This is a genomic window from Faecalimicrobium sp. JNUCC 81 (genome assembly GCF_053667625.1).
Genome location: NZ_CM132203.1, coordinates 3,459,525 through 3,574,867, shown reverse-complemented (window position 1 = coordinate 3,574,867; position 115,343 = coordinate 3,459,525). Strand labels below are relative to the sequence as shown.

Below are 115,343 nucleotides of genomic sequence, written 5' to 3'. Positions count from 1 at the left end.
ATTTAATATTTTAGGACCGTAGTAATTTTTAGCGATAGATCCAAACATTTCTTGAGGAGATTTACAACTAGAAGTTAAGTTTAGAAGATTAGGATAATTGTGTTCAATAAAATTTACCCAAGCAGGACAACAGCTTGTTAATATTGGAAGTTTATGATTTTCTTTAAATCGATGTAAAAACTCAGAAGCTTCTTCTAAAATTGTAAGGTCGGCTGCAAAATTAGTGTCAAATACATGTTTAAATCCGAGAGATTTTATAGCAGAAACCATCTTTCCTGTAGATATAGAACCAGGCTCTAATCCAAACTCTTCACCAATAGCAACTCTTACAGCAGGAGCTACTTGAACAACTACAGTTTTCTTATTTTGATTTAATATATCCCATACAGTAGGAATATTATTTACTTCAGTTAAAGCACCTGTTGGACAGACTGCTATACATTGACCACAGAATGTACATTCAGTATTGCATAATTCAGTATTAAAGAATGTTCCAACTTGTGTATTAAAACCACGGTTAACTCCAGAAAGAACACCTACAGTTTGGATTTCATTACACATTGTTTCACATCTTCTACATAAAATACATTTATTATAATCTTTTACTATTGATTTTGAAGAGGTATCCATAGGAGCATAAGACTTCTCACCATTAAATTTTATATCTCTTACACCTAAGTCAGATGCTATATTTTGTAATTCACAGTGTCCGTTCTTATCGCAAGATAAGCAATCCTTAGGATGGTCAGATAATAATAATTCAACAACATTTTTACGAGCTTTTAGAGCTTCTGTAGTATTAGTTTTAACTTTCATACCTTCTTTGACAAGAGTACCGCAAGCTGGCACTAATCCTCTTCCAGAACTTACCATGCATACACGACAAGATGCACATTGATTAACCATGTTTATTTCATCCATGTGTAAATGGCAAAGATTAGGTATTTTAATGTTTATTTGTTTGGCTGCTTCTAATATAGTGCTACCCTTAGGAACCGAAACAGATTTACCATTTATAGTTAAATTAACTAAACTCATTAATATTCCCCCCAGACTAAAATTATTGCTTAATTATAGCTTTGAATTTACATGAATCCATGCAAGCACCGCATTTTAAGCACTTAGTAATATCTATTGAATGCTTTTCTTTTACTTTTCCAGTAATACATCCAGCAGGACAGACTTTAGAGCATTTAGTACAACCTTTACAGTCATCTGTTATAACAAAATCTAGCAATGCTTGACATTTACCAGATGGACATTTTTTATCTACAACATGAGCTAAATATTCATCATAGAAACAATCAAGTGTACTTAAAACTGGATTAGGAGCACATTTACCAAGACCGCATAAAGAAGTAGCTTTAATAGTTTTAGATAAATCTTTTAGATCATCTAGATCTTCTTTTGAACCTTTACCTTCTGTTATTTTAGTAAGAATTTCTAAAAGTCTTTTATTTCCTATACGGCATGGAGTACATTTACCACAAGATTCTTCAACAGTAAATTCAAGAAAAAATTTACATATATCAACCATACAGTCCGAATCATCAAGAACAAGCATACCACCAGAACCCATCATAGAACCTATTGAACTTAATGACTTGAAATCTATAGGGGTATCTAAATTTTTAGAAGCGATACATCCACCAGATGGACCTCCAGTTTGAACAGCCTTAAATTCTCTACCATTAGGTATACCGCCACCTATTTCATATACTATCTCTCTTAGAGTTGTTCCCATTGGAACTTCAACAAGACCAACATTATTAACTTTTCCACCAAGAGCAAATACTTTAGTACCAGAAGAATCTTCTGTACCATATTCAGTAAACCAAGAAGCTCCTTTATTAATTATTGCTGGTATATTAGCAAAAGTTTCAACATTATTTAAACAAGTTGGAACATCCCAAAGACCGTGCTTAGAAGAACTAAATGTTTTCATTCTAGGCTCTCCACGTTTACCTTCGATTGAATTTATTAGAGCTGTACCTTCACCACAAACAAAAGCTCCAGCACCGTATTTCAATTCAATCTTAAAATTAAAGTCTGTACCAAGTATGTTTTTACCAAGTAAACCTGCTTCTTCAGCTTGATTAATAGCTATTTTTAATCTTTCAATAGCAAGGGGATACTCGGCTCTTATATAGATATATCCGGTATCAGCTCCAATAGAATAACCACATATAGCCATAGCCTCTAATACACTATGAGGATCTCCTTCAAGTATAGATCTATCCATAAATGCACCAGGATCACCTTCATCGGCATTACATACAACATATTTTTGTCCGGGAGGTGTTTGCGAAGAGGATTCCCATTTAACTCCAGTAGGAAATCCTGCTCCACCTCTACCTCTTAATCCAGAAGCTTTTACTTCTGCTATAACATCTTCAGGTTTTAAATGGCAAATGCATTTAGCTAAAGCTACGTACCCACTAGCACCTATGTATTCTTCAATATTTTCAGGATTTATATGACCACAATTTCTAAGGGCAACCCTTGATTGTTTTTTATAGAAAGACATATCGTCGTGTTTTTCAACCTTTTTATGATCTAAAGAAGGTTCTTCGAATAATAATCTCTCAACTACTTTATTATTAACTATATGCTCAGTAACTAATTCTTTAGCATCAGAAGGCGTTACTTCTATATAGAATACATTATCAGGAAAAACTTTAACTATTGGTCCTTTAGCACAGAAACCAAAGCAACCTGTTAAGTGAACTGTAACTTCATTTTCAAGGCCTGCACATTTTATTTCATATTTTAAATTTTCAATTATGTCTAAACTATCTGCAGAAGTACAGCCAGTACCACCGCAAACTAGAATTTCTCGTTTTGTAAGGTTATCTTTAGTATGATTTTCTCTTAAATCAAGAGTTGGTTTTAACTCAGTGACTAAATCTTTTAATTGATCAAATGATACTATTTTATTCATCATTCATCACCCCTTAGCAATTTAATTCTAAATTCTTATAATGGCTTAATATTTCTCCTACCGATTCTGGTTTTACCTTTCCATAAACTTTTCCATTAACAACTACAACAGGAGCTAATCCACAAGCTCCTACACATCTTAGTCCTTCAAGACTAAATTTAAGATCTTTAGTTGTTTCACCAGATTTTATACCGAGCTGTCTTTCAAATTCAGCAAGTATTTTATCTGCACCTTTTACAAAACATACAGTACCTAGACAAACACTAATTTTATACTTTCCTATAGGTTCAGTAGTAAAGTATGAGTAAAAACTTACAACTCCATATACTTTAGATGGTGCAACATTTAGCTTTTTAGCTATATAAAGTTGAACCTCTTGAGGTAGATAGCCAAATATACCTTGAGCATGGTGAAGCACTTGTATTAAAGAGCCTTCCTTGGTTTCAAGTGTATCAATAAAACTATCTAAATGTTCAAATAACTGTTTATTGCGTGAAACAAAATCGCACATACAAATCCCCCTTTGTTTTAAAATTGCTTTGATTTTACTTAACTAGTAAGAATTATGATTTAATATTAAATATTGGGTAAAATTAAGAAATTTATAAAAGATGAATGACTTATAAGAATATACAAAAGTCTGCTTTGGTTTGAAATTGAAATGGTTAGTTTATGATAAGTATATTATAATATATAACCACTTCAAAATGACGATAAACAAAAAAATAACTGAAAACGTTTTATATTAACTGTTAAATTTTAGTTTAGAAATATTTTAGTATATAAATATTAAAGAACACTATATAAAAGTATAAATAAATTTAAATCAAAAAATTCCTAATATAGGTATTTATATTAGGAATTTTAAAAATTATAATATTTTTTTATAAAACAGGAGATAAAAGTCTAGAAATAGATTCTTTAAATCTCATATAAGTAGATCTTGAATTATAAATCTCTGCTGTAATTTCCTTTGAGTTTAATACATCATTTGCAAATATTAATCTTTGTTTTTTAGCAATTTCAGAAGAATAAATAAATGCATTTACTTCAAAGTTTAATTCAAAACTTCTTATATCCATATTGGCAGTTCCTATTGAACAAATGGAGTCGTCCATTACTATAGTTTTTGCATGTAAGAAAGAACCTTCATCATAAGTATATAATTTAGCTCCAAATTTTAATAATTCTCCAGCATATGAACAAGATGCCCAATATACAAATGGATGGTCTGGCTTAGATGGAATCATAATTCTAACATCTACACCAGATAAGCAAGCTATTTTTAAAGTATCAGTAAGAGTTTGATCTAGGATAAAGTATGGACTTTGTATATATACATATTTTTTTGCCTTTTGTATCATTTTAATATATCCATATTTTATTTCATCTAAGTCGGTAATATCCGGTCCACTAGATACAATCTGTATTCCAATATCTTTACTAGATTTAGATTTTGAATTAGAGGTATAGCATGTCTCATTAAAGTACTTATTTAAATCTAAATCTTCTTTGGTTGTGTATCTCCAATCAAGAATAAATCTTATATTCAAATCTCTTACACAATCTCCGGTAAGTTTAAGGTGAGTATCTCTCCAATTTCCGAATCTAGGGTCTTTACCTAGATATTCATCTCCAATATTATTTCCTCCGATAAATCCTATATCCCCATCTATAACTACAATCTTACGGTGATTTCTATAGTTTAAGTTAAAGTTTATAATTTTAAGAAAAGAAGGGAAGAATGCGCCAACTTTAACACCTGAATTTTTTAATTTTATTATAGATTTTTCAGTAAATAATCTACTTCCGACCTCATCATATAAAAGTCTTACCTCGACGCCTTCCTTTACCTTATCTATAAGAATATCAATTATTTTATTTCCAATTTCATCATCTTTAAATATATAAAATTGTATATTTATATATTGCTTAGCATTTTTTAATTCCTCTAAAAGAGTGTCAAAGAAACTATTACACTCGGGGTATATATCTACGTCATTATTAGTTGTAAAATTAGCATCATTTGAATTAGCTAAGGCATAAATCATATCACGATGCTCTATTATATTAGAATCTAGTTCGTGGTCATACTCAAGCCGAACCTGAGTGTCTAATATATTTTTCTTTATAATTTTATCTTCAGCTTCCTTTATTTTAAACATATTATCCTTAGAAATGCCACGACCTACAGCTAAGTATAAAATACACCCCACAGCAGGTAAAATAATTAATATCATAACCCATGCTATAGTAGTTTCGGTCTTACGTTTTTCCCTAAATAAAAGATTTAATACAGCCAAGAAGTTTATTAAGTATACAATTGTAATAGCTATTTCATAGGCAAAATCTTTAAAAAATGACAAGTGCAATGTGAAAATTCCTCCTTTTATAAATATAAACGCTTAAAACGTGTAATAAATAGGTATATTAACATTATAAACATTATACAGTCAATAGGTAAAAACTGAAAGATATAAAAAAAGGCTGCCTATTGAATATAGAACAACCTTTGTATATTTACATATATTAAAAATTATTTAATTATATTAAGCGGCTTTATTTGATTCAGAAGTTTCACTCTTAGTTTCAAATATGAAGAAGTATACACCAGCAACAAATACTGCACCACCTATTATGTTACCTATTGTAACAGGTAATAAATTGTTTACAAATATATTAGGTATATTTATAACAGATGCGTCAGCGATAGTCTTATGAGCAGCTTCTAAAAATGCTGGGTTAGATTTAGCGAATAAACCACCGAATAAGTATGCCATATTAGCAACACTATGTTCAAATCCAGCACATACAAATAAGAATATACCGAAGAATCCAGTTAAAACTTTACCTGATATATCTTTAGCACCGTAAGTCATCCAAACAGTAGCACAAACTAACCAGTTACATAATATACCTGAAACTAAAGCAGGCATAAAGCTATATCCTAGTTTACCTATTGCAGTTTTAACTACAACTCCACCGTATAAACCGTTACTCCAATCGAATACTCCTGAGAAGCTTACCATCCAAGCTACTAAAGCTCCACCAATTAAGTTACCTATCCAAACTAAAGCCCAGTTTTTGAAAGCTTGTCCCCAAGTTACTCTTTTCTTTAAAGCAGCTAAAGTAACAAGTATGTTACCAGTAAATAAATCCGCACCAGCTATTAAAACAGCTATTAATCCAACTGGGAACATTAATCCAGCAACAAATTTACCTAATCCGTAAGTTGCAGGATTTGCTAATAAGTTGTAAGAAGCTGCAATTGACCCTAAAGCTCCAAATGCTATATAAGCACCAGCTAAGAATGCAGAAGCTAAAACTTTTTTAGCAGGCGTATTAACTTTTTTTATACCAGCTTCGATAGTATATTTAGCTATTTCTGCTGGGTAAAGCATTTTTTTATCTGACATATAAAAGTCCTCCTTAAATATTAATTAAAATAATTTATTTTAAAATTCCATTTTAATTTTTGTGCATAAAGACACAACATTTGTAATTATACATCAAAAAAAAATATTTGTATACATTAAACAACATAAGTTTTTAGTTAAATTATGTATAGAAAGGTATTTTTGTTAATAAATTAATTATATATAATGTAAAGAATTATAAAATATTAAGATATTAAATTTCTAACAATGAGAAATAAGGTGTAGAATCTATAGAAAATGAAAAATTTAGAAAATTTCAAAATTTAAATTAAACAATGATAACTTAAAAGTGTTACAATATTTTATAAGCTTGTTAAATAAAAATAGGGGGTGGATTTATGGACAAAAGATTCTTAACACCCGGGGAAATAGCAGAAGCTATAGTAAATGTAAGTATAAAAAGAGCGGGACTTGATACAAAGCCATGTCTTTTGCTAGGAGTACTTGCAGGTATTTTTATTGGCTTAGGGGGATTAGGTAACATTATATTTACCCAAACTCTCGCAGGAATAGATCCAGGATTAGCAAAATTTGCAGGCGGTGTAGTATTCCCAGTTGGACTTATGCTAGTTGTTATGTGTGGAGCAGAATTATTTACAGGGAACAATTTAATGTCTTTAGCAGTAATAGAGAAAAAAATATCTATGGGTCAAATGTTTAGAAACTGGGGATTAGTATATATAGCTAATTTTATAGGGTCATTATTTTTAGTTTTACTTGTTTTTTATTCAACAACTCTAACTGGAGATGCTGCTACAAAGGCAATTGCAATAACTGAAAGTAAGGTTGCATTGACTTTTTCAGAAGCTTTTTTTAAGGGTATACTTTGTAATATATTAGTTGTATTAGCTGTATGGATGGCAACAGCATCTCAAGATGTAGTATCTAAAATATTTGCATGTTGGTTTCCTATTATGTTATTTGTTTTATGTGGATTTGAACATAGTGTTGCAAATATGTTTTTTATACCAATGGGAATGTCTTTAGGAGCTGATGTAGGAATTACTCAACTTATTATGAATTTAATTCCAGTTACATTAGGAAACATAGTTGGTGGTGCAATAATAATTCCTTTTATGTATCGCAGCTGTTATTTAAATAAAAAAGTAGAAAAAACAGAAAAAGTACGATAGAAATTTCGGCGTTGATATAGATATATCAACGCTTTTTTAATTTACTTTAAACTCTTTATATATTGTTATTTTTTTTTTAATACATTATTATATTAAATATATGAAATTAATTACGAAATTAATAATATAGTTTAACATAGATAAATAATGAATAAATAGTATAAACTAGGAGGAAATATATGAATAAAGAATATATATATGAAAATTTATTAAATATATTAGATAAGGAAGACATAAAACTGGATGAACCTATGAAAAAGCATATTTCTTTTAGAGTTGGTGGTCCAGCTGACATATTAGTAAAGCCAAGAACAGAAGAACAATTAAGAGGCGTTTTTTCTTTAATAAAGAAGGAAAATATTCCTTATCTAGTAATTGGTAATGGTTCAAACCTTTTAATAAAGGATGGAGGTATCAGAGGTATAGTAATAGAAATATCGGATAACTTTAATTCATTTAATATAGAAGGAAATAAGCTTACAGTTCAATCAGGAGCATTACTTTCTATAGTAGGTAAAGCCGTTTTAAGAGCAGAATTAAAGGGATTTGAATTTGCTGCAGGAATACCAGGAACAATAGGTGGAGCATTAGCTATGAATGCAGGTGCTTATGGTGGAGAAATGAAAGATATGGTTAAATCTGTAAGGCTTATGGATACAGATGGAAATATAGTAGAATTTTCAAGTGAAGAAATGGAATTTGGTTATAGAAGAAGTATACTTTCTAAAACAGATTATGTAGTTTTATCAGCGGAAATAGAACTTGAAAAAGGGAACTACGATGAAATAAAAACTAAAATGGCTGATTTTACACAAAGAAGAGTTACAAAGCAACCATTAAGTTTACCAAGTGCTGGAAGTACATTTAAAAGACCTGAAGGATATTTTGCAGGTAAATTAATAGAAGATAGTGGACTTAGAGGACTTACATTAAGAGGAGCTCAAGTATCTGAAAAACACTGTGGATTTGTTGTTAATCTAGGTAATGCAAATGCAAAAGATCTTTTAGACTTAATGTATGTAGTTAAGAGTACTGTAAAAACTAAATTTGGAATAATGCTAGAGGAAGAAGTTAAAATACTCGGAGAGGATTAATAAATGCAGATATTAGCTGATTATCACACACACACAATATATAGCCATGGAAAAGGTACAATAGAAGATAATGTTAAAGAAGCTATTTCTAAAGGAATAAAAACTATAGGAATATCAGACCATGGATATAAGCATATAAGCTTTGGAGTTAAAATAAATGATATCTATAAAATGAGAGAAGAAATAGATAATCTAAATATGAAATACGATAATATTAATATACTTTTGGGAATGGAATGTAATATATTAGATGATAATGGTAATATAGATATAAATGACAAGATTATTGGCTCATTAGATTATGTTATGGCAGGTTATCACTTTGGTTCGACACCTACTTCATTAAAAAGTATGCTAAACCATTGCAACAATTATATAATAAAAAGTGAGAAATCTAAAGAATATAATACAAAAGCTTTAATAAATGCAATGAAAAAAAATGATATATTTATAATAACTCATCCTGGTGATAAGGGAGATATTTATATTGAAGAAGTTGCAAAAATAGCAAAAGAGACAGATACTAAGTTGGAGATAAATAGTAGTCATGGATTTTTAAATGCAAATCAATTAAAACAGATAAAAGGCATGGGTAATAAATTTATTATTGGTTCTGATGCTCATATACCAGAAAATGTAGGAAATTTTGAACTAGCTATGAAAATTGCAAAAGAGGCAAATTTAGATTTATCACTAATTGAAAATATAAAAATATAGTTTAAAGAGGGGGAGAAAAGATGAAATTCGTAATAGTAACAGGTCTTTCAGGATCAGGGAAAAGTGAAACTATGAGGGCTTTAGAGGACATGGGATTTTATTGTGTAGACAACTTACCTCCTGCCCTAATAACTAAATTTGCAGAACTTTGTTATCAGCCTAATTCAAGTATTGATAAAGTTGCTTTAGGTATAGATATAAGAGGTAGAAAGTTTTTTAAAGAACTTCATGAAAGTTTAAACTACCTTCAAGAACAAAACTATAAATATGAAATATTATATTTAGAGTGTGCAGATGATGTATTATTAAAAAGGTATAAAATGACAAGGAGAAATCATCCATTATCTATAGACATACAGATACCTGAAGGTATAAAAATGGAAAGACTTATAATGGAGCCTTTAAAGGAAATATCAAATTGTATAATAGATACAACAAATATGAAACCTAAAGATCTTAAAGAAGAAGTTAGTAAAATATATTCTGTTGGAGAAGAAAATCCTAATTTGACTATATCAGTAGTTTCTTTTGGATTTAAACATGGAATACCAGCGGATTGTGATTTATTATTTGATGTAAGATTTCTTCCAAATCCATATTATGTAGAAGAACTAAGACCTAAAACTGGAGATGAGCAAGATGTTAGGGATTATGTAATGAACTCTAAGGTAAGTGAAGAGTTTTTCGCAAAACTTAAAGACATGATAGAGTTTTTAATACCTCAATATATTGAAGAAGGAAAACATCATATAGTAATAGGGATTGGTTGTACAGGTGGAAGACACAGATCTGTAACTATATCTAACCTTATATATGAAGAATTAAGTAAAAAAGGATATAGAGTGGTAAAAAAACATAGGGACTCTATGCTAAGATAATTTGGAGGAAAAAATGACAAGTATACTTATAGGCATAGGTGTAACAGGATGGATTGCCCTTTTTATATCTCTATATTTATATAAAAAAATAAAGAGAGAAAAAAAACAATCTTTGCATATTAAATCTAAAGAATATAAAGGGCCAAAAGTAGTGGTAATTGGTGGAGGAACAGGCCAATCAATTTTCTTAAGAGGTCTTAAACATTTTACGCAAAATATAACTGCAGTAGTTACTGTTGCAGATGATGGTGGAGGTTCAGGTATCTTAAGGGAAGATTTAGGTATGCTGCCGCCAGGAGATATAAGGAACTGTTTGCTAGCTTTAGCTAATATAGAACCAACTATGAATGAGGTTATGAAATATAGATTTACAGAAGGCGCTTTAAAAGGTCAAAGTTTTGGAAATCTATTTTTAGCAGCAATGAATGGATTATATGAAAATTTTGAGCTAGCAGTTTATAAAATGAGTGAAATATTTGCTATAACAGGTAGAGTATTGCCTATAACATTAGAAGATATAAACTTAATTGCTAAACTTAAAAATGGAGAATTTGTAAAAGGAGAATCAAGTATACCTAATGAAGTAAAGACTCAAAAAAGTGGTATAGATAGAGTATACTTAGACCCAATAGATGCAAAACCTTTAGATGAAGTAATCAATTCTATTGCAGATGCTGATATAATTATAATGGGTCCAGGAAGTTTATACACAAGCATAATACCAAACTTATTGGTCGAGGGTGTAGTGGATGCTATTAAAAAATCTAGTGCTCCTAAAGTATATATATCTAATATAATGACTCAACCAGGAGAAACAGATGACTACAATGTATTAGATCATATAAATGCTATAGTAAAACATGCTAATGAAAATATAGTAGATTATGTAATAACTAATAATGAAGTATTACCTATTGATATTTTTGAAATATATCAAAGGGATGGTGCAAAACAAGTTATACTAGATAAAACTCAAAAAGATGTTTTAAAAAGTATGGGGATAAAAGCTATAGAAGAAAATTTAATTGAAATAAAAAGTAATTATATTAGGCATGATGCAAATTATATTTCTAATATAGTAGTTAATTTGGCACTAAGTCATAAAAATGACACAAGCAAGTAAAAAAGGATTTTAAAAATTTATGTAGAAATCCTTATTATTATGTTAGTTTTAAGGAGTGAACATCTATGAGAGAAGAGGTTAGTGCCGGTGGTGTAGTACTTTTTGGTAACGCTATACTTTTACTTAGAAAATTCAACGGAGATTGGGTTTTGCCAAAAGGTAAAGTAGAAGAAGGAGAAAACAGACAAGAAGCAGCGTTGAGAGAAGTACTAGAAGAAACTGGAGTAAAAGCGGATATACTAAAGTATTTAGGAGAAATACATTATACTTTTAAAGAAAACTGGGATGAAAATAGGGCAGTTCATAAAACTGTTTTCTGGTATTTAATGCAAGCAAGAGGCATGGATACAGTACCTCAAAAAGAGGAAGGATTCATCGATGCTAAATTTATACACTTAGATAGAGTAGTAGATTTAGCAAGATATGATGATGAAAAAGAAATAATAAAAGTAGCACTACAAGAAATAAAAAAAAGATCAAAAAAGAACTAGTTAATAGGTGATAGATATGTCTTTTTCAGCTGAAACAAAGAATGAATTAGCAAGGATTTCATCTGAAAACCATTGCTGTAATGTAACTGAACTAGCTGCTATAGTTAGGTTAGCAGGAAGTATACAAATTGCAGGGTATAAGAAATTAAATCTTAAAATAACAACGGAATTAAACTCAATAGCTCGTAAAGCATTTAAATTGTTAAAACAAAACTTTGGAATCAACACGACAATTTCAGTAAATAAGAATCAAATGTTAAAGAGAAACAATAGTTATGTTTTAATGGTTACAAGTGAAATGGGAGCTGAAAAGTTGTTAAAGGAATTAGGAATACTAGCTCCAGGAGATCAATTTTATACTTTGAATAAAGTACCTACAAACCTTATACAACACGATGAGTGTGCAAGGTCGTTTATAAGAGGAGCTTTTCTTGGAGGAGGGTCCATAAGTGATCCTGGTAAAACATACCATATGGAGTTTGTAACTAACAATGAAGATTTTGCAGAATCTTTAAAAGAGCTTATAAATTCTTTAGGATTTAATTCTAAGATAGTATCTAGAAAAAATAATTATGTTGTCTATCTAAAAGAAAGTGAGCAAATATCAGATTTACTTAGTATAATAGGAGCTCATCAAGCCTTATTAAGCTTACAAAACATTAAAGTAGTTAAAGAAATGAGAAATAATGTTAATCGTATTGTTAATTGTGAAACGGCAAACCTTTCGAAAACAGTTAATGCAGCTGTGAGGCAAGTAGAAAATATTAAGTTAATACAAAATACAATAGGAATAAGTAGTTTACCAGAAAATTTGCAAGAAATAGCTAGCCTTAGAGTAGAATATGAAGACATGACATTAAAAGAATTAGGAGAAATGTTAAGTCCTCCTATAGGAAAATCAGGAGTAAATCATAGGCTAAGAAAAATAGAAGAAATTGCTAATAGATTAAGAGATAAATAATTATAAATAGGGGGTTATATTACAATATAATCCTCTATTTATATTGCAATAATTTATTTAAGATAATGTCATATTAAAAGTAATTTTGTTAAATTTTATATAAAGTGTTGAACTTTGTTTTATAATATACTTTTGTGGTAAAATTAAATCATAAGATAGGAGGTGATTTGATGAATAAAGATTTTGTTCATCTTCATGTTCATACAGAATATAGTTTACTTGATGGTTTCTCAAGAATAAAGAAACTAGTAAGTAGAGCTAAAGAATTAAATATGAGTTCAATTGCTATAACAGACCATGGATGTATGTTTGGTGTTATAGATTTTTATAAAACAGCTAAAAAAGAAGGAATAAAACCTATAGTAGGATGTGAAGTATACACAGCACCTCGTACATTAAAAGATAAAGACCCAAATTATGATAAAAGACAAGGGCATTTAATTTTATTAGCTAAAAATATGGATGGTTATAAAAATTTAATTAAATTAGTATCTACATCTTATGTAGAAGGGTTTTATTATAAACCAAGAGTAGATATGGATGAATTAAAGAAATATAATGATGGAATAATAGCTTTATCTGCTTGTCTAGCAGGTGATGTATCTCAAGCTCTTATGGACAGAAATTATGACAAAGCAAAAAGTAAAGCTTTAGAGTATAGAGATATATTTGGAGACGAGAATTTTTATTTAGAAATACAAGATCACAACTTACCAGAGCAAAGAGAAGTAAATTCAGGACTTGTAAAACTATCAAAAGAGACGGGAATTCCATTAGTAGCAACAAATGATGTTCATTATGTAAATAAAGAAGATGCAAAAATACATGATGTGCTTATGTGTATACAAATGGGAAAAACTGTAAATGACCCAAATCGAATGAGATTTGGTAGTGATGAATTTTATTTAAAATCTAGAGATGAAATGGAAGAATTATTTCCATATGCATTAGAAGCTGTAGAAAATACAGTTAAAATAGCAGAAAGATGTAATATTGAATTTGATTTTAATACTATACATCTTCCTCAATATGAAGTACCTAATGGATATAATACGGATAGTTATTTAAGAGAATTGTGTTTTAAAGGTTTAGAGGAAAGATATGAAAATCCAAGTCAAGATGTTATAGATAGGCTTAATTATGAGTTAGATGTAATAGAGAGAATGGGATATGTAGAATATTTCCTTATAACATGGGATTTTATAAACTTTTCAAAGGAAAATAATATAATGGTTGGACCTGGAAGAGGTAGTGCAGCAGGTTCAATAGTTGCGTATACTCTTAAGATTACAGATATAGACCCTATAAAGTATTCTCTTTTATTTGAGCGTTTTTTAAATCCAGAACGTGTATCTATGCCCGATATAGATATAGATTTCTGTTATGAGAGAAGAGAAGAAGTTATAGATTATGTAAAAAGAAAATATGGAGAAGACCATGTTGCCCAAATTATAACATTTGGAACTATGGGAGCTAAAGCTGCTATAAGAGATGTTGGTAGAGTTCTTGATATACCTTATAATAAGGTTGATAAGATAGCAAAAGAAATACCTTTTGCACTTGGAATGACAATAGATAAAGCACTAGATACCAATCCAAATCTAAAAGCTTTATATGATCAAGATAAGGAAACTCGTGAAACCATAGATATATCTAAGCAGATAGAAGGAATGCTTAGACATGCTTCAACTCATGCAGCAGGTGTAGTTATATCTAAAAATCCAGTAGATGAATATGTTCCGTTATACAAACATCAAGATGCTATAACAACGCAATTTACAATGACTACACTAGAAGAACTAGGCTTACTTAAAATGGATTTTCTAGGACTTAGAACTCTTACTGTAATTAGAGATGCATTAGAACTAATAGAAAAAAATCATAATAAAAAAATAGATTTTTCTAAAATGGGTGATGATGATCCGAAAGTATATGAATTATTATCATCAGGAAACACACTAGGAGTGTTCCAGCTAGAAAGTGCTGGTATGAGAAGTTTCATGAAACAACTAAGACCAGACAACTTTGAAGATATAGTAGCGGGAATTTCTTTATATAGACCAGGGCCAATGGACTCTATACCAACTTATATAGACAATAAAAATAACCCACAGCATGTAAAATACTTACATGAAAAACTAAAACCTATAATGGATGTTACCTATGGATGTTTAGTTTATCAAGAACAGGTAATGCAGGTAGTTAGAGATTTAGGTGGATATAGTTATGGTCGTAGTGACTTGGTTAGAAGAGCCATGGGTAAAAAGAAAATGGATGTTATGGAAGAGGAAAGAAGATATTTCATCCATGGTAAAGAAGACGAAAATGGTAATACAGAAATTGCTGGATGCGTAAGAAATGGAGTTCCAGAAGATATAGCTGATAAAATATTTGATGATATGATAGATTTTGCAAAGTATGCATTTAATAAATCGCATGCTGCGGCATATGGAGTTTTATCATATCAAACAGCATATTTAAAAGCATATTATCCAGTAGAATTTATGGCAGCACTTATTACAAGTGTAATGGGTAATACAGATAAAGTTGTGGAATATATAAGAGAATGTAGTGCTTTAAAAATAGATATTTTAAAGCCAGATATAAATAAAAGTTTTGCAAAATTCTCTGTTGAAGGAAATAATATTAGATTTGGACTAGCAGCAGTAAAAAATGTTGGAGTAAATATAATTAACAATATAATAAATGAAAGAGAAACTAATGGTTACTTTAAGGATTTTGGTGACTTAGCGAAGAGATTAGACTCAAAAGATACTAATAAAAGATGTATAGAAAGTTTAATCAAATGTGGAGCATTTGATGAAATAAGTGAAAATAGAGCGAGCTTAATGGCTGGATATGAAAGTTTACTAGACAGTATATCTATGGATAGAAAGAAAAATATTCAAGGCCAAATATCATTGTTCGATGCTTTTTCGTCAACCGAAGAAAGTCAAGATTTCCAAGAAGTAAGCGTAATTAAAAAACTGAAAGAATTTGAAGAAAGAGAGAGGCTTAACTTAGAAAAAGAAGTATTAGGTATGTATGTAAGTGGACATCCATTAGCCGAATTTAAAGAAGAATTACAAATAAATACGTCTATAGATAACGGAAAACTAAATTCTTTAAGGGAAGATGAAGAATCTTATGTTAGTTTAGACGAAAGAGAAGTTATAATGGGTGGAATGATTGTCAATAAAACCATAAAAACTACTAAAAGAAATGATATAATGGCATTTTTAGAATTAGAAGATTTATATGGAACAATAGAAATAATAGTATTCCCTCAATTATTACAGCGATATAATAATATTTTAAATGAAGATAATATTATATATGTAAAAGGAACTTTAAGCATAAAAGAAGATGAGAGTCCAAAACTAATAGCAAGAGAATTTAAAGATATAAATGATAATTCTGAATTTGAAGATAGTAGATATAAATCTAGAAATACTTATAACAACCAAAGTAATAGTAATAATAATTCTAAGTCAGGACTATATTTAAAAATAGATAGCTTTGATAATAAGCCACTTATTGATAATATAGTTGATACTTTAAAACTTTATCCAGGAAATGAAAATATATTTTTATATGCCCAAGACTCAAAACAAATGTATAAATACAATGGGCTATTAGTAAAAACGTCTGAAGAATTAATTAAAAAGTTAGAAAAAATACTATCTAAAGAAGATATAAAAATTAAGAAATAATATTAAAAAAATTAGAACTTTAAAAGTAAAAAATTATATAATAATATGAAAAAGTTTTTCAGATTATGGTATAATATGAAAAAATGGATATTTTAACAGTTCTAATTTTTTTATCTTTGATGGGATGAAAAATTAATAGGGGGACAAAAAAAGACCCTATGTTACTAAAATAGATAATTAGGAGGTAACACTATGAAAACTATAGGAATATTGACAAGTGGAGGAGATGCTCCAGGAATGAATGCAGCTATTAGAGCTGTAGTAAGATCTGCAATATACTATGGATGTAAAGTATACGGAATTAACAGAGGATACAAAGGATTAATAGAAGAGGATATAAAAGAAATGAATTTATCCTCTGTTGGAGATATTATACATAGAGGTGGAACTATACTAAAATCTTCTAGATGTGAAGAATTTAAAACAGAAGAAGGAAGATTATTAGGGGTAAAAATGTTAAAAAAGTATGGTATAGACTGTTTAGTTGTTATAGGTGGAGATGGATCGTTTAATGGAGCTTTAAAGTTAAGTGAATTAGGATTCCCAGCTATAGGTCTTCCAGGAACTATAGATAATGATTTAGCTTACACAGACTATACAATAGGATTTGATACAGCTATGAATACTGTTATAGATGCAATAGGAAAAATAAGGGATACATCTTCATCTCATGAAAGGGTTAACATAGTAGAAGTAATGGGAAGACACTGTGGAGATTTAGCTTTATATGCAGGTCTTGCAGGTGGAGCGGAAACTATAATAGTGCCAGAGGTAGATTTCAAAGTAGAAGATGTATGTAATAGATTAAAAACAACTCAAAAAAGAGGTAAGAGACACAGCATTATAGTACTAGCTGAAGGTGTAGGAAATGCACAAGATTTAGGAAGAGAAATAGTTGAAAATACAGGAGCAGATTTAAGAGTTACTGTTTTAGGTCATGTACAAAGAGGCGGAAGCCCAACTGCATTTGATAGAATACTAGCTAGTAGAATGGGAGTTAGAGCAGTAGAATTGCTTTTAGATGGAAAAGCTGCAAAGGTAGTAGGTATAAAAGATAATAAGATAATTGATATGGAAATAAATGAAGCTTTAGCAATGAATAGAGATTTTGATAAAAATACTTATGAAATGGCAAAAATACTATCTATATAACAATAGGAGGGTAAATATATGTTAAAGAATATTAAGAGGACTAAAATAGTTTGTACATTAGGACCAGCATCAGACAAAGAGGAAACTTTAACTCAATTAGTTGAAAATGGGTTAAACGTTTGTAGATTCAACTTTTCACATGGATCTCATGAAGAACACAAGGGGAGATTAGATCTAGCTAAAAAAGTTAGAGAAAAATTAAATCAACCAGTAGCTCTTTTATTAGATACTAAAGGACCTGAAATAAGAACTGGAAACTTTGATCAACCAGAAGTTCTTCTAGAAGAAGGTAAAAAATTCACTATAACTATGAAAGAAGTTATGGGAACTAAAGAAATGTGTACAGTAAGCTACAAAGGTCTTTCAAATGATGTTAAATCAGGGGATACTATATTAATCGATGATGGATTAGTTGGACTTAAAGTTCAAGAAGTGAATGGTGATGATATCGTTTGTGTTGTTGAAAATTCAGGAATAGTTAAAAATCATAAAGGTGTAAATGTACCTGGTGTAAAAATAAATTTACCAGCTATAACGCCTAAAGATAGAAGTGATATAGAATTCGGTATAAGCCAAGGAATAGACTATATAGCAGCATCATTCGTAAGAAAAGCATCAGATGTATTAGCTATAAGAGAAATATTAGAAGAAAACAATGCTACAGATATACAAATAATATCTAAAATAGAAAACCAAGAAGGTGTAGATAATATAGATGAAATATTAAAAGTATCTGATGGTATAATGGTCGCTAGAGGAGACTTAGGTGTTGAAATACCTACAGAAGAAATTCCAATAGTTCAAAAAATGATGATAAAAAAATGTAATGAATTAGCAAAACCTGTAATAACTGCTACTCAAATGCTTGATTCTATGATTAGAAACCCAAGACCTACTAGAGCAGAAGTTACAGATGTTGCAAATGCTATATATGATGGAACTGATGCAATAATGTTATCAGGGGAAACTGCTGCTGGTAAATATCCAGTAGAAGCTGTTAAGACTATGGCTACTATAGCTAAAAGAACAGAAGAGACACTAGACTATGATGCTATATTAAAAGCAAATGGAAAAAATAATAATACAGTTACAGACGCAATAAGCCATGCAACTTGTACAACAGCAGTAGATTTAGATGCATCTTCAATAATAACTTCAACTTCTTCAGGATATACTGCAAGAATGGTTTCTAAATTTAGACCTAAGTGCCCTATAATAGCAACTACAAATGACGAAAAAATAATGAGAAGATTAGCTCTTACTTGGGGTGTATATTCTATTAAATCATCAGAAGCAGGAAATACAGATGAAGTTATAGAAAATTCTATAGAAGCAGCTAAAGAAGCTAAATATATAAATAACGGAGAATTAGTAGTTATAACTGCTGGAGTACCAGTTGGTGTAAGTGGAACTACTAACTTAATAAAAGTACATGTAATAAGTGAAGAAATGGCTCAAGGTATAGGTGTAGGAGCTAAAACAGTAGAAGGTAAAGTTCGTATAATCAAGAGTGGAGAAGAGTGTAAAGATTTTAATGAGGGAGATATATTAGTTACTACTATGACTGATATAGAAATGAACCCTTATATAGAAAAATCATCTGCTATAGTAACAGAAGATGGCGGAATGACTTCTCATGCAGCAATAGTAGGATTAAACTTAGATAAGCCTGTTATAGTATCTGCAACAAACATAACTAACTTAGTGAAGAATGGTGAAGTAGTAACTGTTGATGCAGCAAGAGGTGTAGTATACAGAGGTTCTACAAGAGTATTATAAAATGATGTATTTTTCAGAAAATTTGAAAAATAACTTGAAAAAAATATAATATGATGCTACTATATTTTATAAGTAGTATAAATGGCCACTAAGTCTTAAAAATGCTTAGTGGCTCTTTTATAAAATTAATAGTCAGAATATTCAAATTAAATAAAAAATTATAGAGATTAGTTTGAATATGAAAAAAAGAGGAGGGAGAGTTAATGACGGAAAGTAGAGAGAACTGGGGTTCAAAAATAGGTCTTATATTAGCAATGGCAGGTAATGCTGTTGGATTAGGGAATTTCTGGAGGTTCCCATATGTAGCTGCTTCAAATGGTGGAGGAGCATTTATGATACCATACTTCTTTGCACTAATCGTTATAGGTATACCTGTAATGCTAGTAGAATGGAGTATAGGTCGTTACGGTGGGAAACATGGTCATGGTACATTAGGTCCAATGATGTACTTACAAGCAAAACAGGCTATGAAGCCGAAAAAGGCAATTATAGTTGGAGCTTTATGTGGAATGATAGCGTTTGGGGTTACAATATTAGTCAACTCTTATTACAACCACATAATAGGATGGTCACTAGGATTTGCATTTAATTCTCTTACAGGAGGGTATAACGCAGATCCAGGTGGTTTCTTTAGTGCATATATACAAGATCCCAAAAATTTAATATTTTGGGTTATAGCATTACTTTTCCTAGCAGTTGCAGTAATGAAAGGTATACAAAAAGGGATAGAATCTTGGGCTAAAGTAATGATGCCTGTACTTTATGTATTCGGTATAATACTGGGTATTAGAGCATTAACTTTAGGTTCACCTGTTAACCCTGATTGGAGTTCACTAGCAGGACTTAACTTTATATGGAATCCAGATTTTAGCCAATTATCATGGGGTTCTGCAATAGCGGCAGCGGGTCAAATATTCTTCACATTATCTTTAGGAATGGGTATAATTCACAATTACGCTTCATATCTACAACCAGATGAAGATATAGTAACTGCATCTGTAGCAACAGTATCATTAAACGAATTTGCAGAAGTAATATTAGGAGGAACTGCTGTTATACCTATAGCTTATGCATTTTTAGGACCAGAAGGTATAAAGGGAAGTATAGGTTTAGCATTTATGGCACTACCAAATGTATTTAGCACAATGACTGGTGGAGGAATATTTGGAGCGATGTGGTTCCTATTATTATTCTTTGCTGGTATAACATCTGCTATAGCAATGTATAATTATTTAGTTGCATTATTAGAAGAAGACGCTGGAATAGAAAGAAAAAAAGGTGCTTGGATAGTATTTATTGGATATTTAATAGTTGGAGCTCCTATAGCATTAGAATCAATATTAACTCAAAGCTCTAATTTAATATACTTTACAGAAGTTGATAACTGGATAGGTAACTATTTATTAATAGTTTTAGGATTAATAGAAATAATAGTAATTGGATGGTGCGTCAAAGATAAAGCGCTTGATGAAATGAATAGAGGTGGATTATGGAAAGTACCTAAATGGTTCTTTAGGTTATTCCATCAGTTCTTAACTCCAATTACAATAATAACATTCTTATTATTCTTCACAAGGGATTACTGGATTGCTGGTAACTTTAAAGCAGTCCCTAGCTATATAGCTCAAATACCAGAGTTTGCTGTTTGGGTTAATTTAGGTAGAGCTGTAGTATTTGGAGTGCTATTAATAGGATTTATACAATCATATAGATCAATAAAGAAAAAATATAAGGATGAAATAGATTCTAATAAAGTAAGAGATAAGGAGAAAAATAAGTAAACTCCATAAAAAGTAGGAGGGTGATTATATGACAGGTGCAGCATGGATATTTATGGGGACAATATGGGTTACCATATTTACCTGTATAGGTATATCAATGAGAAAAATAGTAAAAGATCAATGATAAATTCATAAAAACCCTACTTAAAACAGGTAGGGTTTTTTATATAAAAAGTGATTATAAAAAATTAGAAATTTTCTGATAAAATAAGATTGAGTATAGTATTATATACTTAAAGGGGGGATTTAAATGAGTTCAAATTTAGTTATGAGTACAATAAATCAACTAAAATTAGAAATAGGAAAATCTAAGATCATAAAAGATAATAAAAAACAGAAATATAAATCTGATTTAGCTAAGATATATGATAAATATGATAATATTAATGTGCCAGATGGCATGAAAAATCAATATAATCAATTAAATTCAAAAGGAATAGAGCTTATAAAAGATGTAAAGTCATTAAAAGACAAAAATAAGTTAGAAACTAATATAGAAGTTTATATAAGATATTTAAAAGCATCATTATGTGACTTTGAAGGTAAAACTAATTACTTAAGAAAATACATAACAAGTTTTTTATTTAGTGCAATATTATTTCTAGCACTATCACCTCAATTTTATGGATTTATACTTCCGGTATTATTTTTCTTACCTATTTATTTGGGATTAAAAGGTGTAAAGAAAAGGACAATAACAGGATTTTATATGACTATGAGTTTAGTACCAGTTGCACTAATGACATCTTTTACATGGATAAGATATGGAATAAATGTAAAGGTAGATTACCAAGGTGCAGTTAAAGCAATTGTAGACAGTGGAGTAGCTCAAGGGCTAGCAGAGAAATTAGTATATATAGGACCATTATTTGGATGTGTTCTTCTAATATTTGCATGTTTACAGCTATATAGAGGATATAAAAGTAGAGATTTATTCATATAAGGGCTTTATAAGCTCTTATTTTTTTGGTAAAATTAATTCTTGGAGATTTTTTTAAAAATACATGTACGGAGGACAAACCTATGCTTCAAAAACAAAAAGAATATATAGTAGATATAGTAGATATAGGTCAAGGTGGAGTTGGAATAGGTAAATATGATGGCTTTACTGTTTTTGTAGAGGGCGGATTAATACAAGATAAGATAAAGGTTAAAATAAATAAATCTAAAAAAAACTATGCAGTAGGTGATATAGTAGAAATAATAGATGCATCACCTTTTAGAGTAGAAAGAGCTTGTAGTGATAGCCTTAAAGATTGTGGAGGATGTCAAATACAAGAATTAGACTATAAAAATCAGCTTGATATAAAAACGAATGAAGTAAAACAAGTTATAACTAGAATCGGAAAATTAGATAATGTTTTAATACATGATACTATGGGAATGGATACACCTTTAAGATATAGAAATAAAGCTCAATTCCCTATTCAAAGAATGAATAATGCACCAGCGATAGGTTTTTATAAAAAGAAAAGTCATGATGTGATACCGATGGATAAATGTATAATACAACATGAAGTAAATGATAAAATAGTTAAAATTATAAAAACATATATAAATGCATATGACGTAAGTATCTACGATGAAAAGTCTCATACAGGAGTACTTAGACACTTAGTTACTAAAATAGGATTCACAACAAATGAAGTTATGGTAGTATTAGTTGCAAAGAATAATAAATTACCACATCTAGATGAATTAGCATCAGTTCTTAGAGAAAATGTACCTGGTTTTAAAACATTAGTGGTCAATATTAATAAAGAAAGAACGAATGTAATATTAGGAAAAGAAAATATAGTTGTAGTTGGGGAAGGAAAAATAAATGATTATATAGGAGATTTAGTATTTGAAATATCACCTTTATCATTTTTCCAAGTAAACCCAATACAAACAGAAGTCTTATATAATAAAGCGTTAGAGTATGCTGATTTAAAAGAAAATGATACTGTATTTGATATATACTGCGGAATAGGAACTATATCTTTATTCTTAGCTCAAAAAGCTAGCAAGGTATATGGTATAGAAATAGTAGAAGATGCTATTAAAGATGCTAAAATAAATGCTAAATTAAATAACTTAGATAATGTAGAGTTTTATGTAGGTAAAGCTGAAGAAGTTGTTCCTAAGATATATAAAGAAGGAAAAACTGCTAATGTAGTAGTAGTAGACCCTCCGAGAAAGGGGTGCGATGAAAAGGTATTAGATACAATAATATCTATGAAACCAGATAGAGTTGTATATGTTTCTTGTAATCCGTCTACTTTAGCAAGAGATTTAAACTATTTAGATGAGCGCGGATATAAATGCACAGAAATTCAACCAGTAGATATGTTCCCACATACTATGCATGTGGAGACTGTAGCGTTGCTACGTCGAAAATAATGCTAGAAATCCTGAATTTTAGCCACTTTCACAAGCATATAATATTTGCGTCAGATGGAAGGAAAATAAGGAATAAAGAATTAAAAAGGTATTTTGACGTGTCTGTAGTTATATATATGGAGTGTGGAAATACGATATAATAAAATTTTTAATTATAGAAATAGATATTGAATTTATATATTTGATATCTATTTTTTATATGTAAAATTTGTTAATATAAACATAAATAGTATTGATAATCGTTTTCAAATTGTTTATAATAAAATAAAAAGGAGCGATTTAAATGTTAAAAAAAATATCTGTATTATGCTTAAGTTTAGTATTTTCTTTAATTCTTATTACTCCTCATAACGTTTTTGCAATTGAATTAAAAAGAGTTCCTTCAAGTAATATTCATAAAATAGTTGAAGAAAATGATAAATTTATAAGAATAGAAGATGATTATGGAATTACAATAATTTATAAGGATTTGTTAGAAAGTAATTATAATCCGGAAGAAGATGTTTCAGAAATAACACCAAGAATGGCAAGATATAAAGTTAAAGATAAAAAGTATTTAGGTGAATATATAGACTATAATAAAACTCTAAAAACTGTTTCAGGAAATTCAGGAGTTACTTTGCAGTTAGGATTTTCAGATAGTATTTCTGCATCTGTTTCTACAACATTTGGAGTTAGCAAATCAGATATATCTGCTCAATTAGGCTTCAATGTTAATAGAAATTATACAGTTTCTCATTCAGGAACATATAAAGTTCCATCAAATGTGAAAAGAGCTGTATTAAAAGCTCATCCATTGTATGATAAATATCAATATTCTATTTATTTAAGAGGAAGAATGGGATTACCAGATACTAAAATGAAAACTGGACATGCATTAAAGCCTATAGGAGTCCATTATGAAAAAATACTTAGAAAATAAGGAGAATTGATAATGAATAAAGATAAGAATAGTTTGATATGTCTTATAATAGTAATTATATTTAGCATAATAAATATATTTTCAATGTATTTAAGTAAATTTATAATTACTAGAACAGTTGAATATAATGATTTAACATTGATGTACCCACCTTTAGAAATGACATCAAGAGCTTTGAATTTTACATATTTGGGATTAGTTGGATTTACAGTTTATTATTTTCTTGTATACAGAAAGAATGATAATAAATAATTAGATAATTTTAAATTCAGTTTTAACTATATTAATAATATTGTTAACTAAATATAAAAAGGAATTTAAGGTGATAAGTTGAAAAGTAAATTTTAAAACTATAAAATAGAAGTACTTATAAAAAAGCATCCTGCGTAGATATTATGAGAAGCGTGAGGAATATAGTGGATGAATAGTTTTGCAGCAGTGGTATTTATGGCTACTACTACTTTTATTATTTCCATTTGTAGACTAGAGTGTTGCTAAATCGAAAGTAAGAGTTGAAATTCTAAATTTTAGGATCTTTAATATATATATGGTATTTGGAAAATATAAGGAAAATTTTAAAAATAAGAAAATTAAATATAGTTATTAAATAGACATTGAATTTATATATCCGATGTCTATTTTTTATATAAAAATATATCAAAGAAAGGATGATCGTTTATGAAGAAAAAATCAAAGGTACCTAAAAAGAGTCTAAGCTTTATTATGGCTTTTATAACTATAATAACTACCATATTTACATCAGCAGTTTCAGTTTATGCAAGTGATTTAGATATGAGTGAGAGTACAGGATTTAATTATGTAGGTATTAGTCCAATTACAAATAAAAAGGTTAATCATAAGATTTACCGTATGAAGGTAGATGGTAAGACCGTATTTTGTATAGAACCTGGAATTGCAACATCTAGTGGAGGTGGGTATGTATCTGAAGAATATATAGATTCTAAGAAGGATATATTATCTAAGATAGCTTACTATGGGTATACTGATACAAATCAATCAAAATATGATTATGCATTAACTCAAATAATTATATGGGAGGAATTAGGTGATAAATTTATATCTACAACACTTCCAAATTATCATAAAAGAAAATCAGAAATATTTGCAAAAGTAAATAGACATAATATATTACCTTCATGGAATAAACAGGATATTGAAATAAAAAGTGGAGAAACAATAGAGTTAGAAGATAAGAACGGTATTATTAGAGAAATGCAATTAGAATCAAATAATACTGGGACAGATATATTGCTTGAAGAAAATACTTTAAAAATTACAACAAATAAAAATTCTAATTCTGGAGTTATTAGTTATATAAAGATTCCTAAGAATGAGGTTGGAACATCGATAGTTTATCGTAAGCCTAACCATCAAAGCTTAGCAGAATTTCATATGGAAAGTTCAATGAGTGCAAATTTAAATATAAGTGTAATAAAATTAGGAAATATTAAAGTAAAAAAGATTGATGAAGATACAGGAAAGGCATTAGCAAATGCAAAACTTAGATTTGAGTATGATGGTAAGAGTAAAGAAATTATAACGGATTCTAATGGAATTGCGAGTATAGGAGATATACCGGAAGGAACAACTGTAACAATATCAGAAGTGACAGCACCCAATGGATATTTTAATAAAGGTGAAATTAAAAAAGTTGTTATTGAAGCAAATAAAACTATAGAAGTTACATTAGGAAATAAAGAACAGTTAGGTAAAGTAATACTTAGTAAGAGTGGAAAAGATTTTGGAGTAGAAATGCCTAATGATAGTTATAAATTAGAAGGAGCAATTTATGGTATTTATAATGAGAATGATGAAAAGATAACTACCATAACAACTGATGATTTAGGTAAAGCAACATCAGAAAATATTAAATTAGGAAAATATTATATGATTGAAGAAAAAGCTCCAGAAGGATATCAAATAAATAAAGAACAAATACCATTTGAATTAAAGTATGCTGGACAAACTGTAGAAGTAGCATCAGTATCTATTAATCATAAAGATGAAGAACAGAAAGGGATAGCAGTACTAATTAAAGAGGATGAAAAGACTGGAGCAACTTCTCAAGGGAGTGCAAATCTTAATGGAGCGGTTTATGAATTAAGAAGAGAAAGTAATGATGAATTAGTTGAAACTATAACTATTAAAGATGGAAGAGCTGAAGTAGAGAATTTATATCTAGATAATTACTATTGGATTGAGAAAGAAGCTCCAGAAGGATATTTATTAGATTCTACTAAACATTATTTTGAAATAAGTTATGCAGGTGAAAATGTAGAAACAGCTATAAGTGAAACTGTGGTAAAGGAGAAAGTAATTACAGGTGGATTTGATCTAATAAAGTTTGGAGAGAAGAATTGGAAAGAAAAGATAAAAAATATATTCAAAGGCACTAATAACGATATTAAACTTTTAAAGGATGTTGAGTTTTCTGTATTTAGTGATACGACAGGAGAATTGATAACAAAAGGATGTACAGACGAAAAAGGATATCTAAAATTTGAGAAGTTACCATATGATACTTATACAGTAAAAGAAACTAAGACGCCAGAAGGATATATTGCAGCAAAAGATTTTAAATTAACAATCAAGAAGCAGGATGAGATTCAACATCTAGAGATTAAAAATGAATTAATTAAAGGGGGCGCTAAGTTAATAAAAACAGATGTAGTAACAGGAGAGCCATTACCTGACACAGGTATTAGAATATTAAGTGAAGATAAAAGTATCTTAGTAGAAGGAAGAACGGATGAGAGCGGTATATTCTATTTTGATAATTTACCCAAGGGAATTTACTACTTCCAAGAGTATGAAGCTCCTAAAGGGTATCAAATCGATGAGATACCTATTAAATTTGAAATAAAAAAAGATGGTGAAATTGTAACTTGCAAAATGACAAATAAGAAGATTGAAAAAGTTTTTATACCTAAAACAGGAGATACAAATAGTGTTATCTTATATGGAATAGGAATATTGGCATCAGGAACATTGTTATTGAAAATGAGACGCAAAAAAGATAAATAGAAGTATGAGAATGTCAGATACAAATAAGTATCTGTTTTTTTATACTTTTTTTAAGGAGGTACTATAACAATATGAATCATAAATTATTATTTATTAGATTACCAACATTTAAATTAATTTGATTTAGATTGAAAATATAAATTTAGAAAAGAGAGGTAAATGATTATGAAATTAAAACATATTATTCCTAACGTGGAGAAGACATTTGGAAACTTAGAGTATGCAGGAGAAGGAGATATTGAACAAAAAAGAATAAATGGGAAAGTGACAGTTATATCTAGATCATACAATCTTTATTCTGACATACAGAGAGCAGATGATATAGTTGTTATTTTACCAGCTAATGCAGGTGAAAAGATTTTTGAAGTTGAAGAAAAGGTAAAGTTGATAAATCCTAAAATTATAGCAGAAGGATATAAAATAGGAACTCGTGGTTTTACAAATTATATTTTATTAGCAGATGATATAGTAAAGGCTTAAGGAGGATAAGATTATGAGATTAGCAAATGGAATAGCTATAGATAAAGAAAAAACATTTGGAATGTTAAAGTTTTCAGCATTGAGAAGAGAAGTACGTGTTCAAAATGATGATGGAACACCATCAAATGAAATTAAAGAACGTACTTATGATTTAAAGAGTAGGGGACAAGGTAGAATGATACAAGTTAGCATTCCTGCATCAATACCTTTAAAAGAGTTTGATTATAATGCAGAAGTAGATATCATTAATCCTGTTGCAGATACAGTAGCTACAGCTAATTTTAATGGTACTGATGTAGATTGGTATATTAAAGTTGATGATATAGTATTAAAAAATAGACAAGAACAATTAGGAGGAGATTTACAAAAAGATATTCATAAGAAAAAGTAGGATAATATGAAAAATATAGTTAAAAATGAAAGTGATTCAATAACTATTAGAACTAGAAAGAAACTGGATTTAAAAATACAGCAAATATCAAAAGAAGAAGCCATTGATTTTATTAGAACATATCACTATTCAAAAGTTATACCTCGTCTTTGTCGTTATTTTTTAGGAATTTATGAAAATAGTAGATTATTAGGAGTAGTGGAATTAGGATGGGGAACACAACCATTACAGACCATACGAAAAATATTTCCAAATCATAAGCTTATTACAGAAGGTTATTTAGAGATAGGTAAAATGTGTTTTATACCAGAGATGAATTATAATAAATATTTTGGTAGTTATTCTCTTTCATTATTAATACGATGGGTGCGTGAATATACAAAGTGTATATTTCTATATACACTTGCTGATGGAATAGAAGGTAAATGCGGATATGTTTATCAAGCTTCTAATTTTTATTATTGTGGTTATTTTAAGACTAGTGTATATCGAGATAAAGAAACAGGAGAAAAAATACATCCACGTAGTGCAAGAAAATTATTGGAAGAAAATGCACACTATGACGGAGTAAAAGAAAGATATTGGCTTACACATTGTTTTTGTGAGTACAAAGGTATAGAAAAAATTAATGGACTTATGTTCCGATATATATATCCATTGACAAAAGAAGCTGATAGGATTTTGAAATACTACAAAAATTATGTAAGATATAGCTACCCTAAAGATAAAAATCTGTTATTTGAAAGAAGGATTGATAATAGAAAATATGAAAAAATAATACAACCAAAATTTAACAGAAATATAGATAGATATAATGCACAAGATTTTAATAAATAATATGGAAAGGATAAAAAATGAAATTTTATAAATATAGAGGTAATAGGATAAGAGCCAGTGATAAATCACTGGTTTTTCGTTTTTCAATAAGTATATTGCCAATTATATTTATTATATTATTGACAGTTCTTAATGTGAAACAGATTGCAGAAATAAACTGGAAAAATATAAACTTGTTTTTAGAGAATGGGTTATCACTTTCATTTACAACTTATAACATATTAACCATAGTATTAGCGATTAGTATTTGTTTATTAGTCGCTTATTTATATTATCACTATAAATATGATAAATTTAAACAATTAATTCATCGTCAAAAACTAGCAAGAATGATATTAGAAAATAAATGGTATGAATCTGAGTCAATTAAAGATAATAGCTTCTTTAAAGACTTGAATTCTAATAAACAGAAAGAAAAAATAGTATATTTTCCTAAAATGTATTATGAATTAAAGGATGGATTAATTTATATTAAAGTTGAAATAACGTTAGGGAAATATCAGGATCAATTATTAAATTTAGAAAAGAAGTTAGAGTCTGGTTTATATTGTGAACTTGTTTCTAAAGAGCTAAAAAATTCCTATATTGAGTATGTTTTATTATATGATACTATTGCAAATAGAATATCAATTGATGAAGTTAAAGTTAGCAATGGAAGTTTAAAACTTATGAAGTCTGTATATTGGGAGTTTGATAAATTACCACATATGCTAATTGCAGGAGGAACTGGAGGGGGAAAGACATATTTTATACTTACAATTATTGAATCATTATTAAGTACAGATTCTATACTATATGTTTTAGATCCTAAAAATGCTGATCTTGCTGATTTAAAAACAGTAATGCCAAATGTCTATTATAAAAAAGACGATATGATATCATGTATAAATAACTTCTATGATGAAATGATGGAACGTAGTGAAGTTATGAAAACTATGGATAATTATAAGACAGGAGAAAACTATGCTTATCTTGGATTGCCGGCTAATTTTTTAATATTTGATGAGTATGTTGCTTTTATGGAAATGTTAGGATCTAAAGAAAATACTGCTGTTTTAAATAAACTAAAGAAAATAGTAATGCTTGGTAGACAGGCAGGTTTTTTTCTTATATTAGCTTGTCAACGTCCAGATGCAAAGTATCTTGGAGATGGTATTAGGGATCAGTTTAATTTTAGAGTAGCACTTGGGAGGATGTCTGAACTTGGATATAATATGATGTTTGGTGAATCAAATAAAAATTTTTTCTTAAAACAAATTAAAGGGAGAGGGTATGTTGATGTAGGTACAAATGTTATAAGTGAGTTTTATACTCCATTAGTACCAAAAGGACATGATTTTTTAGAGGAGATAGGTAAAATTATAAAAAGCAGGCAGATAGAGAAATCGTCGTGCGAAGCGAAAGACGAGATCTCGAACTAGCCTGCTTTTGGTATGGCTTTGCCATACCAATATACATTAGCCCCCGGTATCTAACAGGGGGGCACAAATAGACTGAAAATAATTAAATAGGTAAGTAGAACCAAGGAGTAGAAGATTAAATAGTAGTTGTCAGATTTTAAGAAAATCAGACAGCTATTTTTATTGGAGGAATTGAAATGAATAAAGGTATATCATTTAGTGAACTTTTACAAAACAAAAGACTTGCATATGGAATTTCTCAAAATAAATTAGCGGTTATAAGTGGAGTTCCAAGACAATATATTAGCGATGTGGAAAATGGAAAGATTTTACCTGATGAATGTAAGCAGAAGTATATAATTAATGAGCTAGAAAAATTAAATCCAGAATCACCACTTACAATGATGATTGACTATATAAGGATAAGATTTCCTACAACAGATGTAAAGCATATTGTTGATAATATATTGAGATTAAAGATTGAATATATGATTCATGAAGATTATGGATTTTATTCCTATTCAGAACATTATGTTATAGGTAATATATTTATTTTAGTATCTCAAGATATAGAAAAAGGAGTTTTAATAGAACTAAAGGGGCAAGGGTGTAGACAGTTTGAAAATTTCTTATTAGCTCAACATAGATCATGGTATGACTTTTTATTAGATGCGTTAATGGTTGGAGGTGTAATTAAAAGAATTGATCTAGCTATAAATGATATGACAGGGATACTAGATATAAAAAATCTAACTAAGAAATGTAACAATGAAGAATGTATATCAGTATTCCGTAGCTTTAAATCTTATAGGTCAGGAGAGTTAGTAAGAAAGGATGAGAAAATTGGGATGGGTAATACACTGTATATTGGTTCATTGAAGAGTGAAGTATACTTTTGTATATATGAAAAGGACTATGAACAATATATCAAGCTAGATATTCCAATGGATGATGCAAAGATAAAAAATAGATTTGAAATAAGGTTAAAAAATGAGAGAGCATATCATGCAGTAGTAGATTTATTAGCTAATAGAGATGCAGAAAAAACAGCGTTTTCAATCATTAATAGATATATTCGTTTTGTAGATAAAGAAGATGATAAAAGTAGGAGTGAGTGGAAAATTAATAATCATTGGAGCTATTTCATAGGTGAAGGTAGAGAAAAATTAAAATTAACAACTAATCCAGAACCATATAGTATTCAGAGAACACTAAATTGGCTATCAAGACAAGTTGCACCTACTTTAAAAACTATTAAGAGATTAGATAATATAAATAATACAACAGTAATGGAGGAATTAATAAGAAATGCAGAATTAACAGAACGACATAAAAAAATAATTGAACAAAATTCAGTAAACGTTGAGGAGATTATTTATGAGTAAAGGAATATAAGTTTTAAGGATTATAGATAGTAGATGAAATAAAAAATTATAGATTAGAGGGAGAAGAAATATGAATTTTGGACAAAATTTATATAATTGGTTTTTATCAAATGCACAGTCGTTGGTATTAATGGCTATAGTTATAATAGGTGTATATCTTGGATTTAAGAGAGAGTTTTCAAAACTTATAGGATTTTTAGTAGTTGCATTAATTGCGGTAGGACTTGTATTTAATGCAGGAGGAGTTAAAGATATATTACTTAAATTATTTAATAAAATTATAGGAGTATAACTTGATTAAATAATAATTATATGAATTGTTAATATTCTTTTTGATATTTATATTGGATGATATAATTAATATAGTATATAGAATTAAGGGGGAAGAGAAATAAAATATGAAAAATTTATTAATTGGAAATGGTATTAATATACAATATGATAATGTTAATTATACAACTAAAAATATAGTATTAAGAATATTAACTAACCTGGACAACCCGAATTATCCAGTTGATTATATTGTAGATGAGCCTATTTTATTAAAAAATTATATTGGACAACTTTTTTTATTTGCTAGAGAAATTATTAACGATGAATTTGATGAGTTTATAAATTGTAGTGCAGAGAAAAAAGCTTTAGAAGATTTTAAGCAAAGGTATAAAGAAAAAAAGAATTCATTAAGAATTGCTGATATTGGATTTGAAGATTATTATTTAATACATGATTTAGTTTGTCATAAGTATGGCATTGTTAATCCAGAGCAATATATAGTTAGAGAAGCAATGAAAATGGCATACTTCCATTCAATTTATAATGAGGGGAAATTAAATCTACTGTATAAAAGTTATAGTGATAATTTAAAAAAATATATTTCAGATTTTGATAATATTTTTACTACTAACTATGATAGTAATATTGAAAGTGCTACCGGAAAAAGCATATATCATATTCATGGACAATTTGATAGGTTAAGTGAAGTATATAATCCAGATTCTTTACGTAATAATCTTGGAGATAATCAATTAGAAGGAATACCTAATGATTATAAATATATGTATCTACATTCTACTGCGTTATCAACATATTGTGGAGACTATAAGCAATATCAAATAAATCAAAATTCTATAGCAAATTCAGCTATGGATAAAATGTTAAAAGGATATTTAACAAATGAATCTTTACGCAATGATATTGATAGTTGGGAAAATGAAGGTAATAAATTATTAGCTAATTTAACTAGGGCGATTAAAGTTAAAACTATAAATCCAGAATTAAAGTTTCAAGAGGACTATTCTATTGAGGAGTTTAGAAATATAACAGGTAAACTTACTATTTTAGGGTTATCTCCATATAATGATTATCATTTATTTGAAATTATTGATAATTCAAATATAGATGAGTGTACTTATTTTTATTTTGATGAGTCGGATTGTGATAGGATTGAATCATTACTTTTAAAGCTTAAATCAGAGGGGAAACTGTACTTTAAGAGTGTCAAAGAGTTTTGGAGGGAGATGTAAATGGGAAAAATAAAGTATATTAGAGTAACAACGAATAATTTAAATAGTGTAATTCAACCTTGTAAAATACTATCTCAAAGTTTAGAAGATATAGATATTATAATAAAGCAATTTAATTCTTTAACATCAAATCAAAGATCGGATATAATTAGAGAACATATAAAAAGAGAAGATTTATTAAAAGAGCAAATTACAACACAAGACAAGGATATGTATTTAACATGCTCTATGGTTAATTTTAATATTATTGCGTCAGAATATGATATAGATCCAGCAACAGTATGTATGTGTATATCTAAAATATGTAAAGTAAATGAGAAGATACTAGTGGTATAAGAATTTTAAAAAATTAAAAGATACTAAATTATTAAATTTATAAAAAAACAGTTAATTCTTAAGAGTTAACTGTTTTTTTATTATCAAAAGGATGTGAAAATACTATGGAAGAAATGAGAGTATATATTGCAAACTTAGGAAAATACAATGAAGGTGAATTAGTTGGAGATTGGTTTACACCACCGATTGATTGGGATGACTTGAAGGAACGTATAGGGTTAAATAGTGAATATGAGGAATATGCAATTCATGACTGGGAATTGCCTTTTGATATAAGTGAATATACTTCAATAGAAGATATCAACCGCTTATGTTCTATGGCAGAGGAATTAGAATCTATGGATATAGGAGAGGCATTACGTGATATTCAAAATGCTTTCTTCTCAAGTTTTCAAGAATTATATGATAACAAAGATGATATAATTTGTTACCCAGAATGTGATGATATGACTGATGTTGCGTATTACCTTATTGATGAATGTGGATCTTTAGGTGAAATACCATCATCAATACAAAGCTATATTGATTATGAAGCATATGGTCGTGATTTAGAGATAAATGGTAGCTTTGTAATAACTAATCATGGGGTATTTGAGTATGCAAATTAAAATAATTTAGATATACGTTAGTATTGAATTATGGCATTTGAGATAGATTAAGTGTCGTTTGCGAAATATAATTCTGTAGTAAGAAATTTTATTATAATATAAAGAAAAATAAATAATAATTATTAAGCATTGGAGAATTTATAAAAAGTGATGAAATATGAATAAAAATCATAAGAGAATAGTTAAATATATAGTCAAGAACTTAGATTTAGATAATAAATATATTATTAAATTAGATGAAAAGAGTATAGTTATTATTGATGGAAATATTACTTTGTATTTTACAATTAAAAATAATGAAGTAGTATTTTTAAGTCCATTAAAAAACATTTTTTTATCACAATAACTTAAATTTATTAAATAGCTGTTTCTGAGAATTTATTTGTGGACTTGTGATTCCTAGTAATACCTTCCAGGGTAACTCATAAATAAAATTCTTTTTATAAAATAAAGGGCTTTCTTAAAAAGAAGGCTCTTATTTTTTATTTTTAATTCAGATGTATAAATTTATTTTATACAAAAGAATGGAGGAATCAATATGAAAAAGATTAAGTCATATACAGGAATTTGGAATGTAGAGAAAGTTATATATGCAATAAATGATTTTCAACTTCCATTTCCAGTTACTTTTACCCAAATGACATGGTTTGTAATAATGTTACTTTTAGTTATATTATTTGGAAATTTACCACCATTATCTATGATAGAAGGAGCATTTTTAAAGTACTTTGGAATACCAGTTTTTATAACTTGGTTTATGTCTCAAAAGACTTTTGATGGAAAGAAACCATATGGATTTTTAAAGTCAATAATCTTATATGTATTTAGATCTAAAATAACATATGCAGGAAAAAGAATTAATTTAAAAAATAAAACTATTGATGAAAATATAACTATAGTAAGGAGTGAATTATATGTTCCCGATCAAATATATAGAAAATAATCTTGTACTTAATAAGGAGGGAGAATGTTTTGCATATTATGAATTAATACCATATAACTATTCATTCTTATCAGCAGAACAAAAATTTATTGTACATGATAATTTTAGGCAGTTAATATCTCAAAATAGAAATGGAAAAATTCATGCACTTCAAATTGCAACAGAAAGTTCTATAAGATCTACACAAGAAAGGTCAAAGAAAAATATCACAGGAAAATTAAAAGAAATTGCTTACGAAAAAATAGATGAGCAAACAGAAGCACTTGTTTCTATAATTGGCGATAATCAAATTGATTATCGCTTTTTTATTGGATTTAAGCTTTTAGTTACAGAAGAAGAAATGAATATAAAGAATATAAAAAAGTCAGTATTAGCTAATCTATCAGATTTTATATATGATGTTAATAATAAATTGATGGGTGATTTTGTTAGTATAAACAATGATGAAATTATGAGATTTTCAAAAATGGAAAAGTTATTAGAAAATAAAATCTCAAGAAGATTCAAAGTTAGAAGGCTAGATAAAAATGATTTTGGCTATTTAATTGAACATAATTATGGAAGGAAAGGTACAGTATTTGAAGATTATCAATACCATTTACCTATAAAGAAACTTAAAAGAGAAGCATTAGTAAAAAAATACGATCTTATAAAACCAACTAGATGTCTTATAGAAGAAAAACAAAGATACTTAAAAATTGTACATGAGGATTCAGAAAGTTTTGTAGCTTATTTTACTATTGAAAGTATTATTGGAGAAATGGATTTTCCATCTAGTGAGATATTTTATTATCAGCAACAACAGTTTACATTTCCTATTGATACTAGTATGAATGTGGAAATTGTAACAAATAAAAAAGCTTTAACTACAGTTAGAAATAAGAAAAAAGAGTTAAAAGATTTAGATAATCATGCTTGGCAGGCAGGAAATGAAACAGGAACAAATGTGGTAGAGGCATTAGATGCTGTAAATGAGCTTGAAAACAATTTAGATCAAACAAAAGAATCAATGTATAAGTTAAGTTATGTAATTAGAGTATCAGCAGATAGCATTGATGAATTAAAACGCCGTTGTGATGAGGTTAAGGATTTTTATGATGATATAAATGTAAAGTTAGTACGTCCCATGGGAGATATGATAGGATTTCATAATGAATTTATACCTTCAAGCAAAAGATATATAAATGATTATATTCAATATGTAACTAGTGATTTTCTAGCAGGATTAGGATTTGGAGCAACTCAACAACTTGGAGAAAATGAAGGAATATATATTGGATATAGTTTAGATACAGGAAGGAATGTGTATCTGAAACCATCCCTTGCAAGTCAAGGAGTAAAAGGTTCTGTAACTAATGCATTGGCAGCAGCATTTTTAGGTTCATTGGGAGGGGGGAAATCTTTTGCTAATAACTTACTTGTTTACTATACAGTATTGTTTGGAGGGCAAGCTGTTTTGGTAGATCCAAAAGCTGAACGTGGTAAATGGAAAGAAAATTTACCAGATATATCTCATGAAATAAATATTGTTAATTTAACAAGCGATATAGAAAATAAGGGAATGTTAGATCCGTATGTAATTATGAAAGAAGTAAAAGATAGTGAAAGTTTAGCTATTGATATATTAACTTTTCTTACAGGAATAAGTAGTCGTGATGGAGAGAAGTTTCCTATACTTAGAAAAGCAATAAGAAATGTTACTCAGAGTAAATGCAGAGGTCTTTTAAAAGTAATAGATGAACTAAGAAAAGATAATTCTCAAATATCAAATAATATTGCAGATCATATTGAAAGTTTTACAGATTATGATTTTGCACAATTACTTTTCTCAGATGGAAATATTAAAGGCTCAATTAATCTAGAAAAACAAATGAATATAATACAAGTTGCGGATCTTGTTTTACCGGATAAAGATACTTCTTTTGAAGAATATACAACCATGGAAAGTCTTTCAGTAGCTATGTTGATAGTAATTAGTACTTTTGCATTAGATTTTATACATTCAGATAGAAGTATTTTTAAAATAGTAGATTTAGATGAAGCTTGGACATTCCTTAATGTAGCACAAGGAAAAACTTTATCTAATAAATTAGTTAGAGCAGGGCGTGCTATGAATGCAGGAGTGTATTTTGTTACTCAAAATGCAGGTGATGTATCAGATGAAAATTTAAAAAATAATATTGGATTAAAATTTGCATTTAGAAGTACAGATACTAATGAGATTAAGAAAACACTTGAATTTTTCGGAGTTGATAAGGAAGATGAGAACAATCAAAAAAGGTTAAGAGAGTTAGAGAATGGACAGTGTTTAATACAAGATTTATATGGAAGAGTTGGAGTAATACAAATACATCCAGTCTTTCAAGAACTCCTTACTGCATTTGATACAAGACCACCTATAAGAAAAGAGGTGGATTAATGAAATCTAGGGTGTTTAGAAATTTAAGCTGGATAACTGTTTTAATAGTAATAATTGTACTATTTTTTATCTATATAAGTGAATCTGTAGCTTACGCAGAAGGACTAGTAGATGAAACTGTAAATTCAAATAATATATATTCAATGTATCCTATAGGAAATTATCAGCTTGATTTTTATGTTGATAATTCTTGGGGGTGGCTACCTTGGAATTGGACTGATGGAATAGGTAAATCAGTACAGTATGGGTTATATTGCATAACAAATTTTATTTGGATAATCAGCTTATATCTATCAAATGCAACTGGATACGTTGTTCAAGAAGCATATAAATTAGATTTTATTAATGATATGGCAGATTCAATAGGTGAGAGTATGCAAACAATTGCTGGAATCAATCAAAGTGGAATATCTAATAGTGGCTTTTATATAGGTTTTCTACTTTTATTTGTTTTGATTCTTGGAATTTACGTAGCATATACAGGATTGATTAAAAAAGAAACTAGTAAGGCAATTAATTCTGTTATTAATTTCGTTGTGATATTTATAATATCTGCATCGTTTATTGCTTATGCTCCTGAGTATATTAAAAAAGTAAATGATTTTTCTTCTGATATTAGTAAAGCTGCTTTAAATTTGGGAACGAAAATTGTAACTTCTAATTCAAATAGTGAAGGAAAAGATAGTATAAATCTAATTAGAGATAATTTATTTTCTATACAAGTACAACAACCATGGATGTTATTACAATATGGAGATTCTAATATAGAAGAAGTTGGTAGAGATAGGGTAAAGAGCTTACTTTCTACAAATCCAAGTGAAGACGATGGAAAAAAACGAGAGGAAATAGTTAAAACTGAAATAGAAGAGAAACATAATAATAATTTGACCATAACAGAAGTTATGAGTAGATTAGGTAAGGTATTTTTTCTACTTATATTTAATATAGGAATAACCATTTTTATCTTTTTATTAGTATCTATGATGATATTTTCACAGATACTTTTTATTATTTTCGCTATATTTTTACCATTAAGTTTTTTACTATCTATGATACCTTCATATGAAAGTATTGGAAGACAGGCAATTGTAAAGTTATTCAATACTATAATGATGAGAGCTGGAATAACTCTTATTATAACTATAGCGTTTAGTATATCAACAATGTTTTACACAATATCCACAGATTATCCCTTCTTTATGATTGCATTTTTACAGATAGTAACATTTGCAGGAATTTATATGAAGTTAGGAGATATTATGGGGATGTTTAGCTTACACTCAGGGGATAGTCAGAATATGAGTAGTCGTATGTTTAGAAAACCATATAGAACAATGAGAAATAAGAGTAAAAATATACAGCGTCATATAAGTAAGGCTTTAATATCTAGAGGAAAAGATAAAGAAAAATTACCATCTAACATAAATAATCCACAAAGGAATGCAAATAATACACAAAAAAGAACTGGTTATTCACACAGTAGAGAGAATTATGATAAATCAGTTAGCAAAGAAAGTTTTTCAAAACGTATTGGAAATACTGTTGGAGCATTTATGGATACAAAGAAAAATATATCCGATAAATCAAAACAAGTTAAAGAAAATATACAGGATATACCTGTGCAGGCTAAATATGTAGTTAATAATACAAAAGAAAAAGGTAAAGATAATATATCTGATTTTAAAAGAGGTATCGTAGAAGAAAAAGAAAAACGTCAACAAGATAGAAATAAAAAGCAGCAAAATCATAGAGAGACTATAGCTCAAAAAAGAGCTAAGCTAGGAAATACAGTAGAAGCTAAAGAGAAAAAATCTACAGATGACAAAAATATAGATTGTCACTCAGATTCAAAATATAAACCTTCAATTAGTTCTGAAAGAGTGAAAAAGAAAAAAGGAGAAAATATTAGACCAACGGTCTCAGAAAAAATAGGTGATAAGAAAGACAGAGAAAAAAGTAATTCTATAAATAAAATAGAAAGATCTACAGAGAAACCTATTCATAAAGAAAGAGAGATTGTAAATCAAAGCGAAGAACTATCTAATAAAGTTGAAAATAATCAAGATGGAAAAGTAAAAAACAGTAAAACTATAAAAATAGAACGACATAATATCAATTCTAATTCTAAAGATTCTAAGTATAATCACATAGATATTAAAGAGAGAAAAATAAAAAATAAATCTAATTTTACTCCTGAGAATAAGGTGAGAAAACAATGAAAATAAAGCTGATAACTATTTTTATTAGTATATTCTTATTTATATTTGGAGTAATATTACTGTTTTTACCTTTAATATCAGATGAAAATCATAACGGAGGTATGAATCAAAATATAATTGGAATGAATTTATCACCAGAAGTTCTAAAATTTAAGCCTATGGTTGAAAGATATGCTAAGAAATATGATGTTCAAGAGTATATAAATTACCTACTTGCTATTATGCAAGTTGAATCAGGTGGAACTTTAGTTGATGTTATGCAATCTTCAGAATCACTAGGGCTTCCACCAAATACTTTAGAAACAGAAGAATCAATAGAACAAGGATGTAGGTACTTTTCAAATCTTTTAAAGACATCAAAAGAAAAAGGATGTGATATTAATTCAACTATACAAGCATATAACTATGGATTTGGATATTTAAACTATATTCAAAGTAATGGAAAATTTCATAATTATAATTTATCAGAAAATTTTGCGAAAAATATGGCACAAGGAGTTAAAGTAACTTATACCAATCCAATAGCTGTTGCTAAAAATGGTGGTTGGAGATATAAATATGGAAATCAATTTTACGTAGAATTAGTACTTCAATATATTGGGACAAGTGAATTTAATGATGAAACAGTTCAAATAATTATAAATGAAGCATTGAAGTATAAAGGTTGGAAATATGTATTTGGAGGAGATAATCCAAATACTTCTTTTGATTGTAGCGGATTAACTCAATGGTGTTTTAAAAAAGCAGGAATAAATTTACCAAGAACAGCACAACAACAATATGATATTATGCAACATATTACACTAGATCAAGCAAAACCAGGAGATTTAGTGTTTTTTCATGGTACATATAATGCTGGAACTTATGTAACTCATGTTGGAATATATGTTGGAAATAACAAAATGTATCATGCAGGAGATCCTATTGGATATGCAGACTTAACAGAGAGCTATTGGCAGAAGCATTTAATCGGAGCTGGAAGGATAAAAAAATAGATGGGGTGAAAATATGTTAAGAAAAAAAGAGAAAAAATATAAGGAAAAGGAGATACCAGTTATAAGGTTAGGTACAAATAAAAAGTCTGTAATTGTTTTATGGATTATTTTAATTTTAAGTATAACATTTGGTGTTTATAAAAACTTTACTGCAATAGATAAACATACTATCCACGAAAAGAAGATTATTGAACAGAAAATTATAGATACAAATGGCATTGAAAATTTTGTGAAAAACTTTGCTAAAGAATATTATTCATGGGAAAATAACAAAGAATCTATTGAAAGAAGAACAGTTAAAATTAATGAGTATCTTACAAAAGAATTGCAGGAACTAAATAAAGATACAATAAGAAATGACATTCCAACAAGTTCTAGTATAAAAGATGTTCAGATATGGAGTGTAAATCAAATTAAAGAAAATGAATTTGAAGTTAAATATTCTGTGGAACAAGCTATAAAAGAAGGAGAAGAAATAAAAGACATTACTTCTTCGTATGAAATTGTAGTTAAAACAGATAACATTGGAAATCTGATAATTATAAAAAATCCTACATTATCAAAAATGCTAGAAAAATTAAATTATGAAACCAAAAAAGAAGAAACAGATAGTACAATAGAACAAAAAACAATTAAAGAAATTACAGAATTTTTAAATACATTCTTTAAGTTATATCCTACTGCATCTAAAAATGAATTAGAGTACTATGTAAAAGGAGAAGCACTTAAACCTATAAAAGGAGAATATATCTTTTCAGAACTAGTAAATCCTATTTTCACAAAAGAAGGAAAAAATATAAAAGTATCAACATGCGTAAAATATATAGACCCAATAACAAAAGCAATTCAGATTTCACAATATGAATTTATTTTAGCTAAAGATGAGAATTGGAATATAATAAAATAGATGAAAGAGTATTCCATACAGTGTGAATTTGTATGGAATACTCTTCTTGTATTTAAGAATATCTTGAATGATAAGTTAGTTAAATTTTATTCTGAACAATAAAAATCTTTATAGACAGAATCATTATAGGGTATAAATCTTTCTTTTAATCTATCTAATATTATTTTTCCTCGAAGATATACATAGACTTCATAATCTGTATCAATATATTTATTTAATATTCTAGCTGAACTTCTTTTGCTTATAGAATCTATGTTAGAGAATACTCTAAGATTTTTATAATTAACAAAATCTATTTGTAACATACCTTCTTTAAAACCAGTACTTAGTTTTGCTTTTCCAAAGAATATTCTATTTTTATCAAATTCAAATTTAGATTGTATATCAACAAATAACTCATCTAAGCTTAACAGTTCATTGTCAATCATAATAAGCTCTTTATTATGATCAACATCGTTATCATTATACAATTCAACAAAGCTATCTAAAGAATAGAGGTTTCTACATTCTTTTCTAGTTTTAGTTGTATCACTTGATGTTTTTTTATGAGACTTATTTATTAGATCATTTTCACTAATATTATGTTCACATATATCTGTTTTCACTTTATTCACAGATTTTGTCATTTTTATTAAGCCATTTTTGGCTATAGTATTTTTAGCACTATTCTTTTCTAGAATTATTTGATTTTTTTCTTCCGATGGAGAAATTTCAGAACAACCAATGATATGTAGTTCAGTATTACTAGAAGGTCTAAAATAATACTTTTTACCATTTGTTTTTCCCCAGTTTGAACAGGTTAATCCAATTTGACAGTTTTTATCAGGACATCGAAATTCTCTTTTATCAATTAGTTCATTTTTAGAAGCTAATTGGCTTGCTTTTTTAGCTGTTATATTAATTCCCTTTTCTATGCTATATGCTCGTTCTGACATTTTCATCCTCCTATATTGTTAAATAATAAAATATAGATATTTAGTAACTATATAATTAAATACACTATTCCATATATGAAAACTAAGTATAGTGTAGATAAAAATATAGCATGTTATACTATTTTAGATTTATGAAGTAGAATAGATAGATTATAAATTAATTATAAATCAACTATAAATTAATTTAAATAGAGTTTATTAAGTTATATAATCAAGGTAAAAGAGATAAGGGGATAACTCAATAATGATTAATATAAACTGGAAAGTATTTGAGACAAAACATCCTAAAGCTACTGATGCATTTGAAAGTTTATGCTATTTTTTATTCTACCGTAAATGGATTAAATGAAGGAATTCGTACTGATTTTAATCAGGTTGGTATTGAAACAGAGCCTATAAAGCATGCAGACGGTAAGTACTATGGATTTCAATCAAAAAATTTGGATGACAATAGTAGAATGTTTAAAAAATAAAAATTCAAAGAGTGCTATTGTAAAATATTTATTGGAGAGTGGCGGTGGACATGATGGCTTCAATGAATTGATAAAAATATATGGATATCTAGGAAATAAAGAAATTTGTATTAGGTAATTTGAAAAAATGCTAGCCTGCATTCAATTCTTATCATGTTAAAATATATTTTTATATTAAGTGCTATAAAGTAAATTGTAGAATATAAATTATGATTAAAAACGTTTATCTTACTTTGAGGGGTGTTTAAGCAATTATATGTACAAGGTCATATTAATATAATAAAATAATCTTCTATTAATAATAAAAAATAAATATTTAGTTAGCGTAGATAGAAGGGAGAATTATATGCAATTAAAGCTTTCGACTGATTATGCAATACGTATTGTTCTATATTTAGCTATGAAAAATAATGCGGTTTCAGCAAATGAGTTATCAGAAAAACTAGGAATTGACCAAGAATATACACTTAGGTTTTGCAAGAAACTGAAAGATGCTGAAATAGTAAATATACATGATTATAATAATGAAATTTCTTTATCAAAGAGTCCAAATCAAGTTACAATGTTTGATATTATTAATACTATGGAAAATACTACAAAAATAAATCTTTGTTTAGAAGAGGATGAATACTGTAGCCGTTTTGCAACTGACACATGTCCTGTAAGACGTTTTTATTGTGGATTGCAAAGTAGTATTGAAATTTCTTTAAAGAAGACGACAATACAGGATTTATTAGAGTAATGTTATTAAGAAAATAAATAGAAGTTTTGCAATTTACATATTTTTAGTTAAGAAATTATGTAAGAAAAAGCGCTATATTACATTAAATTATTGTAGTATAGCGCTTTTAATTTATAAGAGGATATTTTAGTTTAAATAGGATATTTAAACTTATAGGTGTTGTTTGAGAATATAAAAGTGCTGTTTGGTAATAAAAAGATAAAAATACGAGCTAGAGTGTATTATTATTTTAGAGGATTAGTACTTAGTTTTATTTTTGTAAATAAGCTTATGCAGTGGAGGGAATAAATGGTAAGGAATTATATAGTTAAGGAAGATTACGATAAGTCGTATAAGGATAAAAATAATTTTGTATGGAAGTATTATTCAAATAAAAAGATGAAACAATTATTCTCCAAAGATTATAAGAAAAAAATAAAAGTAATTGGAGAAGTAATAACCAATGATGACTATAAACAAGACATCATGACATATGAGGAAAATGAATTAAGCATAGGGAATATAGGGACGAGTAGGAAGTTAAATAGAAAAGTTGTTGGGTATATAGAATGTGGTGAAAATGAGTATGTTGCTATAGTAAAAAGTAATTTGATGATGTTTATTATAATATTACTATCTATATTGGCAATAATGTTTGCACTAATTGGGGGAAAAAATTCTGGACCTAAATTAGATAGTAGTGCAAAAGACTATGTAGCAAATATACAAAGACCAGCTGATTGGGATTCAAGTAAAATAGCAATACCAGGATTTAATGAAATTAAGGCTAAATCTGGTGAAGGAGCTGCTTATGTTGCTTTATGGAATCCGATGGATAATCCAGTATATTTTGAGTATGATATAATCATGGATCAAACAGGAGAAAGTATATTAAAAACAGATTTAATTCCACCTGGTAAAGCAGTTACAAAACTGCCGCTGAGTAAGAGTCTTAAGCCTGGAACATATGATATAACCCTTAATGTAAATACATATTCATTAGATGACCATACAGAACAAATGAATGGTGGGCAAGTAAAAACAAAGTTAGTAATTGTAGAGTAATTATATAAAATTAAATAAAAGTTTTGGATAAAGTACATAGTTTAATTTCTATGTACTTTATTTTATAGTAAATAATAATTATTTATAGAAAGAGGAGATAACATGAAATCTAGGATTAATAGAAGAGAACAGAAATTAGAAAGAAAAAGAACACATATATTGATAAGTTTTATGATTACTACCATATTGTTAAGAATTTTTATTATGTTTATCGTTAAGATACCATCTGAATCTATGATGCCGACATTAAATGTAAATGATAGATTAATAGCTACTAAAGTATATAATCCAGAAAAATTAAAACGAGGAGATATTGTTATTTTTTATTCCAAAGAAGAAGACGAGTTAATGATAAAGAGGTTAATTGGAATTCCGGGAGATAGAATATCTATAGAGAATGGTGTTGTAAGTATAAATGATGAGCAAATAAGTGAAAATTATATTAAAGAAAAGGACGAGTTTACTGGTAAATATAAGGTACCTAGAGGAGAATATTTTTTCTTAGGGGATAATAGGAAAAAATCATATGATTCAAGAAAATGGAGAAATCCATTTATTAAGGGAGAAGATATTAAGGGTAAGGCTATTTTAAAGGTATATCCTTTCAAGAATTTTGGTGTCTTAAAATAATGAAAAATATATAAATATGTCGTTTGCGGTAGAAAAGATGTCGTTTATCAAAAAATAAGAAATAGATGTATAAAATTAATATAATAAACTAGAAAAGAAAATATTTATATTTCAAGGAGGAGAATTAATTATGAATAAGAAAATTTTTAGTTTATTAGCAGTAGGTGCTATAACAACATCAATGTTATCAGGAGTAGTTGCTTCAGCAGCAGAGGGAAGTAAGGATATAAATGTTACATATAACAACCAAACTGTAATAGTTGATCCAGATAATCCAGGGGCACCTGAATGGCAAGTTGCAATACCTTCAGGTATAAACTTTACAGAAGATAAGAAAACTGCTGATGTAGGAATAGAGTTACAAAATCCAGATGGAACAGAATATTCAGGTGCAACTATTAATGTAGATGTATCAGTAGCATCTAAAAATGGATATGAGTTGAAAAAAGGAGCTTCTACAGTAGGATATAAAGTAGCATATGGAAGTAAAACGATGGCAAAAGGTACAGCAAAAGAGCTTATAACTACATTAAGTGATACAGTTAAAGCACAAGATGGACAAGCTAGATTAAGTGATGATGTAGCAACAGTATTAGGTACTCATACAGATACATTAACTTACACTGTTGAGAAGCAATAATTTTTAATATAATGTAGATAATTTTTATTGAAATAGGATGGTGGAAATCATCCTATTTTTGGTAAGGAGAGTGATTTTAATCAATGAATCTATTATCTTCTAGAATTTTTAAGAGAAAAAATAGGAATAAGAATATAAAAAAGAGATCATTAAGTGCATTCTTAGCATTTGTAATGATGTTAGGAGTAATACCATTACAAGTTTATTCAGCAACAGATGGAAGTTCAGAGATAAAACTAGAGGATGAAAATCTAAAGATAGCAGTACAAGAAGAGATAAAAAAGGTAAATCCTGATTATACTAAAAATACTATAACAAATAAAGATATGGAACTTTTGACTGAGTTGAACTTAAGTAATAAAGGGATACAGAATCTAAGTGGTATAGAAAATGCAATTAATTTAGAAAGCATTAACTTAGAAGGAAATGAAATAACAGATATAAGTATGTTAGGATCTCTTAGTAAATTAGCAAAATATAACATTTCTAAACAAAGTATAAATTTGGACTTGGGAAATATAGATAAAACAGAAGTAGAATTTGAAAATATGTTAGTTAATATAGACAGGTCAAAAATAATATCTTTATTTGGAGAGGATGTATCTTTAAAAGAAGGAAAAATAGTTTTATCAAACTTAATAAATGGACAAAATAAAAAAACAGTGAAATTTAATGCTAGTACTGAAAAAGGAGAATTTTCAGGAATGCTAGATGTTATTATTTCAAGTGAGTTAAAAGAGAAAAATAAGGAAGACAGTATCGATTCGAAAAATGAAAATTCAAATGAAGTTGAGGGATACCAATCTAAAGCTGAACATGAGGATAAAAAACATTTAAATACAACTAGAGCAGCTTTACAGCCTAATATAAATGCTAATATAGATTTAAAAGATCAATTTATTATTTCAGCTTGGGGAGGAAGTAATAATAATGGAACTAGCGTTAGTCCTGACCAGATAGATAATAGTAGTATCATAGGTAATTCTATAGAGAAAAACTATATAAAGGCTACTGATTCAGGATTGGGACAGTATCAAAATACATCTATAACATCAAAATATAAAATTGATTTTTCGAGAAGTTTTAAGATGTTAGGTAAAATAAATCTAGCTGGATTTAACTATTCAGACGGAATAGCTTTTGCTTTTCATAATCAAGAAGGATATAAGTTTGGAGGAGGATACTCGAGTAATTTAGGTATATATAATCATAATGGTACGGGCTTAAAAGAAAAAGCGTTAGTCTTAGAGGCTGATGCTTGGGGAAATAGGGATACGATTAGACCTGATTTGGGTGACTTTGGAAAAACTAATGAAGATGTACATTTGGGCATAAATAGAATTTTACCTGGTAATAACCCTCAGGTTATTTCAGAAAAATTGTTAGATAAAAATATAGATTTATTTAAGGGGATTCAAGAATATGAAATTGCTTGGGATGCTGTAAATAAAACTATTAAACTTAAGTTTGCAAACCATGAAGTATCAACTAAAATCCAAAATATTGAAGATATTATAGGAGGACAAGAGGCTTACTATACTATAGGAGCGTCAGCAGGTACGTATTTAGAGCATGATCCTACTGACTTAAAAACAGAAGTTGTGTATGACTTATTTCAATATACTGATTTTAAATTAAAACAGGATACTGAATATTATAAAGTAATAGACGGGAATGAGATTCTTCTAACTGACAGTGATAATATAGAAGAAGAAGATACAGTTATAGTAAGACAGAAATACCAAAATATTAAATCTGATACTGCATACAATATGAAATTAAACCTAATAAATAATGATTTTAGGGGACAAAGGTTATCTGTAGAATCAGGCAATGAATCAAAATGGTATAAAGCATATATTATACAAGATAGTTTTAAGAGCTATGTTGGGACTAACAAAATTGATGATAACTCTATTGATGAAAAAGATTTTTTTGTAGGTAATAAAGTTGATATTGAAATTCCAGAGAATAAAGATATCAGAATTGTTGAATATAAGGTGAAAATACCTAAGGTTGTAGGTGAATCAAATGAGGAGATTAAAACAAGTACACAAGTTGGAGCGGATGGGATGAGTTATGATATAAACTCATATTCTAAACGTGTGATGGGTACAAAGTCTATAACAATTGAAGATTCGAACCTAACAATAGGATTAACTGATAATATAAAAGGAGAAATAGTAGAAAATAGACCTGTAGACTTTGAAGGTAGAGTTTATGGTAAAGAGTTGAGAGAGTTGGATATTGTTAATTTGAATAATTTGGGAATATCAAATATAGGAGGATTAGAAAACTGTATAAATGCAGTAGAGATTAATTTAAGTAGCAATAATGATATTACGGATGTATCTATACTTAATAAAATTACTAGTTTGAAAAGTTTAAATTTATCAAACAATACAAAAGTAGCAAAAGAATCTTTAGAACAATTATTTAATATAGATACTTTAATTATGGATAGCGCTAATATAGATGATGAATATAGTAAAGCTATTGGTAAATTATTAAAATTAAAAAAAATAAGCTTAAAGAATAATAATATAAGTGATTTAAATAACTTATCAAGTTTAGATAAATTAAATGAGTTTTATTTTGATAACAATAAGATATATGATTTAAGACCTATAAAAGATCAAATTGAAAATGCTAAATTAAATGCTAATAAATATTCTATAAAAAAACAAGTAGTAAATATAGAGAGACCGTATATTAACTCAGGTGAGTTTATATTTGACAATATTATATATAATAGTGAAGCTATTGAAAATAATATAAGTGGTGCAGATGATTACGATTTTGCAAATAATAGAGTAAAATGGGTTAATTTGCCCGATGGAATTCAAGATATTTCATACAATTGGATGAATAATCAATTTATGTTTAGTGGAACTGTTAATATAGAATTAAATCAAGTTCCGGGACCTGATTATCTAGTAGTGATACCAGCATCTTTAAAGATGGGAGACGTATTAGATGAAAACTCTGTAGATTATGATGAAGAGACAGATAAAACATCTATTAATTATAAACCTGATAAAGATGTTATAAAGCCAAACCCTACAGTTTATGGTATGGCAGGTGCAAAAGATATAATTTCTATATCAAGTGATGATACTATTATTGGCAATGTAAATATATATAGTGATTCAGTTTTTACTATGACAAATACTAATAATAGCAAAGATATGGCATTAGTGGATGTATATAAGACGTTTAATGATAAATTAAGTGGAACAGCTTCAAGTAAAAAAGATAAGTTAATGTCATTAAATAATACTAATAGAAAAGATACATTTAGAATAAAAGCTCCTACATCAAGATTTAAATATAATAATGTAGAGTATACGGGAACAATGAATTTTATAATAGAGCATGTTAAATAAGGAGGCAGGTTATATTATGCTAAAGAAATTTTATAAAATACCAATATTATTCTCATTATTATTGTTAATATTTATACCTATATCAGCTTATGCAAGATCTGGACAAAGTACGGTGCCTGTAATATACAATATATCAGAAGATATGAGGTATGATTTAAGTATAAAAGTTAGTGGAGATGGAGCGGTGCTCAATGGAGCTAAAAGTATAAGAAATGAAAACTTAGTACATCAGATAAAAGTAAGCGAAGAAAAAACATTTGAAATTATTCCAGATAAAGGAAGTGGATTAAAGAGCATATCTTGGAAAAGTGGAGATACTGATTTAAGTAAGTATTATGAAATAGAAGATATAAAAAACGGAAAGAAATTATCCTTGAAAGGAGTAGCTGCCGATAGTGAGTTAACAATACAATTTGATGGCAAAGATAATATTAGTGGTGATTCAGGGCAGGATAAAAATGATTCTATTATAAAAGATGATAGCATCAAAAATCCTCAAACAGGAGATAAAGGCATGTTGGGATGGATTATATTATCTATATTATCACTTGCTATGCTATTAATATTTAGAATTGTTGACTCAAAAAGGTCAGGAATAAAAAAGTAATATATTTATTTTATTTATGAGAGTAATGGCGATGCTATTACTCTTATATTATGAAGTTTTGTATTAAAACAATATATTTATTATATTAATTATTTTTAAGGTGAATAAAATGAAAAAATTTAAGAGCTTAGATAGATATGTGGTATATCAACCAAAAGTTAATTTAAATACATCAGAAATTATAGGATTAGAAGCATTAATCTTTATTAAAGAATTTGAGATTTAGTATATCAATTTATGATTTAGGCTCAGTATTTAATCAAATAGATATGATAAAGAACTATAATGTTAATTTGGTCGAATTAGGTAAAGGGATGGCTAGAAATTTTAATAATAAGAAAAAAGAATATATGATTATTAGTTGAAGATGTTGAATCAGAAGAGCATTTAAGTAATTTATTAAATATAGGATTTGAACTTGGACAAGGTTAGTATTTTTATAAGCCTATGAAGCTGGAAGAACTAATAGAAACCACAGATTTATTAAAAATATCATAATAAAAGCGATACAATATATAATTACGATAAAATTAGAGATAAGACCTTAAAGGAATGTTATTTATTCTATTAAAGGTGTTGTTTAAGAAAATAGTATTTAGATAGAGTCTAAATTTGGTATAATTCTAAAAAAATATAAGGGTGATAAATATAAATAGAGTGAAAAAATTTTTAAAATATTTAATATTAATGTCTTTTTTGATTAGTATATATAATATTTCTATTTCAATAACAGATTACAATAATTCAAGACAAGCATATCAAAAAATAAGGAATGAAAAAGAAGATACAGATTTATATAGTATAAACTCAGATTATATGGGATGGATAAATATTGATAATACTCCTATTGATTATCCGATAATGAAAAGGAATGATAATGAATTCTATCTTAATAGAGGTTTTGATAGACAATATTTGATTTCGGGGTCTATTTTTATGGATTATAGAAATAAAGGATTTCAAGATAAAAATGTGATTATTTATGGACATCATATGAAAGATCAATCTATGTTTGGAGCATTGAAAAAATTCAAGGATTTAAATTACTTAGAAAAAAATAAATATATACATATAACTACAAAAGAAAACGAAAATCTTATGTATGAGGTGTTTGGAGTATATGTTACGGATGCTAATGATACAGAAACTATCTCTAATCAATTCAATACGGAAGAAGAGTTTAATTCATATATTGAAATGATACTGAGTAAATCTATTTATAATTTAAATATAAATATTAAGGATACAGATAGAATACTTACTTTATCTACTTGCTCATATGAGTTTTCTGATGCTAGGTTAGTTGTTCATGCGAAGCTTATAAATTAATAAATTTATTAATAACATAAGCACTAGTTCGAAATAGTAAAAGGAGGATTTTATCAATAATGATTAGTAAATGTGAGCTTGATGATCTTAAAAGAGAATTAGAGTTAAAGTTAGGAAAAACAATAATTATAAGATATAATGGTTATAAATTAAAAGGAAAATGTAAAGGAGCAATACGTGAATATATTATTGAATATGTATATAGTAATGTACTAGTTTTACGTAAGGTTATAAATAGTAATATGGGTTTATTAGAATCATATACATTTGTAGATATACTAAGTGGAGTTATAGAAATTATAGAGATAAAATAATTATTATAAATTTATATTTAGGGGGAGTTGTAGATGTTAAATATTTGTTTATGTGATGATGATGTAAATGTATTAAACTATTATTCAAATAGAATAAGTGAATTAGCAAGTAAGGATAATTATGCATTTAAAATAGATACGTTTAGAAGTGGTGAAAGTTTGATATTTGAGGTTGAAGATAATCCTAATAGGTTCAATATAATAATTATAGATATAATAATGAAGAATATTAATGGTATTGAAACAACAAAAATATTAAGAAAGTATGGATACAATGGAATAATAATATTCTTAACTTCAAGCAGAGATTTTGCATTAGATTCGTTTAAGGTTGAGCCATTAAATTATATATTAAAAGACGATAATGATGATAGGTTTAATGATATATTCATAAAAGCTGCTATACAAGTTGATAAAACGTCTAATAAAAATATAATTGTTCCCTCTAAGCCTAAAAATAAAATTGTGAACTTAGATACTATTATTTATATGGAAAGTATAAATAAAAAAGTTGTTTTACATAAAATATCTGGACAAGAAGTAATAAATTGTGTATTTAAAGATATATATGAGAAAGTTAAGGAATATGGATTTATTCGTTGTCATAAATCATATATAGTTAATGCTAAATATATACAAAATTTTAATAAACTAGAGTGTAAGTTGCAAAAGGAAATTATAGTACCAATAGGTAGAAAATATTCAAAAGATTTTAGAAGTATACTTTTAGAGAATGAATTTGATAACATAATAATATAAAGATTATATTTATTGATTTAATTAATTAGTTACACTAATTAAAATATGTTATTTATAGAAAGGAATCGAATGAAGAAATCAAACAAAATACTCAAGTTCTTAGATGAAAATATAATCTTAATAATTTTAGTTGGTACTTTTGTTATAAGTAAAGCTCCAATCGATATATTTGAAGAAGTAGAGAAAGATATATTATCAAATAAATATAAATTGCAAAATAGCATTTATAGGGAAGAAGTATAAAATAAGGATTATTTAGTAGTTCAGATAAAACTATAATAATTAAATTTATTATAGTTTTTTTATGTAATAAATAATAAAAAAATAAATTTAAGCGAGATATATTATGTATGATAGATATAAGTGAAAAAATTAAAGATGTGCAAAATGGTAAATATGAATCATTTAATTATATATATAAAAAATATTATATTAAAATATTTATTTTATGTAAGAGCGTACTAAAAAATGAAGAAGATGCTGGTGATGCAACTCAAGAAACTTTTCTTAAAGTATATAAAAATATTACTAGTCTAAATGATATTGATAAGTTTAATGGATGGATAAAAAAAATAGCAATAAATCAATGTCTTATGTTAATAAGGAAAAATAAGAAAATAAATGATAATTATTATTTTGATAATGAAGAAAAAACATTAATATTAAAAGATGAATTTAATTTAGAAGAAAATATTATTGAAAAAGAAAAAAAGGAAATTGTATTAGAAATTATAGATAGACTCTCAGATAAGAAAAAGATAGTTATAACTTTATTTTATTTTAATGACTTAAAAATCAATGAGATTGCTGAAGTATTAAATATATCAGAAGGAACTGTAAAAAGTAGATTAAATTCAGCAAAAAAAGATCTTGCTAAATATATAGATGAATATGAAGAAAAACACACTAAGGTATATAGCTTAAATTTACCAATAATAATATTATTATTTAAAATGATGGATAAAGATGTAGTTATTGATTATAAGCAATTTAATGCATTTAGAAAAACTAATACCTCAGGAATTATAAATAAAGATATAAATAGATTTAGTATAAAAAAATATAAAATAAATAAATCTATTAAACGTGAAATAAACAGTAGATCAGCTATTAGTACATTAAATAATGTAATTTTTATGCTATGTTTAACATCATTAGTTATAATTTTTATTAATAATCCTCAAAATAAAAGCAACGAGTTAGAGGAATATAAATATGTGCATGGGTATCCCGAACAGATAATAATTCCAGGATATGATGATATAAAAATTAATACTGAAGAGAAAATATTAAAATTACAATTGTTGAATCCTTTAAAGAACCAATGTTATTTTGAATATGAAATAGTAATAGATAATACTATAATATATAAAACTAGATTGATATTACCAGGTAAGGTAATATATAATGTTGAATTAGATAAAAGTTTAGATGAAGGTATTTATGATTTAGAGCTAAATATAAATACATATTCTCTACAGGATGCTAGGGTAAGAATGAATGGTGCAGTTGTAAAAACTAAATTAATTGTTGAACCTAAAGTGTTTAAGTAAGTATTATCATAACATGAGTGTCTTTAGAAAAAGATATCAATTATTAGGCTATTTAACATATTTAAGTCTAGTGTTTGGATATCATTATAATCAATAGTACTAGAATTAAATATAATCATATATCTTATAATAAGTAGAAAATACAAATTAGATTATGATAAAAATTGTAAATAATTTAGATGAAAATGAACTTTTAATAATATACAAGCATCTAAGTACATGTAGTCAAATTTAAATATATTAGTGTTTTGAAACTAAGTAAGTTTTGAAATTTTTATTAATATAATTAATACTATATACAATTTTTTTATGATTTAAGGGGGGAATAATTATAAATCTACTTACTATAGAAATAATAACTTTTTTTTCGATATATTTATATAATATTTTTTTCATAACATATTATATGAAATTATTAAATTTAAAAATAGGAAATAAAAAACTAATAATTATAATTTTTCCGATAATTATGTCCACAATTTCAATGACAATGATTACTCAAAAATTATTTACTTCTTTTGCATATATAATAACACTTTTTATATATATTACTACATTTAAAATTATTTTTGAGGAAACAATGCATGTTATATATAATATAAGTATAACTTGTATTTTTCAACTTATTTTAAATAGAGATATTGTAATAGGTATAATGGCAATATTATTCAATCAGAGTATGTATAAAACTATACAATCTTATGAGTCATATTTACTATCATTTGCATTGTGTAGAATAGTAATGTTAATTCTAAGTATTAATTTTAATAATGTATGTAACATGAAAGAAGCAAAAAAGTTATTAATTAATATAAAGAAGTTAAACACAATTACTCTTACTACTACTGGACTAGCTATTATATTGCTTAATTCTAATTATACATATTATTATTCCGGAAGCACTACATCACCAATAGTTATGTTGATAAATAGAATTTGTATAGGTTATTGTTTTTATTGTGCATTAAAAATGGGAATGAAATCAATTAAATGGGTAGAAGATGAAGTTTTATACAGAGCAAAAATTTTAACGGTAGATCATAATAAATCGATGAATAAAAAAAGAGATGAGTATTCGAAACTATTAAAAATGTACAACCATGATTTTAAAAGTATATTAAATAACGTAAAATCTCTTTTGAATATGGGAGATATAGAGAAAGCAAAAAAAATAATATTGGAATTTGATGATCAAGTACAGAATGTTATGGAAGATAATAAGGAATTTTCTAACAATTTATTAGTTAATGCTATCTTAAATAGATTAAGTGAAGAATGTGATACTAAGAATATCAATTTTGAAGCAGAATGTTATATTCCAGAAGAGATTAAATTGCCAGAACTAGAATTAATAAGAATATTTAATAATTTATCAAGTAATGCTTTTGAAGCTTGTATCAAGCAAGATAAATCTGAAAATAAATGTATTAATTTTAGAAGTTATGTAAAAGAAGATAATTTAATAATATATCAGACTAATTCATTTAATGGGCAAATTAAAATGGTAAACGATAAGTTAATAAGTACGAAAAAGCACGGTAAGCTTAATGGAGTAGGAGTAGAAAGCATCAGACATATAGTTGAAGAGGCAAATGGAATAGCTCTTATAAAAGTAGAACAGGATAAAAAAGAGTTTAAGTTTTTAATAAAGATACCTATAAAAATAAAATAACTTGGAGTAATTAATTTTGTAATTGCATTTCATCTAAATTGATTTTTAGACTGAATGCAATTTTTTTATTATTATAATGGCATGTTTGATTGCATAAAAGCGTCGTTTGGGTTTAATTTACAAATTTATACATAAAATGAGTTATCATTATATTAATTTATGGATTTTTAATGGATATTATATAAATTAATACATTGGGGGGTGGCTGTAGTGATTAAAATAAAATATCAAGATTTGATTACTATAAAGAGAATATTAGGGGATATGTATTTAGAAAATGGAAACGCTGAAGAAGTATTATTACTAAGTCAAGCTCTTGATAAAATCATAGTATCTATGCAAATAAATATAAATAATAATATAAAATAACTTAATATTATATAAATTAACTATCATTTTTATGTTATAAATTTTTAGAATGAAGCTCCTTAAATAAATTGAGTAGAGCTTTATTTTTTTGTAGATTTCTATCAAAAACTGTCCCGAAATAGCATCTCTAATTGTAATAGTAGATGAAAGGAGGGATGCCTATTTTTTATTTATAAAAATGTAGGGAGGTAGAAATTTATGAATACAAAATCAAATGAAAAATATAAACAACATGCATTTGATAGTTATTGTAAAAAAATCATAAAGAATGAAGCTCGTAACATTTATAAAGAATTTGAACGTAAAAGCAAAAGAGAAATATCATTAGAGCAACTTACAATGAAGGATATAGACAAAATATCTATATCTCCAGAATATTTTTTTGAGGAATCTTCTATTAAATGCAAAGAAGAAATTATTCAAATAAATGATGAACATATTATGGAGATTATTATGAATTTACCTGAAAAACAGAGAAGTATAATTTTATTCTCATATTGTTTTAATATGTCTGATAGTGAGATAGCAGAAGAACTTAATTTAGTTAGAAGAACTGTTTCAAGGTATAGAAATAAAGCTCTTATAGAATTAAGGAAATATCTGGAGGAAGAAGATGTATGAGAAAAGAGTATAAAAGTAATAATCTAATAGCATTTGATATTATAGCTAAATCCACTAAGGGTGATATAGAAGCAGTAAATAAAGTGTTAGAACACTTTTCTGGATATATAGCAAAGATGGCAGTTAGAAAAATTTATGATAATTTCGGAGATGCGAAGTTTATTGTAGATGAAGATACCTGCAAAAGAATAGAAAATAAATTAATAAGTAAAATTTTGTTATTTAGAATAGACTGATAAATTTTTATTTTAATTAGTATGAAATATATAATGTTTTAAATTATTGATCTTTGAAAATTAAATATAGTTATATATTCATGTACATTCAATTAATGGAGAGCTGTGTAGCAAATGCGCCAAGACTTTTTGCTGAAAAAGAGCGACTAACATTTGAACTACAAACTTTGAAATTAGATAATCAAAGTGCAATGATGCATTAATTGAGATAATGATACTCACGTAGAAATACGTCTCGCTAGAGTAGGGAGAGGTGGAATTCCTGTGGAGCTATATAATCTGTAGCCGCATGAATATAAGATTTATAAATTTAGGTTGTGGAGGAAATTAAGAAGATGAAATTATTAGATTATAGCATTCAACTTTCTATGCTTAGAAACCTCCTTAATAAGAAATTAATAAATGAGAATGAATATATAAAAGTAAAGAGAAAACTGATGGAGGATTATGGTGTAGTATCTGATATTACAACTTGAATATTAAAGTATTAATACTGTATAATAGACACTATAGAGTAATACGGAGGGGAGATATATGAAAAAAGTTGAAATTATAAAAGCAAATCGCAGTTTATCAGATCGAAACAAGAACAATATGGAGTCTCTTTTAAGAGTAGCAGCATATTGTCGTGTAAGTACTGACTCTGATGATCAGCTAAATAGCTATAACTCACAAGTAGCTTATTATACAGATTTAATTAGGAAAAATAATGAATGGAATTTCATTGATATCTATGCTGATGAAGGAATAACAGGAACTCAAATTTCTAAAAGAACAAATTTTCAAAGATTAATTAATGACTGTATGAATGGTGAAATAGATATGGTTATTACTAAATCAATATCACGATTTGCTAGAAACACATTAGATACTCTAAAATATGTTCGTATGCTTAAAGAAAGAAATATAGCTGTTTATTTTGAAGATGAAAAAATAAATACTTTAACAATGGATGGTGAACTATTATTAGTAGTGTTAAGTTCTGTAGCACAACAAGAGGTTGAGAATATTTCTGCAAATGTGAAAAAAGGACTAAAAATGAAAATGAGTAGAGGAGAACTTGTTGGTTTTCAGGGGTGTTTAGGATATGATTACAATGTAGAAGATAAAAGTATAACTATTAATAGAGAAGAAGCAGAAATAGTTCGATATATATTTAACAGATATATCGAAGGTGCAGGTGGAAGATTAATTGGTAATGAATTAGAGAAGTTAGGATATAAAACTAAAAGAGGAAGTTCTACATGGCATGAATCTACTATATTAGGAATAATAAAAAATGAAAAATATAAAGGTGATGTACTTTTAGGAAAGACATTTACTTTAGATCCTATATCTAAACGTAGGCTAGAGAATTATGGAGAAGAGGATCAATTTTATTTAAGAGAACATCATGAACCTATAGTTAGTGAAGAAGTTTTTGATAAAGCTCAAGCTATAAGATTAAAAAGAAGTATTCCAAGAGGTACACATGAAACAGAAGGATTTAAACGTCAGAAATATAGTAGAAAATATGCATTTAGTTGTATGATAGAGTGTGCGTTTTGTGGAGGGACATTTACCAGAAGATGTTGGCATAGTGGAACTAATCATTCCAAGGTAGTGTGGCAATGTGTTGTTTCAACTAAAAGAGGAAAGAAATATTGTGAACATAGTAAGGGGATTCCAGAAAAAGTATTTGAAGATGCTTTTGTTGAAAGCTATAGACAATTATGTGGAAATAATAAAGAAGTTCTTGAAGAATTTTTAGCTAGATTATCAGATACTTTAAATGAAAGTAATGTTGAAAAGAGGTTCTTAGTTTTAGAGAAACAAATAGAAGCTTTAGATAAGAAAAGAAGAAAGCTTATAGATATGAGATTAGAAGATATAATTGATAAAGAATCATATGAAGAAAAGTATGATGATTTAACAGTCGAAATAAAGAAACTTAGTAAAGAGAAACAAACTCTTAAGGCATCTTTAATAAATGAAAAAACTATAAAAACAAGGCTTAAAGAATTTAGAAAGACACTTGAAAGAAATGAAGTGTTAAAGAGTTTCGATAGATATGTATTTGAAAGCATAGTAGATAAAGTTATAGTTGGAGCTACTAATGAAGATGGTACAGTTGATCCTTATAAAATAACTTTTGTATATAAAACTGGATTTGATGATAAACAAGATGGAAATAAATTTATAGATAACAATTCGTTAAAAGCGTATTCAAAAGATAACAACGATAATAAAAATCAGTGTTCACATACTAAAAATGAGACATGTTGAATGTGTTGCTAAGTTAGTAAAAAAAGATTAATTGTAGATCAAATGTATTTACACCAATAAAAAGCACTGCTGAAAGTTGAATTTTTCAGCAGTGTTTTTTATTTATATTAGATAGGTTATATTATTTATAATCGTTTAATTGTGGATATATTTGGTATAATATAATTACATAAATTTAATTAACTAAGGAGAATGAAAATGGCTGGAGATCAAATGGTTTGTTTTTGTAAAAATGTAAGTTATATAGACATAAGAAAGGTAATGATAGCTGGAGCTCGTACTGTAGATGAAATAAAGGAAATGACAGGAGCTGGAACAGGATGTGGAAGATGTATACCAGAGATACAAAAAATATTAGAATCAATTTGTGGATGTAAAGGAGTTTCTCTTGAAACTGTAGTTAATGCGGTTAAAGATGGAGCGGATACAACTGATAAGATTGCAGAAATAACAGGAGCAGGATCTGCTTGTGGAAGATGTAGAGCTTTAGTTCAAAATGTAATAGATACTAAAAAATAGTAAAATTAAAATAAAACTAGTTATTTTTAAATTGAAATTAGCTAGTTTTATTTTATACAATAAACTTAATAGAAAATATTTCTAATGACCAAATTAATATTAAGCAAATAAATAGTCTAAAAGTGGATAGAATATTATTAAATAAATGTATATCACACCTCGTCATTTTGACATCATAGTCTTTATGCATTTATTTTAAAATAGATTAAGTCCTCCAAATTTTGGAGGACTTTTTAATTTTGTATTAAAATATCTATATAGTAGGATATTTTAATTGGAGGAGATTATAAATGAAAGTTCTATTTACGCATAATTACGGAGAAGAAAAATTTCAAAAAATTAGAGACTTAGGGTATGAAGTAACTTATTATAAGGAAAGTAAAATTCAAAATAATGAAGATACAGATACAGCAGATGTGTTAGTAACATATAATCCATTTAAGACATTAGATATATCAAAAATTAATAATTTAAAATATATACAGACATCTAGTGTAGGGGTAGACCAAGTTCCAAAAGAAGAAGTGCTAAAGAGAAATATAGTTTTAGCAAATAACAAAGGTGCATATAGCATACCTATTAGTGAATGGATCGTAATGTATATACTACAAATTTATAAGAATAGTATGAAATTATATTCTAATCAGCAAAACAGAACGTGGAAAATAGAATTTGATTTACTTGAACTATATGATAAGAGAGTTGGATTTATAGGAACTGGTACGATAGCAACAGAAGCTGCTAAAAGATTAAAAGCTTTTGGAGTAGAACTATGGGGTGTAAATACAAAAGGAACTGATAAAGAATACTTTGATAGATGTTTCTCTAGTGAAAATATGAATGACGTATTTAAAGAATGCGATGTGATTGTATCAACTATACCTGCTACTAAAGATACTATAGGTATGATTAATAAAGATAAATTTTCAATTATGAAAGATAAATCAATTTTTATAAATGTTGGTAGAGGAAATATAGTCAATGAAAATGATCTAATAGATTATATAGATAAATTTAGAGGAGTAGCATTAGATGTTTTTGAAAAAGAGCCATTAAGCAAAGATAGTAAGTTATGGGATTTTGAAAATGTGATAATAACACCTCACAATTCATGGATATCAGACAAAGATACAGAAAGAACATTTAATGTTATTTACAATAATTTAAAAAATTATATAGAAAATAAACCTTTAAATAATGTTGTTGATATATTAAAAGGTTATTAAAATAAAAAATGTTTATTAAGCTACCGAATTTTACGGTAGCTTTTGTTATAATACTAAGGTAGTATAAAATATTTATTTAAATATTGATTAAATAGAATATTTTTTATTAAATAATATGCTAAAAATATATTAAACTCATAAAAGGGTAATAATACTATGGAGTCAATTTTAAGTAACTGATATGATTGGTAAATACTAAATAATATGGTTGACAATATAAAATAATTCGACGACAAGTCGCTTAAGTGAATCAAATTTTTAAAAGAGGTGAGATAAAAATGAATATTGAGAATAGAATAGATGAACTAATAAACTTAATAAACTATCATAATGAAAAATATTATAATCAAGATGCACCAGAAATATCTGATGCAGAGTATGACAATTTAGTTAAAGAACTAATAAAATTAGAAGAAGAAAATCCGAATTTAAAAAGAGTAGATTCTCCAAGTAATAGAGTTGGAGGAAAGGCTTTAGATAAGTTTGATCAAATAGTACATAAAATACCTATGCTAAGTTTATCAAATGCATACTCAAGTCAAGACTTAAAAGATTTTGATAAAAGAGTAAGAGATATGGCAGGTTCAGATGTAGAGTATGTAGTTGAATTTAAAATAGATGGATTATCTGTAGGCGTAACTTACAATGATGGAGAATTTGAAAAAGGTGCAACTAGAGGTAATGGAGTAGTTGGAGAAGACATTTCTCAAAATTTAATGACAGTAAAAAGTATACCTTTAAAGATAAAAGAAGATAATGAAATAGTAGTAAGAGGGGAAGTTTATATATCAAAAGAAAACTTCCAAAATATAAATGAACAACAAGAAAATTTAGGACTTGCCCTTTATGCTAATCCAAGAAATCTTGCAGCAGGTTCATTAAGACAATTAGACCCAAAATTAACAGCTAAAAGACCATTAGATATATTTGTATTTAACCTTGAGTATGGTCAAAATTTAGAGTTTGAAAGCCATAGTGAATCTCTAGAATTTTTAAGTGATTTAGGATTTTCGGTTAGCCCAAACTATAAGGTATTTAAAAGTATAGATGATGTAATAGAACATATTGAGTACTGGACTGAAAATAGAGGAAATCTAGATTTTGAGATAGATGGAATGGTTATAAAAGTTAATAATCTTAAACAAAGAGAATCTATGGGATATACTGCAAAAAGTCCAAGATGGGCAATCGCGTATAAATTCCCAGCAGAAAAGAAGAAAACAAAGATTTTAGACATAATAGTAGAAGTAGGTAGAACTGGAACTATAACACCAACTGCAGTACTTGAACCAGTAAGACTTGCTGGAACTAGTGTAAGTAGAGCAACATTACATAATGAAGATTACATAAAAGAAAAAGATATTAAAATAAATGACACTGTATTAGTTCAAAAAGCTGGGGATATAATACCGCAAGTTATAGAAGTAATAAAAGAAGAACGTAGTGGAGAAGAAATAAAATTTAATATGCCTAATGTTTGTCCGGTATGTTCAGAGCCAACAGTTAGACTAGAGGGAGAAGCTGCTGTAAAGTGTATAAATATGTCTTGTCCTGCTCAAATAAGAAGAGGGATAATTCACTTTGTATCAAGAGATGCAATGAATATAGATGGATTAGGAGAATCTATAATAACATTATTATTAAATGAGAAAATAATAGAAGATGTTTCAGATTTATATAGCATAAAGAAAGAAGATGTAATTAACCTAGAAAGAATGGGAGATAAATCAGCAAATAATTTAATTAAATCAATAAAAAAATCAAAAGAAAATGATTTATGGAGATTAATAAATGGTTTAGGAATAAAATTTGTTGGAGTAAAAGGTGCAAAGATACTTGCTAAAAACTTTAAAGATATAGATGAAATTATGAGTGTATCAGAAGGAGAATTAGTTAATCTAGAAGAATTTGGAGAAACTATGGCTAATAGTGTGGTAGAGTTCTTTAAAGAAGATAAAAATATAAAAGTAATAGAAAAGCTTAAAAAAGCTGGTGTTAATATTAAAACTATAGAAGATAAAAATTCTAACATACCTAAAATATTTGATGGAATGAAAATAGTATTAACAGGAACTTTACCAACATTAAAAAGAAATGATGCTAAAGAAATGATAGAAGCTAGAGGCGCAAAAGCAACTTCTAGTGTTAGCAAATCAACAACATTTGTATTAGCAGGAGAAGAAGCTGGTTCTAAGCTAACAAAGGCTAATGAATTAGGAATTAAAGTAGTTGATGAGGAAATGTTTATAGAACTTTCAAATTTAAACTCTAAAGAAGAGGTAGAAAGTAAATTATAATTTACTTAAATAATAAATTTAGACTTTATCCATGCAAAATTTAAGATAAATTAAGTTTATATAGATATGTTTGAATGTAGAAAAATACTTAAAACTTGTGTTAATATTATTAATAGATAAGATAAAATTTCTAAAAAATATAATATTGATAATTCAATAATATTTTGAAATAGATTTAAGGAAGGATTAAAAATGACTAGAATTGATAATAGAAAGAACGACCAAATAAGGGATATAAAAATTACAAGAGATTATACTAGATATGCAGAAGGTTCTGTTCTTATAGAAATGGGAGAAACGAAAGTAATATGTACTGCTTCAATAGAAGATAAAGTACCACCTTTCTTAAGAAATACTGGAACAGGATGGATAAATGCAGAATACTCTATGTTACCTAGATCTACTCATCAAAGAAAAATAAGAGAATCATCTAGAGGAAAGGTTGATGGAAGAACTCAAGAGATACAAAGATTAATAGGAAGAGCTATAAGATCGGTAATAGATTTAGATAAAATAGGAGAAAGAACTATTTGGGTAGATTGTGATGTAATACAAGCGGATGGAGGGACAAGAACAGCATCTATAACAGGTGCATTTGTTGCTGTGGTAGACGCATTAAATAAATTACATAAATCAAAATCAGTAAAAGAAATACCGGTTAGAAATTTTGTATCAGCTATAAGCGTGGGTATAGTAAATGGGGAACATGTTCTTGATTTATGCTATGAAGAAGACTCTAATGCACAAGTAGATATGAATATAATAATGACTGATAAAGGTGAATTTGTTGAAGTTCAAGGAACAGGGGAAGAAAGACCTTTCTCAAGAAAAGATTTAAATGAACTTTTAGAGCTTGGTGAAAAAGGAAATAAAGAATTAATAAAGGCTCAAAGAGCTGCACTAGGCGAGATAGCAGATGAAATATTAGGTATGGAATATGGAGATGAAGTAGTCATAGCTACTAATAACGCTCACAAGTTAGAAGAAATAGGAGCAATATTAGAAGATTTTGATTATACAATATATTCATTAAAAGATGTAGACTTAGGTGGTATAGAAATAGTTGAAGATGGTAAAACGTTTGAACATAATGCACTTATAAAAGCTAGAACTATAGCAAAACTTACTAATAAAATATCAATATCAGATGACTCAGGTTTAGAAGTTGATGCTATAGGTAAAAAACCAGGTGTTTATTCTGCTAGATATGCAGGAGAAAACGCAACAGATGAAGAAAATAGAGAAAAGCTAATAAAAGCATTAAATAATGTACCTATGAGTAAAAGAACTGCAAGATTTGTATCGGCAATAGCAGTAGTATTTCCTGATGGAAAAGAGTTTGTTGTTAGAGGAACTTGTGAAGGTAGCATAGGATTTGAAGAAAAAGGAAAAAATGGATTTGGATATGATTCATTATTTATAGTAGATGGTTATAATAGAACTTTTGGAGAGATACCGGCTACAATAAAAAATTCTATAAGCCACAGAGCTAATGCTTTAAAATTAATGAAGAATGAGTTTAACAAAAGGGTATCAAGATAATGAAAGTTGGAGTAGTAAGTGACACACATATGATGAAGAAGTTCATTGATAAAACTATACCATACCTAAAAGAATGTGATTTAGTAATTCATGCAGGAGATAATTTTTCTGATTCTAAGTATATACATGCAGAAACTAAAGTGCCTATTATGGCAGTAAAAGGAAACTGTGATTTTGATAATGTAGAAGAAGAATTAGTATTTGATATAGAGGATAAAACTATATTTCTATGCCATGGTGATAGATACGCTGTAAAATATGGTATTGAAATGTTAGAATCAAGGGCAAAATCTGTGAATGCTGATATAGTAGTATTTGGTCACACTCATGTACCTTTATATATAGAAAAAGATGAAATCATTTATATAAACCCAGGGAGTGTATCACTTCCTAGAGAAGTTGATTATAGAAGTTTTTCTATACTTAACATAGAAAAGGGGAATATAAATATAGAAAAAATAAAAATATAATAAAGCTTGTACAACCTTGCAAATCAAGGCAAAGACTTGTAAATAAAAAAAGTTATGTGCTATAATTAAAGAGTTAAACTATAAGTAGAATGGATTATAATGCCATACGAAAATTATTACATAATGATATAGGAGGATTAATTCAATGAAGGCAGAATTAATTAAGAAAGAAGGTAACAAAGTTACTTTAAAAATAACTGTAGATAATAATAAATTTGAAGCAGCGGTAACTAAAGCTTACAATAAAAATAAAGGTAAGTACAATATACCAGGATTTAGAAAAGGTAAAGCTCCAAAGGTTGTTATAGAAACTCAATACGGTAAAGGAGTATTCTATAATGATGCTATAGAATTATTATTCCCAGAGGTTTACCCAACTGCTCTAGATGAGTTAAACATAGATCCAATAGACAGACCAGACTTAGATGTTGAAGAAATAAGCAAAGATAACGGATTAGTAATGGTTGTTAATGTTGAAGTTAAACCTGAGTTTGAGTTAGGGAATTACAAAGGTATAGAAGTAGCTAAAGTTGATAATACTGTAACTGAAGAAGAAGTAAAATTCGAGTTAGAAGAGATGGTAAACAAAAACGCTAGATTAGTAAGCGTTGAAGATAAAGCTTTAGAAGCTGGAGATACAGCTGTTATAGACTTTGAAGGATTTGAAAGTGGTGTAGCTTTCGAAGGTGGAAAAGGTGAAAACTATAGCTTAGTTATAGGATCTAACTCTTTCATACCAGGATTTGAAGATCAATTAGTTGGTAAAAAAGCTGGAGAAGAAGTAGAAGTAAATGTTACTTTCCCAACTGAATACCATGCAGAAAACTTAGCTGGTAAAGCTGTAGTATTCAATGTAAAAGTAAATGATGTAAAGGTTAAAGAATTAGCAGAGTTAGATGATGAGTTTGCTAAGGATACAAGTGAATTCGATACATTAGCTGAATTAAGAGCAGATGTAAGAGCTAAATTAGAAAAAGATGCTACAAATAAAGCTGATGCAGAAATGAGAAACGCTATAGTTGAGAAAGTTGCTGCAAACACAGAAGTAGAATTACCTGCTGTTATGGTAGAACATCAAATAGATAACATGTTAATGGAACTTAATTACCAATTACAATATCAAGGACTAAACTTACAACAATTATTATCAATGACTGGTAGAGATATAGCTGAATTAAGAGAAGAAAGAAAAGCTGATGCAGAGAAATTAGTTAAATCTTCTTTAGTATTAGAAGCTATAGCTAAAGCAGAAAATATAGAAGTAAGTGATGAAGACTTTAATGCTGAATTAGAAAAAATGGCAGCTATGTACAACATGGAAGCTGACAAATTAAAATCTTCTTTAAGAGAAAATGATATAGAAGATATAAAAGGTCAAGTAAAAATAAGAAAAACAATAGACTTATTAGTTGACAACGCAACAATAGCTTAATTTTTTACAGTAGCCTAATTTGGCTACTGTAAATTATATATAGAAATAGAAAGATATAGAGGGGGTATGATATATGGCATTAGTACCTACAGTTGTAGAGCAAACAGGAAGAGGAGAAAGGTCTTACGATATATATTCTAGACTATTAAAAGATAGAATCATATTTCTAGGAGATGAAGTAAATGATGTTACAGCAGGGCTTGTAGTAGCTCAGTTGTTATTTTTAGAAGCTGAAGACCCAGATAAGGATATACATTTATATATAAACTCACCAGGTGGTAGCGTAACTGCAGGAATGGCTATTTATGATACTATGCAATACATCAAACCTGATGTAAGTACTATATGTATAGGATTAGCTGCTTCAATGGGAGCATTTCTACTAACAGCAGGGGCAAAAGGAAAGAGATTTGCATTACCTAACAGTGAAATAATGATACATCAACCTTTAGGTGGAGCAAAAGGTCAAGCAACAGATGTAGAGATACATGCTAAATGGCTGCTAAAAACTAAAGAAAAATTAAATAAAATACTAGCAGAAAGAAGCGGTCAGCCAATAGAAAATATCCAAAAAGATACTGATCGTGATAACTTTATGAGTGCGCATGAAGCTAAAGAATATGGTTTAATTGATGAAGTAATCACACAAAAAGACCGTGGATAGGAAGAGGTGTTAATATGTCAAAATACGAAGAAAAAAGACAGTTAAAATGTTCATTCTGCGGTAAAAATCAAGAGCAAGTAAGAAGATTAATTGCAGGTCCAAATGTTTATATATGTGATGAATGTGTGGAACTTTGTGATGAAATCATTCAAGAAGAAATAGAAGAAGCTGTAGAAGAGGATACAACATCATTACCAAAGCCTAAGGAAATGATGGAAATATTAAATGATTATGTAATAGGTCAAGAAAAAGCTAAAAAAGCTTTATCAGTAGCTGTATATAACCATTACAAAAGAATCTATAGTAAGAAATCAACATCAAAAGATATAGAAATACAAAAGAGTAATATACTTTTACTTGGACCAACAGGTTCAGGGAAAACTTTATTAGCTCAAACTTTAGCAAAAACCCTTAATGTACCTTTCGCAATGGCAGATGCTACATCTTTAACAGAGGCAGGATATGTTGGTGAAGACGTTGAAAATATTCTTTTAAAACTTATCCAAGCTGCTGATTTTGATATAGAAAAAGCTGAAAGAGGTATAATCTATATAGATGAAATCGATAAAATTGCTAGAAAATCAGAAAACCCATCTATAACTAGAGATGTTAGTGGTGAAGGGGTGCAACAGGCTCTTTTAAAAATATTAGAAGGTACAGTTGCTAATGTTCCACCACAAGGTGGTAGAAAACATCCTCACCAAGAATTCTTAAAAATAGATACTACTAATGTATTATTTATACTAGGTGGAGCTTTCGATGGAATAGAAAAAATAATCCAAAAACGTGGTGGAGAAAAAACACTTGGATTTGGAGCTAAAATAGAAAGTAAAAAAGAAATTGATTTAGGTAAAATATATGCTCAAGTTTTACCAGAAGACTTACTAAAATTTGGTATAATACCAGAGTTTATAGGAAGAATTCCAGTTGTAGCAACTTTAGAATTATTAGATGAAGATGCTTTAATGAGAATATTACAAGAGCCTAAAAATGCCATAATCAAACAATATAAAAAATTACTAGAATTAGATGATGTTACTCTAGAGTTTGAAGAAGAGGCTCTTCGTGCTATAGCTAAAAAAGCCATAGATAGAAATACAGGAGCAAGAGGACTTAGAAGCATAGTAGAAAATACTATGATGGAAAGTATGTTTGAAGTTCCTTCTAGAGATGATATTAAAAAAGTTATAGTAACTAAAGAAGCTGTAGATGATGGTGAACAACCAATTATAGTACTTAAAGATGAAGAAGAAAGTGCATAATAAAAAAAGGAGCTTTAAAAGCTCCTTTTATATTTAAAAACATAGAAGTCAATTTGACTTCTTTTTTAAATTTAAAAATATTTAATGAGTAAATACATATAAAGCGAAAATAAATATAATAATGTTGGCGATATGAGCAACTCGAATTTTGATTTAAAACTAAATCTTAAGGTATAATGAATATTATATAATTATAAAGTAGATAAACAAGTATATTACTAATCATATTATATAATAATAAAATAAGAACAAAATATGCTAAGAAATTTGCATTAATGTTGAAAATCAAGTATTGTAAATATATAATATATAAAGCGGTAAAATCTAGCACTTTAAGGAGTGATATTATTGGAACAGAATTATGCTAAATTAGAACATGAATTACCGTTAATTCCGCTTAGAGGATTAGCGATATTCCCATACATGATATTAAATTTTGATGTAGGTAGAGATTTATCACTTAAAGCTTTAGATGAAGCAATGTTAAAAGAAGAGTTAGTCTTCTTAACTTCTCAGAAAAAAGCAGAGGTAGATGAACCAACAGAAGAAGATTTTTATCATATAGGAACGATATGTAAAGTAAAGCAAATGATAAAATTACCAGGAGATACAGTGCGTGTATTAGTAGAAGGTATCTCTAGGGGTAGTGCAAAAGAAATAAAATTTGAAGATGGATACTTTAAAGCTAAAGTAGATGAAGTAGTATTTGATGAAGAACATGCACAAGAGGATGTAGAGGTAGAAGCATTTGTAAGAAATGTATTTGATGCTTTTGAGGAATACATAAATATAGGAAACAGGGTTTCTCCTGAAATACTTATATCTTTATCAGAAACAGAAAATGTAGATAGATTTATAGATACTGTAGCTTCAAATATTTATTTAAAGTCTGATCAAAAACAAGAAGTATTAGAAACTTTTGACTTAAAAGAAAGATTAGAATTAATATATAAGATATTATTAGAAGAAATAGAAATTCTAAAAATAGAAAAAAAGATAACTCTAAAAGTAAAGAAACAAATGAATAAAGTTCAAAAAGAATATTATCTTAGAGAACAACTAAGAGCAATTCAAAAAGAGTTAGGTGAAGAAGAAGATATAAATTCTGAAGCGGATGAATACAGAGCTATGCTTAAGAAAATAAAAGCACCTAAGCAAACGAAGGAGAAAATAGAAAAAGAAATTACTAAATTCTCTAAATTATCTCCAATGTCTCCAGATGTATCTGTTCTTAGAGGATACTTAGATACAGTATTTTCGCTACCATGGAATAATGAAACTAGAGACAAATTAGATATAGTAGCTTCAAAAGAAATATTAGATAATGAACATTATGGATTAGAAGAAGTTAAGGAAAGAATATTAGAGTACCTAGCTGTAAGAAAATTATCTAAATCACTAAAAGGGCCAATAATATGTTTAGTTGGACCTCCAGGAGTAGGTAAAACATCTATAGCAAAATCTATAGCAAATTCTTTAGGCAGAAAATTTGTAAGAATATCTTTAGGTGGAGTTAGAGATGAAGCTGAGATAAGAGGGCATAGAAGAACTTATGTAGGAGCTATACCAGGTAGAATAGTAAATGCTATGAAAGAAGCTAAAACTAAAAACCCTATAATGTTATTAGATGAGATAGATAAAATGGCAGCTGATTATAAGGGTGACCCTTCTGCTGCAATGTTAGAGGTATTAGATCCAGAACAGAATAAAGATTTTGTAGATCACTACTTAGAACTACCATTTGATTTATCAAAAGTATTATTTGTAACTACAGCAAATAGCTTAAGTACAATACCAAGACCTTTATTAGATAGAATGGAAATAATCCAAGTATCAGGATATATAGATGAAGAAAAGCTAAATATTGCTAAGAAGTACTTACTTCCAAAGCAAATGAAAGAAAATGCATTAAAAGATGGATTAATAAAAATAGATGATGAAATTATGAAAGAAATAATAAACTCTTATACTAGAGAAGCTGGAGTAAGAAGTTTAGAGAGAACATTAGGAAAGTTATGCAGAAAAATAGCTAAAAAATATGTAGAAGACTCATCTATTGAAGAAGTAGTTATTAATAGTTCAAACTTAGAAGAGTATCTTGGAAAAGATAAATATAGACATCAAATGGCGGGATCAAAACCAGAAGTAGGAACAGTTACAGGTCTTGCATGGACAGCTGTAGGTGGTGAAACTCTTACAGTAGAAGTCAATGCGCTAAAAGGAAAAGGACAAATTGTTTTAACAGGAAAGCTTGGGGATGTTATGAAAGAATCTGCTAGAACAGCTATATCATATACAAGATCTATAGCAGAAAGATATAATGTAGACCCAGAATTTTACCAAAATAAGGACATGCACATTCATATACCAGAAGGAGCAGTACCAAAAGATGGTCCATCAGCAGGAATAACTATGGCTGTTGCTGTTATATCAGCTCTTTCTAATATACCTGTTTTAAATAATGTTGCTATGACAGGTGAAATAACTCTTAGAGGTAAAGTATTAGCCGTAGGTGGAGTAAAAGAAAAGCTATTAGCAGCACACAGAGCAGGAATAACTAAAGTGTTATTACCTAAAGATTGCGAAGCAGATTTAGATGAAATTCCTAGCAATGTGAAAGAAAAAATGGAATTTGTGCTTGTTGAACATATGGATGAAGTATTAGAACATGCATTATTAAGGAATGGTGAAAGTAATGAAAATTAGAAATGCAGAAATAACTATGAGTGCTGTAAATAAATCTCAGTACCCAGATGAAGGTATACCAGAAATAGCTTTAGTAGGTAGATCTAATGTTGGAAAATCATCAACAGTAAATACATTACTAAATAGAAGAAATTTTGCAAGAACTAGTCAGACTCCAGGTAAAACGAGGACTATAAATTTTTATCTTATAAATAATGAATTTTTCTTTGTGGATCTTCCGGGTTATGGATATGCTAAGATAGCTAAATCTGAGAAAGAAAAATGGGGAGCAATAATGGAAAGATATTTACAAGAAAGAGATGAACTTTGTGCAATATTCTTACTTGTAGATATAAGACATGAGCCAACTAAAGATGATGTTATGATGTATGAATGGATAAAGCACTTTGGATATAATTGTGTAGTTATAGCAACTAAAGCAGATAAAATATCTAGAGGTCAATATCAAAAACATATAAGTATAATTAGAAAAAAATTACAAATGGATCCTAATGAAAAAGTACTTCCGATTTCTTCTCTTAAGAAAACTGGTGTAGAAGAAATATGGAATGAAATAATAAATCAATATAATCAAAATGGTTATGAAATAACTGTAGATTAATAAAAAAGGGTAGATATATCTACTCTTTTTTTATCTATTAAGATATAATTTGGTAATAAAATAAATATATTAAAATATTTTGAAAATTTAAACAAAATTTAGAAATAATATTGCAATTTTTAGTATTAAATAGTACAATATGTAAAAATAGTAAATAAAAGTACGAAAATGAATTTCAAAAGGAGGTGCAAACTATGAGTCAAAATGCTAATCAGCAAAAGCTGAGGAAGACAATCGGATTTAGTGCGGCTTTATCAACAGTGGTAGGGATGTTAATAGGTTCAGGGGTATTTTTTAAGCCTCAAGCTATTTATTCTGCTACAAATGGAGGGCCTGGGCTAGGATTATCAGCATGGCTAATAGGAGGGCTTGTGACGATTGCAGCAGGATTAACTGCAGCAGAAGTATCATCAAGTATAATAAAACCAGGTGGATTAATGGTTTACTTAGAAGAAATATATGGAGAAAGAATCGGATTTTTAACAGGATGGATGCAAACTATATTATTTATACCAGCAATAGCAGCTGCGTTAGGAATTATATTTGCCCAAGAAGCAGTAAGTATGATGGGATTAAATAGTGAATATGTTATTGTTATAGCGGTAAGCGTTATAGTATTTATAGCAGCTCTTAACTCATTAGGAGCAAAATTTGGTGGAAGTATACAAACTATATCGACGGTATGTAAATTATTACCATTAGCAATTATAATTATATTTGGTTTTACAAAAGGGGATTCATCATCTCAAATAATAACACCGTTTGTAGGCGAAGGTGTAAATGTAGTAAGTGCCATTTCTCAGGTGCTTATAGCAACATTATTTGCATATGATGGGTGGATATATGTAGGAGCATTAGCTGGAGAAATGAAAAATCCATCTAAACATTTACCGATGGCCATAGTTGGTGGTATATCTGTAGTTATGGCAGTTTATTTAATGATAAACGTAGCATATCTATTTGTAATACCAGCATCTCAAATGGCACCAGTAGGAGCAGCTCCAGCGACATTAGTTGCTCAAAAGTTATTTGGGGCTTCAGGAGCTAAGATAATTAGTGTAGGGGTATTAATATCAGTATTCGGAACACTTAATGGATTTATATTAACAGGCGGAAGAATACCATATATGATGGGATATGAAAAGAAAATACCATTATCTAATGTATTTTCTAGATTAAATAACAATGGTGTACCTTTAAATGGAACGTGGTTAATAGCAGGACTAGCTATACTATATTCTTTAACAGGTCAGTTTAATTTACTATCTGATTTAGCAATATTTACTATATGGATATTCTATACAATGTTATTTGTAGGGGTTATGAAGCTTAGAAAGACTAAACCAAACATGAAAAGACCATATAAGGTTCCTTTATATCCAATAATACCTATGATAGCAACAATAGGTGGAATATTTGTAGTAATAAGTACTATTATGACTCAACCAAAAAATGCTATATCAGGTCTTATTATAACGATTATTGGTTTACCAGTTTACGAATATATGAAGAAAAAGAACTCTAAATCAAGAAGAGAAACAATTGCATAATATACAAAAAAGACTACTTATAGGGTAGTCTTTTTTATTTTTGAATAAAAATATAAAATAATAGAATTAAAATTAAAAATATAAGCAAAATAAAATTGATAGTAACAAATTTGAAGCATAACTAATATTTTAGTATGGAGACGATTAATCATAGGGAGGAATTTATATGGAAGGTAAAACTAGAAAATTATTTCCAGGTGGTAACACAGCAAATGGATCATACAACTTTTTTAATTATATGATACCGGAAAATGTTAATAGAATATTTTGCTTAAAAGGTGGACCAGGAGTAGGTAAATCATCGCTTATGAAAAAAATAGCAAAAGAATTTATAGAAAAAGGATATGATGTAGAGTTACATCATTGCCCATCAGATCCTAGCTCTTTAGATGGGGTAGTGATAAAGAAATTAGGTGTAGTATTATTAGATGGAACAGCACCTCATATCGTAGACCCTAAAGATCCAGGTGCTATAGATGAGATAGTTAACCTAGGACAATATTGGAACTTAGAAGGGCTAGAAAAAAATAAAGTAGAAATAGTAGAATGCGGAAAGGATATTAGTAGTTCATTTAGAAGAGCATATAAATTCTTAAAAGCTGCTGAACCAATATACTATGATATAGAAGAAAAATATAAAGATTCTATGGATTACGGAAAGGTAAATTCGTTAACATCAGAATTTATAAATGATTTATTTAAAGATGTTAAATGTAGTGGGAATTATAAAAAAGAAAGACATTTATTTGGAACAGCGATAACTCCTGTAGGCCATTTAGATTATACAGATAGTATATTAAGCGAGGCTAGTAAGGTATACTATCTAAAAGGTGAAATAGGAACTGGTAAAACTATATTCTTACAAAAGGTATACACTAAAGCTGTGGAACTTGGATTGAATGTAGAAGTGTATCATTATCCATTAATAAAAGAAAAATTAGAAACAATATTAATAAAAGATTTAGGTATTGGAATAACATCTAGTAATTTATTTGAAGGTCAAAATAAGATTGATTTAGATAGTTGTATAAACAAAGAAAAATTAGAAAGATATAAAGAAGAAATAGAATTTGATAAAAAAATATTTGATGAATTAGTAAATTATGCTATTTCAAACCTTAAAAAAGCTAAATCTAAACATGATGTAATAGAGGCTCACTATGTACCAAATATGAAATTTGACGAAATAGAAGAATTAAAATGCGAACTTATTGAAAGAATATTAAAATACGAAGATTAAATATAAAAGAATGAGGATTAAAAACCTCATTCTTTTTACATATAGATAGAATTTATATAGATATTTACTTGAAAGAATATTAAAATAAGTATAATGAAATTAATAAAGTGATTAAAAATCATTTATAGGAGTAAGTTGGTATGAAAAAAAATTATGTGTTGATAATATTAACTAGTACTGTATTAGGTTTATTTATAGGATCAGGATTAAAGGAACATAACTATAAAAATGGTGTTTACATGCCTAAAGATACTTTAGTAAAAAAAGAAGTAAGACAAGTTAATAAGAATATAAAAAAACTAAATAAGTCAAAAGAAGAATTAGAGAAAGAAATAGAAGATTTAAAGGTTAAATATGAAGATAAAGAAAAAATAAAAGAGATAGAAAATATTAAGTATATGCTGTCATATACAAGTTTAGAAAATGAAGGAATAATCATAAAAATAGATGCTTTGAATGAAGATACTGGAAATATAGCAAACTTTGTTGACTATAATAAAATTTTAATAAACTTAATCAATGAAATAAAGATAAATGGAGGAGAATTTATATCCATAAATGACCAAAGAATAAATCAATATTCAGAGATAGTTTTAGCTGGAAGTCATATAAATATAAACTCTGTTCCAATAGCTCCACCTTATGAATTTAAAGTTATAGGAGACACTGAAAAGCTAGAAAAATATATTGATAAAGATAGCCAGTATATAAAGAGTATAAAAAATAGTTATCCTTTAAAAATTGAAAAGAAAATTGAAAAAAATATATCTATGGAAAAAATGAATATTCCTAATAAATTAAGGTACATAGAAGGGAAGTAAAGCTATTTTAAGCACTAGTAGTTTACTAGAAACATTAATCCCAGAAAAGTTAGCAGTTAAATATAATGTATTCCCAATTGAGATTAATGATAATAACTTAGTTGTAGGTATTGAAAATGAAAACATGTATGCTTTGCAAGATTTAAAATTAGCCACAGGAATGAATATAATATTTGAGAAAAAAGATAAAGATACTATAAATAAAAAGATAAGAGTGCATTATAAGAATAATGTCAATTTAAATGAAGACTTTGCAAGAGATTTATTCAATAAAATTTTAGAAATATCTATAGATGAAAAAGCCAGTGATATCCACATAGAACCATTTAGCGAATTTTTAGTGATAAGGATGCGTGTAGATGGATATTTAAAGGAAGTTGAGCGCTATTCCATTGATATTTATCAATCATTAATATCTGTTATAAAACTTTCAGCATCTATGAATATTACAGAAAAAAGATTACCTCAAGATGGAAGAGTAGATGTGAATATAAATAATGAAGTTGTAGATATAAGAGTATCTTCCATACCAACTGTATATGGTGAAAAAATAGTTCTAAGAATACTTAACAGAAAATCTTTTTTGAAAGATAAGAAAGAACTAGGTTTTTCTGATATGGCTATAAAAAGGATACATAATATAATAAATAAAACATCCGGGATATTATTAATAACAGGTTCTACAGGTAGCGGGAAAACGACTACAGTATACTCGTTGTTAAATGATTTAAGAAATATAAGTAAAAATATTATGACTATAGAAGACCCTGTAGAATATAAAATGGACGGAATAAATCAAATACAGGTTAATAGTAAGTTAGGTTTAAGTTTTGATATAGGATTAAGGTCTATATTAAGGCAAGATCCAGATATTATTATGGTAGGTGAAATTAGAGATATAGAAACCGCTAAAATAGCCATAAGAGCAGCTACTACTGGACACTTGGTGGTTAGTACTATGCATACTAAAGATGCAGTATCTTCTATATCTAGATTAATAGAAATGCAAATACCAGCGTACTTAATAAATGCATCATTAATAGGCGTTATTTCTCAAAAATTAGTAAGAAAAGTGTGTACAAAATGTAGCCATGATATATCAATAGTACATAATCAAGACGAAGAGATAAGTACAAAAGTATCAAAAGGGTGTAGTGAGTGTGGATATACAGGGTATAGAGGAAGAACAGCTATTTATGAGATTTTAGAGATAAACGAAAATATTAAAAAGTGTATAAAAAATATGAATGATGCAAGTACTATAAGAAAAGTAGCTATAGAAAATGGAATGATAACATTTGAAGATAGCTCTAAAAAATTAATTGAAGAAAGGTTAACAACTCTAGAAGAATGCATAATGGTAAATACTATGTAATTAATCTATAAGGAGTTAATTGATGAATTTATATAAATGTATAGTTTATGATAAACAAAAAAATAGAAAATCTATCAAGCTAGAGTTTGAGTCTGAAAGTCAAATAAATAGTTATGCACATTTAAATGAATTAAAAATAGTAAGTATAAAAGAGATAAAATCTAATTGTAGAAATAAGAAATTAAAAGACAGAGAAATTAAAATTCTATGTAAAGAAATGAGTATATTACTAGAATCAGGCTGTGAAATTACTAAAATATTTGATATTTTAAAATCTCAATCAAATAAAAAAATTAAAACAATATTCAATAAGGTGACAAATCATATTCAAAAGGGAAATTCTATAACAGAATCATTTCAAGAAACTAACTCATTTTCAAATTTTTTTATAAGTATGATAAAGGCAGGCGAAATAAGTGGAAATTTAGATAAAGTTATGAATGACTTATCTGATTATTATGATAAAGAGCATAAATTAAAATCTAAAATAATGCTTATTTTAATATATCCAGTAATACTAATAATTTTATCTATAGCATCTATGCTATTTATATTATTTTTTATAGTACCAAATTTTGAAATTATTTTCCAAAATAATGGTATAAATCCTCCTATATTGACTAAAATCTTAATAAATATATCTAGATTGATAAGAGGAAATCATATACTTATACTAATTGTATTTGCTATTAGTTTATTTATGATTAATAGTTACATAAAGAGTAGTAAATTTAAAAACTCAGTGACATTTAAAATTCCAATAATAAAGGATATAAGTAGATTAGTAATAACTAGCAAATTTTGTAGAAGTTTTAGTATCTTAATAGAAGGCGGAATACAAATTATTGATGCTATAAATATATCTTCTCAAGTGATTGATAATGAGTTTATTTATGAAAGATTAGCAATAAGTAGAGAATATATACAAAGAGGAGATAGTATTTCTAACTCTCTTAGTAAACCGAATATATTCCCTCAACTGTTTATATCAATGATAAATATTGGTGAAGAAAGTGGTAGATTAGATAATAGTTTAAAGGCTATAAATGAATTTTATGAAAATGATTTAGAAACTAAAATACAACAATTTGTAAAGATTATAGAACCTGTCATAACGGTTATAATTGGGATTGTAGTAGGTATCTTTATTATATCTATGGTACTACCTATGTTTGATGCAATAACGTCAATATAATGTAAAGGAGAAAAAATGAAATTAAAAAAGAAAAAAGGATTTACTTTAGTAGAAATGGTTTTAGTTGTAACTATATTAGGAGTTTTATCAAGTATAGCATTTATGAAATTCGGTGGAGTACAAGAAAGGGCTAAAGAAAATGCTGATTATATAGCTGCATCAAATATAGCAACTGCAATAAATTTAGGAATTAATGATAGGGTTATAAATGAAGGAAATAATGAAGATATTTTAAATGTATTAAAGAGTAATGGATATATAACTTCAATACCGAAACCTCAAAGTACTACAGGTGAATTCGATATAACAGTTAATGGCAAAGGGGATATAACTATAGAAGCAGATGGGACAACGTTTTATCCAAGGGAAGATATTAATTCAGATAGTAAATAGTCAGCAAGAAGATATAAATACTTTATAAACAATTCATGCTTAGGAGGGATATTATAAAAAAATTACTAAATATAGAATTAAATGAAGACTATATAAATATAACCACATTAAAAAAATTTAAAAATAAAGTTTTCATATGTGAATCTATACATAAAGATTTAGATTTTAAGTTAGAAAGAAGAGATGAAGTTAATATAAATGATTATTCAAATAAAATAGCACAGTATATTAAGTATGAACTAGGGAAGCTTAAAAAGTCTTATAAAAATGTAAATTTTAATATTCAAAATGAAGATATAATTACCAGAAATATTGATATATTAAATATAAAAAAAAAGAAAGATATAATTAAGTTGATAGAGTTTGAAATTACACAGCATATACCTATTGACATAAATAAGTACTTAATAAAATATAAAATAATAGACTCAAATAAAGAAACTATAAAAGTACAGGTTATACTATTTCCAATATATTTTATTAAAATATTAAAAAATGTTTCTAAAATATTAAATTTAAAACCTAAAGAAATAAACATAAACTTTGATATTTTACAAAAGTTTATAAGTTTAAATCTAATAGATAATTTTGAAACATATGGAACCTTTATAGAGTGTAAGGAAAGAAAGTTTATTATCAATATAGTAAAAGATAAGCAGATATATGAGTCTCATATATTATCAAGAACTATCCAATCATATGAATCTATATATAGCTCAATTAAAAAACATACCAATGTATACTATTATGGATACAAAGACCCATTTATCTATGAATATTTAAAAGAAGATTTTAATTTACAGTGTCTTGAGCTAAAAAATAATATAAAAATAATAAAAGATAAAAATGAAATAAAAGAAGAAAGTATAAAATACATAAATAGCATAGGGATGATAATTTAAATTGAAAAGATATAAATTAGTAAATTTTTTAGATAATTATTCAACACAAGATAGAACATATAATACATATAAATTATTAGCTTTATTTATAATATGTTTAATAATCATTAAACTTTTTCTGAACTTTTTAGATATAAAAGATTTAGAAAATAATGTATCAAAGATACAAGTAAATAATAATGAAGAGACTGCTAAGGAGTATAATAACTTAAATTTTAGTAAAATAAAAAGGATATACTCTATTATTGGATATAGTAATGTAGATGAATTAGTAGCAATTGAAAATAATATTGAAATTAAAGGTAAGTGTAATAACTTAAGAGCTTTAGAAAGTATTAAAGATATAGATATTATAAAAGACTACTCTATAGAAAGTGTAATAAAAGAAAATGATTATTATAATTTTAAGATAAGATGTAAAATTGGGTGATAGGTTTATGAATAAAAGAGAGAAATTATTATCATTTATACTGATAAGTCTTTTATTTGGGATTGCTATAAATAAAGTTACTATAACACAAACGAATAATAAAACAGCAAGTTTAGATGATAATAAAAATGAAATAATAGAATCAGAAAATATTGAGACGAGCTATAAAATAAACGAAGAAGATATAATATTAAAAATTGAAAAAGAATTAAATGAATTTTTAACTATTAACTCTATAAATAAAATAAGTAGTTGGAATGAAGATAATATTGAAGAAGATAATATAGAGATAAATGTAAGTGGAAGATTAGAAAATCTACTTAAGATTGAAGGTAAAATAGAAATATTAGGTTTTAAAGATAAGTTAAAAGATATAAAAATAATAAAAAACAATGTGAATGATGAAGAAAATAATATAGACTGTACAATGTTATTTAAAGTCGGATAATCAAATAGTATGGAATAACTAATATACTTATGGTAATTAGTAAGATTAGATAGCGAAATAAGTATTAAATTAGTGATAAAAAGACGGAGGAATAGACATTAAATACATAGAAGGTTTATATATAATACGATTAAATATTATACCAAAACTTAACAGTATACATAAAAATAATAAAATAATATCATAAATTATAGAATGATTAACAAAAAAATGGTATAATAACAAATTGTACTTTAATTTAAAAGATAAAGGAGTGAAAGTCACATTGTTAGGGAGAAATGAGCTATGCCCTTGTGGAAGTGGCATGAAATATAAAAAATGTTGTTTAAATAAAGATGTTGTATTAGAGAGAGCAGGAAGAAAAGTTGTGCTTTCACAAAAACAATATTCAGAGCTATATACAAAAATATATGAATACTCAAGACAAGATAAGTTTAAAGAAGAATATGAAAAAGCTAAAGAAATGTTTTATATAGTTGAAGATGAATCAATTAATGAGAAATTTGAAAGGTTTTTCAATACATACTTTGTGCAAGACCACATAATGGAAAGTAAAAAAGTTATGACTGTTGCATTCTATGAAGATAACAGAGATAAATTAAATACACATGAAGTAGAAATATTAAGAAGCTTATTTGAATCATATGTAAGTATATATGAAGTTAAAGAAGTATTAGATGGAAAGATATTATTAAAAGACTGCTTAACTGATAATGAAGTTTACACAGAAGATGTAAACTTATTAAAAGACTTTAAAGTTGGAAGTTGCATGATAGCGAGAATAGTTACTATTGATGATACATCTATATTAATAGACGTTACTATAAGCATATCAGAGGCAGTTAAAGACGTTATTTCAAATGATATAATGTATTTATTCAAACAATATGAAGATTTATACAAAGATATTAAAACATTCTTAATTCATCATACTCATATATTATACAAATATATGCAACAATTATTAGACCCAAATGTTGCGGAGTATTTAAGAAAGCAAAAAGAAGAGAGAATGAACAAGATATCTGAAGAAGTAGCAGTATCAGTTGAAGACGATTGCAAAGTATGTAGCGTTCTTAGAAGAAATGCAGAACAAGAGAATGTAGATGCTTGTATAGAATTCTGGAATGAATTCAAAAAAGCTAATGGAGATGTAAAAGGTTCTGAAAATGGATGGGCTGCAGCGGTTGAGTACCATATAAATAAAGTTAATGGACAAAATATAACTCAAGCTCAAATATCTAAAAAATATGAAATAAGCCCAAGTACACTAGGAAAAAGATACAAAGATCTTAAAATATCTTAATATAATCACTAAATAAAATATAAAAATATTTTATTATAGTGATTATATTAAGAATTGTAAATTAAGAGCTTAAATATGTATATATTAATTTAGGAATTATATTTTATATAATTCCTAAATTTTTGCCTAAAATTATAAATTTCAAATATAATAAAATTAAATTTTATATAAATTAGAAAAAAAGGTTTTAATATATAAGAATAATGTATAAAATAGTAGATATATAATATATACAGAAAGAGGTATACTTATGAGTCTTAGCTTAGGAAGTAGAGTAGCGGTATCAACAAATTTTATAAAATCTAACCCAGCGGTACCAGTGTACAAGGGAGAAGAAAACCCAAGTAACTTATATGCGGTTATATATCATATAGAAATAGGATATAATCAAGAAACATCTCAATACACTAAACAATACATAATAATAGATTATAAAGAATTTAATTTATCTATAGATGAAAAAAATGAATTAATAGAGATAGCTAAACAATATTGTAAATCTAACAATATACCAGAAGATGAGCAATTAGAAATAGCACTTTTAGATAATGAAGAAGCAGAAAATTTCTTAGAAAAAGTATTTAACAATCTAAAGGTAATAAGAGGTCTTATAACTAAAAAAGACTAGATATAATTAATTCTAAGAGTTTATATTAGGTAAGATTTAGTAAAAATCTAGAAAAAGAGAATATAGATGTTATGTTTATAGAAAGCTAGGTTTAAACCCCTAGCTTTTATATTGCTTTGAACTGTAATTAGAAAGGAGAAGAATATGTTAAGAATATCTAATTTAAAATTAGGAATAGACGAAGATGTATCTATGATAAAAAAGTCTATACTAAAAAAACTAAAAATAAAAGAAAATGATCTTATAAAATATTTTATATACAAAGAATCTATAGATGCTAGAAAAAGAGGTAAAATAGACTTTGTTTATACAGTAGATGTAGAAATAAAAAATGAGAAAAAAATACTACAAAATAAAGTAAAAGATGTTATAGAGATAAAGCAAACAAAGTATATTGGAGTTGAAGTAGGAAATGAAAAATTAAAAAATAGACCAGTAATAATAGGTAGTGGACCAGCTGGATTATTTGCTGCATTACTTTTAGCACAAAAGGGATACAATCCAATTATGTTAGAAAGAGGATTAGACGTAGATGCTAGAAGTAAAGATATAGATGAATTTTGGAATAATAGAAAGTTTAAAAGTAATTCAAATGTACAGTTTGGAGAAGGTGGAGCAGGAACCTTTTCAGATGGAAAATTAACTACTAGAATAAAAGATATAAGATGCAGAAAAGTTTTAGATGAACTTGTTAATTTTGGATCTCCTGAAGAAATACTATATTCATATAAGCCACACGTTGGTACAGATATATTAAAAGGCGTAGTTAAAAATATAAGAAATGAAATAATAAGACTTGGCGGAGAAGTAAAATTTGATACAAAGGTTACAGACATAATAGTAGAAAATGATTCTATAAAAGGAATAATCATAAATGATAAAGAGACTATAGATGCAGATAATGTAATACTAGCGATAGGTCATAGTGCAAGGGATACTTATAAAATGCTTCATAAAAGAGGTGTTAGGATAATACAAAAGCCTTTTGCAATAGGAGCAAGAATAGAGCACCCTCAAGAATTAATCAATAAATCTCAGTATAAAGAGTTTTATAATCATCCTAGATTAGGAGCCGCAGATTATAGGTTAATAGAACATACTTCTAACATGAGAACAGCGTATACTTTCTGTATGTGCCCAGGAGGTACTGTTATAGCATCAGCATCTAATGAGGGAGAAGTAGTTACAAATGGAATGAGTGAACATGCTAGAGATAAGGTTAATGCTAATAGTGCATTTTTAGTAAATGTATTACCTTCAGACTTCGGAAGTGATGATCCGTTAGCAGGGGTGAAATTCCAAGAAAAATACGAAAGATTAGCATATGAATTAGGTGGCAAAAACTACAGTGCACCAGTTCAATTGGTGGGAGACTTTTTAAATGATAAAGTATCAACAAGTTTAGGTAACGTAGATCCATCTTATAAACCAGGTTATAAATTCGTGGACTTAAGAGAATGTTTACCAGAGTTTGTTACTTCAACAATGAAAGAAGCATTACAAAAGCTAGATAATAAAATAAATGGATTTGCTATGCATGATGCTGTACTAACAGGTGTGGAAACTAGATCATCAGCTCCTATAAGAATAGTAAGAGATGAAGAAACATTACAATCTATTAATACTAAAAACTTATACCCATGCGGTGAGGGTGCTGGATATGCAGGTGGTATAGTAACTGCTGCTGTAGATGGGATAAAATGTGCTGAGAAAATAATACAAAAATATACTAATAATTTACATTAATATGAAATTTATCTTAATTTTAACAAGAATTTAATACTTTTATAATATTTAACATAATCTTAACACAATACACTCTTTGAATTTGATAAAATACAATAGACATAAATTTTAATTATAAATTGATAATTATCTCAAGGAGGACGAGTGTTTTGGAAATTATTATAAATCTTATGGGAGGATTAGGACTATTCTTATATGGTATGAACCTTATGGGAGATGGACTTCAAAAATCTGCAGGAGATAAATTAAAGAAGACAATAGAGTTACTTACAAGCAACACTATAATGGGTGTTATAGTTGGTATGTTAGTTACGATGGTAATACAAAGTAGTAGTGCTACTACAGTTATGGTAGTTGGGTTTGTTAATGCAGGAATTATGAGTTTAGGTCAAGCTATTGGGGTTATAATGGGGGCTAATATAGGAACGACTATAACTGCTCAATTAGTATCTTTAGACGTAGATTTTCTTGCTCCAGTAGCTTTAGGAGTAGGTATAATTATATATATGTTTTCAAACAAACCAAAGCTTAAGCATTTAGCAGAAATACTTATAGGATTTGGTATATTATTTACAGGTATGGACTTTATGAAAGATGCAGTTAAGCCTTTAGCTGAATTTAAAGGATTTACTGACATGTTAGTAAGCTTTGGAAGTAATCCATTACTTGGAGTTCTTATGGGATTTGCTATAACAGCTATAGTTCAAAGCTCAAGTGCATCAATGGGTATGCTTATAGCATTAGCTTCACAGGGATTAATACCTATATCAGCAGCCTTACCAATATTATATGGTGAAAATATAGGTACATGTGTTACATCTTTAATATCAAGTATTGGTGCAAGCCGTAATGCAAAGAGAGCAGCTATTATGCATTTAATATTTAATGTTCTAGGCTCACTTATATTTATGCTAGTATTAAGTAAGCCGATAGTTCATATAGTTCAATCTATAGATCCTACAGATGCAGCTAGACAAATAGCAAATGCACATACACTATTTAATATATTAAATGTTTTAATATTATTACCATTTGCTAAATTTATAGTTAAAATAGCAATGAAATTAGTTCCAGAACAAGCATCAGAGATAGAAGATATAAAAACAGTAAAATATATAGATGATAGAATGATAGAAACACCTTCAATAGCATTAGCTAACACAGTTAAAGAAACTTTAAGAATGGGTGAAAAAGCTAAAGAAAGCTTAAACGCAGCTATGGAAGGGTTATTAGAAAAATCTAATGAAAAAGTAAATAGAGCATTTGGAAGAGAAAAACTTGTAAATGATTTACAAAAGAATATATTAAGCTATTTACTTAAACTTTCAAAAGCTTCATTAGATGAAAATTCAAGGGAATCAGTAGATGTATTATTTAATACAGTTAATGATATAGAGAGAATTGGTGATCATGCAGAAAACATTGCAGAATTAGCACAATCTGCAATAGAAATGAATGAAACATTCTCAGATGCAGGTAAAGCAGAATTACAAAGTATGTACAATAAAGTTATTTCTACTTATACATATGCATTAGAAGCTATGAGAACATCAAATGTAGATTTAGCTTGTAAGGTTATAAAAATGGAAGAACAAGTAGATATGATGGAAAAGTCTTGTAGAGCAAATCATATGAATAGATTAAATAATAGTTCATGTAGTATAGATAATGGAGTTATATACTTAGATATAGTTAGTAACTTAGAAAGAGTATCTGACCATGCTGTTAATATAGCTCAACAAGTTATATCGGCTAGATTAGCTAATAATTAATAAAAAAGTTGCCTTTTTAAAGGCAACTTTTTTGTATGTAAGGAAATTATATTTTATCTGATTTTTAGATAAATATAATTTTCAACTATTAAGCTTGAGCAACGGAACTTGTTTATAGGTCGTTGGCGATATGAGCGAAGCGAATTTTTTACTATCTAAATTAGTTTTATATAGTAATATCTGTACTAAATAGGTGGAAATTTAAATATTATGTAAGTTTATTATTGAAATTTGTTATTAATTAAACAACCATTTTATGTTATAATTTCAGTAGATTAGATAAATGAAAGGGGTAAGTTTATGAAAAATATAAAATTTGATTATAGCAAAGCCATTGGATTTTTAAATCAACATGAAATAGATTCTATGCAATCTTATGTAAATATAGCTCATGACATGGTTCATGAAAAAACGGGATTAGGTAATGATTTTTTAGGATGGGTAGATCTTCCAAATAATTATGATAAAGAAGAATTTGATAGAATAAAAAAATCGGCAGAAAAAATAAAGTCAGACTCAGATGTATTATTAGTTATAGGTATCGGTGGATCTTATTTAGGAGCAAGAGCTGCTATAGAAATGGCAAGTCACTCTTTCAGAAATAACTTATCTAAAGAAGATAGAAAAGCTCCAGAAATTTACTTTGTCGGAAATAATATAAGTTCAACATACATTATGGATTTATTAGATGTAATAAAAGGAAAAGATGTATCTATAAATGTTATATCAAAGTCAGGTACAACTACGGAACCTGCTATAGCATTTAGAATATTTAAAGACTATGTAGAGAAGAAATACGGAAAAGAAGAAGCTAGTAAAAGAATATATGCTACAACAGATGCTAAACGTGGGGCACTTAGACAATTAGCAGATGAAGAAGGATATGAAACATTTATAATACCAGATGATGTTGGTGGTAGATTCTCTGTTTTAACGGCAGTAGGGCTATTACCTATAGCTTGTTCAGGTCTAGATATTGATTCAATGATGAAAGGTGCTCAAGACGCTTGTGAGGAGTTCAAAACATCAGATTTAAAATCTAATGAAAGTTATCAATACGCAGTAGTAAGAAATGCATTACATAGAAAAGGTAAAGATATAGAATTATTAGTAAACTATGAACCACAACTACACTATGTAGGAGAATGGTGGAAACAGTTATTTGGAGAAAGTGAAGGAAAAGATAATAAGGGGATATTCCCTGCAGCAGTAGATTTCTCAACAGACTTACATTCTATGGGCCAATACATACAAGAAGGCAAGAGAATATTATTTGAAACTGTAATTAATGTAGAAAGCTCAAGAAGAAACATAACTATAGAAGAAGCAGATGTTGACTTAGATGGATTAAACTACTTAGCAGGAAAAACTGTAGAGTTTGTTAACCATAAGGCTACACAAGGAACAATACTTGCTCATACAGATGGACAAGTTCCAAACTTAGTAATCAATGTACCTCAATTAGATGAATATAACTTTGGTTATTTAGTATACTTCTTTGAAAAAGCTTGTGCAATAAGTGGATACTTATTAGGGGTTAATCCATTTGACCAACCAGGAGTTGAAGCTTATAAGAAAAACATGTTTGCATTATTAGGAAAAGCTGGATATGAGAAAGAAAGAGAAGAATTAGAAAAAAGACTTAATAATTAAGGTTAAGTTAAGAATAAAGTAATATAATAAAACCATCATTAAAGTAGATTACTACAAAATGATGGTTTTATTGTATTTATGTATATGGAAATAAATATTTGTTATTAAAGTATAAAATATGCAAATAATAGATTAAAAGATTATTTTGTAGATTAAAAATTAATATATAGGAGGGATTGGAATGTCTAATAAAAGAGGCATCGGATTAGTAGTTTTAATATGTGTAATAACGGGGGTACTAAGTAGTTTTTTAACGATAGTGCTAATGAAAAATACAGTATCAAATAATGGTTCATCAGGAAAGCAGCAACAGATAGTTGTAAATGATGACGGAAAAACTCAAAATATATATCATGCAGTAAGTGATAAAGCTATGCCATCAGTAGTTGGTATAACTGCTACAACAATAGACAGAAATAACGTATTTGCTATACCAACTCAATCAGAGGGTGTAGGTACGGGAGTTATAGTTGACGCAAATGGATATATACTTACAAACTCTCATGTTGTATCAGATGGGCAAGCTGTTGATGTTAACGTATTATTTAATGATGGATCTAATTCAAAAGGTAAGGTGTTATGGAATGATCCAACATTAGATTTAGCAATGGTAAAAGTAGAAAAAACAGGTTTAACACCAGCTGAACTTGGAAATAGCGATGATGTTAGAACTGGAGACATAGCAATAGCTATAGGAAATCCATTAGGTCTTGAATTCCAAAAGAGTGTAACTCAAGGTATAATAAGTGGATTAGATAGAACTATACAAACAAAGCAATCTAATATGACGGGTCTTATGCAAACTGATGCTAGTATAAACCCAGGAAATAGTGGAGGGCCTTTATTAAATCAAAAAGGTCAAGTAATAGGTATAAATACAGCTAAAGCTTCTCAAGCTGAAGGATTAGGATTTGCTATTCCTATAAATACAGCAAAACCTATAGTTGAGCAAGTAATAAAATCAGGAAACTTTGAAAAAGTTACATTAGGTATAAAAGGAATAGATTTAGCAATATTTGAAGCCTCTACAGGTACAGACTTAGCAGCCAAAGAAGGGGTATATATAGCGGAAGTAATTGCTAATACAGCAGCTCAAAAATCAGGAATACAAACTGGAGATGTAATAGTTAAAGTAGGAGATATTAATGTATCTAGTATGTCAGACCTTAATAAATCATTATACAAATATTCAAAGGGAGATAGTACAAAAGTAACTGTAAATAGAAACGGAAAAGATATAACTTTAGATGTTAAGTTCTAAAATAAAAAGATGGGATAATAAAAATCCCATCTTTTTTATATTATTTTGCTTTTTGACTAGAACAAGAAGACTGGCTAGAGCATCCTGAACAGCTAGAGCAACCATTATTTTTTGATCTAATATTTCTATAAAGTATTGTAAGTGCTATAGCTACTATTAATCCTCCAACAACTAATTCTATTGCAGAAGATATATGAGCACCTTCAAATACTAATGAACCAACAACCTTAATTATAAATGCTACTACCCAAGCTATTGCAAATTGGTAAGTTGCAGATATAATCATCATTTTACTTCCATACTCTTTTCTCATAGTAGAAAGAGCAGCTATACATGGAGTATATAAAGCTGAGAAAGCTAAGAATCCATAAGCAGATACAGCAGTAAATAAAGTAGGTAAAACAGTATCCACATTACCATAAACAACTTCCATAGTAGTTATAACAACTTCTTTAGCACTTATACCTGTTAATATAGAAACACCAGCTCTCCAATCTCCAAATCCTAATGGAGCAAATATTGGAGCTATAAACCCACCGATAGAAGCTAAGAAACTCTCATCTATATTTTCAGTAAATCCTGAGAAGTTAAAATAAGATAATGCCCATATAACAACTGACATCGCAAACATTATAGTACAAACTTTTATTAAGAATCCTTTAGCCTTAGCCCAAGTATTCTTTAATAAACTACTTAATGATGGTAAATTATATTGTGGAAGTTCTAAAACAAATGGCTCAACCTCTGTTTTATACGCTGTTTTATTTAATACTAAAGCTACTAATATAGCAACAACTATACCTAATAAGTAAAGTGAAGTAGTTACAACTGGTGCATTTTTTGGGAAGAATATTCTAACAAATAATGCATAAACTGGTAATTTAGCTCCGCAAGTCATAAGTGGAGATATAAGTGCAGTTATTTTTCTATCTTTTTCACTTTCTAAAGTTCTAGTAGCCATTATAGCTGGAGATGCACATCCAAGGCCTAATATCATAGGGATGAATGCTTTACCAGATAAACCTACTTTTTTCATTATATTATCCATTAAGAATGCTGTTCTTGCCATATAACCACAATCTTCAAAGAACGACATACCTAAGAATAAAACAAATATTAATGGGAAGAATGGTAATGCTCCCCCTAACCCACCTATTATTCCATCTACTATTAAAGAATGGAACCAAGGGCTAGAATTTGCTAATAAATCACCTACAGGCCCAGCTAGATAGGTATCTATTAAATTTTCAGTTAGTTCTTGAAGAGGTCCACCTACCCAATCAAATGTGAATTTGAATAAAAGTAATAATGCCGCTATAAATATTGGGTAAGCTAATATAGGATTTAAAACTACATTATCTATCTTATCACTTAAAGATTTTTTATTTTTTAAATTTGATTCCATAGAATTTTCTAGTATTTTATCTATTTCTTTATAAGTATTAACTTCGTTTCCAAAGTCTCTTCTATAGTTACAGTTATATGATAAAGCTGATTTTATATCAGAAACTATATTATCAAAACCTTCTTTTTTCTTAGCGACTACAGGAATAACTTTAACGCCTAACTCTCTTTCTAATTTTTTAGCATCAATATTTATACCTTTAGACTTAGCAACATCAACCATATTAAGTAATAATACTATTGGTTTGTTATACTGCATAAGTTGTGTAGTTAAGTATAAGTTTCTATCTAAGTTAGAAGCATCTACAATATTTAATATTAAATCAACATTTCCATCTTCTAAAAAAGACTTAGATACCTTTTCTTCATTAGAGAATGTATCCATTGCATATATACCAGGTAAGTCGATAACTTTTATATCCTTACCAATAAAACCTTCTTTTTTTTCTATAGTAACACCTGGCCAGTTCCCAACATATTGATTTGAACCTGTTAATATATTGAAAACAGTAGTTTTACCTACATTAGGGTTACCTAGTAACGCTACGTTAATCATTTTTTTCCCCCTTATTTTAAAGAAATATTCTTAGCATCAGATTTTCTAAGAGCAAGATCAAAACCTCTAAATCTAACTAATATAGGATCTCCTAGAGGAGCGATTTTTTTAACCTCTATTTCTGTATTGTCTATACATCCTAAAGCAAGTAATCTTTTTGCTAATTTTTCATTTCCATATATTTTATTAATATTACCTTTTTGGCCAACCTTTAAATCGTAAACAGTCATCATTAATACCTCCTAATGAAATTCATTATCAATAAGAGTATAGCAGTAAACAATTTCTATGTCAACAAAATGTAAGAAATTGAACTATATATAATTAATATATAAAATTAATTATATAGTATATTAATTGTATACTGTATATTGCTTAGGATGCTTGAATTTATGGGGATAGTAGGGGATTTTGTATTGACAAAGACTGATGAAATTTGTTAATATAGAGACATAAAGCATACAATTTTGTAACTATGGTGATTATTATGGCGAATAGAGAATTAGAGGCATTAAAAAAGGAAATTGAAACACTTAGGGAAGAAATCAATACATATATAGAATATCCAGAGATATTTAAGGATGAATTGGTTGACTCAAGCAATAAAATAGATACACTAATAAATAAGTATATGATTTTAAGTAGTAAGTAAGCCCACATATGTGGGTTTTTTTACATTTAAAAATAAATATGTAAATGCATATCTTATTAGGAAACTGAGAATATTAAAATAACTAGATAAGAATTAATAAAATATCTAAATAATTAGATAAAGGTGAATTTTATTATGTTAGTTAGAATTATAAATTCCATTATAATCATTATATTTTCATATATATTATTGAAGCTTATACAATACTTAATAAATAAGATATTTAAAATTACTAAATTTGATGTAAGATATGAAAACACACTATCTAGTGTATTAATGTCAATATCATACTATATAATATTTACAATTAGTATAATATTGATACTTAGAGAGTTTCAAATAATGGACGTTACAAAATTTGGATCATTAGTTACAGGAGCTAGTATAGTTGGTTTAATAGCTGGGGTAGCATCTCAAAGTATATTAAAAGATATTTTCAATGGTTTTTTTATATTATTTGAAAAGCAAGTTCAAGTTGGAGACTTTATTGTACTTAATGAAGAATTTAGAGGTAGAGTAGAAGAAATTGGACTTAGAAGCATTAGCTTAAGGGATTGGGATTTAAGAAGGATAACTATTGCTAATGGAAATATAGCAAGTATAAGAAATTATAGCAAGAATAAAATGAGAGTAGTAGTACACGTTAGAGTATCTTATGAAGAAGATCCTATTAAAGTAATAAGTACATTAGAGGAAGTTTGTAATACGATGAATAAAGATTATGAAAAATATTTATATAAATCATCGCTACAAGAGCCGATGAGTCCTTTTAGTGTATACGGAGTAACAGATATAGAAAACAATCCAATAGGAGCTCAATACACTATAACTGGAGTAGTAGAATCACATAACTATTTTTTAGCTCTTAAAGAAGTTAAATTACAAATACTTATTATATTTAAGAAAAATAATGTTCATATAGCGTATCCTACTCATATAAATATAATAGACAATAAAATTAACAATGATGAAAAAGAGCTATAAATTTAGCTCTTTTATTATATAAGATTACATAAAAGTATAATTAATTAATTTAAGAATTTTAATCAACATATATAATGAAAGTAATTTTTTTATAAGGGGGGTGGATTTATATTATAACGAACAAGGAAATAATAATAAGATTATTAATAGCGCTTATAATAGGGGGATTAACAGGATTAGAAAGAGAAAAATCACATCAATTTGCTGGATTTAGAACTCATATTTTAGTAGCAGTAGGATCATGTATTACTTCTATAACATCGTTATCCCTATTCTTTGATTATAATTCATATGCAAGCTTTGACCCCGCTAGATTAACGGCACAAGTATTATCAGGTATAGGATTTTTAGGTGCCGGTGCAATTTTAAAAACTTCAAATGGTATAAGAGGATTAACTACAGCAGCTGGGATATGGGCAACTGCATGTATAGGAATAGCAATTGGATATGGATATTACGTTTTAAGCATATCAGCATGGTTATTTGTTATGATAACCCTTTATATATTAAAAAATATAGATAAAATTTTATTTAAAAAAAAACAGACTATATTTAATGTAACGGTAGATAATATAAATATGGTATCAGTATTATACGCCAAATTCGCAAAATCTCAAATTGATGTTAAAAATATAGATATAGAAGATGAAGAGGGAGAATATTTTAAATTAAGTTTTTTTATAGTTTATGATAGGAGAATTATGATAGAAGAACTAGTAAAAGAACTAAATATGTCAAAAAACATAATAAATGTAGATTATTTGCATTAAAATAATATAAAATAGAAGATAACTAACTAGAATTAAAATTGAGGTGTATAAATGAAAAAAAATATAAGAATAATAACAGATGGTTCGTGTGATTTTCCTAAGGAAATTTTGGATAGAGTAAACCCATGTATAGTAGGTATCAATGTGGCTTTTGGAGAAGAAAGTTATATTGGTGGGGTAGAGATAGATGAAGAAACTTTTTACAACAAAATGAGAGGATGTAAGGAATTACCTAAAACATCAAGTCCTTCCCCAGATAGATTTATAGAACTTTATAATTGCGAAGAAGACGAATTATTAGTATTTACTTTAACATCAAAATTATCAAGCACATATAGTAATGCTGTTTTAGCTAAAAATATGTACTTAGAAGAAAATCCGAATAAAAGAATCGAAGTTATAGATAGCCAAAGTGGTTCTATTGGCGTTGCCTTAATGATATTAAAATGTAATGAATTAATAGAAAATGGAAAAACTATGGATGAGATCCTAGATGCAATAGATAAATTTAAAGAAGACATTGTTTTCTTTGGAGCGTTAGATACTTTAGAAAATGCTATAAAAGGTGGAAGAGTAAATCCAATTGCTGGAAAACTGATAAATGCATTAAATTTCAAAGTAATCATAAAAATAGAAGAGGGATTAGTTAAACCTATAGACAAAGCAAGAGGTGGAGGTAATAGTTTAAAGAAAGCCCTTGAATATGTACAAAATAATGTAAAAGATTCAAACGAAAAAACTGTTATAATAGCTCATGCAAATTGTCAAGAAAAGGCCTTGAAAATTAAGCAAACTGTAGAAGTAAATGCTAATTTTAAAGAAGTGTTAATAGCAAGTATAGGTCCGATAATGGGAACATTTACATCAGAAGGAGCAATACTAGTAGCCGTTTTATAGCTTATAGGAAATTTTATTCTTTATTATTAAAATATAAATTTCCTTATATATGCTTCAAAGAATTTAATCTCTAAGTTTGACCTAAGCAAATTTTTATAATTTTTTAAAGGAGTGAAATTATGGGAGTAGATAGAAAGAATATAGAAGAAAAGTATAAATGGAAAATAGAAAGAATGTATCCAAATAAAGAAGCTATAGAAAGTGATATAGAAAAAGTAAAAGGATTCATATCTAAGGTAAAAGAATTTAAGGGAAAATTAGCTGACAGTAAGGAAAACCTATACGAGGCTTTAAGTATTTCAGAAAAAGCTTCTCAACTATTACAAAATCTATATGTATATACTCATATGAAGCAACATGAAGATACTAGAATAAATGCTAATCAAGGGATAGCGACGAAAACAGATATGCTATCAACAGAATTATCTATGGCTTCGTCGTATATGGTCCCAGAAATAATAGCGATAGATAGTAATAAATTAAATGAGTATTTAAATGATGATAAATTATCGTTTTATAAAAAACATATAGATGATATTTTAAGAGAAAAGCCTCATACATTAAATGAAAGAGAAGAAGAAATACTAGCTGCAACTGCAGATTTATCTGGAGTTCCTGAAAACGTATACGATATGTTAGCATTTGCAGATTTAGAGTTTCCAGAAATAGAAGATGAAAATCATGAAAAAGTAAGATTAACAGATTCTAACTTCTCAACTTTCCTTAGAAGTAAGGATGCAAGAGTAAGAAAAGATGCATTTGAAGCAATGTATTCAATATATGATAAGTATAAAAATACTTTTGCAGCAACTCTTTATGGTGGAATAAAGGCAGAAATATTCTATGCCAAAATAAGAAAATATGAATCTGCACTGCAAGCATCATTATTCCAAGATGATATAAGTGTAGATGTATATAATAATCTTATAGCTGCGGTGGATGAAAATTTAAGTGCTTTAAATAAATATGTAGATCTTAAGAAAAAATTCTTAGGGTTAGATGAGATACATATGTATGATTTATATGTTCCACTAACTGATAAATTTGATATGAAAATACCATATGAAAAAGCTCAAGAGATTATATTAAATGCATTGAAGCCTTTAGGTGAAGAGTATTTAAGCATAATAAAGAAAGCTTTTGAAGATGGATGGATAGATGTTTATGAAAATGAAGGAAAACAAGGTGGAGCTTATTCATGGGGAAGTTACAATTCTAATCCATATATATTAATGAGTTATAAAGATGATTTAAATTCTTTATTTACTTTAATACATGAATTAGGTCATTCGCTACACAGTTACTATTCTAGAAGTAGTCAGCCTTTCTTATATTCTAGCTACAAAATATTTGTTGCAGAGGTTGCATCTACATTAAATGAGCAGTTGCTAATAAACTATTTATTAGAAAATTCTAATTCTAAAGAAGAAAGAATTTATCTATTAAACTATTATTTAGAACAATTTAGAACTACTGTATATAGACAAACTATGTTTGGAGAGTTTGAAAAATTAACTCACGAAAAAGTAGAATCTGGAGAGCCACTAACAGCTGAAGAATTTACATCTATATACTATGATTTAAATAAAAAATATTATGGAAGTTCTGTTAAAGTAGATGAACAAATAGGATTAGAGTGGGCTAGAATACCACATTTCTATTCAAATTTCTACGTTTACAAATATGCAACAGGATTCTCTGCTGCAAGTGCATTAAGTCAACAAATATTAAAAGAAGGCCAAGTGGCAGTTGATAGATACTTAGGATTCTTAAAAAGTGGAGGATCTGAGTATCCATTAAAACAACTAAAAGATGCTGGAGTTGACATGGAGAAAAAAGAAGCAGTAGAGGAAGCATTAAAAGTATTCAGTGACTTAGTAGATAAATTAGAAAAAGAATATTAAGAAAAAATGAGCATTATAAATTTATAATGCTCATTTTTTATTGTGAGCAAAGTGAATTTTAAGCAACGGATACATCTGAAACGGTAGTGAAGATATATCGTTAGCGTCATAAGCGAATTAAATTTTAAGTAACGGATATAATTGAAGCGGTAGCGAAATTATATCGTTGACACCATAAACGAAGTTTATTTTACACATTCTTAACATTATTTACACTGGCTTAACCTATTTATAATATTCACTTAACATAACAACTGTATTATATAAATTGTGAAGGACATGAAAATAATAAAATTTAAATATAAACGGGGGTACATTATATGTTTAAGAAAAAAATAGGAGTACTTTTAGCTAGTACAATATTAGTAGGAAGTTTAGCAGTAGGATGTGGATCAAGTTCAGATAAAGGATCAGATGGATCTAAAGTTACAGTATCAGGTTCAACTTCAGTAGGACCAGTTATGGAAGTAATAGCAGAAGAGTTCCAAGCTAAAAATGAAGGTGTTACAGTAGAAATACAACAAGTTGGATCGTCAGCAGGAATAAAAAATGCAATAGAAGGAACTTCTGAAATAGGAATGGCATCAAGAGATATTAAAGAAGAAGAAAAAAATGCAGGATTAAAAGAAACTGAAATAGCACTTGATGGTATATCACTTATAACTAATAAAAATAATGAAGTAAAAGATTTAACTTTACAACAAGTAAAAGATATATATACAGGAAAAATAACTAACTGGAAAGATGTAGGAGGAAAAGATGCTCCTATAGTAGTTTTATCAAGAGAAGATGGTTCAGGAACTAGAGATGGATTCCAAGAAAAAGTTGGATTTGAATCTGAAGAGTTAGTAAAAGATGCTCAAATAAGTGATGGGTCAGGAAATATAAAATCTACAGTTGAAGGAAATGAAAATGCAATAGGATATATATCTTTTGGGTATGTAGATGATGCAGTAAATGGATTAACAATAGACGGTGTAGAGTTAACTTCAGAAAATGTTAAGTCAGGTAAATATGCAATAGCAAGACCATTTATATTAGTTAATGCAGAAGGTAAAATATCAGAGCAAGGAACTAAATTTATAGACTTCATATTAAGTGATGAAGGTCAAAAAATAATGGAAGGTAAAGGCTTCATAAGCATAAAATAGATAAATACCCTACTGAAAAAGACACATATATATGTGTCTTTTTTATTGCAAGTAAATTATAATTTATCATTATTTAACATGGTTTTAACATAAGTGATTTATATGGTAATTAATGTTAAGAATGTTAAATAATTTTACTTTTACTTAACATAAATCTAATATGGATTTAACTTTAAACTTATATTATATAGGTGTAGGGAGTAAGAAAATAATTTATCAAATAAAAAATGTTTAAAGGAGCGATTGTTTATGTTAGTTAAGTCTCGAATAGTTAGTTCAAATCAGAGAGACAATAAAAATGGAAATAAAAATAAATATGTTATAGAAAAAATATCTAAAAATATATTCTTTATAAGTGCATTAATAGCAGTTTTAAGTTTACTTTTAATAATAGGATTTGTATTTTATAAAGGATTAACTCCTTTTATATCAAAGGGTTACTCTTTTACTGAATTTTTAATGGGAAGTGATTGGTTACCTTCATCAGATAAATTTGGAATATCATCAATGGTAGTGGCTTCAATTGTTGCTACAATGGGAGCTTTGGTTATAGGAGTGCCAATTGGTATACTAACATCTGTATTTATAGCAGAAATTGCTCCAAAGAGAGTAGCTAAAATAATATCGCCAGCAGTTGAATTACTAGCAGGGATACCATCAGTATTATATGGGGTATTTGGATTAGCATTTATAGTACCAACTATACAAAATACATTCAATTTAGCCAAAGGTCAAAGTCTTTTAGCAGTAATAATAGTTTTAGCAATAATGATGTTACCAACAATAATATCAGTATCAGAAACAGCGATAAGGGCAGTACCAAGAGCTTATAAAGAAGGATCATTAGCACTAGGTGCTTCAAAAATAGAAACTATATTTAAAGTTATATTACCAGCAGCTAAATCGGGTATATTAGCAGCAGTTGTTTTAGGAGTGGGTAGAGCATTAGGTGAAACTATGGCTGTAATACTTGTAGCAGGAAACTCACCAGTTATGCCATCATCTTTAATGGATAGCGTAAGACCTCTTACAACTAATATAGCACTAGAGATGGGATACGCATTTGGAACTCATCAAGAAATGTTATTTGCAACTGGGGTTGTATTATTTACATTCATATTAATATTAAATTTAATACTAAACAAACTTTCAAACAAGGCGGTAGATTAATATGAGAAAGTTAAAAGAAAATATATTAAAATTATTAATTTATTTATCAGCAATATTTACAGTAGCAACATTAGTTGTAATTGTAGGATATATATTTATAAACGGAATTGGTGGAATAAATCTAAAATTCTTATTTAGTAATTATTCTGCATCAGGAGATGGTGGAATATTACCAATGATAGTAACAACAATATATATGGTTGTCCTTTCTATAGCGGTAGCTACACCGATTGGGATTTTATCAGCAATATATTTACAAGAATATGCTAAAAAAGGAAAAATGGTAACTGCAATAAGATTTGCTACAGAAAGCTTAGCAGGTATACCATCTATAATATATGGATTATTTGGAGGAATTTTCTTCGTAGTAACATTAGATATGAAATATTCTATATTATCAGGAGCATTAACAGTAGCGATAATAATATTACCAGTAATAATAAGAACTACAGAAGAATCATTAAAGACAGTGCCTCAAAACTATAGAGAAGCATCTTTAGCTTTAGGATCAACAAAGTTTCAAACTTTATATAAGGTAGTGCTTCCAAGTGCTATACCAGGGATACTATCAGGGCTTATATTATCAGTAGGCCGTGTTATAGGAGAATCAGCAGCTATATTATTAACAGCAGGAACGGTTGCTCAAATGCCAGGTACAATATTTGATAGCGCTAGAACACTAACTGTTCAAGCATATTTACTAACTAAAGAGAAAGGCGATATATCTGGAGCAGCAAGTATTGGAGTTGTTTTAATAATACTAGTATTATCATTAAATATGATAGCTAAAATTGTTGCAAAGAAATTAAATAAGGCAAATTATTAAATAAATTTTACGAGGTGTAAAAATGAATTCAAATAATGAAATAAAATTAAAAATAAGAGACTTAGATTTATTTTATGGTGATAACCAAGCACTGAAAAAAATAAATATGAATATAAAAGAGAATAAAGTAACAGCATTAATAGGGCCATCAGGATGTGGAAAATCTACATTTTTAAGAACTTTAAACAGAATGAACGACCTTATAGATAATGTAACTATAAAAGGAAATATAGAAGTTGATGGAGAAGATATATATAAGAGTGAAGATGTTATAAAGTTACGTACAAAGGTTGGAATGGTATTTCAAAAACCAAATCCATTCCCAATGAGTATTTATGATAATGTAGCATACGGACCTCGTACACATGGAATAAGAGATAAAAAAGAGCTAGATAAAATAGTTGAAGAAAGTCTAAAAGGTGCAGCTATATGGGATGAGGTAAAAGACAGATTAAAGTCATCAGCACTTGGCTTATCAGGAGGACAGCAACAACGTATATGTATAGCTAGAGCTATAGCTATGAAGCCTGAAGTAATCCTTATGGATGAGCCTACATCAGCTCTAGATCCAATATCAACTTTAAAAGTTGAGGAATTAATAGAAGCATTAAAATATGATTATACAATTGTAATAGTTACACATAATATGCAACAAGCAGCACGTGTTTCTGATGATACAGCATTTTTCCTAAATGGAGAAGTAGTAGAATTTAATGACACAAAAACTATGTTTACTAGCCCGGAAGACAAACGTACAGAAGACTATATAACAGGTAGATTTGGATAAAATCTATATAACAAAATCTAAAAGGAGTTTTTAAGATGGTTAATACGAGTTTAGAGCTAGATATAAATACTTTAAAGCAGTACACTATAAAAATGATGCAAAGGTGTGAAAAAGCTTTGGGGTCATCTGTAGATTGTATGATAAGAAAAGACTTAGAAGGTTCAAAAAAAATTATAAAAGAAGATGAAGAGATAAATACATTAAGAGAATATATAAGAGATAGAAGTATTGAATTGATGGCATTAAAGCAACCTATGGCAAGGGATTTAAGATATGTATATGCTCTAGGAAATATAGCTATAGAATTAGAAAGAGTAGGAGATTATGCATCTAATATTGCAGCTGAAACATTAAAAATAGGGGATGAGCCTTATATAAAGGCATTAATAGATATTCCTAAAATGACAAATGAATGTAGAGAAATGCTTTTAGCAGTACTTGAAGCTCTAGAAAATGAAGATGAAAAATTAGCATATGATACAGCTCTAAGAGATGAAAAAGTAGATAGTTTATATGAGATAATTCATGAAGATTGCTTAAATATAATGAATGAAAATCCAGAAACGATAAATCAAGGTGTAAGACTTTTATTTGTAGGAAGATACCTTGAAAGAATAGGTGACCATATCACTAATGTATGTGAAAAAGTTATTTATGCAATCAATGGAAAAATGATGGAAATAGGATAAGACAGGTGTCTTATCCTATTTTTGTAATACTTATTGACATAAAGCCGTATAAATATAAGTATGAATATTTTATATACAAAAAATATAATTAAAAATTTACCAAAAATATATTGAAAAAACGTTTTCTAAATAATATTATTTATATTAAGAAAGGTTTTTTTAAATAAGGGGGATCTTAATATGGAATATAATGTGGCAGAAGTAGTTAACAAAGTTATTGAAGATGTAAAAGTTAGAAATAAAGGAGAAAATGAATTTCATCAGACAATAGAAGAAGTACTACACTCATTAGAACCGGTATTAGAGAAGCATCCAGAATACATAAAGGAAAGTATATTAGAAAGAATAGTAGAACCTGAAAGACAAATAATGTTTAGAGTTCCTTGGGTTGATGATAATGGAAATGTTAAAGTTAATAGAGGATTTAGAGTACAATTCAATAGTGCAATAGGGCCTTATAAAGGTGGTTTAAGATTCCATCCATCAGTTAATTTAGGAATAATAAAATTCTTAGGTTTTGAGCAAATATTTAAAAATTCCTTAACAGGTCTACCAATAGGTGGAGGAAAAGGTGGATCAGATTTTGATCCTAAAGGAAAGTCAGATAGAGAAATAATGAGATTTTGTCAAAGTTTTATGACTGAATTATATAGACATATAGGACAACATACGGATGTTCCTGCAGGTGATATAGGAGTAGGAGCTAGAGAGATAGGATTTTTATTTGGACAATATAAAAAGATAAGAAACTCATATGATGCAGCAGTATTAACAGGTAAAGGATTAACGTATGGAGGTTCCCTTGCTAGAAAGGAAGCAACTGGATTTGGTGTTATATACTTTGTAAATGAAATGCTAAATTATCACAAACATTCACTAGAAGGTAAGAGAGTTGTTATATCTGGATCTGGAAATGTTGCTATATATGCAGCTCAAAAAGCGCAGGAATTTGGAGCTAATGTAGTTGCAATGTGTGATTCTGCTGGATATGTAATTGATGAAAATGGTATAGATATAGAATTAATAAAACAAATAAAAGAAGTAGAAAGAAAAAGAATAAGAGAGTATGCTAATAGAAAAGAAGGTAGTCAATATTTTGAAGGACAAAAAGGTATATGGTCTGTTAAATGTGATATAGCTCTTCCATGTGCAACTCAAAATGATATAAGTATAGAAGAAGCTAAATTATTAGTAGAAAATAATGTGCTTGCTATTGGAGAGGGAGCAAATATGCCTTGTACAAATGAGGCAGTAGAATACTTCTTAGAGAAGGGAATATTAGTAGCTCCAGCTAAAGCTGCAAATGCAGGTGGAGTTGCAACATCAGCTCTTGAAATGTCTCAAAATAGCATGAGGCTTTCATGGACATTTGAAGAAGTAGAGGAAAAATTAAAAGGTATAATGATAAACATATTTGAAGCTTCAAAAAATGCAGCAGAAGAATATGGACACAAAGGAAACTATGTAGTTGGAGCTAATATAGCAGGATTCTTAAAAGTTGCAGAAGCTATGATGAGCCAAGGGATAATATAATAAATAAAAAAATGATTACCTGAATTTAGGTAATCATTTTTTTATTTATTATATTCTTATTGTAAAATTTAATAATAATAAAATATATCTGACAATAAATATTAATAATGTACTTGTCAAAATATAAGTAGATTACATTTATATAAAAAATAGACTTTAAGCAAGAACATTAAAAAAACATAGGAAATATATCGACAAATTACATATTTATGGAGATAATAAAATAAAGATTATAAGATTATAGCTTATATAAACTATAATTTAAGAGCTAGGAGGAATATAATTGAAGCTAGAAAAAATTGGAATGAGGACGATTAAAAGCGGTATAGCTGTAAGCTGCTGTGTAATGGCAGGAAAATATATAGTACAAAATCCAATGTATTCGGCAGTAGCATGTATAATATCTATGAAAGATACAGTAACGGGTTCCCTTAAAGCAGGACTTGATAGAATAAAAGGAACTATAATAGGTGGTATAATAGGTTTCTTAATGGTACTTATTAAGCCAGGAGATCCGATTTTATGTGGATTAGGTGTTATCGCAACTATATATATTTGCAATGCCCTTAAATTAAATACAGCAATAACTGTTGCAAATGTAGCATTTACATCTATATATTTGGGTGTAATAGATAGTGATCCAGCAATATATTCTTTTAATAGAATAGTTGATACATCTGTGGGTGTTATAACTGGAATAGTAATAAATTATCTATTAGCAAGACCAAACTATTTAGGTAATGTTAAAAATGAACTAGTCAAATTTGAAAAAATGGCATTAGAATCTATAAAGCATAAGATAGTAAATAAAGAGAAGTTAAATATAGCAAAATTTGAAAAAGAAATTAAAAAATTAGAAGGTATATATAAAAAACTTGTAGATGAATCAAGATATAGTAGAGATGAAATAAACACTGATAAAGTTGGAGAAGCTATGAATATGTGTAAAGAGATATATTCTCATGTACACGCTATAGAATTACTAAACAAGAAGTTGTATTTGAACAATAAAAATCATAAAAATTTAAAGATGTTATATAAAACTGAAAATATTGAATGGGACATAGATGAAGAAAAAAGTCCTGTATTTAATTATCATTTAAGTAAGATAATAGAAGAAATGAAAACTCTTCACGAAATTAACAAATCTAACTAACAATCCATAAATAAAATATAGTGCCTCTGTGAATATTAACTTATATAAGAGACTAGGAGGTACTATATGAATTCTATAAATATAAACCCAAAAATCCTTGAAGAATATAAAATGAAGCTTTTCAAAGAATTAGTAAAATCTGTTTGGTATGAGGACATAGAAAAAATAGAAGAAATACCTATAAAAGTACTAGGAGATAATTTGAATGATAATTTTGATAATGAAACGATTATAAATTTAATGAGAGTAATAATGGGATTAGATCCAACTTATGAGTTTGATTATTCATTGGTAGACATGTTAAATGAAGCAACAAATTTAAAGGAGATTAACACTCCTATAATATCAATAATAAAGCAAGCATGTAAACACTGTGATAAAAATAGCAAAGAAGGTGCATGTTTAATTAAAAATAAGCATAGTAATTGTAATGAGACAAATACTTGTAACGCATGTGGAGAATGTATATCAAAATGTAGCCTAGGAGCTATATCAGATAAAATACAGTTTATTCCTATGATAAATCTTTTAAAAGAAGAAACTTGCCCAATATATGCTATAGTAGCACCGGCCTTTATAGGTCAATTTGGTTCAGAAGTTACTCCAGGTAAGATAAGGACTGCTCTTAAGAAAATTGGATTTGAAGATATGATAGAAGTAGCTCTAGCTGCAGACATGCTTACAGCAAAGGAGGCTTATGACTATTGCGATCATATGAAAAGTCATGAAGAAGGATATTATATAACAAGTTGTTGTTGTCCAGTATGGGTAGGATTAATTCAAAATAGCTTTCCAGAAATTTTAGAAAATGTGTCTCCATCTGTATCGCCTATGATTGCATGTGGAAGGGCAATAAAAATATTAAATTCTAAAGCAAAAGTAGTTTTTATAGGTCCTTGTATTGCAAAGAAAAAAGAAGCAACTATAGATGAGATAAAAGATGCTATTGATTTTGTATTAACATTTAAAGAATTAGAAGATATTTTTGATGCTTTAGAAATAAATCCATCCGAATTAGAAGAAGAAAATAGAGTTGAGGCATCATATTCAGGTAGAGTTTATGCTAGGACTGGAGGAGTAAGTAAGGCAATACAGATATCTTCAGAGAGAATAAATAAAGATATTAAATTTATTTCTCAATCATTTTCAGGTGTCAAAGACTGTAGAGAAGGACTGCAAAAGGTTATTAATAAAGAAATCGATGCAACGTTTATAGAAGGTATGGGTTGTGTTGGTGGATGTGTAGGTGGACCTAAGAGAATTATAAACGTAGAAGAGGGGACAAAGTATGTTAATGAATACTCAGAAAGTACAAAGATAGAGACGCCTTTTGATAATTTAAATGTATTACAATTTTTGACTGCTATAGGAATTAAAAAAGTAGAATCATTAGGAGAGAAAGAAGAAGAACAGATTTTAAAAATATTTAGTAGGGATATAAAAAATAGCAAGTAATTAGTGCAAATAACATTTGAAGAAGAAATTGTATGAGAGGGAGATTTGGGGGATGAAAAATAAATCTAATAAAATTATTTCAATAGTTATAGCTAGTTTAGTTATTATAGTAGGTGTATTAGGGCTTAAAACTTTCACAACAAAAAATGTTGAAGAAACCAGTGTATATAGCGAAAGAAGAGATGTTTTTGATAAAATAAAGAATGAAACTGTGGCTAATATAATGTATGAAGCAACATCTCAAACACATAAAGGCCCGGGACCTAGTCCGAAAAAAATAGCATATATAACTATAGATGATGGACCATCTAAATATACAAATGAGATACTAAAAACCTTAAAAAAGAATGATATAAAAGCTACATTTTTTATGATAGAAGGAAATATGAAAAATCATAAAGAAGAAGTAAAAAATGTACAAAAAGAAGGTCATAGTGTAGGATTCCATAGTGTAAGCCATGATATAAAACAGCTTTATAAAAGTCCTGAAACAACATTAAATGAGTTTGAAACTTGCAATAATACATTTTATGATATAACAGGAGATGTATCAAAACTAATAAGATTACCTTATGGAAGTAAGCCCTATATGCCGGATGGATCTCATGATATTTTAGATCAAAATGGATATCTAATGTGGGATTGGAATTTGGATACAGAAGATTGGAGAGCAACAACAGATAAAATCGTAAGTAATGTATTATACTATGGAAGAGACAGACAACACCTAGTAATTTTAATGCATGAAAAAGAACAAACAGTAAAGGCCTTAGATGGTATGATAAAGATATTAAAAGAAAGAGGATATACAATACTTCCAATAAAAGAATACATGAAACCTATGAATTTCTGGGATAAAAATTTATAAAATGTTGTTTTAACCTATACGGATTAACTAATTTGTATTTTATAAGTCATATATTGTTAAAATCTAATTATGGAGTGAGTTTGAAATTTTACTGAAAGTATAAATATTTAAATTAACATATATATTATCAGAAGTAATTGACAATAATAATATTAATTAGATATAATTAAACAATAAATTAAAATAAAAACTATGATAAAGAGGAGTATGTAAATACTACTAAAAGAGAGGAAGACTCACGGGCTGAGAAGTCTTCTAAGTATAGGTTTGCAGAAGGTAGCTTTGGAGTTTCTAAACTGAACTAATAGTAAGTTTAGACGGGTGGAATCGTTAAATTCTATTAAGAGCCAAAACTTTACTAGTAAAGTGATGGAATTAAGGTGGTAACGCGAGCTTTTCGTCCTTATTTAAGGATGAAAGGCTCTTTTTTTATAATCAAAGATATTTAAATTATAATATTTAGCTAACATGTCGCTCAAAGCGAATTTTAATTAATAATAAAATAAAAGGAGGTAATATAATGGAAAATACAAATTTATCAAAAACGTATAATCCTAAAGATTTTGAGTCAAGACTTTACTCAAAATGGCTAGAAGATGGGCTATTTAAATCTAAGCCAAACCCAAATAAAAAACCATTTACAATAATGCTACCACCGCCTAACATAACAGGGCAATTACATATGGGACATGCACTTGACCATACATTACAAGACATACTTATAAGATGGAAGCGTATGGACGGTTATGAAGCTTTATGGCAACCGGGAACAGACCATGCTTCTATAGCAACAGAAGTTAAAGTTGTTGAAAGAATAAAAGAACAAGAAGGAAAAACTAAGTACGAAATAGGAAGAGAAGAATTCCTAAAAAGAGCTATGGACTGGAGAAATGAATTTGGTAGAAAGATAGTAGACCAAATGCAACAGTTAGGAGATTCTTGTGATTGGGATAGAGAAAGATTCACAATGGATGAAGGATGTAATGAAGCAGTTACAGAGTTCTTTGTGAAACTATATGAAAAGGGTCAAATATACAGAGGAAACAGAATAATAAACTGGTGTCCAGATTGTAAGACTACTTTATCGGATGCTGAGGTTGAACATGAAGAGCATGATGGTAAATTCTATCATATAAAATACCCAATAAAAGGTAGTAATGAATTCTTAGAAATAGCTACAACTAGACCAGAAACAATGATTGGGGATACAGGTATAGCAGTAAATCCTGAAGATGAAAGATATAAGCACTTAGTAGGAAAACATGCAATACTTCCTATGATAGATAGAGAACTTATAATAGTTGCTGATGATTATGTTGATTTAGAGTTTGGAACAGGAGCAGTTAAGATGACTCCAGCCCATGACCCTAATGACTTTGAAGTAGGTCAAAGACATAATCTTGAAAAGATAAACGTAATGAACGAAGATGGAACTATGAATAAGTTAGCTGGTAAGTATGAAGGTATGGACAGATATGAGTGTAGAAAGCAACTTATAGCTGACTTAGAAAAAGAAGGATACTTAATAGCTATAAAAGATCATAATCACAATGTTGGTTCTTGTTACAGATGTAGAACAGTAGTTGAACCAAGATTATCTGATCAATGGTTCGTTAAGATGGACGAATTAGCTAAACCAGCTTTAGATATACTTAAAAACAAAGACTTAGAATTTGTACCAGATAAATTTGATAAAACATATTCTCAATGGTTAGAAAACATAAGAGACTGGTGTATATCAAGACAATTATGGTGGGGTCACCAAATACCAGCTTACTACTGTCAAGAATGTGGTGAAGTTGTAGTTTCAAAAGAAATGCCTAAAGCTTGTAAGTGTGGACACACTAACTTCAAGCAAGACGAAGATGTACTAGATACATGGTTTAGTTCTGCATTATGGCCTTTCTCAACATTAGGATGGCCAAACAATACAGAAGAATTAAACTACTACTATCCAACAAGTGTACTTGTTACTGGATACGATATAATATTCTTCTGGGTAGTAAGAATGGCATTTGCAGGAATGTTCTGTATGGATCAAACTCCATTTAAGCATGTATTAATACATGGCCTAGTTAGAGACTCAGAAGGTAGAAAGATGAGTAAATCTCTAGGAAACGGAATAGACCCATTAGAAGTAATAGACCAATATGGTGCTGATGCATTAAGATTCATGTTAGCAACTGGAAATTCTCCAGGAAATGACATGAGATTCTACATGGAAAGAGTAGAATCATCAAGAAACTTTGCTAATAAATTATGGAATGCATCAAGATTTGTATTTATGAATATAGATGAAGAGATAATGAATGGTGTAACTAGAGAGTCAGTTGAAGATAATATGACTTTAGCTGATAAGTGGATAATATCAAGAGCTAACAATGTTGTTAAAGAAGTTACAGACAATATGGATAAGTTTGACCTTGGTATAGCTGCTCAAAAGATATATGACTTTGCATGGTCAGAGTACTGTGACTGGTATATAGAAATAGTTAAGCCAAGATTATATTCTGAAGATAAAAAAGCTAAGCAAACTGCTTTATATACATTAACATACGTATTAGAAAAAATATTAAAACTTCTTCACCCATATATGCCATTTATAACAGAGGAAATATATACTCATCTTCCAACAGTAGAAGGAAGTATAGTAGTAGCACAGTTCCCTCACTATACTGAAACTGATAATATGGCTAAAGAAGAAGAAATGATGAACTTAACTATGGATGGTATAAGAAATATAAGAAACGTAAGAGCAGAAATGAACGTACCGCCATCAAAGAAAGCAAAGGTTATAATAGTTCCTACAGCTGAAAAGAAAGAAGCAATGGTTGAAGGTTCTGATTACTTCGTAACATTAGCATCTGCATCAGTAGTTGAAATATTAGAAGATGAAACTAATATACCAGAAGATGCTGTAAGTGTTGTTATAGAAGGAGTTAAGATATTTATACCACTTGATGAATTAGTTGATTTTGCTAAAGAAATAGAAAGATTAAGCAAAGAAAAATCTAAATTAGAAGGTGAAATAAAGAGAGTTAACGGAAAACTTTCTAACCAAGGATTCTTAGCTAAAGCTCCAGAAAGTTTAATAAATGAAGAAAAAGCTAAGAAAGAAAAATTTGAAGAGATGATGAAGTCTGTAGTTGAAAGACTTGAAAATTTAGAAGCTAAAATGAAGTAATATAAAAATATATATTATTAACAAAAATGCCCATTAAAGTAGTATTTATATACTTACTTTAATGGGCATTTTTATATACTAAGGGATTATAAATTATCTGGTTTGTGAATAATTTGTAATCCCAATCGCTAAACTTAAAAAGTTTCGAAAACGCATTACTCAAGCAATGGACGTAGTCGTTGGCGATATGAGTGAAGCGAATTTTTTATTTGAAAAAAATATATATTGATGGATTAAGCCAGAGTGGTGAATTTTTAATCACCAAAAAAGTTTTAAAAAAATGCTACTTTTTTATATCAGATTTGTAACTAAAAATCCATTGAAAGGTTTATCAAAAATAGTTTATACTACAAAAGTCGACAAGTTATTTGAAATAAGTATATTAGAATATAAATTTTATTATGGAGGTTAATGTATATGATAAAACATATTATACCAGTGATGTTATCGGCAGTATTATTAGTTACAGGATGCGCAAATAATAATATAGGTAAGACTGATAAAATAGAAGGTTCAAAACTTACATACTCTAATTTAATAGATGATAAAACTCAAAATGAAATTAAAAATATATTAATAGAAAATAAAATAGAGGAAAAGCAAGCAAACTATTTTATTAAGATTGTACAAGACTATAATAATAAATCAGATATAAATAAATTAAAAACATCAAAAGATGGATTCACATCTATAAAAACTCAACAAGTACCTTATGATGAAGGATACTTAGGTGAAAAATGGGATATGAAAAAATTAAATTACATGGATTTTAACTGTAGATTAACAGCATTTTCAATATTTAAAAAATATGTTAATTCAGGAGAAAAGTTTAAAGGTGATGATAGAAATTTAATGTTTGATATAGATGCTATAGATAATAACCCTATAAGTAGATTTACTAAAGAAGATGTTGATAAATTTATTAACTTATATGTATCTATTCCAGTAGAAAATTCAAAAGATGTAGAAAAACATACACAAGCAATTATAAAAGAATGGGAAAAAAGAAAGATATCATTTGTAAAAAATGAAACTGTGTCAATGATAAATGTGTTCTTACATGCACCAGAGGATAATGAGGTATTTGTAGGACATGCAGGTATTTTAATAAAAACTAAAGATGGATTATTATTTATTGAAAAATATGGACCATCTTTACCTTATCAAGTTTCTAAATTTAAGGATAAAGCAGAGTTAAAAGCTTACTTAATGGATAGATTGGATAATAATACATCTGGTGATGGGTCATCAAAGCCAATAATTATGGAAAATAATGAATTAATGAAATAAGTATAAAAAGTCACTCTATTTTGAGTGACTTTTTATACTTAAATGATATTTTAAGTATTGACCTAATATAGTTTTTATTGCGAATAAAATATACTATAATAAAATAGTAAGAATAAACCAATGATAATTTGACTAAGGGGGATAATAAATGAACTATCAAGAATCATTAAAATATATAGAAGAAACTCATAAGTTTGGAATCAGGCTAGGATTAGATAATATGAGTAGGCTTTTGGAACTTTTAGGAAATCCTCAAGATAAAGTAAAAATAATACATGTTGCAGGAACTAATGGTAAGGGTTCAACATGTTCATTTATAACGAGCATATTAAAGGAATCAGGATATAAAGTAGGACTTTATACATCTCCTTTTTTAGAAACTTTTACAGAAAGAATAAGAGTAAATGGAGAAAATATACCTAAAGAAGATGTAGCAAGAATAGTTACTTTAATAAGAGAAAAAATAGAGCAAATGGTGTCTGAAGGATACTCATATCCTACTGAATTTGAAATAGTTACTACTATGGCATTTTATTATTACTGTGAGCAAGAAGTTGATTTTGTGGCTCTTGAAGTTGGTCTTGGTGGTAGATATGATGCTACGAATATAATAAAAGGATCAGAAGTAAGTGTAATATGTTCGATAAGCTTAGATCATGTAAATATACTTGGAGATACTATCCCAAAGATAGCTTATGAAAAAGGTGGAATAATAAAAGAAAATGGGACAGCCATAGTTTATGATCAAAGTAATGAAGCAAAGGATGTAATAAAGGAAATTTGTAAAGATAAAAATGCCAATTACATAGAAGTAAAATTTGATGATATAGATATAAAAAAATCAGATATATACTCTCAAGTTTATAATGCTACTATAATGGGAGAAAGATATGAAGATTTAGAAATAAAATTAATAGGAGATCATCAAGTAAATAACTCAATACTTGCTTTAAGTGTTATAAAGTACTTAGTTGATACTAAAGGACTAGAGATAAGTGAAGAAAATATAAGAAAAGGTCTTATAAATACTAAATGGCCAGGTAGAATAGAAAAAATAAAAGAAATGCCAATATTTATAATAGATGGAGCTCATAATGAAGATGGAGCTAAATCTTTAGCAAAGGCAATAGATAAAAACTTTAAAGGTAAAAATCTAACTATGTTAATAGGTATGTTAGAAGACAAGGATATAGATGGAGTTTTAGAAATACTTATGCCGAGATTCGATAAAGCTATAGTAACTACTCCAGATAATCCAAGAGCTATTAGTTCTGAATTACTAAAAGAAAAGATATCTAAATATGTAGCTAATGTTGTTGAGAAAAAAGAAATAGAAGATGCTGTCAATTATGCATTAGAAAATTCAAATGAAGATGATGTAATAATAAGTGCAGGTTCTTTATATATGATAGGTGCGGTTAGAACTATAGTAAATAATAAGTAATTCACTTTAATAGACAAAAAAGTATCTAGGACATCCTAGATACTTTTTTGTCTAAAATATCTTCTAATGTATATTTATAAAAAACAGACTTAAAAGATACTAGTGCATTATTTATTATAGGCTTTAGTTTACAAGAATTACTTATATTACAAGAATTATTTTCTAAAGAAAAGCATTCGACAATATTTAAATTATCTTCTGTAACTTCAAGTAAATCACCTAAATTTATACGACTAGGATCTATTCCTAATTTTATGCCACCATTTCTTCCTTTAGAGGATGAAATATATCCACATTTAACTAACTTATAAACAATTTTTTTCACATGATGTGATGATAAATTAAGAACTGAAGATAATTCATCCACAGTAAAGTGTTTATCTGGATTATTTCCTAAGTGAATTAGTATTCTAAAACCGTAGTCGGTAAATTTTGATAGATTCATAAAATCCTCCAGTACTAATGTTTTGTATACAACTCTACATTAATATTATACATATATACATAAAAAATATAGATATAAAATAAAAAATGTGGCCCTATAGCCACAATTTTTTTATTTTAAAGCATCACGTATAGCTTTAGATAACTGGTCTGGACATGATGTAGCTTTTGATCCACAAGGTATATTTTCTAATTTATTTGCAACCTCATGAGCATCTTGTCCGATTACTAAGTGTTTTATTCCTATCATGTTTCCTGGACATCCGCCTACAAACTCAATGTCTGTTATTTTGTTGTTGTCATCTACATCAAATGACATTTCTCTGCAGCATACACCGCTTGGTTTAAAAGTTATTTTCATCCCATAAACTCCTATACATAATAATATTTTCAACTAATGATACCAAGATGTGGATAATATTGCAATATGTAAAAGATATGCATAGTACAAGCATTCTATTTAATATAGTATCATATGATATTTATTATAGGGAGGAGGATGTTATTTGAAAGTATATATTTCGAACTATCTATCAAAGAGTATCAGTGTGCTTAATTACGAGACGTTTAATTTAGAAGAAGATATAGAACTAGAAGAAAGAATTTACCCCCATCATTTTTGTATAGATAAAGAAAAATCGTTAATCTATATACCAAGTTCTAATGATGGAGTTTTGTATGTCCTAGACTTAATGACTAATAAGATTATAGATAACATATCTATAGGTGGTAGTTTAAGTCAAGTTGCATTATGTAATGGTGAACTGTTCGTGTCTAATGAAGATTCAAATAGTATATATATAATAGAACAAGATAGCTTAAATCCTATTGGTATAATAAGTGTAGATGAGATGCCACATGGATTTGATTTTGACCATGAAGATAATAGGTTATATGTACCCTGTATAAATTCTATAGTTTGTATAGATACAACAAACAAGTGCATAGATAAAAAAATAGATACAGAATTTAAAGCGTGGCATATAAAAATAGATACAGAAAAAAATGAAATATATACATCAACTTTAGACGGAAAATTAGTAATATTAGACGGAACTGATATGAAAGTGAAAAAAATAATAGAGGAATTTTTATTACCTGTGCAAATATGCTTTAATTATAGTAAAAACAGAGTATATATAGCAGACTTGGGATATAAAAGTATAAGGATTTTAGAATATGAAACGGGAAAATATCTAGAATCTATCGAAGTAAATGGAAATCCCCAAGGATTAGAAATATCTAAAAATGAAGAATTATTATTTGTTTCGGACACTCAGAGAAATTCTATAAAAATATATAGTACTTTAGATAATAGTTTATTAAAAGAGGTAAAAGTAGGAAAAGAGCCTACAACCATATTATGCTTGTAGGCTTAATTATTATCACGTATAAGTAATTCGATTACTTCTGCATACATGTAAGAAGCATTTTTCTTCCAGTTATTGCAAATTAAATTGGCTTGCTTTTCTGAAGAAACATTTAAGTTTAAATCTATTAAATTAGATTGATTTTCTATAACTCTTAAATTAACAATAAATTCATGATCACTTTGTTTAACAAAACTTGACTTTACTTGAGTATCAGATAATAAACTTTCTTTATTATTATTAATATACTCATCTATTTTTTTTGTCACATCTTCTGGGATTCTAGATAAGAAATATTCTAGTATCTCAAGCCCTTTTTGAGTAAGAGAGTAATATTCTCTAGCAGAGTCTTTGTATGTAGTTAAAAATTTGGATTCCATAAGTTGAGATAGAAATTGTTGAAGAGAGAAATAATTCATCATTTCTGTTTCTAATACAACTTGTGTTATTTGAGAATTAGTTAAATCCATATTAATTTTATTTAAAATATATAAAATTAATAGCTTATGAGAAGCTAATTCTTCAGATGAGTTTTCAAACATAATATCATCCTCCGTAAACTATTTCTATATAATATATTAAACTAAAATATATAAAAATAAAAGCACAATTTATTTAATATTATATTTGAGTATAATTTGAATAATTTTGTAAATAAAAAGGCTACCAAAATGGTAGCCCTTTTTTTACCCAGGTGTCAGAATTTTAATCTACTTCCCAGCCATTTGTTGTTCAGCCATTTCAACTAATTTCTTAGTCATATAACCACCAACATATCCGTTTTGTCTAGCTGTTAAGTTACCTTTATCAACAGTATCATAGTTAGCTAAACCTATTTCATTAGCTATTTCTAATTTCATTTGGTTTAAAGCAGCTTTAGCTGCAGGAACTACAGTTTTGTTGTTGTTTGAACTTGACATAGTAAAATTCCTCCTTAAGTTGATGTTTGACAACGAATTATACTCTTTCGTTGTTAATACTAATTTGCCCACGAATATGATTTTATATACTATTTTTTTAAAAAAAATATTTTTTTAAGATTCTTTTCTATTCATTTTTATTTTCTTATCTTTTCTTATACCGTTTACAGTACTGTGAATTTCTCTTGGATGAACGTTATTTTTAAATACTGAATTATCGTGAATACTTTCTCTTTCTCCATTTACATTTTTAGGTATATTATTTAAAGTTGCCACCAAAATCACCACCTTTTAATATGATTAAATTTAGTTTCTCCAAATAACAAATTTATTTTAGTAGTAATTTTTTGAAATTAAAAAAATAAATTTTAAGTATAGGATAAATTATTATAAGGAGGTGTAGCATGAACAGCAGATTAAAAAAGACTAAGTCATTAATATCTAGTATTTTTTTTCTAATGCTAACATTAATATTATTATTTGCTTTAGTTTATGGAATAAGATATTTTTGCTACAAGCAAGAAAATGCAAATATGCCTATATATAAGGTTGATACACAAGAGAAGAAAATAGCTTTAAGTTTTGATGTTGCATGGGGATCTGATAATATAGATGAAATTCTAAATATATTAGATAAATACAACATAAAATCTACATTCTTTTTAGTTGGAAGTTGGATAGATGATAATGAAGAACTTGTTGCTAAAATACATAAAAAAGGACATGAATTAGGAAATCACTCAAATACTCATGCAAATACAAAAGAGTTATCAGAAAAGGCAATAGTACAAGAACTAGAAGTAACATCAAGTAAAATTGAAAAAATAACAGGGGATAAAACTACGTTATATAGACCGCCTTTTGGGGATGTAGATAATAAAAC

107 protein-coding genes, 1 pseudogene and 1 other annotated feature (2 of these 109 cut by a window edge) are annotated in these 115,343 nt (G+C 27.9%); of the genes and pseudogenes, 95 read left to right on the top strand and 13 right to left on the bottom strand.

The genetic code is table 11. The features are described from left to right. From JNUCC81_RS17520 to JNUCC81_RS17500, 5 genes are all read right to left on the bottom strand, one after another. On the bottom strand, positions 1-1,038 hold the 5' portion of the coding sequence (locus JNUCC81_RS17520; RefSeq protein WP_454094638.1) for an NADH-dependent [FeFe] hydrogenase, group A6. It extends 756 nt beyond the left edge of the window; 1,038 of the gene's 1,794 nt are visible here — the first part of the coding sequence; it begins with the start codon at positions 1,036-1,038; its stop codon lies beyond the left edge, outside the window. 22 nt (positions 1,039-1,060) lie between these two features. Further along, complete coding sequence (locus JNUCC81_RS17515; protein ID WP_454096420.1) at positions 1,061-2,941, bottom strand: NADH-ubiquinone oxidoreductase-F iron-sulfur binding region domain-containing protein; 1,881 nt, start codon at positions 2,939-2,941, stop codon at positions 1,061-1,063. A 13-nt stretch (positions 2,942-2,954) separates the two neighbouring features. Beyond that, positions 2,955-3,452: an NADH-quinone oxidoreductase subunit NuoE family protein gene (locus tag JNUCC81_RS17510; RefSeq protein ID WP_454094637.1), complete on the bottom strand. Its 498-nt coding sequence runs from the start codon at positions 3,450-3,452 to the stop codon at positions 2,955-2,957. 373 nt (positions 3,453-3,825) lie between these two features. Then, positions 3,826-5,313: a cardiolipin synthase gene (gene cls, locus JNUCC81_RS17505; protein ID WP_454094636.1), complete on the bottom strand. Its 1,488-nt coding sequence runs from the start codon at positions 5,311-5,313 to the stop codon at positions 3,826-3,828. A 177-nt stretch (positions 5,314-5,490) separates the two neighbouring features. Continuing rightward, complete coding sequence (locus JNUCC81_RS17500) at positions 5,491-6,357, bottom strand: formate/nitrite transporter family protein (RefSeq protein ID WP_454094635.1); 867 nt, start codon at positions 6,355-6,357, stop codon at positions 5,491-5,493. A gap of 359 nt (positions 6,358-6,716) precedes the next feature. Here JNUCC81_RS17500 and JNUCC81_RS17495 point away from each other — a divergent pair, with 359 nt between their 5' ends. From JNUCC81_RS17495 to JNUCC81_RS17345, 31 genes are all read left to right on the top strand, one after another. Continuing rightward, entirely contained in the window at positions 6,717-7,511 is a 795-nt protein-coding gene (locus JNUCC81_RS17495) for a formate/nitrite transporter family protein (protein ID WP_454094634.1), read from the top strand. Between the two features lie 179 nt (positions 7,512-7,690). Further along, the gene (murB, locus tag JNUCC81_RS17490) at positions 7,691-8,605 is read left to right on the top strand and encodes a UDP-N-acetylmuramate dehydrogenase (protein WP_454094633.1); all 915 of its coding nucleotides are present in this window, start codon (positions 7,691-7,693) and stop codon (positions 8,603-8,605) included. 3 nt (positions 8,606-8,608) lie between these two features. After that, positions 8,609-9,322 (top strand): PHP domain-containing protein, encoded by a 714-nt coding sequence (locus JNUCC81_RS17485; protein WP_454094632.1) that lies wholly within the window; start codon positions 8,609-8,611, stop codon positions 9,320-9,322. A 20-nt stretch (positions 9,323-9,342) separates the two neighbouring features. Continuing rightward, positions 9,343-10,200 (top strand): RNase adapter RapZ, encoded by an 858-nt coding sequence (gene rapZ / locus JNUCC81_RS17480; protein WP_454094631.1) that lies wholly within the window; start codon positions 9,343-9,345, stop codon positions 10,198-10,200. A gap of 13 nt (positions 10,201-10,213) precedes the next feature. Next, the gene (locus tag JNUCC81_RS17475) at positions 10,214-11,323 is read left to right on the top strand and encodes a gluconeogenesis factor YvcK family protein (protein ID WP_454094630.1); all 1,110 of its coding nucleotides are present in this window, start codon (positions 10,214-10,216) and stop codon (positions 11,321-11,323) included. 65 nt (positions 11,324-11,388) lie between these two features. Next, positions 11,389-11,814, top strand: coding sequence for an NUDIX hydrolase (locus JNUCC81_RS17470; RefSeq protein ID WP_042275935.1), 426 nt, complete (start codon positions 11,389-11,391; stop codon positions 11,812-11,814). 16 nt (positions 11,815-11,830) lie between these two features. After that, positions 11,831-12,775: a DNA-binding protein WhiA gene (gene whiA, locus JNUCC81_RS17465; protein WP_208333257.1), complete on the top strand. Its 945-nt coding sequence runs from the start codon at positions 11,831-11,833 to the stop codon at positions 12,773-12,775. 170 nt (positions 12,776-12,945) lie between these two features. Then, positions 12,946-16,488, top strand: coding sequence for a DNA polymerase III subunit alpha (locus JNUCC81_RS17460; protein ID WP_454094629.1), 3,543 nt, complete (start codon positions 12,946-12,948; stop codon positions 16,486-16,488). 192 nt (positions 16,489-16,680) lie between these two features. Next, positions 16,681-17,640: a 6-phosphofructokinase gene (pfkA, locus tag JNUCC81_RS17455; protein ID WP_208333259.1), complete on the top strand. Its 960-nt coding sequence runs from the start codon at positions 16,681-16,683 to the stop codon at positions 17,638-17,640. Positions 17,641-17,658: 18 nt separating this feature from the next. Next, positions 17,659-19,419: a pyruvate kinase gene (pyk, locus tag JNUCC81_RS17450; RefSeq protein WP_454094628.1), complete on the top strand. Its 1,761-nt coding sequence runs from the start codon at positions 17,659-17,661 to the stop codon at positions 19,417-19,419. Positions 19,420-19,622: 203 nt separating this feature from the next. Then, positions 19,623-21,200 carry a sodium-dependent transporter gene (locus tag JNUCC81_RS17445; RefSeq protein WP_454094627.1) on the top strand — a complete coding sequence of 526 codons (1,578 nt, stop codon included), beginning with the start codon at positions 19,623-19,625 and terminating at the stop codon, positions 21,198-21,200. 250 nt (positions 21,201-21,450) lie between these two features. Further along, positions 21,451-22,143, top strand: coding sequence for a hypothetical protein (locus tag JNUCC81_RS17440; RefSeq protein ID WP_454094626.1), 693 nt, complete (start codon positions 21,451-21,453; stop codon positions 22,141-22,143). Positions 22,144-22,223: 80 nt separating this feature from the next. Then, on the top strand, positions 22,224-23,582 hold the full coding sequence (gene rlmD, locus JNUCC81_RS17435) for a 23S rRNA (uracil(1939)-C(5))-methyltransferase RlmD (protein ID WP_454094625.1): 1,359 nt from the start codon (positions 22,224-22,226) through the stop codon (positions 23,580-23,582). Between the two features lie 283 nt (positions 23,583-23,865). Next, positions 23,866-24,504: a hypothetical protein gene (locus JNUCC81_RS17430; RefSeq protein WP_454094624.1), complete on the top strand. Its 639-nt coding sequence runs from the start codon at positions 23,866-23,868 to the stop codon at positions 24,502-24,504. Positions 24,505-24,516: 12 nt separating this feature from the next. Beyond that, a complete protein-coding gene (locus JNUCC81_RS17425; RefSeq protein ID WP_454094623.1) occupies positions 24,517-24,756 on the top strand; it encodes a hypothetical protein in 240 nt (79 codons plus the stop codon). A gap of 426 nt (positions 24,757-25,182) precedes the next feature. Further along, positions 25,183-27,549, top strand: coding sequence for a SpaA isopeptide-forming pilin-related protein (locus JNUCC81_RS17420; protein WP_454094622.1), 2,367 nt, complete (start codon positions 25,183-25,185; stop codon positions 27,547-27,549). Positions 27,550-27,714: 165 nt separating this feature from the next. Continuing rightward, positions 27,715-28,029 carry a YdcP family protein gene (locus JNUCC81_RS17415; RefSeq protein ID WP_454094621.1) on the top strand — a complete coding sequence of 105 codons (315 nt, stop codon included), beginning with the start codon at positions 27,715-27,717 and terminating at the stop codon, positions 28,027-28,029. Between the two features lie 10 nt (positions 28,030-28,039). Beyond that, on the top strand, positions 28,040-28,420 hold the full coding sequence (locus tag JNUCC81_RS17410; protein ID WP_454096419.1) for a YdcP family protein: 381 nt from the start codon (positions 28,040-28,042) through the stop codon (positions 28,418-28,420). A gap of 6 nt (positions 28,421-28,426) precedes the next feature. Next, on the top strand, positions 28,427-29,257 hold the full coding sequence (locus JNUCC81_RS17405) for a Mom family adenine methylcarbamoylation protein (protein WP_454094620.1): 831 nt from the start codon (positions 28,427-28,429) through the stop codon (positions 29,255-29,257). A 17-nt stretch (positions 29,258-29,274) separates the two neighbouring features. After that, the gene (locus JNUCC81_RS17400) at positions 29,275-30,678 is read left to right on the top strand and encodes an FtsK/SpoIIIE domain-containing protein (protein ID WP_454094619.1); all 1,404 of its coding nucleotides are present in this window, start codon (positions 29,275-29,277) and stop codon (positions 30,676-30,678) included. 176 nt (positions 30,679-30,854) lie between these two features. After that, positions 30,855-32,042, top strand: a complete 1,188-nt coding sequence (gene mobT / locus JNUCC81_RS17395; RefSeq protein ID WP_454094618.1) for a MobT family relaxase — start codon at positions 30,855-30,857, stop codon at positions 32,040-32,042. Between the two features lie 70 nt (positions 32,043-32,112). Continuing rightward, entirely contained in the window at positions 32,113-32,334 is a 222-nt protein-coding gene (locus tag JNUCC81_RS17390) for a hypothetical protein (RefSeq protein WP_454094617.1), read from the top strand. Between the two features lie 106 nt (positions 32,335-32,440). Next, entirely contained in the window at positions 32,441-33,565 is a 1,125-nt protein-coding gene (locus JNUCC81_RS17385; RefSeq protein ID WP_454094616.1) for a hypothetical protein, read from the top strand. Further along, positions 33,566-33,901 (top strand): hypothetical protein, encoded by a 336-nt coding sequence (locus JNUCC81_RS17380; RefSeq protein WP_454094615.1) that lies wholly within the window; start codon positions 33,566-33,568, stop codon positions 33,899-33,901. Positions 33,902-34,005: 104 nt separating this feature from the next. Further along, positions 34,006-34,509 (top strand): antirestriction protein ArdA, encoded by a 504-nt coding sequence (locus JNUCC81_RS17375; RefSeq protein WP_454094614.1) that lies wholly within the window; start codon positions 34,006-34,008, stop codon positions 34,507-34,509. 157 nt (positions 34,510-34,666) lie between these two features. Then, a complete protein-coding gene (locus tag JNUCC81_RS17370) occupies positions 34,667-34,855 on the top strand; it encodes a hypothetical protein (RefSeq protein ID WP_454094613.1) in 189 nt (62 codons plus the stop codon). Positions 34,856-35,047: 192 nt separating this feature from the next. Continuing rightward, on the top strand, positions 35,048-35,452 hold the full coding sequence (locus tag JNUCC81_RS17365; protein ID WP_454094612.1) for a conjugal transfer protein: 405 nt from the start codon (positions 35,048-35,050) through the stop codon (positions 35,450-35,452). Next, complete coding sequence (gene tcpF, locus JNUCC81_RS17360; protein WP_454094611.1) at positions 35,424-37,871, top strand: conjugal transfer ATPase TcpF; 2,448 nt, start codon at positions 35,424-35,426, stop codon at positions 37,869-37,871. The genes JNUCC81_RS17365 and tcpF overlap by 29 nt, the downstream gene beginning before the upstream one ends. Beyond that, positions 37,871-40,090, top strand: a complete 2,220-nt coding sequence (locus JNUCC81_RS17355; RefSeq protein ID WP_454094610.1) for a CD3337/EF1877 family mobilome membrane protein — start codon at positions 37,871-37,873, stop codon at positions 40,088-40,090. Before tcpF ends, JNUCC81_RS17355 begins: the two co-directional genes overlap by 1 nt. Further along, on the top strand, positions 40,087-41,085 hold the full coding sequence (locus tag JNUCC81_RS17350) for a bifunctional lytic transglycosylase/C40 family peptidase (protein WP_454094609.1): 999 nt from the start codon (positions 40,087-40,089) through the stop codon (positions 41,083-41,085). The genes JNUCC81_RS17355 and JNUCC81_RS17350 overlap by 4 nt, the downstream gene beginning before the upstream one ends. A 13-nt stretch (positions 41,086-41,098) precedes the next feature. Next, the gene (locus JNUCC81_RS17345) at positions 41,099-41,992 is read left to right on the top strand and encodes a conjugal transfer protein (RefSeq protein WP_454094608.1); all 894 of its coding nucleotides are present in this window, start codon (positions 41,099-41,101) and stop codon (positions 41,990-41,992) included. Between the two features lie 86 nt (positions 41,993-42,078). Here JNUCC81_RS17345 and JNUCC81_RS17340 read toward each other — a convergent pair whose 3' ends face one another. Further along, positions 42,079-42,927: a hypothetical protein gene (locus JNUCC81_RS17340; RefSeq protein ID WP_454094607.1), complete on the bottom strand. Its 849-nt coding sequence runs from the start codon at positions 42,925-42,927 to the stop codon at positions 42,079-42,081. A 269-nt stretch (positions 42,928-43,196) separates the two neighbouring features. Here JNUCC81_RS17340 and JNUCC81_RS17335 point away from each other — a divergent pair, with 269 nt between their 5' ends. The 44 genes from JNUCC81_RS17335 (at position 43,197) to htrA (ending at position 89,006) form a co-directional block, all read left to right on the top strand. Further along, positions 43,197-43,400, top strand: a complete 204-nt coding sequence (locus JNUCC81_RS17335; protein ID WP_454094606.1) for a hypothetical protein — start codon at positions 43,197-43,199, stop codon at positions 43,398-43,400. 346 nt (positions 43,401-43,746) lie between these two features. Beyond that, positions 43,747-44,142: an RrF2 family transcriptional regulator gene (locus JNUCC81_RS17330; RefSeq protein WP_454094605.1), complete on the top strand. Its 396-nt coding sequence runs from the start codon at positions 43,747-43,749 to the stop codon at positions 44,140-44,142. A gap of 288 nt (positions 44,143-44,430) precedes the next feature. After that, positions 44,431-45,186: a hypothetical protein gene (locus JNUCC81_RS17325; protein ID WP_454094604.1), complete on the top strand. Its 756-nt coding sequence runs from the start codon at positions 44,431-44,433 to the stop codon at positions 45,184-45,186. A gap of 102 nt (positions 45,187-45,288) precedes the next feature. Then, entirely contained in the window at positions 45,289-45,816 is a 528-nt protein-coding gene (gene lepB, locus JNUCC81_RS17320; RefSeq protein WP_454094603.1) for a signal peptidase I, read from the top strand. Positions 45,817-45,946: 130 nt separating this feature from the next. Further along, on the top strand, positions 45,947-46,456 hold the full coding sequence (locus JNUCC81_RS17315; RefSeq protein WP_454094602.1) for a hypothetical protein: 510 nt from the start codon (positions 45,947-45,949) through the stop codon (positions 46,454-46,456). Between the two features lie 83 nt (positions 46,457-46,539). Next, complete coding sequence (locus tag JNUCC81_RS17310) at positions 46,540-49,842, top strand: hypothetical protein (RefSeq protein WP_454094601.1); 3,303 nt, start codon at positions 46,540-46,542, stop codon at positions 49,840-49,842. A 16-nt stretch (positions 49,843-49,858) separates the two neighbouring features. After that, the gene (locus tag JNUCC81_RS17305) at positions 49,859-50,449 is read left to right on the top strand and encodes a hypothetical protein (RefSeq protein WP_454094600.1); all 591 of its coding nucleotides are present in this window, start codon (positions 49,859-49,861) and stop codon (positions 50,447-50,449) included. A gap of 215 nt (positions 50,450-50,664) precedes the next feature. After that, on the top strand, positions 50,665-50,814 hold the full coding sequence (locus JNUCC81_RS17300) for a hypothetical protein (RefSeq protein ID WP_454094599.1): 150 nt from the start codon (positions 50,665-50,667) through the stop codon (positions 50,812-50,814). Between the two features lie 322 nt (positions 50,815-51,136). Continuing rightward, positions 51,137-51,778 carry a class B sortase gene (gene srtB / locus JNUCC81_RS17295; RefSeq protein WP_454094598.1) on the top strand — a complete coding sequence of 214 codons (642 nt, stop codon included), beginning with the start codon at positions 51,137-51,139 and terminating at the stop codon, positions 51,776-51,778. Between the two features lie 59 nt (positions 51,779-51,837). Continuing rightward, positions 51,838-52,092 carry a Veg family protein gene (locus JNUCC81_RS17290; RefSeq protein ID WP_454094597.1) on the top strand — a complete coding sequence of 85 codons (255 nt, stop codon included), beginning with the start codon at positions 51,838-51,840 and terminating at the stop codon, positions 52,090-52,092. Between the two features lie 33 nt (positions 52,093-52,125). Continuing rightward, positions 52,126-52,851 carry a LytR/AlgR family response regulator transcription factor gene (locus tag JNUCC81_RS17285; RefSeq protein WP_454094596.1) on the top strand — a complete coding sequence of 242 codons (726 nt, stop codon included), beginning with the start codon at positions 52,126-52,128 and terminating at the stop codon, positions 52,849-52,851. A 69-nt stretch (positions 52,852-52,920) separates the two neighbouring features. After that, positions 52,921-53,094: a hypothetical protein gene (locus JNUCC81_RS17280; protein ID WP_454094595.1), complete on the top strand. Its 174-nt coding sequence runs from the start codon at positions 52,921-52,923 to the stop codon at positions 53,092-53,094. 107 nt (positions 53,095-53,201) lie between these two features. Continuing rightward, positions 53,202-54,404, top strand: a complete 1,203-nt coding sequence (locus JNUCC81_RS17275) for an RNA polymerase sigma factor (RefSeq protein WP_454094594.1) — start codon at positions 53,202-53,204, stop codon at positions 54,402-54,404. 490 nt (positions 54,405-54,894) lie between these two features. Continuing rightward, positions 54,895-56,076, top strand: a complete 1,182-nt coding sequence (locus tag JNUCC81_RS17270) for a sensor histidine kinase (RefSeq protein WP_454094593.1) — start codon at positions 54,895-54,897, stop codon at positions 56,074-56,076. A gap of 210 nt (positions 56,077-56,286) precedes the next feature. After that, positions 56,287-56,445 (top strand): hypothetical protein, encoded by a 159-nt coding sequence (locus JNUCC81_RS17265; RefSeq protein WP_454094592.1) that lies wholly within the window; start codon positions 56,287-56,289, stop codon positions 56,443-56,445. Between the two features lie 198 nt (positions 56,446-56,643). Then, positions 56,644-57,066 (top strand): RNA polymerase sigma factor, encoded by a 423-nt coding sequence (locus JNUCC81_RS17260; protein ID WP_454094591.1) that lies wholly within the window; start codon positions 56,644-56,646, stop codon positions 57,064-57,066. Next, positions 57,063-57,302 (top strand): helix-turn-helix domain-containing protein, encoded by a 240-nt coding sequence (locus JNUCC81_RS17255; RefSeq protein WP_454094590.1) that lies wholly within the window; start codon positions 57,063-57,065, stop codon positions 57,300-57,302. The genes JNUCC81_RS17260 and JNUCC81_RS17255 overlap by 4 nt, the downstream gene beginning before the upstream one ends. A 335-nt stretch (positions 57,303-57,637) precedes the next feature. Beyond that, entirely contained in the window at positions 57,638-57,778 is a 141-nt protein-coding gene (locus JNUCC81_RS17250; RefSeq protein WP_454094589.1) for an SHOCT domain-containing protein, read from the top strand. A gap of 58 nt (positions 57,779-57,836) precedes the next feature. Beyond that, on the top strand, positions 57,837-59,567 hold the full coding sequence (locus JNUCC81_RS17245) for a recombinase family protein (protein WP_454094588.1): 1,731 nt from the start codon (positions 57,837-57,839) through the stop codon (positions 59,565-59,567). Between the two features lie 198 nt (positions 59,568-59,765). Then, on the top strand, positions 59,766-60,086 hold the full coding sequence (locus JNUCC81_RS17240; RefSeq protein ID WP_454094587.1) for a (2Fe-2S)-binding protein: 321 nt from the start codon (positions 59,766-59,768) through the stop codon (positions 60,084-60,086). 290 nt (positions 60,087-60,376) lie between these two features. Beyond that, positions 60,377-61,312, top strand: coding sequence for a phosphoglycerate dehydrogenase (locus JNUCC81_RS17235; RefSeq protein ID WP_454094586.1), 936 nt, complete (start codon positions 60,377-60,379; stop codon positions 61,310-61,312). 278 nt (positions 61,313-61,590) lie between these two features. Then, on the top strand, positions 61,591-63,609 hold the full coding sequence (gene ligA / locus JNUCC81_RS17230; RefSeq protein ID WP_454094585.1) for an NAD-dependent DNA ligase LigA: 2,019 nt from the start codon (positions 61,591-61,593) through the stop codon (positions 63,607-63,609). A 192-nt stretch (positions 63,610-63,801) separates the two neighbouring features. After that, positions 63,802-65,151: a ribonuclease PH gene (gene rph / locus JNUCC81_RS17225; RefSeq protein WP_454094584.1), complete on the top strand. Its 1,350-nt coding sequence runs from the start codon at positions 63,802-63,804 to the stop codon at positions 65,149-65,151. Next, positions 65,151-65,621, top strand: coding sequence for a metallophosphoesterase (locus tag JNUCC81_RS17220; protein WP_454094583.1), 471 nt, complete (start codon positions 65,151-65,153; stop codon positions 65,619-65,621). Before rph ends, JNUCC81_RS17220 begins: the two co-directional genes overlap by 1 nt. Positions 65,622-65,766: 145 nt before the next feature. After that, positions 65,767-67,053 carry a trigger factor gene (tig, locus tag JNUCC81_RS17215; protein ID WP_454094582.1) on the top strand — a complete coding sequence of 429 codons (1,287 nt, stop codon included), beginning with the start codon at positions 65,767-65,769 and terminating at the stop codon, positions 67,051-67,053. A gap of 73 nt (positions 67,054-67,126) precedes the next feature. Beyond that, a complete protein-coding gene (clpP, locus tag JNUCC81_RS17210) occupies positions 67,127-67,717 on the top strand; it encodes an ATP-dependent Clp endopeptidase proteolytic subunit ClpP (RefSeq protein ID WP_454094581.1) in 591 nt (196 codons plus the stop codon). Between the two features lie 14 nt (positions 67,718-67,731). Next, on the top strand, positions 67,732-68,979 hold the full coding sequence (gene clpX, locus JNUCC81_RS17205; RefSeq protein WP_454094580.1) for an ATP-dependent Clp protease ATP-binding subunit ClpX: 1,248 nt from the start codon (positions 67,732-67,734) through the stop codon (positions 68,977-68,979). 348 nt (positions 68,980-69,327) lie between these two features. Continuing rightward, positions 69,328-71,685, top strand: a complete 2,358-nt coding sequence (gene lon / locus JNUCC81_RS17200) for an endopeptidase La (RefSeq protein WP_454094579.1) — start codon at positions 69,328-69,330, stop codon at positions 71,683-71,685. After that, the gene (yihA, locus tag JNUCC81_RS17195; RefSeq protein WP_208333273.1) at positions 71,675-72,286 is read left to right on the top strand and encodes a ribosome biogenesis GTP-binding protein YihA/YsxC; all 612 of its coding nucleotides are present in this window, start codon (positions 71,675-71,677) and stop codon (positions 72,284-72,286) included. Before lon ends, yihA begins: the two co-directional genes overlap by 11 nt. Positions 72,287-72,480: 194 nt before the next feature. Beyond that, the gene (locus JNUCC81_RS17190) at positions 72,481-73,836 is read left to right on the top strand and encodes an APC family permease (RefSeq protein ID WP_454094578.1); all 1,356 of its coding nucleotides are present in this window, start codon (positions 72,481-72,483) and stop codon (positions 73,834-73,836) included. Between the two features lie 166 nt (positions 73,837-74,002). Next, the gene (locus tag JNUCC81_RS17185) at positions 74,003-75,076 is read left to right on the top strand and encodes a PRK06851 family protein (protein WP_454094577.1); all 1,074 of its coding nucleotides are present in this window, start codon (positions 74,003-74,005) and stop codon (positions 75,074-75,076) included. Positions 75,077-75,216: 140 nt separating this feature from the next. Beyond that, positions 75,217-75,897 carry a DUF881 domain-containing protein gene (locus JNUCC81_RS17180; protein ID WP_454094576.1) on the top strand — a complete coding sequence of 227 codons (681 nt, stop codon included), beginning with the start codon at positions 75,217-75,219 and terminating at the stop codon, positions 75,895-75,897. A gap of 133 nt (positions 75,898-76,030) precedes the next feature. Continuing rightward, positions 76,031-77,272: a GspE/PulE family protein gene (locus tag JNUCC81_RS17175; RefSeq protein ID WP_454094575.1), complete on the top strand. Its 1,242-nt coding sequence runs from the start codon at positions 76,031-76,033 to the stop codon at positions 77,270-77,272. 22 nt (positions 77,273-77,294) lie between these two features. Continuing rightward, positions 77,295-78,467: a type II secretion system F family protein gene (locus JNUCC81_RS17170; protein WP_454094574.1), complete on the top strand. Its 1,173-nt coding sequence runs from the start codon at positions 77,295-77,297 to the stop codon at positions 78,465-78,467. 15 nt (positions 78,468-78,482) lie between these two features. After that, positions 78,483-78,860: a type II secretion system protein gene (locus JNUCC81_RS17165; protein WP_454094573.1), complete on the top strand. Its 378-nt coding sequence runs from the start codon at positions 78,483-78,485 to the stop codon at positions 78,858-78,860. A gap of 35 nt (positions 78,861-78,895) precedes the next feature. Beyond that, the gene (locus JNUCC81_RS17160; protein ID WP_454094572.1) at positions 78,896-79,762 is read left to right on the top strand and encodes a pilus assembly protein PilM; all 867 of its coding nucleotides are present in this window, start codon (positions 78,896-78,898) and stop codon (positions 79,760-79,762) included. Between the two features lies 1 nt (position 79,763). Continuing rightward, entirely contained in the window at positions 79,764-80,192 is a 429-nt protein-coding gene (locus JNUCC81_RS17155; RefSeq protein WP_454094571.1) for a hypothetical protein, read from the top strand. A 7-nt stretch (positions 80,193-80,199) separates the two neighbouring features. After that, positions 80,200-80,640 carry a hypothetical protein gene (locus JNUCC81_RS17150; RefSeq protein WP_454094570.1) on the top strand — a complete coding sequence of 147 codons (441 nt, stop codon included), beginning with the start codon at positions 80,200-80,202 and terminating at the stop codon, positions 80,638-80,640. 253 nt (positions 80,641-80,893) lie between these two features. Next, positions 80,894-81,946 carry an SEC-C metal-binding domain-containing protein gene (locus tag JNUCC81_RS17145; protein ID WP_454096418.1) on the top strand — a complete coding sequence of 351 codons (1,053 nt, stop codon included), beginning with the start codon at positions 80,894-80,896 and terminating at the stop codon, positions 81,944-81,946. Positions 81,947-82,196: 250 nt separating this feature from the next. Continuing rightward, the gene (locus JNUCC81_RS17140; RefSeq protein ID WP_208333283.1) at positions 82,197-82,574 is read left to right on the top strand and encodes a hypothetical protein; all 378 of its coding nucleotides are present in this window, start codon (positions 82,197-82,199) and stop codon (positions 82,572-82,574) included. 144 nt (positions 82,575-82,718) lie between these two features. Then, positions 82,719-84,320: an NAD(P)/FAD-dependent oxidoreductase gene (locus tag JNUCC81_RS17135; RefSeq protein WP_454094569.1), complete on the top strand. Its 1,602-nt coding sequence runs from the start codon at positions 82,719-82,721 to the stop codon at positions 84,318-84,320. A 149-nt stretch (positions 84,321-84,469) separates the two neighbouring features. Then, on the top strand, positions 84,470-86,092 hold the full coding sequence (locus JNUCC81_RS17130; protein ID WP_454094568.1) for a Na/Pi cotransporter family protein: 1,623 nt from the start codon (positions 84,470-84,472) through the stop codon (positions 86,090-86,092). Between the two features lie 300 nt (positions 86,093-86,392). Further along, positions 86,393-87,745, top strand: a complete 1,353-nt coding sequence (locus JNUCC81_RS17125; protein ID WP_454094567.1) for a glucose-6-phosphate isomerase — start codon at positions 86,393-86,395, stop codon at positions 87,743-87,745. 181 nt (positions 87,746-87,926) lie between these two features. After that, positions 87,927-89,006, top strand: a complete 1,080-nt coding sequence (htrA, locus tag JNUCC81_RS17120) for a serine protease HtrA (RefSeq protein WP_454094566.1) — start codon at positions 87,927-87,929, stop codon at positions 89,004-89,006. Between the two features lie 40 nt (positions 89,007-89,046). Here htrA and feoB read toward each other — a convergent pair whose 3' ends face one another. Then, positions 89,047-90,966, bottom strand: coding sequence for a ferrous iron transport protein B (gene feoB, locus JNUCC81_RS17115; protein ID WP_454094565.1), 1,920 nt, complete (start codon positions 90,964-90,966; stop codon positions 89,047-89,049). Positions 90,967-90,977: 11 nt separating this feature from the next. Continuing rightward, a complete protein-coding gene (locus tag JNUCC81_RS17110) occupies positions 90,978-91,196 on the bottom strand; it encodes a FeoA family protein (protein ID WP_454096417.1) in 219 nt (72 codons plus the stop codon). A gap of 257 nt (positions 91,197-91,453) precedes the next feature. On the opposite strand from JNUCC81_RS17110, the gene JNUCC81_RS17105 reads away from it, so the two are divergent. The 18 genes and pseudogenes from JNUCC81_RS17105 to JNUCC81_RS17020 all read left to right on the top strand — a co-directional run bounded on the left by JNUCC81_RS17105 (position 91,454) and on the right by JNUCC81_RS17020 (position 111,726). Beyond that, positions 91,454-91,618: an aspartyl-phosphate phosphatase Spo0E family protein gene (locus JNUCC81_RS17105; protein ID WP_208333289.1), complete on the top strand. Its 165-nt coding sequence runs from the start codon at positions 91,454-91,456 to the stop codon at positions 91,616-91,618. Positions 91,619-91,753: 135 nt separating this feature from the next. Next, positions 91,754-92,602 carry a mechanosensitive ion channel family protein gene (locus JNUCC81_RS17100; RefSeq protein WP_454094564.1) on the top strand — a complete coding sequence of 283 codons (849 nt, stop codon included), beginning with the start codon at positions 91,754-91,756 and terminating at the stop codon, positions 92,600-92,602. 104 nt (positions 92,603-92,706) lie between these two features. Further along, positions 92,707-93,066: pseudogene (locus tag JNUCC81_RS17095) on the top strand (MgtC/SapB family protein); the annotation flags it as partial. Between the two features lie 24 nt (positions 93,067-93,090). After that, positions 93,091-93,372, top strand: coding sequence for a hypothetical protein (locus tag JNUCC81_RS17090; protein WP_454094563.1), 282 nt, complete (start codon positions 93,091-93,093; stop codon positions 93,370-93,372). A 51-nt stretch (positions 93,373-93,423) separates the two neighbouring features. Beyond that, on the top strand, positions 93,424-94,269 hold the full coding sequence (locus JNUCC81_RS17085) for a DegV family protein (protein ID WP_454094562.1): 846 nt from the start codon (positions 93,424-93,426) through the stop codon (positions 94,267-94,269). Between the two features lie 119 nt (positions 94,270-94,388). Further along, positions 94,389-96,173 (top strand): oligoendopeptidase F, encoded by a 1,785-nt coding sequence (pepF, locus tag JNUCC81_RS17080; protein WP_454094561.1) that lies wholly within the window; start codon positions 94,389-94,391, stop codon positions 96,171-96,173. Positions 96,174-96,493: 320 nt separating this feature from the next. Then, positions 96,494-97,324 carry a phosphate ABC transporter substrate-binding protein gene (locus JNUCC81_RS17075; RefSeq protein ID WP_454094560.1) on the top strand — a complete coding sequence of 277 codons (831 nt, stop codon included), beginning with the start codon at positions 96,494-96,496 and terminating at the stop codon, positions 97,322-97,324. Between the two features lie 249 nt (positions 97,325-97,573). Further along, the gene (pstC, locus tag JNUCC81_RS17070) at positions 97,574-98,494 is read left to right on the top strand and encodes a phosphate ABC transporter permease subunit PstC (protein ID WP_454094559.1); all 921 of its coding nucleotides are present in this window, start codon (positions 97,574-97,576) and stop codon (positions 98,492-98,494) included. 1 nt (position 98,495) lies between these two features. Then, complete coding sequence (pstA, locus tag JNUCC81_RS17065) at positions 98,496-99,320, top strand: phosphate ABC transporter permease PstA (protein WP_454094558.1); 825 nt, start codon at positions 98,496-98,498, stop codon at positions 99,318-99,320. 22 nt (positions 99,321-99,342) lie between these two features. Next, entirely contained in the window at positions 99,343-100,107 is a 765-nt protein-coding gene (pstB, locus tag JNUCC81_RS17060) for a phosphate ABC transporter ATP-binding protein PstB (RefSeq protein ID WP_454094557.1), read from the top strand. A 35-nt stretch (positions 100,108-100,142) separates the two neighbouring features. Then, complete coding sequence (gene phoU / locus JNUCC81_RS17055) at positions 100,143-100,796, top strand: phosphate signaling complex protein PhoU (RefSeq protein ID WP_454094556.1); 654 nt, start codon at positions 100,143-100,145, stop codon at positions 100,794-100,796. A gap of 180 nt (positions 100,797-100,976) precedes the next feature. Continuing rightward, entirely contained in the window at positions 100,977-102,329 is a 1,353-nt protein-coding gene (gdhA, locus tag JNUCC81_RS17050; RefSeq protein ID WP_454094555.1) for an NADP-specific glutamate dehydrogenase, read from the top strand. Between the two features lie 283 nt (positions 102,330-102,612). After that, entirely contained in the window at positions 102,613-103,485 is an 873-nt protein-coding gene (locus JNUCC81_RS17045; RefSeq protein WP_454094554.1) for an FUSC family protein, read from the top strand. A 66-nt stretch (positions 103,486-103,551) separates the two neighbouring features. Further along, positions 103,552-104,940 carry a [Fe-Fe] hydrogenase large subunit C-terminal domain-containing protein gene (locus JNUCC81_RS17040; protein WP_454094553.1) on the top strand — a complete coding sequence of 463 codons (1,389 nt, stop codon included), beginning with the start codon at positions 103,552-103,554 and terminating at the stop codon, positions 104,938-104,940. A gap of 52 nt (positions 104,941-104,992) precedes the next feature. Beyond that, a complete protein-coding gene (locus JNUCC81_RS17035; RefSeq protein WP_454094552.1) occupies positions 104,993-105,808 on the top strand; it encodes a polysaccharide deacetylase family protein in 816 nt (271 codons plus the stop codon). Positions 105,809-105,991: 183 nt separating this feature from the next. Further along, positions 105,992-106,216: a binding site (T-box leader), on the top strand. Positions 106,217-106,328: 112 nt separating this feature from the next. Further along, entirely contained in the window at positions 106,329-108,992 is a 2,664-nt protein-coding gene (locus JNUCC81_RS17030; protein ID WP_454094551.1) for a valine--tRNA ligase, read from the top strand. 417 nt (positions 108,993-109,409) lie between these two features. Next, positions 109,410-110,282 (top strand): DUF4300 family protein, encoded by an 873-nt coding sequence (locus JNUCC81_RS17025; protein WP_454094550.1) that lies wholly within the window; start codon positions 109,410-109,412, stop codon positions 110,280-110,282. 148 nt (positions 110,283-110,430) lie between these two features. Next, positions 110,431-111,726 (top strand): bifunctional folylpolyglutamate synthase/dihydrofolate synthase, encoded by a 1,296-nt coding sequence (locus JNUCC81_RS17020; protein ID WP_454094549.1) that lies wholly within the window; start codon positions 110,431-110,433, stop codon positions 111,724-111,726. 25 nt (positions 111,727-111,751) lie between these two features. Here the strand turns inward: JNUCC81_RS17020 and JNUCC81_RS17015 are convergent, their stop codons facing one another. Then, positions 111,752-112,171 (bottom strand): RrF2 family transcriptional regulator, encoded by a 420-nt coding sequence (locus tag JNUCC81_RS17015; RefSeq protein ID WP_454094548.1) that lies wholly within the window; start codon positions 112,169-112,171, stop codon positions 111,752-111,754. Positions 112,172-112,282: 111 nt separating this feature from the next. Then, a complete protein-coding gene (locus JNUCC81_RS17010; RefSeq protein WP_208333924.1) occupies positions 112,283-112,531 on the bottom strand; it encodes a TIGR03905 family TSCPD domain-containing protein in 249 nt (82 codons plus the stop codon). A gap of 145 nt (positions 112,532-112,676) precedes the next feature. On the opposite strand from JNUCC81_RS17010, the gene JNUCC81_RS17005 reads away from it, so the two are divergent. Further along, positions 112,677-113,543 (top strand): YncE family protein, encoded by an 867-nt coding sequence (locus JNUCC81_RS17005; protein ID WP_454094547.1) that lies wholly within the window; start codon positions 112,677-112,679, stop codon positions 113,541-113,543. Between the two features lie 2 nt (positions 113,544-113,545). Here JNUCC81_RS17005 and JNUCC81_RS17000 read toward each other — a convergent pair whose 3' ends face one another. The 3 genes from JNUCC81_RS17000 to JNUCC81_RS16990 all read right to left on the bottom strand — a co-directional run bounded on the left by JNUCC81_RS17000 (position 113,546) and on the right by JNUCC81_RS16990 (position 114,736). Beyond that, a complete protein-coding gene (locus JNUCC81_RS17000; protein WP_454094546.1) occupies positions 113,546-114,082 on the bottom strand; it encodes a DUF4364 family protein in 537 nt (178 codons plus the stop codon). 168 nt (positions 114,083-114,250) lie between these two features. Continuing rightward, positions 114,251-114,460 carry an alpha/beta-type small acid-soluble spore protein gene (locus JNUCC81_RS16995; protein ID WP_042276113.1) on the bottom strand — a complete coding sequence of 70 codons (210 nt, stop codon included), beginning with the start codon at positions 114,458-114,460 and terminating at the stop codon, positions 114,251-114,253. Positions 114,461-114,574: 114 nt separating this feature from the next. Next, a complete protein-coding gene (locus JNUCC81_RS16990) occupies positions 114,575-114,736 on the bottom strand; it encodes a hypothetical protein (protein WP_154658903.1) in 162 nt (53 codons plus the stop codon). A 128-nt stretch (positions 114,737-114,864) separates the two neighbouring features. Here JNUCC81_RS16990 and JNUCC81_RS16985 point away from each other — a divergent pair, with 128 nt between their 5' ends. Next, on the top strand, positions 114,865-115,343 hold the 5' portion of the coding sequence (locus JNUCC81_RS16985) for a polysaccharide deacetylase family protein (RefSeq protein ID WP_208333927.1). The gene runs 286 nt beyond the window's last position; the window shows 479 of its 765 coding nt (coding positions 1-479); the start codon lies at positions 114,865-114,867; its stop codon lies beyond the right edge, outside the window.

Bases quoted from the DNA above. Each gene is read 5' to 3' on its own strand.
- JNUCC81_RS17515 (WP_454096420.1), bottom strand. From the start codon at position 2,941: ATGAATAAAATAGTATCATTTGATCAATTAAAAGATTTAGTCACTGAG.
- JNUCC81_RS17510 (WP_454094637.1), bottom strand. From the start codon at position 3,452: ATGTGCGATTTTGTTTCACGCAATAAACAGTTATTTGAACATTTAGAT.
- JNUCC81_RS17500 (WP_454094635.1), bottom strand. From the start codon at position 6,357: ATGTCAGATAAAAAAATGCTTTACCCAGCAGAAATAGCTAAATATACT.
- JNUCC81_RS17495 (WP_454094634.1), top strand. From the start codon at position 6,717: ATGGACAAAAGATTCTTAACACCCGGGGAAATAGCAGAAGCTATAGTA.
- murB (WP_454094633.1), top strand. From the start codon at position 7,691: ATGAATAAAGAATATATATATGAAAATTTATTAAATATATTAGATAAG.
- JNUCC81_RS17485 (WP_454094632.1), top strand. From the start codon at position 8,609: ATGCAGATATTAGCTGATTATCACACACACACAATATATAGCCATGGA.
- rapZ (WP_454094631.1), top strand. From the start codon at position 9,343: ATGAAATTCGTAATAGTAACAGGTCTTTCAGGATCAGGGAAAAGTGAA.
- JNUCC81_RS17475 (WP_454094630.1), top strand. From the start codon at position 10,214: ATGACAAGTATACTTATAGGCATAGGTGTAACAGGATGGATTGCCCTT.
- JNUCC81_RS17470 (WP_042275935.1), top strand. From the start codon at position 11,389: ATGAGAGAAGAGGTTAGTGCCGGTGGTGTAGTACTTTTTGGTAACGCT.
- whiA (WP_208333257.1), top strand. From the start codon at position 11,831: ATGTCTTTTTCAGCTGAAACAAAGAATGAATTAGCAAGGATTTCATCT.
- JNUCC81_RS17460 (WP_454094629.1), top strand. From the start codon at position 12,946: ATGAATAAAGATTTTGTTCATCTTCATGTTCATACAGAATATAGTTTA.
- pfkA (WP_208333259.1), top strand. From the start codon at position 16,681: ATGAAAACTATAGGAATATTGACAAGTGGAGGAGATGCTCCAGGAATG.
- pyk (WP_454094628.1), top strand. From the start codon at position 17,659: ATGTTAAAGAATATTAAGAGGACTAAAATAGTTTGTACATTAGGACCA.
- JNUCC81_RS17445 (WP_454094627.1), top strand. From the start codon at position 19,623: ATGACGGAAAGTAGAGAGAACTGGGGTTCAAAAATAGGTCTTATATTA.
- JNUCC81_RS17440 (WP_454094626.1), top strand. From the start codon at position 21,451: ATGAGTTCAAATTTAGTTATGAGTACAATAAATCAACTAAAATTAGAA.
- rlmD (WP_454094625.1), top strand. From the start codon at position 22,224: ATGCTTCAAAAACAAAAAGAATATATAGTAGATATAGTAGATATAGGT.
- JNUCC81_RS17430 (WP_454094624.1), top strand. From the start codon at position 23,866: ATGTTAAAAAAAATATCTGTATTATGCTTAAGTTTAGTATTTTCTTTA.
- JNUCC81_RS17425 (WP_454094623.1), top strand. From the start codon at position 24,517: ATGAATAAAGATAAGAATAGTTTGATATGTCTTATAATAGTAATTATA.
- JNUCC81_RS17420 (WP_454094622.1), top strand. From the start codon at position 25,183: ATGAAGAAAAAATCAAAGGTACCTAAAAAGAGTCTAAGCTTTATTATG.
- JNUCC81_RS17415 (WP_454094621.1), top strand. From the start codon at position 27,715: ATGAAATTAAAACATATTATTCCTAACGTGGAGAAGACATTTGGAAAC.
- JNUCC81_RS17405 (WP_454094620.1), top strand. From the start codon at position 28,427: ATGAAAAATATAGTTAAAAATGAAAGTGATTCAATAACTATTAGAACT.
- JNUCC81_RS17400 (WP_454094619.1), top strand. From the start codon at position 29,275: ATGAAATTTTATAAATATAGAGGTAATAGGATAAGAGCCAGTGATAAA.
- mobT (WP_454094618.1), top strand. From the start codon at position 30,855: ATGAATAAAGGTATATCATTTAGTGAACTTTTACAAAACAAAAGACTT.
- JNUCC81_RS17390 (WP_454094617.1), top strand. From the start codon at position 32,113: ATGAATTTTGGACAAAATTTATATAATTGGTTTTTATCAAATGCACAG.
- JNUCC81_RS17385 (WP_454094616.1), top strand. From the start codon at position 32,441: ATGAAAAATTTATTAATTGGAAATGGTATTAATATACAATATGATAAT.
- JNUCC81_RS17380 (WP_454094615.1), top strand. From the start codon at position 33,566: ATGGGAAAAATAAAGTATATTAGAGTAACAACGAATAATTTAAATAGT.
- JNUCC81_RS17375 (WP_454094614.1), top strand. From the start codon at position 34,006: ATGGAAGAAATGAGAGTATATATTGCAAACTTAGGAAAATACAATGAA.
- JNUCC81_RS17370 (WP_454094613.1), top strand. From the start codon at position 34,667: ATGAATAAAAATCATAAGAGAATAGTTAAATATATAGTCAAGAACTTA.
- JNUCC81_RS17365 (WP_454094612.1), top strand. From the start codon at position 35,048: ATGAAAAAGATTAAGTCATATACAGGAATTTGGAATGTAGAGAAAGTT.
- tcpF (WP_454094611.1), top strand. From the start codon at position 35,424: ATGTTCCCGATCAAATATATAGAAAATAATCTTGTACTTAATAAGGAG.
- JNUCC81_RS17355 (WP_454094610.1), top strand. From the start codon at position 37,871: ATGAAATCTAGGGTGTTTAGAAATTTAAGCTGGATAACTGTTTTAATA.
- JNUCC81_RS17350 (WP_454094609.1), top strand. From the start codon at position 40,087: ATGAAAATAAAGCTGATAACTATTTTTATTAGTATATTCTTATTTATA.
- JNUCC81_RS17345 (WP_454094608.1), top strand. From the start codon at position 41,099: ATGTTAAGAAAAAAAGAGAAAAAATATAAGGAAAAGGAGATACCAGTT.
- JNUCC81_RS17340 (WP_454094607.1), bottom strand. From the start codon at position 42,927: ATGTCAGAACGAGCATATAGCATAGAAAAGGGAATTAATATAACAGCT.
- JNUCC81_RS17330 (WP_454094605.1), top strand. From the start codon at position 43,747: ATGCAATTAAAGCTTTCGACTGATTATGCAATACGTATTGTTCTATAT.
- JNUCC81_RS17325 (WP_454094604.1), top strand. From the start codon at position 44,431: ATGGTAAGGAATTATATAGTTAAGGAAGATTACGATAAGTCGTATAAG.
- lepB (WP_454094603.1), top strand. From the start codon at position 45,289: ATGAAATCTAGGATTAATAGAAGAGAACAGAAATTAGAAAGAAAAAGA.
- JNUCC81_RS17315 (WP_454094602.1), top strand. From the start codon at position 45,947: ATGAATAAGAAAATTTTTAGTTTATTAGCAGTAGGTGCTATAACAACA.
- JNUCC81_RS17310 (WP_454094601.1), top strand. From the start codon at position 46,540: ATGAATCTATTATCTTCTAGAATTTTTAAGAGAAAAAATAGGAATAAG.
- JNUCC81_RS17305 (WP_454094600.1), top strand. From the start codon at position 49,859: ATGCTAAAGAAATTTTATAAAATACCAATATTATTCTCATTATTATTG.
- srtB (WP_454094598.1), top strand. From the start codon at position 51,137: ATGTCTTTTTTGATTAGTATATATAATATTTCTATTTCAATAACAGAT.
- JNUCC81_RS17290 (WP_454094597.1), top strand. From the start codon at position 51,838: ATGATTAGTAAATGTGAGCTTGATGATCTTAAAAGAGAATTAGAGTTA.
- JNUCC81_RS17285 (WP_454094596.1), top strand. From the start codon at position 52,126: ATGTTAAATATTTGTTTATGTGATGATGATGTAAATGTATTAAACTAT.
- JNUCC81_RS17280 (WP_454094595.1), top strand. From the start codon at position 52,921: ATGAAGAAATCAAACAAAATACTCAAGTTCTTAGATGAAAATATAATC.
- JNUCC81_RS17275 (WP_454094594.1), top strand. From the start codon at position 53,202: ATGATAGATATAAGTGAAAAAATTAAAGATGTGCAAAATGGTAAATAT.
- JNUCC81_RS17270 (WP_454094593.1), top strand. From the start codon at position 54,895: ATGATTACTCAAAAATTATTTACTTCTTTTGCATATATAATAACACTT.
- JNUCC81_RS17260 (WP_454094591.1), top strand. From the start codon at position 56,644: ATGAATACAAAATCAAATGAAAAATATAAACAACATGCATTTGATAGT.
- JNUCC81_RS17255 (WP_454094590.1), top strand. From the start codon at position 57,063: ATGAGAAAAGAGTATAAAAGTAATAATCTAATAGCATTTGATATTATA.
- JNUCC81_RS17250 (WP_454094589.1), top strand. From the start codon at position 57,638: ATGAAATTATTAGATTATAGCATTCAACTTTCTATGCTTAGAAACCTC.
- JNUCC81_RS17245 (WP_454094588.1), top strand. From the start codon at position 57,837: ATGAAAAAAGTTGAAATTATAAAAGCAAATCGCAGTTTATCAGATCGA.
- JNUCC81_RS17240 (WP_454094587.1), top strand. From the start codon at position 59,766: ATGGCTGGAGATCAAATGGTTTGTTTTTGTAAAAATGTAAGTTATATA.
- JNUCC81_RS17235 (WP_454094586.1), top strand. From the start codon at position 60,377: ATGAAAGTTCTATTTACGCATAATTACGGAGAAGAAAAATTTCAAAAA.
- ligA (WP_454094585.1), top strand. From the start codon at position 61,591: ATGAATATTGAGAATAGAATAGATGAACTAATAAACTTAATAAACTAT.
- rph (WP_454094584.1), top strand. From the start codon at position 63,802: ATGACTAGAATTGATAATAGAAAGAACGACCAAATAAGGGATATAAAA.
- JNUCC81_RS17220 (WP_454094583.1), top strand. From the start codon at position 65,151: ATGAAAGTTGGAGTAGTAAGTGACACACATATGATGAAGAAGTTCATT.
- tig (WP_454094582.1), top strand. From the start codon at position 65,767: ATGAAGGCAGAATTAATTAAGAAAGAAGGTAACAAAGTTACTTTAAAA.
- clpP (WP_454094581.1), top strand. From the start codon at position 67,127: ATGGCATTAGTACCTACAGTTGTAGAGCAAACAGGAAGAGGAGAAAGG.
- clpX (WP_454094580.1), top strand. From the start codon at position 67,732: ATGTCAAAATACGAAGAAAAAAGACAGTTAAAATGTTCATTCTGCGGT.
- yihA (WP_208333273.1), top strand. From the start codon at position 71,675: ATGAAAATTAGAAATGCAGAAATAACTATGAGTGCTGTAAATAAATCT.
- JNUCC81_RS17190 (WP_454094578.1), top strand. From the start codon at position 72,481: ATGAGTCAAAATGCTAATCAGCAAAAGCTGAGGAAGACAATCGGATTT.
- JNUCC81_RS17185 (WP_454094577.1), top strand. From the start codon at position 74,003: ATGGAAGGTAAAACTAGAAAATTATTTCCAGGTGGTAACACAGCAAAT.
- JNUCC81_RS17180 (WP_454094576.1), top strand. From the start codon at position 75,217: ATGAAAAAAAATTATGTGTTGATAATATTAACTAGTACTGTATTAGGT.
- JNUCC81_RS17170 (WP_454094574.1), top strand. From the start codon at position 77,295: ATGAATTTATATAAATGTATAGTTTATGATAAACAAAAAAATAGAAAA.
- JNUCC81_RS17165 (WP_454094573.1), top strand. From the start codon at position 78,483: ATGAAATTAAAAAAGAAAAAAGGATTTACTTTAGTAGAAATGGTTTTA.
- JNUCC81_RS17160 (WP_454094572.1), top strand. From the start codon at position 78,896: ATGCTTAGGAGGGATATTATAAAAAAATTACTAAATATAGAATTAAAT.
- JNUCC81_RS17150 (WP_454094570.1), top strand. From the start codon at position 80,200: ATGAATAAAAGAGAGAAATTATTATCATTTATACTGATAAGTCTTTTA.
- JNUCC81_RS17140 (WP_208333283.1), top strand. From the start codon at position 82,197: ATGAGTCTTAGCTTAGGAAGTAGAGTAGCGGTATCAACAAATTTTATA.
- JNUCC81_RS17135 (WP_454094569.1), top strand. From the start codon at position 82,719: ATGTTAAGAATATCTAATTTAAAATTAGGAATAGACGAAGATGTATCT.
- JNUCC81_RS17125 (WP_454094567.1), top strand. From the start codon at position 86,393: ATGAAAAATATAAAATTTGATTATAGCAAAGCCATTGGATTTTTAAAT.
- htrA (WP_454094566.1), top strand. From the start codon at position 87,927: ATGTCTAATAAAAGAGGCATCGGATTAGTAGTTTTAATATGTGTAATA.
- feoB (WP_454094565.1), bottom strand. From the start codon at position 90,966: ATGATTAACGTAGCGTTACTAGGTAACCCTAATGTAGGTAAAACTACT.
- JNUCC81_RS17110 (WP_454096417.1), bottom strand. From the start codon at position 91,196: ATGACTGTTTACGATTTAAAGGTTGGCCAAAAAGGTAATATTAATAAA.
- JNUCC81_RS17105 (WP_208333289.1), top strand. From the start codon at position 91,454: ATGGCGAATAGAGAATTAGAGGCATTAAAAAAGGAAATTGAAACACTT.
- JNUCC81_RS17100 (WP_454094564.1), top strand. From the start codon at position 91,754: ATGTTAGTTAGAATTATAAATTCCATTATAATCATTATATTTTCATAT.
- JNUCC81_RS17090 (WP_454094563.1), top strand. From the start codon at position 93,091: ATGATAACCCTTTATATATTAAAAAATATAGATAAAATTTTATTTAAA.
- JNUCC81_RS17085 (WP_454094562.1), top strand. From the start codon at position 93,424: ATGAAAAAAAATATAAGAATAATAACAGATGGTTCGTGTGATTTTCCT.
- pepF (WP_454094561.1), top strand. From the start codon at position 94,389: ATGGGAGTAGATAGAAAGAATATAGAAGAAAAGTATAAATGGAAAATA.
- JNUCC81_RS17075 (WP_454094560.1), top strand. From the start codon at position 96,494: ATGTTTAAGAAAAAAATAGGAGTACTTTTAGCTAGTACAATATTAGTA.
- pstC (WP_454094559.1), top strand. From the start codon at position 97,574: ATGTTAGTTAAGTCTCGAATAGTTAGTTCAAATCAGAGAGACAATAAA.
- pstA (WP_454094558.1), top strand. From the start codon at position 98,496: ATGAGAAAGTTAAAAGAAAATATATTAAAATTATTAATTTATTTATCA.
- pstB (WP_454094557.1), top strand. From the start codon at position 99,343: ATGAATTCAAATAATGAAATAAAATTAAAAATAAGAGACTTAGATTTA.
- phoU (WP_454094556.1), top strand. From the start codon at position 100,143: ATGGTTAATACGAGTTTAGAGCTAGATATAAATACTTTAAAGCAGTAC.
- gdhA (WP_454094555.1), top strand. From the start codon at position 100,977: ATGGAATATAATGTGGCAGAAGTAGTTAACAAAGTTATTGAAGATGTA.
- JNUCC81_RS17040 (WP_454094553.1), top strand. From the start codon at position 103,552: ATGAATTCTATAAATATAAACCCAAAAATCCTTGAAGAATATAAAATG.
- JNUCC81_RS17035 (WP_454094552.1), top strand. From the start codon at position 104,993: ATGAAAAATAAATCTAATAAAATTATTTCAATAGTTATAGCTAGTTTA.
- JNUCC81_RS17030 (WP_454094551.1), top strand. From the start codon at position 106,329: ATGGAAAATACAAATTTATCAAAAACGTATAATCCTAAAGATTTTGAG.
- JNUCC81_RS17025 (WP_454094550.1), top strand. From the start codon at position 109,410: ATGATAAAACATATTATACCAGTGATGTTATCGGCAGTATTATTAGTT.
- JNUCC81_RS17020 (WP_454094549.1), top strand. From the start codon at position 110,431: ATGAACTATCAAGAATCATTAAAATATATAGAAGAAACTCATAAGTTT.
- JNUCC81_RS17015 (WP_454094548.1), bottom strand. From the start codon at position 112,171: ATGAATCTATCAAAATTTACCGACTACGGTTTTAGAATACTAATTCAC.
- JNUCC81_RS17010 (WP_208333924.1), bottom strand. From the start codon at position 112,531: ATGAAAATAACTTTTAAACCAAGCGGTGTATGCTGCAGAGAAATGTCA.
- JNUCC81_RS17000 (WP_454094546.1), bottom strand. From the start codon at position 114,082: ATGTTTGAAAACTCATCTGAAGAATTAGCTTCTCATAAGCTATTAATT.
- JNUCC81_RS16995 (WP_042276113.1), bottom strand. From the start codon at position 114,460: ATGTCAAGTTCAAACAACAACAAAACTGTAGTTCCTGCAGCTAAAGCT.